Here is a 115,343-nt window from a genome sequence, read left to right on the forward strand (position 1 = left end):
TGGTATTTATGTAAGTCTTTTAAGATAATTAAATTTTTGTTTGAGTTTTTCACAAACGAACATAAATTTGATTTCCCAAAAATCCATCAGTACACCTATACATAGAAAATGATTTAGGATTGCTATATGCCTTCCAGTGATCGATCGAGCTTCACCTGTTGCATACATCTGTAGCAACCGTGCCCGAGAATTAGGACGTTCTTAATTGCACTTTTCATGAGCTATATATATTGCAACTTCCTTGTTGATTCTTGCTTATGCTATTATATTTTTCGCAACTTTCAATCAAAAGTCCGTTAGCGAAGCTTGCAGAAGAGAAGATCGCACTTACCACGAAACAGCAAAAATCCTCAAGATTGATGTGGTAGACTATGAAAAATAGTTTTAAGTCCGCACGATCGGATGGAAGCAAAACTATGTCAAATTTTAAGAAATTCCCTACATCTGTCCGCTATCTGATAGCACGGTTGCGCCACTGGACGCAACCCGCGGTTTGGGCTCCGCTAGCCGTGCTGTGTGCCGGCGGGTTATTTATCTGGGAGGTGTCCGTAAATCCAGAAAGGTTGAGCATAGATGGCGAAGCAGCAGCAGACTCAAACAACCCAGATTCGATCTCCGGGCTGTCTGCTGAAGATAGCGCCATTGCGGCTGAAATCGACAGCTTGCCGGTGCTAGTCAATCAGTTCAATGAGTCTAATTCTGAACTGAACTTATTCAATTCATCAGCAATCAAAAGCAAAGGTTTATTCGAGGAAATTCGCGATCGCAAATTAACAATTTCTCGGCAATTTTCAGCCCCCAAGCAGGCGGCAATCAGCAGATTTTTGTCCTTGCCAAATTTACAAAATTCTGCGGTTGGGACAGTCAACAATAACCCGCAAAATTCCAACTTGCCAAGTTCAAACGCGACATCAGATTTGAGTTTATCTGGCAGTGGGGCGACCATTTCCGGGATAAAAACGATCGCTCCTGAGTCTGCGGGTACGGAAGCAACTTTACCGGAGGCATCAGGTAGCGGTAATTCAGGTAAACAAAACGACAATCCTCTGGCTTTGAGTCCGCTGCAAGCAGCCATGAAAAAATACATCGCTGCCAACACTTCGGCAACGGCGGCTGTAAAAAGTGCAAATTCGGCTAAATTGCTCGATCGACCCCCGTCCCCCGATTCTCCAACAAATCCGACAAATTTCCTGCCAACCGCCGCTACGACTCAAGCTGGAGCAAATCCTGTGAATTTTCCCGCGACACTCTCGCCACTTGCGGCTCCGACAAATACAATTATTAGCGACTCTCAACAATTCTTAAACCCAGCAGCTACGGTTCCTGAATCATTGGCCGGGTTAAATTCTAGAGTATCAGTCATCTCCACAATTACTCCACAGACTCCAACTGTGGTTTTACCCAAAAATCCCTACCAAACTAATTTATCTGACTCCGGCTTCGCACCGTCCGTTCAACCTGTGGCGGTTCCCGTCGCCACACCTTCGCCAATACCGCTAATTCCCAATTTTGGGCAGTCCCCTGGCATCGGGGGAAGCAAGATAATTAGCCCTCAATTCTCTCCCAATTCAGCGAATGCTCAATTTCAACAGCCTCAACCGAGTCGCCTTAACTTACCTGGTCAGCCTAACTTTGGAGCTGTTCCCCAAAACACCAATCAGAACGCGCAGCCAATTCAACCGCAACCTTTTTCTACACCTCGCTCTTTGACTCCGGGACGGTATATTGGCGGCGGCGAAATTAATACTTTTGCTAATCCTTAAAGGAAGGAAGAAGGAAGAAGAAAGAAGGAAGAAGGAAGAAGGAAGAAGGAAGAAAGAAGAAGGAAGAAGGAAGAAAGAAGAAGGAAGAAGGAAGAAGGAAGAAGGAAGAATAAAAAAATGCTTTGAGATGTCAGTTTTAACTTAAGCAGTTATATGGTTTTCCGCTCGCATCGGAATCATATTTTTGCGATTTCAGCACTATGTTTTAACTCGCGAGCGGGGACGCTCGCACTGCGTGATTATTCCGATTTAACCGAAATTAATTACCAATTAGCAATTTGATTGGTAAAACTTACCTAGACGCGGCTCTTCCCAACAACAATCCTCCTATTCCTAAGCCAAATGCGATCGGCAGCCAAGCCGATATAATCGGAGTCAAAACAGCTTTCACGCCCATTGAACTGGTGATAAAACCAAATACATAGTAAGTAAAAATTACAACTACGCTAATACCAAAACTTGTCCCTTTCCCGGAGCGGCGCGGTTGAGTTCCCAAAGCGGCTCCCACTAAACCAAATACCAGACACACAAAAGGAAAAGCATATTTTTCTTGAATTCGCACCTTGAGTTTGCGAATTTGCGGTGCATCGCCGCTATTTTTAATGATTTCCAAACGCTCTAAAGCTTGAGCAATATTCATTTCCTTGAAATCTCGCACTCTCGCAGCTAAATCTAAGGGCGTGCGGGGGAGTTGTAATTGCTGGTGTTGAAATCTAACTATATTGCGGTAAGAGCCGTCTGGAGCTACTATATAAGCGGTTCCGTTGAAAAAATCCCAGGTGTTTTCTGAGGGATTCCAAGTAGCTGATTCTGAAGAAATGATTTGATTGAGGCCAGGGGTGGAGCGATCGATAATTGTTAAACCTTTCATTTGCTGGCCGTCAAACTGTTCTGCATAAAAAAAGCGGGACAGGATTTCTTCACCGCCTTTTTCTGGTTTGCGAAATTCTGTGTAGATAATATTTCTATCTTGAAATGTCGGTTTTTCTCGCTTCAGGGCTCTGTCTAAAGTTAAAGTAGCTCTGTAGCTAGCGGCGGGTACGACTAACTCTTGTAAAGCAAAGGTGAAGCCGGCAACGATTAAACTCATAATGACTGCCGGCATGATCAATCGGTAAATGCTAACTCCGCAACTGCGGAGGGCGATGAGTTCGCTGTCGCTGGAAAGTCGGCTGTAGCTCATTAAGGTTGCTAGCAGCATTGACATGGGGAAAGCTAATACTACAAAGTATGGAATTTGCAGTAGGAAAATTTCCATAGCGGCGCCGTAGGGAAGGCCTGATTCTGTTACTCTGCGGACTAATTCAAATAAGGCTCCAACGGTGACGGCGACTGATGTAAATAGTCCGACACCAAACAGAAATGGGCCGATGAGTTCTTTGGTAATGTACCAGTCCATTACTGAAATTCTCGGTAGCCAGTTGAGGGGATTGAAGGATTTGGACATTGCTATTTTCATAGTTGCGCGTTCTCGCTGATTGCTCCTTAATTTAAAATAGGAATTACGCACGGCTAGTCAGAAACCGGGTTTTTTACGAAAAGACGCTCCGCAGTCCGCAGATTGGGTGAAAAACCCGGTTTTTTTGGTTTGATGCGTCCTGGACTGTAAAAGTTAAATTCTCAATTCTAAAATTCTGCTTTCTGCTATCAAAGACTATCGCACGAAGTTGTCACCCAAGTAATATTGCCGCACTAAAGGGTTGCTGTAGAGTTCTTCTTCAGCGCCGGATGCTAAAATTTGACCGTCTCGCATGATGTAGGCTCGATCGGTAATTTCGAGGGTTTCTCGGACGTTGTGATCGGTGATCAGGATGCCGATTTGACGATCGCGCAGTTTGGAAATTATCGTCTGAATTTCATCAACTGCGATCGGATCGACGCCTGCGAACGGTTCGTCTAAAAATAGGAACATCGGCCCGTCTCGCCCAGCAGCCAAGGCTCTCGCCAGTTCAGTCCGCCGCCTTTCTCCTCCAGAGATTTGAATTCCCAAACTGGATGCTATTTTTTGTAAGCGAAATTCTTCCAACAAAAAATCGACTCGCTCTTTCCATTCCCAACGCGGAACTTGAGTTTGTTCCAGGACTAACAAAATATTGTCGCGCACGGTCATGTTGCGAAAAATGCTGGCTTCTTGAGCGAGATAGCCTATTCCCAAATGTGCTCGTTTGTGCATCGGCAATTTAGTGATGTCTAAATCGTTGAGCCAAACTGTCCCTTGATTGGGTTTTTCTAATCCGGTTGCGATGTAAAATGTTGTGGTTTTGCCGGCACCGTTGGGGCCGAGCAGTCCGACGATTTCTCCTTGGGCTACTGAAAGGTTGACGCGACTGACTACATGGCGTTTTCCGTAGGATTTGTGAATATTTTCGAGTACAATTTTCATGATCGCCGAGGCAACTTTTAAGTAGAAGGAAGAAGGAAGAAGGAAGAAGGAAGAGGGTAGAAGGAAGAAGGAAGAGGGTAGAAGGTAGAAGGTAGAAGGTAGAAGGTGCTTCGACTTCGCTCAGCATAAAAAGAAGAAATACACAGCAAGCCTTTGAGCGATCGGTATTTTACGTTTAATTAGGTGGATCACTTGCCAGTTAAATTCCAGAATTCAGGCTTGTGCGATCGCGTCTCAAGTCGATCTTCTAAATACTAAAACTTTTTAATCTTAAGACAACGAAATTTCGCATCTATCCCAAGTAGTATGTTTTTGCGGATGCGAAATTTTGCTGCGATTGGAGGCTGTTATTTGGGGGCTGTTCGGGGTGCGGGCGGTTTAGCACCGGGATTTGGATTAACCGGGGCTGGTTTCCCGATCGTATTTTGGACTGCTGAATCTTGTTCCGGGGCAACCAGATAGACAGATTCTACCTGTCCTGGGTTGTCTGGCAGGGCAATAAACCGCCCTTCGTCGATAAGGTATGTTATGGTTTCGCCGCGCAGGCTGTTGCCCTGCTGCAATACATAAACGTCTCCGCTGAGAATGATCCGGCGCTCGCGGCTGAAGTATTGAGCTTGAGCTGCGGTTGCTTGTATTTGGCGGGCTGGATAGTTGATTTGGACGTTGCCGCGGGCTGTCACGATGCCGGTTTTGGAGTCGGCTTCTTGAATGTCCGATCGCACGGAAAGAGTGCGGGGCGGGGCAGCCTGTGGGTAAGTGGGAGAGGCTAGAGTGCTTGCCAGAGTCAGCGGCAACAGCAGCGATAATCCTTTGAATATGCGGGAATTGAGTAGTTTAGCGGAGGGCATCATAGCTTACAAGCCTCAAAATTTGTGAAATTGCTGAAGGGCATTATCTCACTCCCAGATTTTTCCGTATGCAGATTAGATCCACCACACCCGATCAGTTAGGTATTTTATCTTAACGGCCGTGAAAAATTCCCGTAAGGTCGATCGACCTGCCAGAGAGCGTCAACCAATTATCCTAGCAAGACAATAGACATTTTCACGACCTGTTTGGCTGATTTACAGTTTTTAGTAAGGACTGAAGTTCTCTGTCTGCGGTTTGTGGTGAAGAGTTCAGCCCTCTCTGGCGTAGTTTTAAGTCAATAAACTTGTTGGATAATTTTGGGATTGATAGAGCAACCGCTCCTTCAAGGCAGATGTACACAGATTAACGCAGATAATTTGAAGAAGTATCAACCGTCGTCTGATCTTTCAAAATGTATGGCAATTGCAAGCCTGCAACTTCTGTACCTACGAATAACGGTAAAAAATTAGCGACTACTTCCGGGCCAGCTTGTTGCAAAGTGTTCAAAAGTTTAGCGCTTTGTCCGACCAAATCTTTAACGGCAATTCCGGCATAACTCGGCTGATAATAACTGAGCCGATTTATACCTTCTCCCAGCAATATTACCGCACCGCGCCAGTTTTGATTGCTTAAGTGATAAAGCGCGACGGCAATTTGCAAGATTCCCTGATAAAATCTTTGATTCGGCTCGCCGGATTCCATCCACAAAGCCTCTAATGTATCGTGACAAGCGTAAAAATCTTGGCTGTTAAATTGTTCGATACCTTGCCAAAACTCGATCGGCATTTCCTCTGTCATGCGATTGGGGATTGGGGATTGGGGATTCGGAATTCGTGTTTGAGTAGGCGGCGATCGGTTTTTATTAATAGCTAAGTCTTAAAAATAGGAATAATCACGACCAGTTTTCAAAACTACGGCAAATTCACGACCGCCTACTTAAACGATTACATAGTCTCTCTGACAGCTTGAAGCTGATCCATGCCAATTTCCTGATTAGTTCCAGCGAAATCGTTATCTGGCGTCAGAAATAACATACAGTGACATTCTTTCCGCTCGCGCATGGGAATGCAAGGACAGTTCCAGTAGGCGGCTTTGACTTCGGCTTCTTTATCTTCGTAATGGCGACAAGGGCATAGGGGAGCGCCTAGTTCGTCCTTATGTTTTGCTAGTCCTTCTATGACGACAGCAGTGACTGAAGGCTCGGAACAAAAGTAAGTGCCCGTGCGCTTGGCGTAGGTTTCGGAGAAATTCTTCATTGCCTCCAAGGTTTTTTCGTTGGAGAGTTTAGATTTTTCTGTTGTGTTCATAGTTCAGGATCGGAGTTGAGGATGCTACGAGCTTTTGACAATTGTAGCGCAGAATGTGATTTTAAACACTTGATATTTCTGTTTACTTACAAGGAGCAAAATCTTGACAAAAATTGAGTTTTAGGTTGTCGGTTTTTTAGCGATTTTTCACGCATCCGTCTCGGTTCGGGAAACTGGCGGCTGTCCTGGTTTTTGCAGCGGTCTCATAGATTGGGGCGATCGCGCGCCCTCATCAACCATCCCCCAAAGCGGATCCAATTGAGATCATATAGCACAGCCCTGTCCTTGTGACCAGCATCTGATGGCAATTTCCCCGGATCCCACCGGCCACCAAAATCTCCTCCCTCCCGGCTGATTTTGCTCGCTGACTGTACTTTGGTCAGATTAATGTTAAAATTGACCTCCCGCGCTGCTAGCTACCTCTAGGCGCAGTAAACTATTGGTTTGCAAGCTAAAAACTTAATTGAAGTTTGCAATAAGAGCTTTGAAAGCGGAGGATTGATTTGAAATTGATTTGTGAATGAGATTTATGTTACGAAGCGCTTAGGCGCAAAGGGCGCGAAAGAAGAGAAGATGATTTATTTGTTTGCCTTTTGGACAAATAGATAAATGTCATCCCGCTGATATTTGAGTTGAAATTGGGGATTATTGGCGAGTTGAGTTACTAGGTTTTGTACAAAAGCTCGATCGCTCATCCAGCCAGGATACCTCAGATTAAGCAAGACATACTCAAACTCTGCGAGATTTGGAGGAGGCGTCTGAGCCTGAGTTAAGCGTACTACAGGGCGGTGCGTTAACTGCGGAGCCATGTGAGAAGTTGTTAACACACTGCCTTTTGTGTTAACGAGAGCAATTGCTTCTCTGCTAGCCGGCAAGGTATCCAGAGAATCTACATAAATAGTCCAAAAATAGCCGTATTTTGCCAAAGCTAAGAAACCAATCAACGACCAAATTACAATCACTCTCGGCAATGGATACTTAGGAATTGGCAATCTATCAAATATTATCTTTCCCTGGTGCTGATTCCTCGCTGCTAAACTGGAAATTACGGCAACCAACAAAAACGGCAATATCGGAATAGAATATTGATGAATCAAATCTCGTTGAGCCGGGATATCAGAAAGAATATTCATCGTCAACATCGGAACCGCACTAATTAAAGCTGTCAGATGCCGTGGCGAAAGCCACCAAATTACAGGCAATATCAATAATGCTAAATATTCAAAAGTATCACCAGAAAAAATCCGCCCTAAAATCAGATTTGGTTTCAAGATTAAATTAACAGCTATTTCTAAAACCGAGTTTCCTAAATATTGATATCGCCCGATTCCCGCGTGTTCTCTTCCCTGATTGAAATACGGTATAACTCCCTGAGTAACTACCAGGAACCAACCCACGCCGAGAAATAGAGCTATGAGTCCGCAATTGCGTTTTTTATCAAAACACAAAAGCCACAATCCCATCGCAGCCACAGTTAAAGACAGCACGGCTTTGCAGCTCAAAACTAAGACGATGGCAGCACAAAACCACAGAGTTTTATTCAGCCGCGCGGCTAGGATTGCTGCTAGCAGTGCGGGTAAGGCAATTACTTCTGGGTGGAAGTCGAAGAGGTTGACATTGAAGACTAAGGGATAGAAAAGGTAGATACAGGCGATCGCCCAAGCTATACTATTCTTTAATCCAGCTTGACTGGCCAAACTCCAAACTGGCAAAGCACCGGATGATAGAGCTACGGCTTGCACTAACAACAGCCAATGAACATCGGGATAGATTTTGTAAAGCAAAGCCACGGGATACATCACCCCAGCCGCGTGATTTCCCAGGTGGTGAATTTCGAGAAATGAGGAAAACGGCGTTTGTCCTTGACTGATTAGATACGCTACTTGGTCGTAAATTCCCAGTTCAAAAGCGTTGGATTCAAACAGGGCGTGGCGTACACTGCTACATAGGAAAAATATTAGGGCGAAAAGGGTGATTTGCCAAATTACTGGATGATACTTTAGCTTAAAATTGTTCATAGGGGCGGGTTTATTGGATTGATGCACTTGATCAAAGACAATGGTGAACCGGCCCCTACAGGAATTACGGTTAATTCACCAGACTCAATATCAATTATTATTATCATACTAATTGCGCTTTCTTTGAAACAAAAACACATCATCTTGCTGATAGCTTATCTTAAATTCAGGAGAATTTTTAAGTTTAGCGACGACACTAACAGCAGTATCCGCAGTATCATGCCAAGGATGGCGCATATTTAATAGTACATACTCAAATTCATTCAAACTCTGTCCGTTGGCAACTTGGTGCAGCAATTTAATTGTTTGTCGGTGAGCGAGATGAGTTGCGAGGGAATTATCTGTTAGAACATTGCCTTGAGTTTGCACTAAATTAATTGCCTGCCGCGTCGCTTGCCAAGTATCGAGAGACTCTAAATAAATCGTTCCAAAATAGCCGTATTTAGCTAAAATCAAGAAACTAAAAAGCGACCATAAAATCAACAATTTCGACAAATTAGTAAACAGCAATTTTCCCCACATCCAATTGCGGCGAATCCAAAGTCGGCGCATCCAGATATGTTTGACAGATTTAATAGAAAGGCGTTGCGATACTGGCTTCCAAATTCGCGGCATCAAGTGGCGGTGATTCCAGAGATGATTCCGGGCATTTTTCCAAAAATTCTTGCCTCTTTTCTGTCTGTCTGCTACCGTGGAAATTACAGCAGTTAATAAAAACGGAAATATCGGCACAGAATATTGATGAATCACATCTCGCTGAGCGTCAATATCAGAAAGAATATTCATGAATAGCATTGGCAAAGCACTAATTAATGGCGACATTTGACGCGGGGAAATCCACCATATTACAGGCAAAAATAACAAAGTTAAATATCCTAAAGTAGCAGTCGAAAAAAATCGGCTTGCTACTAGATGAGGTTTGAAAATTAAATTTATTGCAATTTCCAAAACGGAGTTTCCTAAATAGTGATATCGCCCGACACCTGCGTGTTGTTTGCCTTGATTAAAATATGGTACGATTGCTTGAGTGGCTATCAAAAACCAAGCTGCACCGAGAAATATAGCGATGAGTCCACACTTGCGGTTTTTTTCAAAGAAAAATAGCCAAACACCCATCATCAAAACTGTCAAAGATAGCACGGCTTTGCAGCTTAAAATTAAGAGGATGGCTGCACAAAACCACAATGTTTGATTGAGTCTGGCGGCTAGGATTGCTGCTAAAATTGCGGGTAAGGCAATTACTTCGGGGTGGAAGTCGAACAGATTGACGTTAAATACTACGGGATAAAGCAGATATACGGCGGCAAATGCGATCGCCCTTGGTTCATTTAATCCCGCTTGACGTGCTAAACTCCAGCTAGGCCAAGCACCTAAAGCTAGGGCAAAAGCTTGCACGAATAACAGCCAGTGCACATCGGGATATATTTTGTAAAGTAAAGCTAGCGGATAGAAAATAAACGCCGTATGATCACCTAAAATATTAATTCCCATTAATGAGGAAAATGGGGTTTGATTTTGAGAGATTAAGTAAATTGCTTGGTCAAAAATGGCTAAGTCGTATGCAGTGGAATGAAACAAGGCGTGGCGCACGCTACTGGCGGTAAATAAGATTATCGTTGTTACGACAATCATTAAAAATACTGGATGGGATTTTGGAGATTGTAAAGTTAGCATTTTATTTGTTTAATCGGCGATGCGTTTAAATAGTAGAACTTCGTTTTTTTGATAAGTTAATTGAAAAGTGGGATTGTTTTTAAGTTGAGTTGCTAAGGTGTTACCAGTTTTTTCTGTATCGGGCCAGGGATGGCGAAGATTTAATAATATGTATTTAAATTCAGCTAAATTTGTTTGGGGTGAAATTTGTGAAAATAATTTGACTATGGGGCGGTGGGCAAAGTGAGGGGCAAGTCTATTATCTGTTAAAATACTGCTTTGGGGTTGAACTTCTGCGATTGCTTCCCGTGTGGCTTGCCAGGTATCTAGTCTATTTGCGTACAGAATAAAGTCTTTGGATTCTCCCAGTAATAGGAAAATTATTAATGACCAAATTATCATTGCTTTGGGTAATTGCATTCCCAGCCACAGTTGCGGGATTTGGATGTTTTTAAATTGTATATTTGCGGTTTTAGGTGAGTGAATCTTTTCTGTATTTAGCGATGTAGCTTGATCTGCGTTTTTTATTACTGCTGCTTTGGCGATGATTGCTAAGATTAAAAAAGGAATGATTGGCACTGAATATTGATAGGCTAAGCTGCGTTGAAATGGCAAGTCGGAGAGGATGTTGATAATTAAGGTAGGGATTGCAGGAATTAGGGCTGTTAAATATTTAAGGTTGATTTTTGGGGAGAATGGCAGTAACAGCCAAAATACGGGTAAGGTGAGGATGAATAAGTATTTGAATGCGTCGAATGAAAGGATTTTTCCTAATACTAGCTGGGGTTTTAATATGAGGTTGATGATGATTTCTAGTACGGATTTGCCTAAATAGCTGTAGCGCCCGACTCCTGCGACTTCGCTACCGCTAAAGTAGGGGATAATTTTCTGGGATGCTATCAAAAACCATGCTACACCGAGCAAAAGTGCGATCGCCCCAAACCGTTGCTTTTTTTTGCAGAAAAACAGCCAGAAACCAATGGCAGCAACGGTTATGGACAAAACAGCCTTGCAACTCAACACTAACAGAATGGCGGTACAAAACCACAGGATTTTATTGAGGCGCGCTGCCAAAATTGCTGCTAACAGTGCGGGTAAAGCGATCACTTCCGGGTGAAAATCAAATAAGTTGATGTTGAATACTACCGGATAGAGCAAATAAATTATGGCGATCGCACGGGATTGTACTTGATTTAAGCCGGCCAAACGCGCTAAACTCCAGCTAGGCAAAGCCCCTAGCGATAAAGCAACTGCTTGTACTAACAGCAGCCAATGCACATCAGGGTAAATTTTGTACAGCAAAGCCAGCGGATAATAAATTACCGCTGCGTGATCTCCCAAAATGTGCATCTCCATCAAAGAAGAAAAAGGTGTTTGGTTTTGGGAGATTAAGTAAATTGCTTGGTCAAAAATCCCCAAATCGAAGGCTGTTGATTGGAATAAGGCGTGCCGTAAACTGCTAGACAAAAATAAAATTATTGCAGCAATCGCGATCGCCCAAACCAAACTCGACGGTAAGTGCGATCGACCTTCTTCTATATTATCCGTGATTCCAACGCCGATCTCCTCACGGTCATCAGCAAAATTTTTCCCATTCTCCATGAAATCTGGCACTAGCTGACGACTCAAAATATGATTCCTTCAAATGTGCTTGCCACGCAATAGCTAACCGCTAATTTGAGTTCCACTAATCGTAATATTAGAATAATCCACAAAACCTTAAAAAATTGTGAAAGCAATAACTCTTCTCGGCTCCACAGGCTCCATCGGTACTCAAACTCTGGATATTGTAGCTCAATACCCGGAACAATTTCGGATTGTCGGGTTAACTGCCGGACGAAATATCACGTTACTCGCACAGCAAATTCGCCAGTTTAGACCCGAAATTGTCGCGATTTGCGACGAAGATAAACTACAAGAATTACAAGAGGCGATCGCAGATATCGACCCTCAACCTATTTTACTTGTTGGCGAGTCAGGCGTTGTCGAAGTTGCCAAATACGGCGACGCTGAAGCCGTCGTCACGGGCATAGTTGGCTGTGCCGGTTTGCTGCCAACAATTGCCGCTATCAAAGCAGGCAAAGATATTGCCTTAGCCAATAAAGAAACATTAATCGCCGGCGGCCCCGTTGTCAACCCCTTAGTCGCAAAATACGGGGTTAAAGTATTGCCGGCAGACTCGGAACATTCGGCAATTTTTCAATGCCTCCAAGGTATACCAGATGGAGGTTTACGCCGAATCATTCTCACAGCTTCGGGTGGTTCTTTTCGAGATTTGCCGATCGACAAATTAGCAGGAGTAACAGTCGCCGATGCCTTAAAACATCCGAATTGGTCGATGGGGCAGAAAATCACCATTGATTCTGCTACTTTGATGAATAAAGGATTAGAAGTAATTGAAGCTCATTACTTGTTCGGCCTGGATTATGACGACATTGATATTGTCATCCATCCCCAGAGCATAATTCACTCATTAATTGAGCTGCAAGATACGTCTGTTTTGGCGCAATTGGGCTGGCCGGATATGCGATTGCCGCTGCTTTATGCTTTGTCTTGGCCGGAGCGAATTCATACAGATTGGCCGCGACTAGATTTGGTAAAATCCGGGGATTTGACTTTCCGAGAACCAGACCACGAAAAGTATCCTTGTATGCAGTTGGCTTATGCGGCGGGACGTGCAGGCGGCTCGATGCCTGCGGTGCTGAATGCGGCAAATGAACAGGCTGTAGCGCTATTTTTGGATGAAAGAATTCAATTTTTGGATATTCCGAAGTTGATTGAGAATGTGTGCGACAAACATCAAGCTGATAACTGTGAAAGTCCTGGTTTAGAGGATATTTTGGCTGCGGATCAGTGGGCGCGGCTGGAAGTTTTGGCTGGAAGTGTCGAATTGGGCGATCGTATTCTTTCGATTCGCTAATTCTAAGATGCAGACGTACGGTTAAAACCGCGTTTATATAAACAAAACCCACTCCAAGCGGGTTGAAGATAAGATGGTGAAAATTACGTGATTTTTTTCATTTATTTCTTCATTCCGCGGAGGCGGAATTCGTTTTTGTCGGCGCGGTTTCAACCGCCGTATTCTATTTTTATTGAATCCCTTGATAAAATAGAGCTATGACTCCCATTCTTGGAAGCAACCGATGCAAACAGAAACCAAACCAACAGTATTTGAGCTAAATCAACTAATTATCCCACCAGGAAATAAAATAAAGTTACAAAACGTTAGCTGGGAAATGTACGAAGCTATCCTAGACGAGTTAGGGGAAGGTTACGCACTTCGACTTACTTATTATAAAGAATCACTGGAAATCAGGAGGCTACTACTAGAAGATGAAAAAGCTAAATCATTGATTGGATACCTTGTCAACGTGCTTTTGGAAGAACTTAATATTGATTGTGATGTTTTAGGTTCTACTACGTTCAAAAGCAAAGAGATGCAGAGTGGCGTAGAACCTGACGATTGTTTCTACATTCAGCATGAAGCTGCTATTAGAGGTAAGGATAGGATAGATTTAACAGTAGATCCGCCTCCCGATTTGGCGATCGAGATTGACAACTCCTCACCAACCAGTTTGAGCAGCTATCAAGCTTTGAAAGTGCCGGAACTTTGGAGATATGACGGGCGAATCCTGAAAATCTATCTGCTTCAAGACGGAAAATATCTTGAGTCTGATACCAGCCCAAATTTCCCCGACTTTCCCATTATTGATGTAATTCCTCAATATGTCGATCGCAGCAACACCCAAGGCAGAAGCCCAACAATCAGAGCATTTCGAGCTTGGGTAAAAGAGCAACTACAAATCAAAGACTCGTAGCAGCGGGTTTCACTAACTCCCCACTTTCGCTGCCAAATCAGCCACACTCATTTTTTCGTACATTTCAAAAGGTTGGTGAATCCAAGGATTATCCGCCAAATAATCTACATAATAATCCGGCTTCGCCACAGAACAAGCCTTGTACCAAAGCACAGCCGTCCGAATTTCCTGAATATCCTCGCCGTAACGACTCTTCAGCCAAGCGATACCTTGATCCAAACTAATTCCCGAATCCACCAAATCGTCAACTAGCAGGATGCGGCTGCCCAAATTATCGCCCACCATTGTCAAATTAGGCGCAAACTCGATCGCCCGCCGAACTTTTCCCTCCGCCCCACTGTATGACGAGGCCGCTAAAATCGCCAGAGGTTTGTCGAAAATCCGCGACAGAGTATCGCCGACGCGCAGCCCTCCCCTCGCCAAACAGACAATGCGATCGAATTTCCATTGAGATTCATCAATTTTTACAGCCAAATCCTCAATTTTGCGATGGTACTCTGACCAAGAAACGTAAAGGTCGCTCATCAAAAAAATGGGTAGAAACCCCGTCCTAAAAGGACGGCTTTACAAAAAGACTTGCCTCAAACCAACAATATCACAGAAAATGTGTTAACGTGTGAGAATGGAAAAAGCCTACCGCTACCGATTCTATCCCACTACGCAGCAAGAAAATCTCTTGCGACGGACAATGGGGTGTACACGGTTAGTGTACAACAAGGCTTTGGCTGCTCGCACAATCGCGTGGTACGAGCATCAAGAGAAAGTTGGCTACAGCCAAACCTCCTCTATGCTGACGAATTGGAAGAAAGAGGAAGAGCTTGATTTTTTGAATGAAGTTAGCTGCGTACCTTTGCAACAAGGACTCAGACACCTTCAAGCAGCGTTTAGCAACTTCTTTGCGGGTCGCGCTAGATATCCTAACTTCAAGAAGAAGCATAACGGTGGCAGTGCTGAATTCAGCAAGTCAGCTTTCCGATGGAAAGATGGACAGGTATTTTTAGCTAAATGCACTACTCCATTGCCAATTCGTTGGAGCAAACAAATTCCCGAAGGGTGCATTCCGTCTACCATTACGGTTAAGTTGACACCTGCTGGACGCTGGTTTGTCTCCATACTTGTAGACGACTATACAATCAAGCCACTTCCGAAGATAGATAAATCTATTGGATTGGATGTAGGAATAACCAGCCTAATTGCTACTAGCGATGGCGATAAAATCGCCAATCCTAAGCACTTTAAAAAACTTCGCAAGAAGTTGAAAAGGAAACAGAAAGCGTTAGCCCGTAAGCAAAAGGGTAGTAACAACAGGCAAAAAGCGCGGGTACAAGTAGCAAACATCTATGCACAGATCACCGATGCGCGTCAAGATTTTCTACATAAATTAACAACTCAACTAATTCGTGAAAACCAAACGATTGTAGTTGAGGATTTAGCTATCAAGAATATGGTGAAAAACCATAAATTAGCTATGGCGATCAGTGATGCTAGTTGGAGCGAACTAATTCGCCAGTTGGCGTACAAATGCGAGTGGTACGGTCGAGAGCTAATAAAGATAGACCGCTGGTTTCCCAGTTCTAAGCGTTGTGGAAACTGCGGGTATATTGTAGATAAATTACCGCTGAATATTCGGGAATGGGAATGTCCTAAATGTGGGACAAACCATGACCGAGATATCAACGCTGCAAAAAACATTTTGGCGGCTGGGCTAGCCGTGTCAGTCTGTGGAGCAACTGTAAGACCCCAAGAGAGTAAATCTCGGAAGGCTGGTGCTACGAAGCAGAAACCTAATCAGTGATGATTGGGAATCCCCGTACCTTGTTTGACGGGGTGGATGTCAAGCCTAATATTATTGAAATATCAATGATATTATTCAATATTTTGGGGAAAATGACATGAATGCAGATGAACTTCTCAGACGGTATGCAGCCGGAGAACGGGTTTTTCGTACCGTAGACTTGGCTGGGATCAATATTTCAAGGACAAATTTGCGCGATATAGACCTGACTGGAGCTAGTTTAACAGGTGCAAATTCGATCGGCATCACGCTCTACAGAGCCAATCTGTATCAAGCAGATATCAGCCAAGCCGACCTCTCCCAAGCCAACCTCATGTCCGCTAATTTCGGCGAATGCGAGGCGGTGGGAGCGAATTTAAGCGGAGCCATCTTGCGGAGTGCCGTGCTCAGCGGAGCCGATTTAACGGGGGCGAGTCTCAGAGGTGCAGACATCAGAGATGCCAATCTTCAGCGGGCAATTTTGATGCAAGTTTATGCAGTAAACGCTAACTTGCAAGGTGCCAACTTGAGCGAAGTCAAACTTTGCGGAATCAACCTCAGCAAAGCAAATTTAACCGACGCCAACTTAACACAAGCTGACTTGAGCAATGCTAATTTAGCTCAAGCAAATTTGAGTTGGGCAAATTTGACAGAAGCAAATCTCGAAAAAGCCGATTTGAAGGGAGCCAATTTAAGCGGAGCTAACTTGAGTTGTGCAAATCTGCATCTAGCAGATTTGAGTGGAGTTTCCCTTAAGGGAGCAAATCTCCGGGGAGCAAACTTGCATCAAGCCAATTTGCGTGGGACAAATTTGAACGAGGCGAATCTGAGAGAGGCGATGATGCCAGATGGCAAAATTTCTGAGTAAATAAGCTGGCAAAACAGAAGTTGAAACCGCAGGGTGCTGGTGATGCACCCTACATTTAGCTTAATTCCAGATTTTATTGAGGCGATTTAATTCTGCCTTCTGATGACTCCGCCCAAAAATGGATAAAAGCGCCCGATATTCGTTGTGGATAGTCAAAAATTTTAGATAAAAGTTCAATCTCCAGATTCATCTGTTGATTAAATCTAAAATCTAAAATCTAAAATTGATTGACAGTGCATTTCCAGAGAAGTGGCAAATATTTTTGGGTCACGATTTAATCTACAACTTTCAGCCAGCCCCGGCGAACGGCGTGAAGCAAGCGGTTGATGGCTGTTTGATCTTCTTCGGTAAGACTGTCATTTAACAGCGCTGTCTTGAGCTGTTGTCGGTGAGTGGGAGTCAGCAGACCGGAGTGATATACCTGAAACACTAGCTCTGCAATAGTAAATTGAGGTAAAAACGTTTGGGTCATCATTGCTTTTTTTGTTCATTTAACTGACATTTGACATTATTGACTAATTTTATGAATATTTATGTGATTTAAATAGGTGAGTAAATGTGATCTGTTGGATCTTAATTTGTGATTTGTGTCAACCGAATTGGGGGAGCGGATGTTTCCTCGATCGAGAGAGCAACTCGAAACAAAAACTCCGTCCCGATTCCTCGCTTTTGGCAACTGCGATATCTGTAGTCTTTGTTAATATATAGCGGTTCTCAAGCGTGGTGAGCTATGCCCTATGCTCTATGCCCTATGCCCTATGCCCTATGCCGTTCGCGTACCTAATATGAGAGCTCGAAAGGCTATAATCTGACACATCAATTAATACTTATCTCATAATAGATTACTTAATATCTGCTCACCAATGACTGCTAATTAAATCGATCGCCTTAATTAAACATAAAATTTTTACTGTCTTCAGACATCCGGTTTTGGTTCCATTTACTGCGTGTCTTGGTGTGGTTTTTTTCCGTGGATCTACTTGATGACTGCTGACTACTGACTACTGACTGCTGACGCTTTAAGATCAAAAATCCCGACTTCTTCAAGAAACCGGGTTCGATCGCCACGATCGCAGCATAATTTTTTTTATGAGAGGGTTAATGGAGCGACCTACTCACGGAAATCTGATTGCGGGCAAAACTCTATACCAGACAGGGTGGAACTACTGATCTAAACTTGCTGTCTGAGGGTACTAATCGGAAATCCTGACCCATCCGCGACGGATGGCGTGAAGTAGGCGGTTGACTGAATCTCGATCGTCTTCGGTGAGAGCGCTTTCGCAGAGTGCGCGCAGTCCGTGACTTTCGGTACGAGTCAAATTGCCTGAATGCGTGATTTGATAGAATAGTTCAGCGATCGTGCGATCGGATTTTAAATTCAGAACTTGCATGAAATTTCGTTGAACTCAACTACTCTAATATCGAGCATTTGAGAACAGAGTAGGGTGATTGCCGTCGGCTAAGCTGTGTGATCTTTCTGAGCTCGACTTGCGATCTAAGTCTGGGGTATACGTGAGTTAAATCACATAGAATGAGAGACCTCGATCGCATTTGCTGTGATTGTGGCGGTAGCCTTAAGGCTAGACGAAACCTCGAAAACTTCTGATTGCAAGACTTTGAGCGCCATTGTTGACGGCTGGAGGCGTGAAACTGTTCGTTTTCAACTGTAGCCGAGGCATCCAGTTGCGATCGGCGAGCCACAGCCTGAGATACAATAAATTATCAATATTTCGATCCCATCTATAGGCAGGCAGGTAAAAGAATGATCGTTATTGGCTACTTTTCGGTTTCTTTAATCGTTTTTGTTGTTTGGTTCATTGTTTTTTGGAACGATACTTCCACATCCAAAAAAGACTTACTCTCTTGGGTAGCCTTACTACTCGGCCCCCTGGTTTGGCCTATTGTTCTACCCCTATCACTGTTGCAAATTACCAGCAAAAAGTCGGTTGAAAAACCTGCAAAATCCGAACAATAATTCTCATAAATCGTAGTGGAAATAACTGACTCAAGTACCTTCAGTTGTTTTGTCATAATTATCCGCCGTTCATCGCTCCTCCCATCGAGTAAATAATCTTGTTTTATGACCAAAAATCGCACTTAAAAGGCAGAATAAAATAAAAATGCTGAATCTCAAAATAGTATTTTTTTGTCGATGTCAAATTCTGCTTTCTACTTTTTGAAGCCTACTTTTCTTTTGTCATTTCGTGATTTAAGGCGGCCACTCAGTCAAAAGTGTCAGTCAAAAGTGTCAAATCCAGATTTTCGGATAGCGATCTCAACAATTTTGCAATCCTAAATTATCTGCCACCTCCACCAAACTCAAACTTAATTGGCAATCTAACAGGTTCTGTTGCTGGGAAAAGTATCACTTTAGACATATTTCAGCGTTCCGCTGACAACTTAATATTTTTGATTATTTCCGGCCGCTGTGGACTATTAATCGAATTTGGGAAAATCATTACTTATTTTTGACAAAAAGCTATACTCTTTACCCTGCAAGCTTTTGACGCTAGATATTTGTAAATTGCAGCAGCTCTTAAACAGACAATTGTAGAGTTCGATTTCGCCAAAATAGCCGAACTCTTACCACAGTTAGATGCACAATTAAAGGCAGAGACTTCAAAATTAAATGGCCAACAAAAACTATTGCTAATCTCAAGCAGGACTTGTTTTATGGGAGGCATCATGAGTTCATAAGGCGATCGATCGAATTTTGATCTGGTGCGGGATTTGTGGGAACTTCTCAAAAAAAGTGCCGTCACAGCATCCAAATTTGCTAGTTGTACAAAATGTAGGAGTGAAAATGAACGAAATGTCTGAGAAGCGAATTTATGGAATTCTTAACGCAGTGTCGCTGCTAGCGCTGACATACTATGCAGCTACTTCGATCAATTATCTTTTCCAAAGTGACGCTCACATCTACAGCTACGACAGCCAGAGCTATGCCAACGGGTCAACAGATCACTTAGCAGCACACAGAGTGGGGAAATAGTACAACTTGTCTATGAATGCCAACCAATTTTCGGGAAAATTGCTAATTGTTAATGAGCCTCTAGGAGTTAATAATTAGCAAGAATAAATTTGCTGATAAATTATTTTTTTTATTTAAATTTTGCCATCAAACTCATATAAAAATTAATTATTTTTCTATCAAAAACATTCTCAAGAGTCTTTGGCTGCTGGTCAAAGATTTGTCTGTTTGACACTGTTTCTAGAAGCGACAGACAATTAAGACGCGCAGCAGCTTATTCTCAGTTATGTGCAGTACCACTCGATCGACTCAACCGAAATCCCACTCGATCGCACAAGCGCTGTATAGTCCGATCGCCCGCATGGATGCTGCTCCTTGCGGAAATGACCTGTTTTTGTTGAAAAACCGGAGGGTTTGGCGAAAATCCTCAGTTGAGCGCGAGGAATATCGGTGGAAAAATTTAAGGCGATGAGCCTCAAGAGTGCCTCCAGGACAGGGTTGGAGCGGGGTTTGACTGAATGTGAGCCGCAGCGTGCCGGCGCTTGCTGTGAAATCAGGCTAAAAAAAATGATTTCTGGGGAACTATGAGAGCAACTCAAAAGTCTGGTGATTCAGAGTCCACTAAAAAATCGCAACTTAGTTCAAGATCCATTACGGGCGATCGAACTTTCGGGCGACAGTTGCTAAGGAGTGCGGTGCAAGTTCTCAATCTTGAGAACATACTCCCATTAACAAATGGTCTATGTGTATTTCTGGCTACAGTTTAAAAAATGACTAGCCGCACTCAAGGTACGTATGGTAGACTCACAAACGGTTAACTGGAATATTTTCGTGTTATAGGAGGGAGTGATGGAGTCGAGAGTCCAAGGCAGAAAACAACTGATACTTGCTGCTCAAGGAATACAAGATTCAACTCGCGGTTCCAGGCTCCCTGCTGACAAATTAAATTACATGACAGCCTATAGCAGCCGGGTCAATTAGGGTCTCAACCGATGTCCGGTTCGATTTATTGAATCCCTTTGGAGGGAAAAGTGTATTGTAGAAAAGTGATTAATCTTTTAGGAGGAGTGTAAATGACACAGGTTACTAATCCAACACAACCAGCAGTTTCTCTGCCTGGAGCTAGCGGTTCAAGCGTTGTCGGTACCGGAGGCGCAAACAGATTAAGTGCAGGCAATCTAAACGATATCATCCTGACTTTTGGGGGCGATGATGTCATTGCTGGTAACGCTGGAGACGACATCATTTTTTCCGGTGGTGGCAATGACAGTATCGGCGGCGGCCCAGGCAACGATGCCCTCGTTTCAGGCGCAGGCAACGATGTCGTTTCTGGCGGTGACGGCGATGACAGAATCTTTGGCGGTAAAGGCAATGATCTGCTCGACGGCGGTGCTGGGAATGACTTGGTTTCTGGAGACCAAGGCAACGACACCGTACTCGGTGGCTCTGGCAACGATACAGTCTTTGGTGGCCAGGGCAACGATGTTGTCGGCGGCGGCGACGGCGACGACCTGCTGTACGGCGGTAAAGGCAACGATACTGTCGATGGCGGCGCTGGCAATGACTTGGTTTCTGGCGACAGAGGCAGCGATGTCCTGACTGGCGGTGCCGGCAACGATACGTTCTACTTCAGTGGTTTTGGCGGCGATTTCGGCGTAGACACGATCACTGACTTTACGCCTGCCGAAGATAAGATCAAATTGAAGTCCGGCGGTGTGTTGAGTGGTTTGGGTACCACCTTCGAGGCCACCGAGTTTGTCGTAGTTTCTAATTTCACCGGATCTACCAGCGGAATAAACACCAACAAGTTGGTCTACGACCCAACAAACGGTGTGTTGTACTTCAACGGTACCGGCGGAGTGCTAACTGTTGCTCAACTGACACCTGGGCTGACGATTACCTCGAACAACTTCGAGTTGTTCTAAAACAACTGGCCGTTGTGGGGCGGCACCGGATTTTATCCGGGGCTGTTCTCACAAAAGCCGATAGTTTTAAAGGATTTCAACCTCACTCTGCTACCAGCGGGGTGAGGTTGAAATATTCAATGGCTCAAGTAAAGCAGGGGCATTTAAAAAAAATCGATCGACATTTATTGCTCAAATTAATCGATCGCCCGATCGGACAAAATATAAATCAATACCCTTGGGTTCGAGCCAGATCCCCCCTAGCCCCCCTTAAGAAGGGGGGGACAAGAAGTTCATCAAAGTCCCCCTTTTTAAAGGGATTTGGGGGGATCTCCGGGTAATAAAAATCGATCGCCCGATCGCCTAAAATATAAATCAATACCCTTGGGTTCGAGCCAGATCCCCCCTAGCCTCTTTAACAAGGGGGAGACAAGAACTTCATCAAAGTTCGCCTTTTTAAGGGGGATGCGAGGGGATCTCCGGGTAATAAAAATTGTGATCCCGATCGCCTAAAATATAAATAGTCTGAAAATATCAAAGTTTTAAAATCAGAAGTTATAAGTTTCCCTGAAGCGGTAAAGCAACCGCAACTGCACCGCAAGCAATGACCACTCAAGAATACATCCGGCAAGCCCAAGTTTATTTGAAGCAGGGAAAGTTAACTGAGGCGATCGATTTTTGTAAAAGGGCGATCGAACTACAGCCATTTTCTGCGCTAGCTTACACTACTTTAGGCGAAATCCTCGAAGCGAGCGGCGATCCGACGGCGGCAAGAGACGCTTTTGTCCAAGCTTTGGAGATTTCGCCCAAGTTTGTGCTGGCTCATGCTTATTTGGGTCAACTTTACAGCGAGTATTGCTGGCTGGATGAGGCGGCTTTTCACTACGGGAAAGCTCTGGATTTGAAGCCAGACTGGCCGGAAGTTCATTATAATTTGGGAAATATTTTTCACCAGCAGGGTAATTTGTTGGGGGCGATCGACTGTTACCGAAAGGCGATCGCCCAAAAACCAGATTATCTGCTTGCTGTATTCAATCTGGCTGTGGTTTTAAATGAAAATAATCAGCTAGAAGCGGCAATTGATAGCTACCGTCAGGCGATCGCTCTCCAGCCCGATTATGTGGAAGCTTACAGCAATTTGGGTGTGATTTTGCTGAAGGAAGATCGCCCTGCTGAGGCGATCGAGATTTACCAGCGGGCGATCGAGATTAAGCCGGATTGGGCGACACCGCACAATAATTTGGGCCAGGTGTTCCACGAGAAAAGTCCCGATCGGGCGATCGCATCTTACCGTCGCGCGATCGAGTTGGAGCCGGAGATGGTTTTGGCTCACTACAATCTGGGGAAAGCTTGGCAAATGCAGGGGGAACATTTGGCGGCGGTTGCTTGTTTCGATCGGGTAGTCGAGCTGAATCCCCAACATATTTCGGGTTATACAGACGCTGGCTTTTCTTTGATGGTTTTGGGCAAAATTGCCGAAGCCATGCCTTATTTTAAGCAGGCGATAGCTCAGAAGCCCGATTTTGTTGAGGCTTACTGCGCTTTGCAAGAAAGGTGGCAAATTGGTAATTTAGAGGATGATGAATTGTCAAGGGCGATCGCTGCGTGCGATCGATTTTTGCAAGCATTAACTGGAAAGAAGAAGGAAGAAGGAAGTTCGGCAACGGATTGTGTAACGGATTGTGTAACGGATGTAACGGATGTAACGGATGTAAAGGATAGAGGGAAGAAGGAAGAAAAAGAAACTATTCCCAATGCCCAATGCCCAATGCCCAATGCCCAATGCCCAATGCCCGATGCCCCATTACCAATTGCTGAAATTTGCGATAATTTAGCAGAAATTTACCTGCATTTGGGGAATGCTTTAACAGAGTACGGCGGATATGAATCAGCCGCTGCTTATTATCAAAAAGCTTTGCAAATTCAGCCGAAAAATACAGAGATTTACTGGCGGCTGGGAAATTGCTTAGCCCAGCAGCAGCGCTTGGGTGCGGCAATTGCCGTTTATCGCATGGCTTTGAAAATTCAACCTGCTTTACCCCAGGTTTATTTTGAGTTAGCAAAACTGCTCGAAAAACAGGGACATTGGGAACGGGCGATCGAGTATTATCAACAAGTTTTAGAGTTGCAATTGCTAGGGTATGGGGAGCCGAAACAGTGGAAAAACTCGAATTTTATATCACCAGATAGCAATTCTCTAGAACGTCCTCACGGGATTTATTTATCGAGTTGGGATTGGCTAGTTAATGCTAAATTGGATGCGGGCAATTATGTGGAAATAGTTTGGCAACACGCACCAAAAGCCTGTGCCGAAAATATTCCAAATTCCCAATTTTCTATAACCAATTCGCAGGCAAATTCCGAGTGTGGTGGGCTAACTTGCGGGCTGTGTTTGCACAGAATTTCTAAGTGGTTCGATCCGGTGCATTTGGGTTGGGGAGTTTGCCGTTTATCTAACTCGCAACCGATACCTGTGGATGCCCCGAAAACTTTTGTGGCACAGATTCCCGACGGGCGAGTTTGGATTGTGCCGCAGCAAAATTATTGGCTAATTTGTAAGGCGATTGCTGTAATTACTCCTGATAATTATTTGTTGGCTGATGTGTCGAGAGATTATCCTGGTTTGTTGCCGGGATGCGAGAAACATGATGTTAGAAAACACAGCGTTTTTAATTTAGAATCTTTTCCACCTTTGAAGCAGATTGACGGTAGCGTGGCGGTGCTTTCTGGTTTGTCGGGAAATGTCTATTTTCACTGGATGGTGGACGTTTTGCCGAGGATAGAATTGCTGCGGCGCAGCGGTAGGGATTTGGCGGAAATTGATTGGTTTTTGGTGAATAGTTGTCAGCACGAATTTCAGCGGGAAAGTCTCAGGATTCTGGGGATTCCCGATGAAAAGGTTTTGGAGAGCGATCGCATTCCTCACATTCAAGCAACAGAGTTAATTGTACCTTCTTTTGCGGGATATTTGGGCTGGCCACCCGGATGGGCGATCGATTTTTTGAGGCGAGAGTTTCTCAAGGGAATTATACCTCAAGCTCGTTATCCAAAACGCATTTATATCAGCCGCAGCAAAGCGAGATATCGAAGAGTTTTGAACGAGGAAGATGTGGTTGAGGTTTTGGCAGAATCTGGGTTTGTTTCTATTTTGCCTGAGTCGATGTCATTGACTGAGCAAATTGCTCATTTTTATCACGCTCAGGTGATAGTTGCTGCTCACGGTAGCGGTTTGACAAATACGATTTTTTGTAAATCTGGAACTAAAGTAATTGAGTTGATGTCGCCTCACTATATCAGCCATTATTACTGGGGAAGTAGTCAATATTTGCAGTTGGAACATTACTTTTTGGCTGGCGAGGCTTTTGAATGCTATCCTATTAGACAGTTGATGTATCAGAATTCGCTAACTGAGGACATTTTGGTGAACTTGAGTTCGCTGAAAAAGATGGTTGAAGTGGTGGGTTTGGGTTAGCTGGCGTCTGGAGTAAGTTTATTTATGCCCTCGATTGAGAAGATGGAAAAAGCAGCGGTTGATTTGAATCGGCAAGCAGAAGTTTATTTAGCTGAAGGAAGGTTGAATGAGGCAGTTGCTGCTTGCGAGTCAGCGCTGAAAATTGAACCGAATTTGGTGGCAGCTTGCCAGACACTGGGAAAGGTAATGCAGGTTCGAGGTGAAATAGAGCAGGCTAAATATTGGTATGAAGCGGCGTTGGATCGCAATCCGAATTTGCCGGAAGTTTATGCTAATCTCGGCAGTTTGTATTCTCAAGGAAAACAGTGGGAAAAGGCGATCGCCAGTTGTGAAAAAGCGATCGCCCTTGCACCGAGTTTTGCTGGTGCTTATCGGCTGTTGGCGAAAATCTGGATGCAATTGGAAAAGCGAGAAGAAGCCGCAGAATCTTGGTATCAAGCTTTCAAGATCGAGCCGAATTGGGCAACGGCTGAGGAAAACGTCACTCTGGGAAATAGTTTAGTTGAATTGGGAAAGTTCGATCGCGCTACTGAGTGTTATTTGCGGGCAATTGGGTTAAACCCGAACCTGGCCATAGCTTATCACAATTTGGGGGAAATGCTGGTCAGGGAGAAACGGTGGGATGAGGCGATCGCCAATTACCGACAAGCCATTGCCATCAATCCAGAGTCTTTTGAATCTTACCACAGTTTGGGTCAAACTTGGGCGGAGCGAGGAGAAGGCGATCGGGCGATCGCCTGTTACCGCAAAAGCGTCGAAATCAATCCCAATTACGCCCGTGCTTACCTTAGTTTGGGCAATGTTTTTGTGCAGAAACGCGAGTTTGATGTGGCAATTCAATGTTACCGTCAGACTCTGGCAATTAATGATAATTCCTCTTGGGCACACAATTTTTTAGGGGAAGCTTTGGCTCAAAAACAACTGTGGCAAGAAGCTATTAGTTGTTACCGCAAAGCCATTGCAATTAATCCAGATATTTCTTGGTTTTATTGCAATTTGGGCATTGCCTTAACCTGCGAAAAATCCTGGGATGAAGCTGTTAGCGCTTACCTCCACGCGATTCAGCTTGAGCCGAATTTGATGGGAATTAATCAGAGGTTGGGATATGTTTTGCGGCAGCGCAGCGCCGCGGATTTAGATAGCACAATCGCAGTTTATTGTCAAGGTATTGAGCTACTTGCCAGCGGGAAGAATTACCACAAATTGCTGGGAATTGAGTTAAATGGAGCGGAGTTTTATATAAATTTAGGTAATAGTTTAGCGAAACAGAAGCAGCTTGAAGGTGCGATCGTATTTTATAGCATGGCTGTGCAGATTGAACCAACTGCTGCGGAAATTGTCGCCCAACTTAAGGAAGTGCGGGGGAAACAACAGGAGTTGTACGCACAAATTGCCACTTACCGCCGCCAAATTGAAATTTCTCCGAAAAATTCTCAGCCTTACAACGATTTAGGAAATATTTTACCGCAATTAGGCGAATTGGAAGAAGCAATTATTTGTCACCAAAAAGCGAGCGAATTGAGAGGTTGGCTTGAATGTGAGGCAAAAAATTATCAATTTACCCAAGATTGGTTTACCCACAATATTCCTATTTGGAAACGGCATTTGCAGCAGTTGGCGGGAATTGCAGATTTTAAAGTTGTGGAAATCGGCAGTTTTCAGGGAATGTCTGCTTGCTGGCTGTTGGATAATATTTTAACTCATCCGACGGCAAAAATTACTTGTATTGATTTGTGTTTTCAACAAACTTTTAAGGGTAATATTGCTAAAACGGGAGTAGCCGACAAGGTAATTGAATTGGAAGGTTATTCTCAGGAATTATTAGTGAATTTGGATTCAGAATATTACGATGTTGCTTACGTTGATGGCTGTCACAAACCCACCAGCGCTTTGCAAGATGCGATTTTATCTTGGAGGTTGGTGAAAGTTGGCGGATTGATGATTTTTGACGATTATGAGTTTACGTTTCCCGACAGCCCGGAGCAAGATACTAAAATCGGGATAAATATGTTTTTGGAGATGTTTGGAAGTCAGCTAGAAGTAGTGCATAAAGGCTATCAACTGATTGTCAAAAAAACTGATAATAAAAAATTGGGCGAAGAGCAAGCACTTTTGTCTCAAGGTTGGGAAAAGTTGGGGGATATTGCGGCAGATACGGGTTATTTGGATGAGGCGATCGCCCGCTATCAAACAGCTATTAAAATTAAGTCTGGCAAATATTTAATTTACCACAAGTTGGGTAAAGTTTTGCAAGCAAAAGAGATGTGGAAAGAAGCTGTGTCCGCTTACGAAAGGGCGATCGCACTCAACCCTAATTTTAGTTGGGCCTACCACTTTTTCGGGGAAATTTTACAAAAAACTGAAAAATACGAGGAAGCCGCTGCTGCTTACCGCAAAGCGATTGAGTTAAATCCCGATTTTTGTTGGAGTTACAATAATTTAGGCGATGCGTTGATGGAGCTTTCTGAGTGGGAGCACGCGGCGGCTGCTTACCGCAAGTTGATTGAATTAGAACCCGATTTTTGTTGGTCTTACGATAGATTAGGTAAGGCTTTGGTTGCACTGGAAAATTTGCAAGCCGCTGCGGATGCTTACCGCAAAGCTATTAAATTAAATCCCGATGATTGTTGGTTGTACAATAGTTTGGGAGAACTTCTGGAAAAACAAGAAAATTGGTCGGAAGCGGCGGTGGCTTTTGGCTGTGCTGTTGAGCTAGAACCCGATGAGAGTTGGCTGCACAAAAAGCTGGGCGATGCGCTGCGGAATCAAGGGGAATTGGAAAGGGCGATCGCAATTTATGAAAAAGGCATCAATCTCGATCCAAAATCCTATTGGTGTTACGAAGGATTGGGCTTGACTTTCATGGCAAAACAGCAGTGGGAATCTGCAATATCTAATTTGGTTCAAGCACTGCAAATTAAACCAGATTTATTTGGACTTTACTATCATATAGCTGATGCTTTGGAACAAAAAGGAGAAGTAGATGAAGCCGATATCATAAAATTTGGCTATAAAATGTTGCCGTTAAATTTTCTCAAAAAATACTGTGGATTTACCGACAATTTGGCAATTGTAGCAGAGTCAGATCCGAGCATTACTTGCATTGACATTTATCCTGCAAGTCAAATCAATTTATCTGATTCCAAAACAATCCACACCGATAACAGATGTTGGGAAGATGAAATTTTTTATACAAAAAAAGCTTTTGTTGCCGTACTACCAAAAGGACGAGCTTGGGCCGATATTGCTACTACCTGCGCCATTACTTCAGACAATAAACTTGTTGCCGATATTTCAATGGGTTGTCCTGAGTTGGTAATAACTTCCGACAAATTGCCTCCCGCCGAACATATCGAGGGAAATGTGGCTTTTTTGTCGGCTCGCTGGGGTGGCGCAGCTTATTTTCATTGGATGTTTGATGTGGTGACGCGGTTCCATCTTTTGCAGCGCAGTGGATTGATGGATAGTATTGATAAGTTTGCGATCAATGCTTGCGATTCGGCTTATGAAAAAGAAAGTTTAAATACTTTAGGAATTCCACTAGATAAAATTTTAGAAAGTCGCTATCAGCCACACTTTACAGCGGATAAATTAATAGTACCGTCAATTTGCGATGGTGGTTCTGGAACCTCTAAATGGAAATGTGAATATCTGAAACGAATATTTTTAAATGAACAGCAGTCGTCAAATACAAATTATTCAGAAAAAATTTATATCAGCCGAGAAAAAGCATCCTATCGGCGAATAGTCAACGAGGAAGAGGTTGTCGGCTGTTTAGAAAAGTTTGGGTTTCGTACAGTCAAGCTGGAAACTATGTCGGTAGGGGAACAAGCCGCGTGTTTGGCTGCTGCTAAAGTAGTTGTATCACCTCACGGAGGGGGATTGACTAATCTAGTTTTTTGCACTCCGGGAACTAAAGTAATTGAGATTTTCTCTCCGATTTATGTGCCAACTTGCTTTTGGACTATCAGTAATTTGTGTGAGTTGGAACATTACTATTTAATTGCTGAATTGTTTGATGACTTAACTCAGAAATACCAGGGACATAAAGATATGCGGGTGAATGTGAACTCGCTGGAGAAGTTAATGAATATTGCAGGGGTTTCGCATGAATAATGATGATTACCACCAGTTGGGGAATTCCCTGCAAGAAAGCGGTGAGTTTAATGATGCTGTTGCTGCTTACAAACAAGCTGTTGAGTTAAACCCAGATTTTTCTTGGTCTCATCACAGTTTGGGCGATGTTTTGTTGAAACTCGAACGCTGGGAGGATGCTGTCGCTGCTTACAGAAAAGCTGTTGAGTTAAATCCTGATTTTTCGTGGTCTTATCATAATTTGGGCGATGCTTTGCTAAAACTGCAATGCTGGGAGGATGCTGTCGCTGCTTACCGCTGCGAGATTGCACTGAACTCAGATTTTGCTTGGTCTTTTTACAATTTAGCCGAGGCTTTGACTAAACTCAAAAAGTCGGGTGAAGCTATCGCTGCGTATTTACAAGCTATTGAAATTGATGGAAATTTGCCGGGAATTTACGATAAGTTGGGATATAGTCTCGGACAAACAGAGTCTGATTTACAGTCAGTGTTAGAAAAATGTCAATTGCAAGTTACACCGGAAAATGTAGAGTTTTATTTGCAGTTAGGTAAGAATTTAGCAAAGTACGATCGCCCAAAAAGCGCAATTATTCTTTACAATTTTATTTTAACAAGAGTGCCAGATTGTGCTGTAGTCTCAGCGGAATTAGAGCAGTTGTTGAAACAGCAGGAAAAGTGCGTTAGCGTATTAGCATCAGCCCGCGCCACAGTCGCCCAAAAACCCGATGATTGCTGGTCTTATTACAATTTAGGTGCTGTTTTGAGCCACCAAAAATATGGGGAGGAAGCGGCGGCGGCTTTTTTGCAAGCAATAGCAATAAATCCCGATCTTCCTTGGTGGTTTTATTACAATTTGTGGGAAGTTTTGATTGAGCAAAACAAGTTGGATCAAGTTGAAAACTTCTGCCGCGAAGTTGTTGATGCTCAACCGGAGGCTTTTTGGCCTTATTTGAATTTGGGGGAAGTTTTGACTAGACAAGGCAAAATTTCAGAGGCGATTAGCTGTTATAAAACTGTTAGTTATAAACAAACTTTTGCATCTATTCTTAGTAAGAGAATAGGCAAGATGCCTGTTCCACAAAATACAGAGACAGGCAAGATGCCTGTTCCACAAAATTGGAACTTAAAACCAGTCAAAGTTCCTAAGTTTATAATTATTGGTTCTCAGCGGTGTGGCACGACTTCTCTCTACACTTATTTAGCTGAACAACCGCAAATTTTGACTCCGATTAAAAAGGAGATGGATTTTTTCTCGTGGCATTTTCACAGAGGGATTGATTGGTATTTGGCTCATTTTCCCCTAATGCCGGAGGGAGAGGAGTTTGTAACGGGTGAAGCAAGTCCGAGCTATTTTGACTGTCGGGAAGCGCCGGAACGAGTCTACAGCGCGTGTCCAGAGGCGAAACTGATTGTGCTGTTGCGAAATCCGGTCGATCGCGCGATTTCTCATTTTTACCGCTTGAGGGAGTTAAATTGGGAAGGGCGATCGCTCGATCGGGCAATTAGCGACGAAATCGAACGGTTGAATCAAAACCCAGAATACATCATCGGCGAGGAACCGGGCAATTATTTAGCTCGCGGCAGGTATATAGAATTTATTAAAAATTGGCTGGCTTTCTTTCCCCCAGAACAGTTGTTAATTTTAAAAAGTGAAGATTTTTATGGAAATGTAGGGGAAACTGTTCAGCAAGTTTTAGCATTTTTAGATTTACCGGAATATCAATTATCTGAGTATCAAAATGCTAATCCTGGTGTTTATCAGCGGGTAAATGAGTCAGTTCGCGAGCTATTGAGCGATTATTTTAAACCTTACAATCAGGAACTAGAGGAGTATTTGGGGAGGAGATTTGATTGGGAATAAGATAAGACGTACGGTTGAAACCGCGCATATACAAACAAAACCTGCCTCCGCAGGTTGAATAAAAGGCGATTAAAATTAGGTTATTTTCTTCAGTCCGCTTGGAGTGGACATCGTTTGTGTAGACGCGGTTGAAACCGTACGTCTGCTAAAATTAGAACAACTTGTAAGGAGGTAATACCAATGCTGACGATCGAGCTAGATACGCTACTTAAAGAACAAGCACTCCAACGCCAAGATCCTGAAGAACGCTACATCACGGATAGGGTGAACTGGGAAGAATACGAGACACTGCTAAATCGGATAGGAGATGCTGCGGGATATCGAGTTACTTATTTAGATGGACTTTTAGAAATTATGTCACCTTCTCGTCGCCATGAAAATGCTAAAACTCGCATTGGAAATCTGCTAGAAATTTATTTTGTAGAAGCTGACATCGAATATTTCCCTTTTGGGTCTACAACTCTGCGACAAGAGGAAAAAAGTGGCGGTACGGAACCGGATGAAGCTTACTGTATTGGCACGGATAAAGAATTTCCAGATTTGGTGATAGAAGTAATTGTTACTAGCGGTAGCATTAATAAACTAGAACTGTATAGAAGGTTGAAGGTGCGAGAGGTTTGGTTCTGGCGAAATGACAGATTTTCGATATACCATTTGCGAGAAGAAATTCCGGTTGATTTTGTGTCGAACTGCGGTTATGAATTAATTACAAAAAGTGAATTACTGCCGGGAATTGATATAGAAGTTTTGACAGAATGTGTGAAAAATCCTCAGCCGTTAGCAGCAGCGAAGGAATGGAGGCGAAATTGCCAACCTACTTAAACACCAAGTTTTAAATTTGCCCCCAACTTCCAATAAAAAACCCGCCCCCCCTTGACAAGTCATACTCGTTATGAGTACGGTATAGTAAGCAAAGGAATTTAACCCAAGTACCCCAGGATTCAAAATCATGCTGACGAACCACGAAGGTCAAAGAGTACCCAAAGTCACGTTTCGCACTCGCAAGGACAACGAGTGGGTGGATGTCACCACCGATGATTTGTTTGCAGGCAAAACTGTAGCAGTCTTTTCTCTGCCGGGAGCTTTTACTCCCACTTGTTCCTCAACGCACCTCCCTGGCTACAACGAATTGGCAAAAGTTTTCAAAGAAAATGGCGTAGATGAAATCGTTTGTATGTCCGTCAACGATACGTTTGTGATGAATGAGTGGGCAAAAGACCAAGAAGCAGACAATGTGACGTTAATTCCCGACGGTAACGGTGAGTTTACTGAAGGCATGGGAATGCTGGTAGATAAAACAGATTTAGGTTTTGGTAAGCGGTCTTGGCGCTATTCGATGGTGGTCAAAGATGGCTTGGTGGAAAAAATGTTTATTGAGCCGGAGGAACCGGGCGACCCTTTCAAAGTGTCCGATGCTGAGACGATGCTCAACTACATCAACTCCGCAGCAACCAAGCCGAAGGTAGTTTCGGTGTTTACAAAAATGGGCTGTCCCTTCTGCGCTAAAGCTAAGGCAATGCTGACTGCAAAGGGCTTGGATTATGAGGAAATCGTCTTGGGCCGGGATATCACAACCCGATCGCTCCGGGCCGTGACTGGCGCTACAACCGTGCCGCAAGTGTTTATCGACGGCAAGCTGATCGGCGGTTCGGAAGAGCTAGAGTCTTATTTGGCAGTTGCTTAGTTAGGGAAAAATACTTGCCGATGCGTAGCGCACACCTTACTCGTTGTAAGGTGTGCGCTGCGAAGCTGCAACCGTCTTTATGAAGATATATCGCCATTCCCAGAGTTCGATCGCTCCATTGATCCATTCTCGTGCTTCAATTATTCATGAAGTAATATTAAAAAAATCAGAAATGGGAGTGACCGATTGTGGATTTAAGTCTCGTAGCGTCAAATATCTTAAATCCACCAGTATTAGCTTTTTTCATGGGAATGCTGGCGATTTTCCTAAAATCTGACTTAGAAATTCCTGCACCCATCCCGAAACTGTTTTCGCTGTACCTGCTGTTTGCGATCGGATTTAAAGGCGGCGTCGAACTGTCCCGAAGCGGAATCAACCAGCAAGTCGCCCTGACAATTTTGGCAGCGATGCTGATGTCAGCGCTAGTACCAGTTTATACTTTTTTCATACTGAGAATCAAGCTCGACTCCTACAATGCTGCGGCGATCGCAGCCACCTACGGTTCCATCAGCGCGGTCACCTTTATCACCGCAACTTCCTTCCTGAAAGAACAAGGAATCGACTTTGACGGTTACATGGTAGCAGCGTTAGCATTAATGGAGTCCCCAGCAATTATCGTCGGTTTAATTCTCGTCAGCGTGTTCGGGGGAGAGGAAGGAAAACGCGAAATAGTTTGGTCAGAAGTGCTGCAAGAAGCCTTCCTCAACAGTTCAGTATTTCTGCTAATTGGTAGCCTAATTATGGGCATACTAACAGGAGAACACGGTTGGGAAGTTATGAGTCCGTTTACTCAAGATTTGTTTTACGGCGTTCTGACTTTTTTCTTGCTAGACATGGGGTTGGTTGCGGCCAGCAGAATTAAAGATTTGCAAGAAACAGGAATTTTTCTGATCGGCTTTGCAATCCTAATTCCCATACTCAATGCAGGAGTTGGTTTAGTGATCGCGAAATTAATCGGAATGCCGGAGGGAGATAGCCTATTGTTCGCCGTATTGTGTGCGAGTGCTTCTTACATCGCAGTACCAGCAGCAATGCGGATGACGGTTCCCGAAGCTAACCCAAGTCTTTACATTTCAACAGCCTTGGCAGTGACATTTCCATTTAATATCATTGTAGGGATTCCCATGTATCTATACGGAATCAATATGTTTTGGAGGTAAACTTATGGACGCAGTTAAAAGGATAGAAATCTTTGCGAATTCGGTGGAACTCCCAAAGATTTTAGACGGTTTAGACAAAGCTGGTGTCCCCGGTTATTCGGTGATTCGCGGTGTCGCGGGCAAAAGTACCAGGGGATATCGATCGCGTGATTTAGCAATGAGTATGCTGGATAATATTTATGTGCTGGCTTTCTGCGAACCCGATCGAGTATCGGCAGTTGCAGAAAATATTAGACCAGTGTTAAATAAGTTTGGCGGGTCGTGTTTTATTTCGGATGCGGTGGAATTGCTAACGACTAAGTGCGTCGGGTAGTCAGTAGTCAGTAGTTAGTAGTCATTAGTCAGTAGTTAGTAGTCAGTAGTTACTGATTATTGGGAGATATTCAAAAATAACAAATAACAATTGCCAACTATCAACTGCCAACTGTCAACTGTCAACTGCCAACTGTTAACTGTCAACTGTCATTATAAACCCGGTTTATTTGATAAATCGGGTTTTTGAATATCTAGCTATTTCACATGATCAAAATCAGCGACTTCTCGCACATCAAAACCGAGCGAGCTTTTGCATGAATTTTTTCTGATTATTGGAGCGTAATTTAATCGAATACGCTTGGATTAACGCTTTAAGATGAGTTTGATGTCACGAATTTACTGGAAACACAGGTATCCTGTAGCAGCTTCATTATTCTTAACTGAACCTGATTGTAATTTAATCAACGATAATGCGAGAAAAATCTGTGTTGATTATAGCAATTTTAAAATTGTAAAATTATTACCCATCATTAGCCAGGAGTCATTTCAAGATTAATTGCCCTTCGCCGCCACATAATTCAGAATTCTTAAGATATAGAAAAGAATCTGTTACCCAAATCAGTTAGCATGGTAAATTCTAACCCACAACAGGCGATCCTCTTCGTTGGCGTAGCCCCCGTAGGGGCGGGCTTCGCTAACGCGCGATCGACTAGCGATATTTTGAATAGGAGTTTAAACATGGCTGCATTAAAAGTCGGCATCAACGGATTTGGTCGCATCGGACGGCTAGTCATGCGTGCCGGCATCAAAAACCCCAACATCGAATTTGTCGGCATTAACGACTTAGTTTCGCCAGACAACCTGGCCTATCTTTTTAAATACGACTCCACCCACGGTATTTATGACGGCGAAGTTGAAGGGAAACCAGACGGGATTGTCGTTGACGGACATTTTATCCCGTGCACGTCGATTAGAAATCCGACAGAATTGCCTTGGGGTAAAGTCGGTGCAGATTATATTGTAGAATCTACCGGATTGTTTACCGATTTTGAAGGCGCATCAAAACACTTGACGGCGGGAGCAAAACGAGTCATCCTTTCCGCACCGACTAAAGATCCAGAAAAAGTTCCAACTTTTCTAGTAGGCGTCAACCACCACAAATTTGACCCGACGAAAGATACTGTTGTTTCTAATGCTAGCTGCACCACGAATTGTTTAGCACCAATTGCGAAAGTTATCAATGATAATTTCGGTTTGGAAGAAGGTTTGATGACGACTGTTCACGCGATGACTGCTACTCAGCCAACTGTAGACGGGCCCAGCCAAAAAGATTGGCGGGGTGGACGCGGTGCGGCTCAAAATATTATTCCATCTTCGACTGGTGCGGCGAAAGCTGTTACTTTGGTGTTGCCGGAATTGAAAGGAAAATTGACGGGAATGGCTTTGCGGGTGCCAACTCCTGACGTTTCTGTAGTCGATCTTACTTTCAAAACGAGTAAGGAAACTAGCTACAAAGAAATTTGCGAGGCTATGAAAAAAGCTTCCGAGGGTGAACTGAAAGGTATTCTTGGATATACTGAGGATGCGGTGGTTTCGACGGATTTTCAGGGCGACGCGCGATCGAGTATTTTTGATGCAGGTGCGGGACTTGAACTGAATTCTACGTTTTTTAAAGTCATTTCCTGGTATGACAACGAGTGGGGTTATTCTAACCGTGTGATCGATTTGATGATCTCGATGGCCGAGAAAGACGGAATTTTGGGTAAATAGTATTGTAGGGTGGTTCGGCGGGGCGATCGAATGCGAGCACCAATAAATCCAGATTTTCCCGCGCCGAACTTACTATCTCGGTAGACCGCCATAGGTTAAATTGTTGTTATTGTCGATCGCACTCCAATTATGTCTGAACTGCCACCGCTCAACAACGAAACTATTTGGGCTATCCTCAACGAAGAAATGGACGATGCTGCTGTCAACAGCTTAGTTTGGCTGTATCTGGGCTACCGCCCTGATGCGGAGACTGGTAAATGGAACAGTGCTGATGTTGCTAGCGAGTGGCGCGAAGAGTATCCAGAACCGCCGGATTTTATTGATTCTAGGCCTGCGACGGTGAAATTGACGCGATCGACTCCTCCAGAAAACAAGCAGTTACTGAAGGAAAAATTGGGATTTAAGGGCTATAAAATTGGAGAATTCGGGCCGAGACAGACTCGCAGGGCGACGATGGCTAATTGGTTGATGGGTTTTGTCGAAGCTGGGGCTTCATTTAATTGACAGTTGACAGTTGACAGTTGACAGTTGACAGCACTTGACAAAAGAAGGAAGAGGATTGTAGTAATGAATCGTCTGATTTTAATTTCTCGCCTTTAGGGGTTCCGGCTTTAAGCTAATTCTTTATGGTAAGAAAGTATCGAATATTAGGCATTGAAATATTGATCAAAGTCTTGGTCTGTTTCTATTTTTATCTGCCGTTAATTAACAAAAATTAAAGATTTTTAGCGTCATAACAAAGTAAAGTCCGATCGCCCACACCAACATGATCACCAGCAAACCTGACATCCGGCGGTTGGGTGAAGTATTCTAGAGTCGGAACAAAACCATTGTAAGGAAAAATTCATGAAAACAACCACTATATCTCGCTTAACCAGCATTTCCCTAGCTACCCTCATGCTAGTCGGCGTTTCAGTCAATGCGATCGCCACACCAGCCACCATCAAACCCGCAACCCAACTCGCCCAAGCTACCGCCAAAAAGCGCCTCGTCGTCATGGACTTCGACTACGGCACCACCAACAGCTATTACAGTTCCTACAGAGGAGTCGGCGCCGCCAAAGGCATCAGCGAACTGCTAATCAACGAACTCGTCAACAATGGCACTTATACAGTAGTCGATCGCAGCAAACTCGAACAAGTCCTCAAACAAGAAAATCGCACAGGTTCAATGGATGCCGGCACAGCCGCCGAAATTGGCAAAAAACTAGGAGTTGACGCCGTACTCATCGGCACCATTACCAAGTTTAATATCGACAAACAATCCGGCGGTGGCAGTTTCATGGGCATCGGCGGAGGTTCCCAAAAAACCAAAGCTACCGTCCAAATAGACGTGCGGTTAATTGGTACAGATTCAGGAGACATTCTTGCCACCGCCAAAGCAGTAGGAGAAGCCGATCAAAGCGATTCCAATTTTTCTGTTAGAGGCGTTGGTGGCAATTCTGGCAGTAGCAATGAAGATGGACTTTTGAGCGCAGCAGTTGACAAAGCCGTAGCCCAAATGGTAACTAAACTTGCAGAAGTATCTAAGAAATTAGGTTAGGAATTGTGAAATATTTTTAGATTTTAGATTTTGAATTATTCAATCTAAAATCTAAAATTATGTCAGCTATTTTGGCGACGATTGTACCAGCTTGCATTAGTCCTATTTAGGAATCTGCATTATTTTCCATTCTACTAAACTAGATCAAATCTGCTCAATTCAAGTATTAACAGTTTAATTAGCATTGGGATTTGAGTCGGAACCAACAGCGCATTTCCCCTGTTGATCAGGATTGGGAGTCGAATTAGAGACTACCTTAGAAACGGCATCTTGTTCTTGAATCCATCCGATTTGCCCCGCTGGTAGCTTGGCGATTTCTACTCCGACTGTTGATTTAACAGCCGGAGATGGCGAAGAACTTGCCACAGTTGGAGATGGACTGACTGCGGGTGTTGAAACAGTAGAAAAATCCTTATTTAACTTGGGCTTTGGAGAGTTCGATCGCACTATTGCAGGAATCGAACAAACTTTCAATTCCAGCCAATTGCCTTGAGGCGTAAGCTGTTTGTTTATTACCTGCAAAATGCTGCCGGCAGGGACTGTTCCCTTGACAGGCGACTCACCGATTGCGACTTGCAAATCCAGGCGATCGCCCTCTTTATCCAATTCCCCAGTTACAGAACTTTTAATCTCTATAAACGAGCCTTTTTCTAAAGATTTGATCGGAGAAGGTACAGATTCAAAAGTCTTCTCCGGTCTACTTTTAGAGTTAATTAAAGCGCGTTTACCGAAAATCGACTCCCCGGCAGTATCGATCGCCCGACCCACCGGAGGGATGAAAAAATAAGCAAATACACCCCCCAAACCTAACAAAAATACAATTTTCAACAGTAGCGAAAATAGACTTTTGCCCTTGTCCGGTGGCTGTACCAACTCCGTTTTCGGTAGAAAATTAGCATCATCAAAGCTTGGGCTTTCCGTCACAGCGGTTGGCGTATCCTCGCTGTCGGCAATTAATTCGATCGGCACATCTAAAGGTGCGACAGACAATTCCGTCAAAGTATTGCTTTCTTCCCTCAAATGTGCTTGACAGTGAATCAAAGCAACAGTGACGTTATCGTGACCGTTTCTGGTATTAGCAATCTCGATCAGTCGATCGCGCGCCTGAGCAACAGTAATGCTACCGTCAAGAATCGGCAAAATCTCCTCTTCCCAACATTGCTCAACCCGGTCTTTATCGCTCAAACCATCGGAGCACAGCAGCAAAACGCAATCCTCATCCACCGGAAAGCGTTGCACAGTCGGGTGCAGAGTATTGGAAGAAGTAATGCCCAAAGCTTGAATCAGAGCTCCGGCGGCCACTTGTTCCAAAGCATCCCGATAGAGAGAGTAGCCCAAACGCACCTCGCGGCAAGCCACATCGTCATCGAGAGTAACTTGATAGCAGCCAGTGCGGGTAATCCAGTAAGCCCGACTGTCTCCCACGTGGGCGACATAGAGCTCGTGAATGTGTGCTAAAGCCATCACCAGGGTAGTTCCCATGCGCTGGCGGCCTTGGCGGTGTTCGGTGTCGTTGCGACCGGCTATCTTGTCGTTAGCAGCACAAGCGGCGCGTTCCAGCTTGGAAGTCAAGCTCGGCGGGTCCCAATTAGCTTGATGCAGGGGCATTTGCAGCAACTTGTCCCGCAGCACAGTAATCGCCAATTCCGAAGCGACTTCGCCGCCGTCTTGTCCTCCGATACCGTCGCAGACGATCGCACAAGCCGACGATCCCGGAATTCCGGCAAACACCGTACCATCGGGCGGATAGCAAGCATCTTCGTTATGAGCCCTTGCTCTACCGACATCCGTGCCGGTGGCAATTTCAACATGACGATCGTAAAATCGGCCGCATTTTGCCAGAGCTTTATCCAACTGGCCCATCAGTTGTTCGCCGTGGCGGACTTGACCGGCAACCATTTGCTGGCAAAGTTGCCGCAAAAAATTGGCGATCGCCGGGTGAGCATCATCGATCCACTGCTGCCACAATTTGCCCAATTGCGACAAATTAGGCGGTTTGCGATCGGGCTGCAATTCCAGAAACCGAACCAATTGCCCTTCCACCCGCAGCAGTTCAGGAGTCAGTAGAGTCGCAGCCACGCCCTGAGCGATCAACGGCTGCCAAAGTTTGGCAATTTGCCACAGCCAATTGAGCTGTCGCATCGCGGCGGCCCCTTTCCAGGAGTCCGCCAATTCCGGCATTAAAGATTCCGTCACCTTTAAAATAGGTGCATTTTCCAGCAGCCAGATATCTCCCGATAGCTTGCTGCTCCGGGACGATATCAGTCCGTATACTTGAGGTACGTGCAACTGATAGGCAAACAATCTCAGATAAGGAGCGATCGAACTCGAAATCTCTTCGGGCATTTCCGGCAACTGTTCCGGTTGAGTATCGACCAGAAGTCGATCGCGCTTAACCAAATAGCGACCCGCGATCAGATCGCCTGGCTTACACGCTTTGATCCCTTCACCTACAGCCCACAAGTAGTGTTTTGGCACAAAATTTTGCATTAAGGGTTCCTGACGCCTTTTGTCCCAGTGCTGATCTGAACTATTTTAGCGCTTGAACCTCGATGGGTTGATACGTGGCGATTATTTTACACCCCCGCTTTCTCAGCACGCGGGGATTTTTAAGACTTTACAGTGATCATCTCGTGATTTTTCAAGTTCCTAGGATCACCACGCTTACACTTTTAGGTGCTACGTGATTTCTCCAGACAATTTTTTTTGACTTTCCCCCAGTCCAGCGGTTGGTTTTAATGTCTTGTACTGACAAAAACAGTCTACCATTTTGTTGGCGCCCGGATAAATCTGGCGATCGGCTTTCAAGGCTTGAGCCTAGTCCGACGGAACCGAAGTCAAGAAGCTAGAGAGCAAAATATTTTCAGCATATTCCTGAGAGTGCCAATTTCCGCAGCAATCTTAGCCCTGAGCGCGAATCGAGATTTTAGACGAACTGTGATGCTAGGATGCAGATACCTAGAAATCACCTGAGCTAGTAGGTATAAATAAACATAAATTTTGGGTTAGCTCGCGAAGGGCGATCCGTGCCTAGTGGGTTAGTTTCGCAAGTCAAGTTAAATTTAACCTTACCCGCATACCGATGCAAGTCCGCGACAGGAGTCGCGATCAGCACCAAAAATTAGATATTAGTTCAAGCCCCCAGATTCATCTGTGGAATCAATCTAAAATCTACAATCTCAAATCTAAAATCGATCGGCCTCTGTAAGCTGTTGAGTTTCTAAACCATGCCCCTACATGAGTCAAGCGCCTTTCCCGAAAATTTGCCCGATCCGAAGCTGCTGCCCACCGTCGAGGTAGACGAAATACTGACTAAGATTCAGCATTCTCACGGTTACTACTACAAAGTGATGAATATTGAAATTTGGGCGCTGGTGGAAACCTTGGATGCGCTGTTTCCGGGGGCTTGGAGTCAGTTTATGACCAACCGCCAAATTGCGGTAAAACAGTTTTTGGAGCGCGATTCCACTTGTGGGGCAACTCCCAATAATAGCGGGAAAGACGCAGAAACGATGGGGAGTGAGGAAGATTGATCGACGAAGAAGCAAGTTCGGCAGCGGATGCAAGCAACGGATGTAACGGATTGAAGGAAGAAGGAAGATTTTCTTAATCTCCCCGTCTCCCCTCTCCCCATATCCCTCTCTCCCTTTCCCCTTAGAGGTTAATTTTGGCATCAACACGGGGAAGTCCCATGCTGTAGTTGACAGCGCGGCTGTTGAGGTTGTAGCTGATTTGGCCTTTCTGTAAGAACGATCGCACCAAATGCTCCAATTCCGAACCGATGCGGCGGAGGTTGTATTCAGTCAAGTCTTCGCCCTCGTAAGCGTCTACGAGTTGGTCGAATTTGGCATATACCTGTTTGACTGACTCGTCGTTCCAGTTGAGTTCGTTGTCTGGGTCAATGTCGATCGTCAAAAGGTCGTTGCTGGGTACGAGTTCGTTGTCTTCGAGGATGGCGGTATAAATGCGAATATGGCGGGTTGTGGACTTGAGCTGCATGAGTTCTTATTTGTAAAGATTTTTTCCTGAACTTATTGTAATGGGTCAAAGACCCTTGCAGGAGAGTAGGTCGCCTATTGTGCGATCGATCGGGATATCTCACTCCCCCTCCGACTTCAAGGCAAAGACTGGGGATCGGTAGTTTTGAGACCTACTTAATTCAAGACTAAAAACGAAAGCTTTCGCAAGGTATAATAGTTCAGAATTGGCATAGGAGGACAAGGTGGAAGGCAAGAGATTTATTCACTCCCTGCAACTGCAAAACTTCCTTTCCTATGGAAGTGAGGGGGAAACAATTGAACTGCAACCCTTAAACGTGTTGATCGGTAGTAACGCATCGGGAAAGTCTAACTTAATTGAAGCGATCGCACTTTTGAAGGCAACACCTACCGACTTAGTTGCTCCGATTCGTCAAGGGGGAGGTATCAGCGATTTTTTGTGGAAAGGTGAAAAAGGTATTCCCACAGCCAAAATAGAGGCTATTTTAGATTACCCGGAACGATCGATGCCACTGCGCTATAAGATTAGTTTTACCGCAGTAGGTCAGAGACTTGAGGTAGTGGACGAAGCTATAGAAGATATCGCACCACGCTATAGTTCAGAAAACGCTCCATTTTTTTATTACCATTATATCGGCGATCGGGGTCGCCCTGTTATCAATGTTACAGAGGACAACAAGCAGCAACCAAGAAACCTGCGGACTCTGCGGCGAGAAGATATCGTTCCCGATCAATCTATCTTATCTCAAAGAAAAGATCCCGAACAATATCCAGAACTATCATATCTGGGCAATGAATTTGCAGATATTGGTTTATATCGTAACTGGCAGACAGGGAGAGATTCAGTATCGAGAAAAGCTCAGCAAACTGACTTGCCAGAACATCCACTACTAGAAGATGGTGGCAACTTAGGACTGATTTTAAACAACTTACAGTATCAATTAGGAAGCAGGCAGATTATTGAAAAATTAAAGCTGTTCTACGATACAGCGGAAGAACTGAGTATCAAAATTTATGGCGGCACGGTCCAGATATTTATCCGCGAAACCGGATTGATTCAGCCAATACCCGCAACTCGTTTATCAGACGGTACGCTGCGTTATTTATTCTTAATAGCTTTACTCCTAGATCCAACTCCACCGCCACTTATCTGTATTGAAGAACCGGAGATAGGCTTGCATCCCGACATTTTGCCTGCGATTGCTGAAATGCTGATCGAAGCCTCACAGCGTACACAACTGATTGTAACAACCCATTCCGATGCTTTGGTGTCGGCGCTGAGTCCTGAGTCTGTGTTAATATGCGATCGGGATGATAGAGGAAGTCACCTGAGCCGCCTCGATCCTGAACGACTGAAAAAATGGCTTGAGAATTACACTTTGGGAGACCTTTGGCGGAGGGGAGAAATCGGGGGAAACCGATGATAAAGGAGGTTCGCATTTACATCGAAGGTGGCGGCGATGGCAAGAATACAAAGGCATCGCTTCGACAAGGATTTAGCAGTTTTTTCAAAGAACTTGTGGAGGTTGCCAAAAGCAAGAAAATCAAGTGGCAGATTATTCTCTGCGGTTCTAGGAATCATGCTTTCAGGAATTTTAAGAATGCTTTGGCAGATCACCCAAATGCCTTTGTTATCCTTCTGGTTGACTCAGAAGCACCTGTGGTAAAACAGTCGCCTTGGGAGCATTTGAAGTCGAGGGATAATTGGGATTCGCCTGGGGTTGATGACACTCATTGTTATCTAATGGTTCAAGCGATGGAAGCTTGGTTGATTGCTGATATTGATACTTTAAAAAGATTTTACGGGCAGGGATTTAAAGACAATGCGATTCCTAAAAATAGGAATGTAGAGATGATTGAAAAGGATTTGTTAGAACCAAGTCTGAAAGCAGCTACCCGCGACACAAAATCGAAAGGCGAATATCAAAAGATACAGCACGCTTCCAAGCTGTTAGAAATGTTGGATATTGATAAGGTTCGCAAGGCTTCTTCAGAGTGCGATCGAATTTTTACCACTCTCACCGAACTCATGGAACAAGGCAACTAGAACGACTTACGGCGAGGGCCCAGAAACCGGGTTTTTTCGCGAAAATATTTCGTTTCAGTCCGCAGATTTGGCAAAAAACCCGGTTTCTTTAGTCGTAGTGCGTAAATCCAGAAATATAAGGACTGAAGTCCTTACTACAAACATCGCACTTCCATTTATTCGTGAGTTGTCCCGTCTGGCATAATTGCACCTGCGAGTTTAGCATTTGCTATATTTGCTCCAACCCAGTTGGCATCTTTCAGGTTAGCTTTTTCTAGCTTTGCATAACTCAAATTTGCTCCGCATAGGTTTGCTGAAGTTAAGTTTGCTCCACTCAAGTTGGCATTGTGAAAGTTAACTCCAGAGAGGTTTAAGCCACTTAAGTTTTGACCGTTAAGATTAGCTTGCTGTAGACTCGATCCGATCAAACTTACCCCTTTCAAATTTACGTCTGTCAGGTTGGCTCCATCAAGGTTTACTCCTACTAAACTTACTCCATTCAACTTAGCCCCACTTAGAGTTGCAGAAGATAGGTTAACTTTAGTTACTTTGGCTTGACTTAAATCTGCTCCTGTCAAATTTGCGCTATTTAGACTTGCCTGAGTTAGGTTGGCACTAATTAAATTGGCTGTAGTCAAGTTTGCACTATTCAATTGTGTCTCGCTCAATTTTGCTTGACTTAAATTCGCTTGAATCAGTCTTGCATAATTCAAATTTGCCTTAGTTAAGTTAGCGCCACTAAAGTTAGCTTGAATCAAATCGGCTTGTTGCAGGTTTGTGGATTTCAAGTTTGCCCCTTGCAGGTTAGCTCCAATCAAGTTAGCCTTCACTAGGTTGGCATTACTCAGGTTGGCATTGCTCAGGTTTGCTTGACTGAAACTAATGGGATATTCCAGAGTTTTTCCGCTCAAATCCACTCCGGCTAAGTTAATCCCTGTAAAATCTCGTTCTCCCTCCTTATACCGCCGCAAAAATTCCTCAGCAGTGATAGCAGGTTCCTGAGTTTCTGAAACAGAATCATCAACATCCTGATCAACTTCCAAGTTATCCGCCTTCACAGGATTAGCAACAGACTCTCCCGCTGATTTTTCCCGCAATTGGTTGTCAACCCGATCGCTAAATCGCCTCAAAACCTCAGCATCATCAACCTTCTGAGCCACATTTTCCGTGCTTTTTACCGCATTCTCAACATGATACTTGTCCACAAAACTTTGCAACCCAGCATTATATCCTTGTCCTACCGCCTGAAATCTCCATTCACCATTCTTTTTGTACAATCGCCCAAATTCCAAAGCCGTTTCTTTGGCAAAAACTTCTTTTAAATTATACCGAACTAGCTCGCTCCCAGTCTCCAAATTGTAAAGCCGGATAAACGCATTTCTAACTTGACTAAAATTTTGATTCTTAACCTGTCCTTCGTGAACAGTAACAACAAACACAATTTCTTCGACAGCGGCATCGATCCGATTCAAATCCACATAAACCGTCTCGTCATCGCCTTCGATTTGTCCGGTTGTGTTGTCTCCCGAATGTCGCACTGCACTGTCTGGCGAGGTCAAGTTATTGTAAAATACAAAATACCTTTCGTCTGGAATTCGACCGTCAGCGCCTAACATGAAAACTGATGCGTCAATGTCGTAGTTTTGTGCTGTCTGGCTGACTTGCCACCCCAGGGCGATCGCAACTTTATTAAAATCAGGAGCTTCTTTAGAAAGATTGAACCTTTCACCCTTAGTTAATTGAATACTCATGTGCGATAATTCCCTTACCTCATAAATGGTATAATTATCTCATCTATGTTAACCCGATCGCAAATTGGATTTTATCTCGAAGACATCGAAACCCCAATTGGCAGAACCGTCAATTTAACTCTTACCGGACTCATTCTTTTATCTTCCGCCAGCTTCATCGCCGAAACTTACCCGCTTTCGGAGTCTGTTAGAATTAATTTCCAAGCTCTCGATACTGTTCTTTTAATCGTTTTTACAGTTGAGTATTTATTGCGGCTGTGGTGTGCCGAAAATCGAGTTAAATTTATTTTTAGTTTTTTTTCAATTATTGATTTGCTGGCAATATTACCATTTTTGCTGGGATTTGTCAACGTCAGTTTTATCAGAATTTTTCGCTGGTTTAGAATTCTCCGACTCATCCGCTTTCTGGAATTAAAAAATTCAGTTTTTCGCATCAGCAGCGAAGATGGCGTGATTTTTTCCCGGATTTTATTTACTTTGCTGGCAATAATTTTTGTTTATTCTGGTTTGATTTATCAAGTCGAACATCCGGCAAATCCAGAAAATTTTGGAACTTTTTTGGATGCTGTTTATTTTTCAGTTGTCACGATGACGACGGTGGGATTTGGTGATGTTACTCCGATTTCGGAATCTGGTCGTTTTCTGACTATTTTGATGATTTTGACAGGAATTGCTCTGATTCCTTGGCAATTGGGGGATTTGATTAAACAATTAGTTAAAACGGCTAATCAGGTAGAAACTGTTTGTACAGGTTGCGGTTGGTGTGTACACGATGCTAATGCTAGATTTTGTAAAATGTGCGGCAGTCAATTAGATAATGGTTGACTGTTGACTGTTGACTATTGACTGTTACAGCAGTTTTCAGGTAGGGACACAGCATTGCCGTTTCCCTACAGAAGATTGCCTCTAATTTAGATGTAGCAGTATTTTTCATAATAATTAATAACCAATAACCAATAACCAATAACCAATAACCAATAACCAATAACCAATAACCAATAACTACTGACTACTGACTACTGACTACTGACTACTTTAAGCTAAGGGTAACAATATTTCAAATTCGGTGCCAATTCCTAATTCCGATCGCATTCTGAATGCACCGCCGTGTTTTCCCGTCACGATTTGATAGCTAACGGCTAAGCTGGTTTCTTTCAGGGCGCGTTTTTCGGTAGAGAAGGATTCTAAGATTTTTTTGTACTTGTTAGGTGACATTCCTGGGCCGTTATCTGCTATGCGAATCGAAACCCAGCGCTCGTGAAGTTTGTCCAAGTCGATCGCAGATTCTGGACAGCATACTTGAGTCACAATGTCAATCTGAGGCTGGCGATCGAAGTCTCTGATTCCTCCACCGTTGAACTCTTTCGCCAATTCTTGACCGACTGCTTGGTTAATTAATGTATTAATAGCATTGGTCAAAATATTCATAAATACTTGGTTAAGCTGTCCTGCATAGCACGGTACTGGCGGCAGATAGCCGTAGTTTTTCACTACTTTGATTTCCCTCGTCAAATGACTTTTTAGCAGCAATAGTATGCTATCTATATTGGCGTGCAAGTCTGCCGGTTTGGGATAAACATCGTCGATGTGGCAGAAGTTTTGCAAACTGCTTGCTAACTTGCTCAAACGTTCGGCTCCGGCTTTGATGCTGCCAACTGTTCTGAGGAAATCGCTTTGCAAAAAGTCATAGTCTATCTCTTCTTTGAGCCGTGCTATTTCTGGCGGGGGATTGGTACAGTGCGCGTCGTAAACTGAGAGCAACTCCATTAAGTTTTTGCTGTAGTCACTGACGTAGGTTAAATTACCCCAAATAAAGCCTACTGGATCTAAAATTTCGTGGGCGACTCCGTTGACTAAACGGCCTAAACTAGCCATTTTTTCGCTTTGAATCATTTGTGTTTGGGCTCTTTCGTAGCGGACTTGGGTTTCGATGCCGCGAATTTGCCAGTAGGCGATGTTTAATGCGTGAGGGTCTAAGAGCCGATATGATTGGTCGTCGATTTGGACTACGATGGGTTCTGACTGCAATTCGGGCGATCGACGCAGAGCTTGTGGAGCTGCTGTCAAAATGGTTGTATTCTCTGCAAGCAATAATATTTCGACGCGAGCGTAACTGTAGAGAACTTTCAGCGGCAGGTGCAAAAATAGCTCTGGGCCTTGGGGTTTGAGCAAATATTCCAGCAGTTGCCTGCGGGATATCATGCCAGCCAACTCTCCTGCTTCCAGCAATACGGCTCCCGGCACTAGGGGATGCTGTTCAAATATTTCGGCAACTGCGACGGCCAAGTAGCTCGATTTAACCTGAAAGTGATACAGGGGCAAATCCCCCAGGGTAGACTCTAGGGAAAGGTCTTGATTTCTGCCTTCGGAGAGAGAAGGGCTAAGTAGTTTGGAACTGAATGTATTTGCCACTGGAAATTTTAGTTGCCGAAACACGCTGGAAATTGAAATGAAAACATAATGCTAAGCTAGCCTATCATTTCACTTTTTTGAGCGAACCTGGAGACAGTTCTTGAGTTAATCATGTTTTGCGAATTATTGGCAGGAGAATTTCAAATTCGGTGTTCTTGCCAAGTTGCGATCGCAAATTCAGTTGACCGTCGTGCTTTTCTGTGACGATTTGATGGCAGATAGCCAGCCCCATACCGCTGCCTTTGCCTGCGGGTTTCGTGGTAAAAAATGTCTCAAATATGTGCTGCTGATTTTCTGGGGGAATGCCAGGCCCGTTATCGGCTATCCCAATGGCCGCCCACTGGCCCTCTGCGGTTTCTACCACTTTAGTCGTAATTTGGATTTGTGGCTGCCAGTTGTCCGCGCACTCTGTATCTAGTTCGCGATCGGCTACATACTCTGTCAGGGCGTCGAGAGCGTTAACCAACAAATTCAAAAACACCTGACTCAACTGACCGGAGTAACCGCTAACTAGCGGCAGATAGTCGTATTTTTTTACCACTTTTATGCCATTTTTTAATCGGTTTTTCAGAATTAACAGCGTCACATCCAAGCATTCGTGAATGTCTATCTCCACGGGCTTTGTCTCGTCCATGTGAGAGAAGTGGTGCAGCCCGTTAACTATGTTTAGCAATTGCGAGGCTCCCAACTTCATCCCTTCTAAGGTGACTGGCAAATCTTCTTCTAAAAAATCAAATTCTATTTCTTCTTTGAGGGCATCAATTCGAGGACACGGTTCCGGATATTCTTCTTGATAAGCCGACATGAGTTGAAGCAAATTTTCAAAATAGGACAGCAGAAAAGTCAAATTTCCCCAAATACAGTTCAGCGGATTTCTAATTTCGTGAGCTACTTCTGCTACAATTCTGCCTAAACTCGCCATTTTTTCTGTTTGGATGAGTTTGGCTTGGGTTTGTTTTTGGAGCAACTTATTTGTGATTTGGTGAATTCTGGATTGAGCGACCATTAATTGGTGTGCGTCTAACAGTTTGTAAGTCTGGGGTGCAACTTCCACTACTACGGGTTCGTAGACTAATTCTGCTAACCTATAAAGAGATTCCGAGGCGGCTTCTACTATTAATTTACTGCCGGGAAGCATCAGCAGCTCTTGCTTGGAAAATCTGTACAAGACCTCTATCGGTCGCTTAAAAAACATTTCTAACCCGTAGCGCCTGTTAATTTTTTCATAAAAATAACGCCTGGATATCATGCCGGCAAAATTACCCCGCTCGGTCAAAATGACGCCGGGAAGCATGGAATTTCCTTCAAAAGCCTGGGCTACTTCTTTTGCTTGTTGGGTTAAGTCAATTTGACAGTTGTAGAGCGGCAGGTCGAGGAGAGTTGATTCTAAGGAGATGTTCCAAGTACAAATCTCAGGTATATGCAACACTGATAACTCCGAGCTAATCTGATGCACAGCAAACATAGATGAAACCCCTGTTAAATTTTGTATTGATGGATAAGTTAAGTTGCTATTAATTGGTAAAGGGTAATTGGTAGCAAGTAATTGCTAATTGGTCAAACTACAACAGCACCCAATGGGAAAATCCCGATCGCCCAGGCATTGTCTGCTAAAGATTTTATTTCTAAATCAATGTTAAACAATCGAAGCTTTTGTGGAACTTACGGAGCTCTGCTGTCAGCTTTTTACCATGATATACCCTGCGATTGCGTGTTTTCCGAAACTATTAAAAATTTATCAAGGGATTTTTGTAATTTATTATATCATTTTTCGGTGCTGGTAGGGAATTGGAGAACAGCGATAGCGGGGATGGGTGAATATACGGGCATTGATCGAGGGATTGAGGGCGCGGATGCGATCGTCTAAGAGACTTGAGATCCAAACGGTCAAGACGGAGGCAAAAATCGGCAGATTTACGCATTTAAGCAAGAACGCAAATGCAGGCAAGTTTCCAACCTCCGATGGTCGTCAGTTTTTTGCAATTCTTTAATCTGCAATTCTTTTAATCTGCAATTTTAAAATCTAACATCTAAAATCTAACATCTAAAATCGTTTCAGGGTTCCACCTCCGGCCAGAGGCGTTCTAGTTGATAGCGCCAAGCGGCGAGAGTCTGTTCGCGAGACTCTCGCCCAAGTTCCATTTCGCCCATCAATCCCTCTGCGTAGAAACGGTCTAAAGTCTGAAGGGTAGTTTCTATGGACTGTCCCTGCATCTTGGCAGCTTTGATGATTTGACGGATGCGGCTTTCTATCAAACCGCCGAAAAAGTCGGACAAACCTCGTTCTTGCAAAGCTAGCAGTCTGGCGATGGCGGCCGAGAAATCTGGGGCGGCGAGTGTGGCGCAACTGTGCTGAAATACTCCCCACAAAACGTTTTGATGTATGGCGTAGCGAGTTTCGAGGGTGGTGTCAAAGTTAGCTTCTAGCAGTTGATCTAAAAACGGTTGAGCTTCTTCGGCATCGGCGATGGGTAGCAAAATCCGCAGCCAAGTTCCGTCTTCTGAAAGCAGGACTAAGAGGCGAAATTTGGGGGTTTGGACTTGCCAAGAAGTAGCGGCGGGCTTCTCAACATTTTCGCCGAATAAGTCTTTAAGGGTATTGCTAATTTCTTCGGGAGTCATGGCAATTTTATATTTTAGATTTGAGATTTTAATTGTCAAAATTTATGACATTTTACCAGTATCCCCTACTATTAAATCAATTGAAAATTGATTTACGGCAGCCAGCGAGGATGATAGCCGGCAAAGGGAAGTTCTTCGGGCTGTACTTTTGCGGGAGAACTGTCTGCGGGTATTTCTAATAAGGGTAGCAGCCAGAGGCGGCTGGTGGCGATCGACTGTCCGCTATCATTGCGGGGACTGTCTCCTGCTGTGGGTTTGGCTGTTGTGACTGATTGATCGAAAATTAATGCCAGTCCGTCGGGAGATAAACTGATTTGGGTATCTAATTGGTTGGGCAAAATTAGCAGCGGTTTGATGGTTCCTACTAAACGAGTGCCTTCTTTTTTGAGGTCGATGGCGGCGATGAAAGGCTGTTCTTTGTAGCTTTCTGTTTCGAGGCGTTGGGCTAACAAGCAGTAGAGACGCTGGAATTGATTGTCTTTGTTTTTGCGGGGGTCGAAATAAACGGCGATGATGCTGCCGGGAATCCGCAATATTTCTTGTTCTGCGCCTTGGTTGTCTAAGATAAAGAGCGATCGAGTAAAGTCGCTGTTGTATTTAACGTAGGCGGCGGCGGAGTTGTCGCGGGCCATGCCTAATACTTGTTCGTATTTTGGCAAAAATTCTACTGGGTCTGCTTCGGGTGTGAGGGGGACGATCGCTAATCCTTGTTTTTGAGATATTACCATCGATGTGCTGTCAGGGCGAATCATAAAATCTCCGCCTTGTTGATTTTCCAAGGGTTTGGGCGCCACTTTTTCTGACAAAATCCAAGGACTGAAATCGCCGGGATTGCGGCGGTTGAGGCGCTGGACAATGATGATTTTTCCGTCGGCTGAGAGGTCGAATTTGAGGTTTTGGTAATCTTTGGAGTCTAAGAGTTTGTCGATTCTACCTGCTGGTTGCGCTGGTTGGGCTTCCGATCCGGGGGATTGGGGATTGAGGCCGGTGGTGACTGTAAATAGTTCTTGATTTAGGGTGCCGCCAGTACGGGCGATCGATCGATCTGTGGCTGAGAATAAAATGCGATCGCTGTCTGGATACGGTTTAAAATCGGTGACAACTAAATCTTTGGGAGTCAGCGGTATCGGTTTCGAGTCGCTGCTGGTGAGATTGACTAGCATTAATCTGCTTTCTGTTTCGCCTTGGACACCGATGTAAGCAAAAGCTCGATCGCGACTGCGAAAGGAACTGCTAAACGGCTGCATTGGCGTGCCTTTATATTGGTTGTTTTCTCCGAAATACTTGTCGGTTGCGCCGGCGAGTTTTACTGTGTAGGTAACGCCGTAGGGTGCGGGATCTTTGAGGGTGTAAGCCATACGGCGGCCAGCCCAGCTAAATTTACCGGGGAGTGGCGGTTCTAGCTTTAAGTTTTCCTCGACGGTGGAGTGGTTCATCGGCCGAAAGAAGTTGAGAATAAAGCCGGTATCTGCGGCGCCGATTTGTTTGTTTTCCCAGCTAAATTCTCGCACTCTGGGCGCTGTGCGATCGCCACTCAGCAGCAGCAGTCCCATTAAGACGCTCAGCAGTAGGATCAGGAAAATCGCCGTGCGGTCGATCGGCTGTTTGAATGGCAGAATACCGAAGAATGAAGGATTAAATTTTTTGTTAAAAATATTCATAAATCTTTCTCTCCTCTTGCTGCTGAAAATTAATTGCCAAATTTTCCCTCTTAAATTTTACAGTCCCGGACGCACTCCCGACCCTCAGAAACCAGTTTTTTTTTACCATGATAAAGGCTGTCACCTCTGTATTTTGGCAAACAACCCGGTTTCTGAAAGTTGTGGTGTATCCATGACTGAATTCAACTGACAATTCTTAACTGCGCAGCCAGCCCGTTCCTTTTAGGGGTGGGATAGGCGCTGCGAATGCAAGTCGCCGTTCCATTAATATTGAGGATGCTCCTTTTTGTTTACTGAAACAGTTGATTGATAGGTATTAAATCCATCGGTGAAATTTTATCGATCGGTAGCCCGCCACCCAGAGACATTCTCACACCAAGTATGATTGCTAGTACCCCTAAAAACAGTGCTGTCAACTTCATATCCTCCCAAAAACAAGTTAGCCCTTCTTTCCAAAGACCGTAGGTAGTTACTAAATAAGTAGGAAGATCCCCGACAGCTACAGCAATCACAGCACCTAAATTACCCATGAAATGATATCCTACTGGGATGCCAATAGCAATACTCAAGAAAGTTGCCAGATTGCCCATAGCTCCGTACTGAGATTTTCCGACAGCTAACAAACAAGAACCCATCAAATTGTGGAGAGTAGTGTGCCAGATACCTAAAGCCAAGATTGGCATCATCCAAGATGCTGCGATATACTCTTTCCTGTACAGTGTTAAAATTAGTTGATCTCCAAAGCTCACAAAAATTGCTAAGCCTATAGCCAAAGGTATCAGAATCAAGTTGCGGTTTTTGATGATTTTGGCGCGCAATTCCTCACGAGGCAAGTCTGCTAGCATCGAAATAGAGGGAAAAATTACCCTACCTGCGAGGGCGATGATCACTTGGCGCGGCATATCGCCGAGGGTAAAAGCGATGCCGTAAATGCCCAACATTGTTAAAGTAAAGATTTTCCCTAGAACTAGGCGATCGGCTTGAGAGCACAGAAAAAATAAAATCGTAGATAAAAATATCCATTTTCCATAAGAAAATATTTCTCTAGCGGCTTCTTTATCCCAAGCGAAGCGGTTTGACTTGCCGGGAATCAAAAAATGGCTCCATACTAACTCTATTATAGAGTTAGCAAAACCGCCGATGAGGATGGCCCAGATTGTGGGATGGAAAAAAGCCCATACAACCATCACTGTAGTAGAAATTGCCTGTATGACCAACTCAAAAAGCACTACTTGCTTGACGCTCATTTTGCGTTCGAGGGTGGATACAGAAGTGGATTTGAATCCTCCTATTAGGGTATTTATACTTATGCAGGGAAGCAACCACAGGAGACGGGGCTCTTCATAGAAGTTAGCAACTGGCCAGGTGATTATCATTAAACACAACCACACAAACAAGCTGCGAAGAACTTGCATTGTCCAAGCGGTGTTGAGAAATTCTGGCTCGTTCCCGCGCTTGTTTTGAATGATACTTGGGCCCAAACCTATGTCTGTGAATAGGTGGACACCTGTGATGAAAACGTAGGCTAGACCCATCAAACCAAATAGTTCGGGCAAAAGCAGGCGGGTCAAAATTAGGTTGCTGGCAAATCGGATAATTTGACTGCTTCCATAGCTGGCGATCGTCCAGAATGCGCCTTTGATAGCTAATTTTTTTTCTGATGACATATACTCTAAGCTTATTTCCTAATTATGAGTCTAGTTGCTGAATTTGTTATTGGCAACTGTTACAGGATGCTGCTGCCAATGTTGTAGTTGAATTTACCGTATCTTAATTTACGTAGACAGGAATATGCCCGGAATGCTCATCCCGTAATCTCAAAGGTACAATTTGATCCCCTAGTTGCTCCTTGTCTAATAATCATAAGGGTTTTTCGGTTCGGGAATTGGTTTGAGGGAGGATGCTTGAATGATTAATTTGCGCTTACCTTGTAGTTCTTCTACGATTGTTTCTCCTTCTATTTCTAGCCAACTGTCTGGGGGAAAAGAGGCGCGGCTTTGACCGATCGCTAATTTGACAGGCAACCCGATCGGATAGGCATCCGCCGCGCAGCAGGTAATGATGAAACGCCCGATCCACATATATTGTTCTGCGATATTGGGCGGGTGAATTACAAATCCTTGAACCTTGACTTTTTGACCTCTGTATGTATCTGGTTCTGGATTAAAATTTAACAGCCGCACCCATTCCACGAGCGATCGCCTTTCAGGCTTTGTAGTATTGCGAAATTCTTGTGGTTGCAGTCTGGTGATGGGCAGAGATTCGGTGAGGCCTCGTTCCAGTGCTGTCTGGCTGGTAAATGTGCGGGGCGTTACTACTAAACCGATTAATGCGACGCTCAGCATTAAGGTGCTGCCGATGCTGGGGGGAAATAAAGTAACGTGTTCAACTTCTGTGATTCTGGGAGATTTATTGGCTGGGGATGTCCGCGATTGCTTTAATTGCTGCTTGGCGCGATCGAGCTTTAAGAGTTCCCAAATTTTAAATCCACCAATCACCATTAAGCCGATTCCTCCGGCTACAGTCAAGCCAAAGTAATTGGGGTGAATCAGAATGCTTAATTTGCCGGTGATCCAATATTTGAGGAGTAATATTCCCCATCCTAAGATAGCTAGGGCATCCAGCCAGGGGCTAAATTTTTTAAGGTTCATTTTTTAAGAGTCATTGGTCATTGGTCATTGGTCATTGGGAATCTATTCTTAGTTGTGCATCCGGGCTAATTTTAACCTAGATACAAGTTGACAGCGAGAGTCATTAAAAAGGTTAACTGAGCTGCCAAAATCATTAAGTAAATTACGGCTCTACCTTTAAAAATAGATAGCATTAAACCGATACCTTTGAGGTCAATCATCGGCCCGAAAACGAGAAATGCTAACAGCGAACCGCTGGTAAATGTGGCTGCAAAAGACAGGGCAAAAAAAGCATCTACTGTAGAACAAATCGATACGACCGCGGCTAATAGCAGCATAGCGAGAATCGAGGAAACGGGGCCTTGACCGAGGTTGAGAATTAGTTCACGGGGTGCGCCAACTTGAATGATAGCGGCGATCGCACTTCCGATGACCAAAACTCCTCCCAATTCGCGCAACTCCTGTACCATACTATCTAAAAGCAGGCGCAGACGCTCTTTAGAAACCGGGTGAAACATAGATGAACGTTTCGAGGTTTTGTCTGTTTTGCCTGTTTGTAAAGGCTTCCAGTCATCTTTTAGCAAAGATTCGATCGGCACTGCACCCCCCTGACCGAGCATAAATGTTCCCGACTGCAACAGTAGCGGAGTATTGGCTAGGGCGAGGTTTTGTTCGGAAAACTCTGGTTTTGGGAGGGGAATCGCGCGGGCTACAGAGGGGTGTAACAGAGGGCGCAAGTCGGCTTGAACACTGAACACCCAGCCGATAATTGTGGCTATTACCAGAGAAAAGACTACCCGCAAAACTACAATTTCTGGCTGATCGCGAAATGCCGTCCAAGTCGCCCAAATTACCACGGGATTGATGGTGGGGGCCGCAAGTAAAAAGCCGATCGCCGCTGGTGCGGGTACTCCCTGCATCAGCAACCTGCGGGCTACGGGCACGTTACCGCACTCGCACACGGGAAACAAAAAGCCGATCGAACTACCCATCAAAGCCGCCAGCAGCGGGTTTCGCGGGATGCGAGATACGAGTTTGCGTTCGTCTACAAACCCCAGCAGTAAACCTGAGAATAAAACTCCCAACAGCAGAAAAGGTATTGCTTCTACTAACAAGCTGAGAAAAAGGGTAAAAGCATTGTTTAACTGATTCGTTATAGCTGGTTGCATCGATCGCCTACTGGTAAATTGGTATTTAGTTTCACGTATTTGGCTGAGTCCCTGTCGATCATACCTGCTGCACAGCACTAAGTTTAAAATTCCGTTGAAACTTTTTGGCGATCGTCCTCAATGTTATAGCAACCATTAAAAGTTGCAAATTCCAGCGCCGGACACGGCAATGTCGGATCCCTAGCACTGATCGCCTATAATCTCTATATTTCAACACGAGAATAATAGTCGTTAAAATTAATTTTATATTTTTCCTATCAATCGGATAACTTTTTATTTAATTGGCGCGAATTATGACAAAAATTCACAAAAATTTCATTAGTTCAAATGTCGCCAAATAGTTCGCTAAGTTGACCTTTTGTAACAAAAAAATCATGAAAGTGGCAAGCTTGTTTAGACAGCTAGACTCTATTGAGAAACCTAGCGGGGGTATTTGAAAATCGCGCAATTATGATTTTCCTGTATCATCAATTAATGATAATTTTCAGTAAATTTAGGTTATTATTAACAACAGGTTAAGGTTTTAGCCCAAGGTTAACTAATAGTTAAATACTCCAAATAACAGTTAATACGCCTCAAGCCGATATAAAATAAAGTCAGGCATAATCGCCAGAGCGCATCTATCTCGGTCATGCTCGAACTTGCCTAATACTTGGAGTGGTAAAATCCCATTTTCCACCATAAGTTTTTTGTGTAATTTAAAATGCTGTTTGCCAGAGGGATGTCGGCCAAAGCACTCAGCTACTCACCGACTGAGCTTTGGTAGCTGAATGTCTGCTGGCAAATAAAAACCAAAAAAAGCGTGCTGATGAATTTATGTTAAATAATTCCTGCGTAGAAAGACCAGTACAACCCGCGTCCGAAGCTGACTCTGGAGAACTTCGTTTAGACTCTACTCTCCAAGAATTATCGCTTTACGATTTTCAAGTAGAAGCTACGGATTTCGGGATGAAAATTTCCCAGATGTTAGAAGCTAATCCGCTGTTACCGGGAGTCATTGTGACCCATCAAGGTAAATTTGTCGGCATGATTTCTCGGCGGAGATTTTTAGAATTTCTCAGCCGTCCTTTTGGAAGAGAATTATTTTTAAAACGACCTGTGAAGGCTTTATACCGCTTTGCTGAAATTGAGACTTTGATTTTTCCTAGCAATACTTTAATTGTCGATGCAGCCCGGAAATCGCTCCAGCGCTCGAAAGAACTGCTTTACGAGCCGATTGTGGTTCAAGTATCGCCCCAAACTTATACTTTGGTAGATGTACGCGAACTGTTAGTGGCGCAGTCAAACATTCACGAATTAGCGACAAAATTGCTGAGGCAACAAACTCAATCTCAACTAATTCAAACCGAAAAATTAGCCAGTTTGGGGCAAATGGTAGCTGGAGTCGCTCACGAAATTAGAAACCCTGTCACCTGCATCAGCGGAAATCTAGGCTTTTTGTCTAACTACTCGAAAGACATTATGGAGTTGCTGTCGGCTTACGAGCAAATTGTCGGCCCTAACGAACAAATTGACGCACTCAAAGCAAACATAGAATTTGATTTTTTGCAACAAGATTGGCTGGAAATTATCAAAAGTATGAAGGCTTCATCAGAGAGATTGAGGGAACTTGTCACCAGCCTGCACACCTTTTCTCACATGGACGAAACTCACTTGAAAGAAGCTAACCTCCACGAATGTATTGACAGTACGCTGCTAATTATGAAAAGCCGTCTGAAGTACGGGTTTAAAGTAGTTAAAAAATATGGGGATTTGCCTTTGGTCAAGTGTTATTCTGGTCAGTTGAGTCAGGTATTTATGAATATCGTCAGCAATGCGATCGATGCTTTGGAAGAGGTAAAAGGAGAAACAGGTTTTGTACCTGCGATTACGATTGAAACTGAGGTAATAGATAGTTCTGACGGAGACTTCGTGAATTCGGAATTACTTCAAAATTATGTTTTGGGAGGACAAAATGCAAAATTGCTATCATCCGCCAGCCAAAATGGCGAATCGGGCCCGGAAGCGGCGGAGACAAATTCAAATAACGCTTGGATAGCAATCAGAATTGCCGATAACGGGCCGGGAATTAAGCCAGAAATTCAGCGCAGGATTTTTGATACATTTTTCACCACTAAACCTGCTGGGAAAGGTACGGGTTTGGGGTTGGCAATTACTCATCAAATTGTGACGGAGAAGCATAAAGGTAAGTTGAATTTGCATTCAACGCCAGGTACGGGAACGGAATTTGAAATTTTGTTGCCCTTGATTTAAATGCTGTCTGGGATGAAGTTCTAGACTCAGAAACCGGGTTTTTTTATGGCGGTAAGGTGCGCCCGCGCGCACCTTACAAATATCAGTTCTGCGTTCGGGACTGATTAAGCTCGAAGCTGAACTGGCATCACTAAGAATGTAGCATTGACTCCGCCCAAAGGTTGAAAAATTACAGGAGCCAAAGCACCGTTTAATTGCAGTTGAATTTCGGGAGACTGAGCTGTTTTCAAAATGTCAATTAAGTATTTCACGTTGAAAGCAATATCTATGCTTTCTCCCGAAATCTGCGCTGGAAGTGACTCTTTGCCGCAGCCGACATCTTTAGCATCTACCGACAAAGTGATTTCCTGATTTTCTTCGTCGATGCTGCATTTGAGGATATTATTTTTTTGGTCGGCAAACACTGCAATTCTTTCGACTGCTGCTAAGAGCGATCGCCTTTCTAGGGTAATTTGCCGCTCAAAAGACGGCGGAATCAACTGCCGATAGGCGGGATATTGCCCTTCTAAGGTGCGAGTTGTCAGGCGTTGGTCGGCCCATTCAAACACTACTTGACCATGTTCAAAATGCAGGGTAACAGGTTCAGTCCACTGCCGCATCACGAGCATTCTTTCTACTTCCCGCAATGCTTTAGCGGGAACTGTCACTTCAAATTCTTCTGCGCTTTCTTCACCTTCGGTTTTTTCATTTGCAGTTTGAACTACTGCCAATCTGTGGCCGTCTGTCGCTGCAAATTCTAGGCAATCTTTGAGTACCTTTAAATGCACGCCTGCCAGTACCTGTTTTGCTTCGTCGGGGCTAGTAGCAAATAAAGTTCCTTTGAGTCCTTCTATCAAGGCTTCGGGCGGCAATTTGAGGATTGTTCCGGCTTCGATTGCGGGCAATTCTGGGAATTCTTCTGGGCCCATGCCTCTGACTTGGTAGCTGCCAGAACTGCAAGTGAGATAAGCTACGGTATCCCCGGCTTCGTCTTCTAAAGTAATCTCTCCGCCTGGGAGTCTGGAAACAATATCGTTGAGCAATTTCGCGGGTATGGTAAAACTGCCGCCGCCAGTCACTTCTGCTGCAAAGCTGGTGCGAATTCCCAAACTGAGATCGAAAGCTGTCAAGCTAACCCGCTGATTTTCCTCATCCGCTACTAAGAGCACGTTGGCTAGTACCGGATGTGTCGGGCGGGAGGGAACGGCTCGACTTACCAACGAGAGGTTGGCGTTGAGGTCACTTTGGGTGCAAACCAATTTCATGGGAGGAAGGTTAATTAACCGGATTTGAAACAGAAACAAATGGTATCACAGAAAGCTGATGGCAGTTGGCAGTTGACAGTTGACAGTTGACAGTTGACAGTTGACAGTTGTCTGTTGGCAGTTGTCAGTTGTCAGTTGAGAGTTTACCGAAGCAACCAGGAAGAGTTGGCAGTTGGCGGAACAGTTTTTTTTTATTGAATTATTTTTGTGCGATCGCCCTGTGGAAACTGTGGAAAAATAAAATAATTGCTTATTGTGCTTGAGTTGTAGCTCGTAAATGCCTGTGGAAAACTTGTGGAAAAGCTGGCTAAAGTCGATCGCTCTTCCATTTTCCCACAAAAACTGTTTTGGGCGATCGAGTAAAGTTTTCCACACTATGAGGGCTAATTTTCCACAGGTTTTTCCACAGGCGGGGTCGATCGGGCTTTAAGTTTTGCGGCTAATAACGTTAATTCGATCGCTCAATTGACGCAAAGTTTGGGCTAAAGTTGGATCTGTGTTCCGCAACTGAGCAATTTTATCGCAACTGTAAAGCACAGTCGTGTGATCCTTGCCGCCGAACACTTCGCCAACTTTCGGCAAACTCAAAGTAGTGTGCTGCCGAATTAAATACATCCCGATTTGACGAGCAAAGCTAATTTCTCGCCTGCGGGAAACACCCTTCAAGTCTTCCACAGAAACATCAAACACCTCAGCCACAACTGCAATTACTGCATCGGGAGTCGCCTCTACGGTTTCAGTTTGCGGGTTCAAAACCGGGGCGATATTCTCCACGGTCATCGGCAAACCGGTAATTGAAAGATATGCTACTGCCCGAATCAAAGCTCCTTCTAATTCCCGCACATTGGAAGTGTAACTAGAAGCAATGTATTCTATGACATCTCGCGGCAGCCTCATATTTTCATATTCAGATTTTTTCTGCAAAATTGCCATCCGCGTTTCCAAGTCTGGCAATTGAATATCGGCAATTAATCCCATGGAAAATCGGGAACACAAACGCTCTTGCAGGCGGGGAATTTGCTGCGGCGGGCGATCGGAAGCTAACACTACTTGGTTTCCGGCTTCGTGTAAGGTGTTAAAAGTGTGAAAAAATTCTTCTTGGGTGTATTCTTTGCCTTCTATAAATTGGATATCATCTATTAATAAAACATCCGCTGCTCGATAGTGATCGCGGAAAGTTTGCATACTATCTTTGCGAATTGCGGCGATTAAATCGTTGGTAAATTTCTCAGTAGAAACGTAAAAAATCTTGGCATTGGGGTCGATTTCTAAGCGATAATGACCGATCGCCTGCATCAAATGAGTTTTCCCCAAACCAACGCCGCCACACAAAAATAGGGGATTGAATTCTCGGCCCGGAGACTCGGCTACGGCGAGGGATGCTGCGTGAGCCATGCGGTTGTTGGAACCGACGACAAAGCGGGAAAATACGTATTTGGGGTTTAAATGGGCTGGTTTAGGTGGGTGTAGCGAGTGGCTTTCGGGGCGATCGGCGATCGGGGATGGCCAAATCATGGCGGAGTCGTTGCTGCCGCCTGTTTCGTTTCCCCCGGCAACTGTCAAGTAGATTTCTACGGGATAGCCGAGAATTTCTGCGACTGCATCGGCAAGGATTTCTCTGTAATATTTCTGCAACCAATTGCGAGCAAAGGGGTTGGGGGCGCTGACAATCAAACAGTTATTTTCGAGTTGTTCGGCCCTGGCAGTTTTGATCCACGTCTCAAAGCTAGGTCTGCTCAGTTGTACCTGGAGACGTTCAAGTATCTGATTCCACAGACTTTCGAGGGTAATGTCCACTGCTTACCTTTGCCGATCGGCATTTAAGAGATTTTCATGTCCAGACTGTTCAGTTTAGTCGAGTTAGTGGTTGGGAAGCTAGAGCGGCCAAGATTGGGCGGTTTCAACCGTATCTCTTAGCAAAATCAGCGAAAATCGGCAATCCAAAATCCAAAATGAGAAGCTGAATGTTAAAGTTTAAGGGAGTCTGCCGATCGCCCAAAAATTTTGTGGCTCTGCGGCGATATAGCAGGTATCGAAGAGCTGCTAGGCAAGTATTTAAATTTGGCAGGAAAGCCTTAAAACGTAGCGATGAAGAGTTCTACTGGCAAATTTTGGAAGCAACCAGCAATTTACATATTGCTGCTGGTAACGGGAGCAGCAGCGGCCATGTTGGGCGATCGGCTGTCGGTTTCTCAATTACGTGCAAATTCTGGCGATTCGGGACAAAGGGCGCTGGAACCGAGATTGCAAGTGCCTGCTAATACTAAGCCTCAAGCTAGCAAAGTCTTGCCGCCGATTCCCTTGTCGGGCGACGGGGCTAATGTGAATTTTATTGTGGCTGCGGTGGCAAAAGTTGGCCCGGCGGTGGTGCGGATTGATGCTTCGCGCAAGGTGAGACCGGGAAATAAAGGTGTTTCGCCGGAGGATTTTTTTGGTGGACAACCGAATTCGGGCGGGAGGGGCGGGATTGAACGGGGTACTGGTTCGGGTTTTGTGATCGGGGCCGACGGCGTGATTCTTACTAATGCTCACGTTGTAGAGGGTGCAGATACGGTAAGTGTAACTCTCAGGGACGGCCGCAGCTATCAGGGGCGGGTGTTGGGGGCGGATCAGGTGACGGATGTGGCTGTGGTGAAGATTGAGGCGACTGCTCTGCCTGTGGTGGCGATCGGCAATTCTGATAAGCTGTTGCCTGGGGAATGGGCGATCGCGATCGGCAATCCTTTGGGTTTGGACAATTCCGTAACTGCGGGGATTATTAGCGCTACGGAGCGATCGAGCTCTGATGTGGGCGTACCCGACAAGCGCATCGGTTTTATTCAAACAGACGCTGCGATCAATCCGGGGAATTCCGGTGGCCCGCTGCTGAATGCTTCGGGGGAAGTTATTGGGATGAATACGGCGATTATTCAAGGCGCTCAAGGATTGGGCTTTGCAATTCCGATTAAGGCGGCGCAACAGGTAGCGCAGCAACTGATTTCGACGGGGAAAGTCGAACACGCTTATTTGGGCATTGAAATGGCGACGCTGACTCCTGAAGTTAAGCAGCAAATTAATGGCAATGCTAACAGTAATCTGCGAGTTGCAGTCGATCGGGGTGTGGCTATTGTGAGTGTTGTTCCTAATTCTCCCGCAGCGGCGGCAGGTTTGCGGGCTGGAGATGTGATTCAAAAGCTTAACAATCAGCCGATTATTCAGTCGGAAGCTGTTCAGGAGTTCGTGCAAAATGCTAAGGTTGGCGGCCTGTTGCAAATGGAGATTAATCGCAACGGGCAAATAGTTAAATTAACTGTACAACCGGGGAGTTTGCCAGTTCAAAAAAATCGATAAAAAGTTCGGCGACGGATTTTGTATAGAATCCATTTGAGATATTTTATGTTAAATCAACCTGCATCAGAAATCGAATTGTTACGCGCGGCCTACGCTGCTTTCAACGCGCGAGACATCAACGCCGCCCTCGCCCTCATGACTGCGGACGTGGCTTGGCCGCGAGCGTTCAAAGGCGGTTTTGTCCGTGGACATGAAGAAGTCCGCGCTTACTGGACGGAGCAATGGAGCGAGATCGATCCCCATGTGGAGCCTAGTGCCTTTCACCCAGAGGAGGGCGGGCGGATTTTGGTCGATGTGCACCAAGTCGTGCGCGATCTGGCTGGAAGCGTGGTTGCTGATGAGCGGGTTGGTCATCGCTTCACCATCGATCGTGGCTTGATTCAAGTCATGGAGGTCTGTTCACTTCCATCGTCCAGCTAGGTCGCCTAACACTGCGCTCCGGTTGCACAGCTTGAGTCCGTTATGCAGCTACATTTATAAGCTGTTAGTCATTTAAATTTATTGCCTGAACCCCTTACAGTATGGGGTATAGACCACAAATAATGCAGTTTAAATGTCGAACAGCTTAGCAAGTTTTAGCGATCGCCCTAAAAGATATCAAATGGGTTCTACGATCGCCATAAGAGGGCTGAAGCCCAACAACATACCTCACCTATCTGAGAATGGCTATAACTGATTTAACTGATGTTGGAAAACGGATTTTGTAGCGGATTTAACGGATGTTAGGTAACGGATTTTGTAGCGGATTTAACGGATATAATTTCCAATAACAACTAACAAATAACAGCTAACAAATAACAAATAACAACTAACAAATAACAACTAACTATGCCAGAAATATTACAAATTTCACAATTAGGAAATCCCGTACTGCGCCAACCGTCGCAAGTTGTTGAGAATGTTAAGGACGATCGCATTCAACAGCTAATCGACGACCTGATTTTTACCGTACAACAGGCGAACGGAGTAGGGATTGCGGCCCCCCAAGCGGCGAAGTGCGATCGCCTGTTCATCGTCGCATCCCGCCCCAACCTGCGCTATCCCCAAGCGCCGAAGATGGAACCGACGGCGATGATTAATCCCCGGATTCTCGCTGCATCCACAGAGACAGTCAAAGACTGGGAAGGCTGTTTGAGCATTCCGGGGATTCGCGGGTTGGTGCCGAGAAGTAGGGCGATCGAAATTGAATACACCAGTAGAGACGGCAAAGTTCACCGACAAGAACTTACAGACTTTGTAGCCCGGATTTTTCAGCACGAATACGACCATTTAGAGGGCATCGTGTTTTTAGACAGGGTGGAAAATACCAGAGAACTGATGACAGAGGATGAGTACCAGCAGCAATTTGTCAAGCTCCTGTGATAATTGATATAATGGCGATCGGTAACTAAAATTGATGTTGTGAATAGGAGGGCGAATGTCTATCAACTTGGAAAAAGGCGGGAGAATCAATCTATCTAAAGAAGCACCAGGGCTGAAAAATGCCGGGATCGGTTTGGGATGGGATACCAATGCTACAGACACCGGCGGGGCCTTTGACTTAGATGCTTCCGTGTTTATGTTGGGGGCTACTGGGAAAATTTCCAGCGAAAAATACTTGGTTTTCTACAACAATAAACAGTCACCGGATACTGCTGTAATACATCTGGGAGATAGCACAACCGGAGAAGGATTTGGCGATGATGAAACCGTTACAGTCGATTTAACCAAAGTCGATCCTGCGGTAGAAGAAATTGTGTTTGTTGTCACCATCCACGAAGCGGAATCGAGAAGGCAAAACTTCGGTCAAGTGAAAAATGCTTTTATCAGGATTTACGACACCACTACTAGCACAGAAGTCCTGAAGTACGATTTGGATGAGGATTTTTCTCGGGAAACTGCGATCGAATTTGGCAAACTCTACAAGAAAGACGGTGAGTGGAGGTTCCAAGCAGTCGGACAAGGCTACAATTCAGGCTTGCAAAGCTTTGTAGACAAGTATTCCTGATCGAAGGTCGATATAAAAGATTAGACGGCGGTTGAAACCGCGTCTACACAAACGAAGTCCGCCTCCGCGGACTGAAGAAAATAAGGTAATTTTAACCGCCCGTTCTTCAACCCGCGCACCATCCGGGTTTTGTTTATATAGGCGCGGTTTCAACCGCCGTCTTATCTGAAGAACCATATTGCACGATAAACCTTACCAAATCAAAAAACTATGGCTATTAACTTGACAAAAGGACAATCAATCGTACTCAGCAAAAGTGAATACGACTTATCCAGAGTGACAATGGCTTTGGGCTGGGATGTTGCACAAGTTAAAAAAGGTCTTTTCGGCAGAAGTAGCGGTGCAAATTTTGACCTAGATTCCTACGCTTTGCTGCTGGGGGACAATGGCAAATTAAAACAATACAAAGAAGATGTAATTTATTACTCTCATTTAGAATCCAAGGACAAAACAGTTGTGCACTCCGGCGACAATCTCACCGGGGAGGGAGAGGGCGATGACGAACAAATATTTGTGAAACTGAACTCTTTGCCAGCAGAATATCACAAAATTATCTTGGGAGTAAATATTTACAATGGTAAAGAAAGAAAACAGCATTTTGGCATGGTAGAAAATGCTTACGTGAGGGCTGTAGATGCCGCAGGGAAAGAAATCGCTCGCTATCGCTTGTCAAATGACCCTTCCTATGAAGGCAAATTAAATATGTTGATGGGAGAAGTTTATCGAGAAGGTAGCGAATGGAAATTTAAGGCTTTGGGACATCCTTTGACTGAAGATTTTAACGGTGTTGTCGGTTCGTTTATGCGGTGATAGGAAAGAAGATTTTTTTAACCGCAGATGAACGCAGATGAACGCAGATGAAATTCTATCTGCGTTCATCTGTGTTCATCCGCAAATATCTGCGGTTAAAAAAGCAAATTGAATCAATCTTTGACTGGCCGCATTGTCGGGAACATCACGGCATCTCGGATGCTTTGAGTGTTAGTTAAAAGCATCACCAATCTGTCTACACCGATGCCCATTCCTGCACAATTCGGCATTCCCAAAGATAGCGCTTGGATGAAATCTTCATCCATTGGATGCGCTTCGTCATCTCCTGCATTCTTCTGTGCTAATTGCTCTTCAAACCGCTTTCTTTGCTCTTTCGGATCGTTCAATTCTGAGAATCCGTTGGAGTATTCTGTACCGTTAATAAATAGCTCGAAACGCTCGACAAATCCGGGTTTGCTGCGGTGTCCTTTGGCTAGGGGACTGACTTCGACTGGATAGTCGATGATGAATGTCGGTTGAATTAGTTTGGGGACAACTAATTTGTCGAAAACTGCGTAGAGCACATAGCCTAAACTCTGTTGTTCTAACTTGGAAAGGTGTAGTTCTAGCTTGGTTACGGAGGCGATCGCACTTTCGAGATCCAAACTGTCAAAATCCAGCCCAAACTCGTCTCTGACAGCTTCCACCATCGTTTTCACTTGCCAGTGTTTGCCGCTAAAACCGGGATATTTTTCGCTGTAGTCGTATTTGCGTTCTAAACTAATCGTTTCTCCCTGATTTTCAATTTCCTTGACATCGCCAAATACCGCTGCTGCTGCGAAACACATCACGTCTTCGACAACTCCTAAAATGTCGAATACATCTGCGTAAGCTTGGTAAACTTCTAAGGATGTGAATTCGGGATTGTGGGTGCTATCAATACCCTCATTTCTAAAGGCTTTTCCTAGTTCAAATACTCGCTCAAAACCGCCACAAATTGCCCTTTTTAAGAACAATTCTGGAGCAACGCGCAAATATAAATCTACTTCTAAAGCATTGTGATGCGTGATAAATGGCTTAGCAGCAGCACCGCCGTAAATTGCTTGCAGTGTCGGCGTTTCTATTTCGTAAAAACTCGCATTCCAGAGATAGGAACGGATGCTTTGCACGATGCGACTACGTAGCATGAAACGGTTGAGCGCATCTTGGTTGCTAGCTAAATCCATTTCGCGGTGGCGGCGGCAAACTTCGGGGTCATTAACTCCGTAATAAGCATCGGGAAATTGGATCGTAGCTTTTGATAAAAGCGTGAATTCCCGCACTAAAATAGAAAGTTCTCCCCTAGGGGTGCGGCAGCCGATGCCTTCTACGCCGACAAAATCGCCGACATCAAGCAATTTTTTAATTTGGTCAAAGCTCAAACCGACTTCGCCGGTGACGATTGCTTTTTCGATTTTGAGTTGAATTTTGTCTGTGGCGTCTTTTAAATCGATGAAGCCAATTTTGCCGCTGTCTCGCTTGGAAATAATGCGGCCGGCTAATCGCAGGGGGATTTCTTCGGGGTCACTTTGTCCGTTTTCGAGTTCTTTTCCCGGCTGACTAAATATTTCGCGCACTTGTTGGGCTGTGTGCGATCGCGCGTAGGATTGACTGGGATACGGTTCTATGCCTTGCGATCGCAGTTCGTCTACTTTTTGACTGCGGACTTCGGCTTCACTCAGAGTCATTACTTATTGCCTAATTAAAATTACCAATATCTTAGATCTTGCACTGCATTGTCACATTCACAGGCTTTCTGGTCTGTTCCACAACTCAATTCTTTTGTGGGTAGGCCGACAGCGGACGCCCGAAAGCTCGATCGCAACAGGTGCAAGATGTCAGAAACACCAAACTCTATCATAACTGAGCTGCCTGACGTGACCAATTTACTAAATAATTCAGATACACGCTGTCTTTCTGTACCCTGGCTGCTGAAATATTTGCGATCGCAAATTGTTATCGACAGCACAAAGCGGGCGAAACATTAAAAAATTAAGTTGTCTGTCGATCGCAACAGGTGAGATGATATGTAGTGCAGCCTCACGGCAGTTCCACAGAAACTGAACAGCAGAGACGCGGGCGATCGAACTCGACTCATCGCACCTCTGCCAGAATCGACCACACACACTCTTAGATATAAAAACCAGAATTATGGCTGTTGCAACTCAATCACAGACTGAAGAACTCTGCATCAACTCTATCCGCTTTCTCGCCATCGATGCGGTAGAAAAAGCAAAATCAGGACACCCAGGACTGCCGATGGGCGCTGCGCCTATGGCCTTCGTGCTGTGGGATCGCTTCCTGCGGTTCAACCCTAAAAACCCTAAGTGGTTCAATCGCGATCGCTTCGTACTCTCCGCCGGCCACGGCTGTATGCTACAGTACGCCCTCATGTACCTCGCCGGCTACGATAGCGTCAGCCTCGACGACATCAAGCAATTCCGTCAGTGGGAATCCAAAACCCCCGGACACCCGGAAAACTTCGTCACCGAAGGCGTAGAAGTCACCACCGGCCCCCTGGGACAAGGCATTGCTAACGCCGTCGGTTTGGCAATGGCAGAAGCTCACCTCGCTGCCAAGTTTAACAAGCCCGATAGCACCATTGTTGACCACTACACCTATGTGATCATGGGTGACGGCTGCCACATGGAAGGTATTTCTAGCGAAGCTTGTTCTTTGGCCGGACACCTCGGACTTGGCAAATTAATCGCCCTCTACGATGACAATCACATTTCCATTGAAGGCGACACTAACTTGGCCTTTACTGAAGATGTCGGCAAGCGTTTTGAAGCCTACAACTGGCACGTTATTACAGTAGACAATACCAAGCTCGACGAAGATACTAACGCAGAATCAGTTCACAAAGCTATTGAAGAAGCCAAAAAAGTTACAGACAAACCGACTCTGATTAAAGTCCGCACAGTAATCGGTTACGGTTCTCCCAACAAGCGCAATTCTTACAGTTCTCACGGTGCTGCTTTGGGTACCGATGAAGTGAAAGCAACTCGCGATTTCTTGAAGTGGGAATACGCACCGTTTGAAATTCCTAATGATGCTTTGACTCACTTCCGCAAAGCAGTCGATCGCGGTGCTGCATCCGAGCAAGAATGGAATAAAACTTTTGCAGATTATAAAGCAAAATATCCCGCCGAAGCAGCAGAATACGAACGCACGGTTGCTGGCAAACTTCCCGAAGGTTGGGATAAAGTTCTCCCGACTTACAAGGTAGAAGACAAGGCTGATTCGACTCGGAATCATTCTGGAAAATGTTTGAATGCTTTGGCTGCTGTGCTACCTGAATTAATCGGTGGTTCGGCTGACTTGGCATCTTCTAACATGACTCTGCTCAAGGGTGAAAAAGATTTCCAAAAAGGTCAATATGAAGGACGCAACCTGCGCTTTGGCGTGCGGGAACACGCTATGGGCGCGATCGCCAATGGTTTGCTACTCCACGGCGGTTTGATTCCTTACTGCGCCACATTCTTGGTATTTGCCGACTATATGCGCGGTGCAATTCGCCTCTCCGCACTCTCGGAAGCCGGAGTCATCTATGTCATGACTCACGACTCCGTAGCCCTGGGCGAAGATGGCCCCACTCACCAACCAGTCGAAACCATCGCTTCCCTGCGCGCCATCCCCAATTTGTTGGTGATGCGCCCTGCGGATGGAAACGAAACATCCGGCGCTTACAAAGTGGCGATTGAAAGCCCCAAACGCCCCACTTTAATGGCTTTGTCTCGTCAAAACTTGCCGAATTTGGCCGGAAGCTCGATCGAGGGAACAGCCAAAGGCGCTTACACTTTGTCCGACGACGGCGGCACTCCCGACATCATTTTGATCGGCACCGGTGGCGAAACATACCTCTGCGTTGATGCCGCTGTAAAATTGCGCGCAGCCGGCAAAAAAGTCCGCGTTGTTTCGATGCCTTGCTGGGAATTGTTCGACTTGCAAGATGCCGCTTACCGCGAATCTGTACTCCCGAAAGCTGTTACCAAGCGGTTAGCAGTTGAAGCAGCTTCTAGCTTCGGCTGGGGACGTTATTTGGGTTCCGAAGGCGACAGCATCAGCATCGACACCTTCGGCGCTTCTGCACCAGGCCCCGTTGCTTTAGAAAAGTTTGGCTACACCGTTGATAATGTGGTGGCTAAGGCTAAGGCGCTGTTGGGTTAATAAATAGCAACAGCATAATTTGTGGTGGGGCGGGCTTTGGGCTCGCCCCATTTTTTATAGCAGAAGGAAGTTCGGCAACGGATTTTGTAACGGATGTAGCGGATGGATGGAAGTTCGGCAACGGATTTTGTAACGGATGTAGCGGATGGATGGAAGAAGGCTTTAGTTATCTAAGAGAGAAGAAAGAAAGAAAGAAAGAAAGAAAGACACACGGAAAGAAGAAGGAGAAGATAAAACTTCAACCCGCTCCCGTCGCGTGAGAGTTTGTGTAGACGCGAATTCCATTCGCCCGGTCTTCTGTATATTTCCGAGATTTGAGATAAGTTATAAGTTATTGGGGTGAACTACCAGACACTGATGCTACGCATACAGCACTGGCTTCCTGATTCATCTTCGATGTGCTGTTGCTCCGTGAAACAAGTAGTCTTATCTTCCCTCCACAGGCAGGAGTCCTAGTTCCTAAGACCCATACTTTGTCTTGCTACACGCTCCGTTTAGCTTGGTTTTTGCCTAAGAGATAGTCGCCTATGATAGTGCAATTGTATCACTGATTCGCGATCGATCAACTTGTTTCTGGTTCGTTTTCATCCCGTCATCCACCTGAGTACAGATAGGGTGCGGGACTTCCCACTCACATTCAGTTAAATTCCCATACCCCATTCCCCATTCCCCATTCCCCATTCCATTTATGATTTGGAACTTGTTAAATAACCTGTTATTCACCGGGAATTATATTCCTCACGGCCACTGTTACCTTTGGCAGCGAGAGCTAGTCGCGCTCCACATAGTATCAGACTCTATAATTGCCCTGGCTTACTATTCAATACCGCTATCGCTAATTTATTTTATCACTCAGGGAAAAGACTTGCCCTTTCGCAACATCTTTTGGCTGTTCGCAGCTTTTATTATCTCCTGCGGCACTACTCATATAATGGAAGTTTGGACGCTTTGGCATCCTGTTTATTGGGTTTCTGGCAGTCTGAAAATCATTACCGCCGCAATTTCTGCTTACACCGCTTTTGCATTAATTCCTTTAGTTCCCCAAGCATTAACTCTCATCAGTCCAACTCAATTAGGGATGATCGATCGCATCCTGCAACAAGAAATCATCGAACGCCGAAAAACAGAAGCTCGCTATCACACTTTAACTGAAGCTTCGCCGATGGGAATATTTTATACAGACGCTTTAGGAGACTGCTTGTATGTCAACGAACGCTGGTGTCAAATTTCGGGAATGACCTGTGATGAAGCTTTGGGCAAAGGGTGGTTGCAAGGCATTCATCCAGACGACCGCCAGCGGGTTTGTGCCGAATGGTATAGCGCCGCGCAGCAGAAATTGCCATTTACATCTGAGTACCGCTTTCAAGGCATCGATCGCACTAAAATTAGTTGGGTACTCGGTCAAGCTGTCGGTAAAATTGGAGAAAATGGGGAGGTTAATTATGTTGGTACTATTACTGATATTACAGAACGCAAGCAGGTAGAAGAGGAAAATAGACTGCTCAATGAAACTCTGGAGAATCGAGTTGCTGAGCGCATTGCTAAAATGGAAATTTCTCACCACAATTTGCCCGAAGAAATAGCCTACCGAGAAAGAATTGCGATAACTCTGTTGGAATTGACGCAACTGCAAAATGCAATTCTTAACAGCACTCACTACACAATTATTTCTACAGATCCCGACGGTACAATTAAAACATTTAATCGGGCAGCACAGCAACTTTTAGGTTATTCCCCCGAAGAAGTGGTGGGGAAAGTCACGCCAGCAATAATTCACGATCCTCTAGAGGTAGATAAAAGAGCTGAAGTTCTTTCTCAACAATTGGGAGTAAAAATAGAGCCGGGAATGGAAGTTTTTGTTGCCTTGCCGCGCCGGGGAATAGCTGACCAAAATGAATGGACTTACATTCGCAAAGATGGTTCGCGATTTCCGGTGCAATTGTCGGTGACAGCCTTATTTGATCCTGAAGGAAATATCACTGGTTTTTTGGCGATCGGTCAGGATATTAGCGATCGCAAACAAGCCGAAAAAGAGCTGCGCGATCTCACCGCTGCCATGCAAAATGCGGTGGAAGGCATTTCGCGGGTGGACATTGAGGGACGCTACGTGAATGTTAACCGAGCTTACGCTCATAGATGCGGTTACAAACCAGAAGAAATGATCGGCATGGAATGGCAGCTCACGGTACATCCGGGTGATGTTGAGATGCTGCTCTGTGCTTATCAGGAAATGCTAACTTCTGGCAAAGTAGAAGTTGAAGCTAGAGGCGTCCGGAAAAATGGCTCGTTTTTTTACAAGCAAGTAACAATGGTAAAAGCTTGGGACGCCCAAGGGATATTTAACGGCAACCACTGTTTTATGAAAGATATCACCGAGCGCAAACTAACTGAAACAGCTTTGCAGGAAAGTGAATTCAAATACAGGCAAATAGTTGAATTAGCAGAAGAAGGTATTTGGGTAATTGACGGTAATGCCCTCACGACTTACGTGAACCACGCAATGGCGCGAATGCTCGGCTATAGTGAATTAGAAATGTTTGGTCGGCCGCTTTTGGATTTCATGGACGAACAGGAAAAACAACAAGCTCTTGATCATGTCGAGCGCCACAAGCAAGGTATTGGTGAACAACACGAATTTAAATTCAAGAGCAAGGATGGCAAAGATATTTGGACGGATATGTCTACCAGTCCAGTCATGGACTCCCAGGGGAATCTGCTGTCTTGTTGCGCCTTGGTTTACAACATTACACACCGCAAAGCAGCAGAGCAGCAAATGCTGCAACTTACAGAAGATTTGAAGCGTTCCAACGAGGAATTAGAACAATTTGCTTATGTAGCTTCCCACGATTTGCAAGAACCGCTCCGAGCCGTTACCAGTTACGCTCAATTGCTGGCCCAGCGCTATCAAGGAAATTTGGATGCTAAAGCAGATAAATATATTCATTATATTGTTGACGGCGCTACCAGAATGCAACAATTGATTAATGATTTGTTGGCCTATTCGCGCCTGGGAACCCGATGTAAAGAATTTGAGCTAGCCGATTGCAACGCTGCTGTCAACCAAAGTTTGTCTAATTTGCAAATTGCGATCGCCGAAACAAAAGCTGTCATCACCTGCGACGCGATGCCAACCGTGATGGCGGATGAATTTCAACTGGTGCAATTATTCCAAAATTTGATCTCCAACGGCATCAAATTTTGCCGCGAAGATATCCCGTTAATTCAGATCGCTGCCCAGAGGCAAGAGGGAGAATGGCTGTTGAGCGTCCGCGATAACGGCATTGGCATCGATCCGGAATATGCCGATCGCATTTTTATTATTTTTCAACGCCTGCACTCTCGCCGCGAATATTCCGGTACTGGCATAGGTTTGGCGATGTGCAAGCGCATTGTGGAACGCCACGGCGGGCGCATCTGGGTGGAATCTCAAGAAGAAAAAGGAGCGATTTTTTACTTTACTATTCCTATAATTAGTATCTGAAGGCTTAAATTTCATTTATTTTTTTTATAATCACAAGGATAAACCGGTTATGAGCGATCTAAGCACTGTTAGACGAGTTGAGATTCTGCTAATTGAGGATTCGCCAAGCGATGCCGATTTGGCCATAGAAGTCCTCGGTCAGGGTAAAATATTGAATAACTTGCATTTTGTGGAGGATGGAGTCGAAGCAATCAAGTTTTTACGCAAAAAAGCACCCTATCTGGGCGTACCCCGTCCCGATTTGATTTTGCTCGATTTGCATCTGCCGAAAAAAAGCGGTATTGAAGTGCTAGAAGAAATTAAAACTGACCCGAAGTTAAAATTAATTCCTGTAGTGATTCTCAGCACTTCAGCCGCTCCCGATGATATTTTTAAGTCCTACTCGCTCCACGCCAACTGTTACATAACCAAGCCTGTAGACTTCGTACAATTTACTAAAGTAGTCAGGTTACTTGAGGAATTCTGGCTCGCAGTCGTCAAACTTCCAGTAAATTATTAATTGATTGATGATTTGTGGCTGGCGTTCATTCAGTTGACAGTTGACAGTTGACTGCTTGAGTGCGACCTCTACCTAAAAGGAAGAGGATTGGAGTAATGAATAGTTTTCTTTTAATTTCTCCCCGATCAGGGTTCCGGCTTTAAACCAATTGTTTTTGGTAATGAAAGTTATCAAAAACGGATGCAATCCCCCAATTTATATCATTTTCGATTTTATCTGTGGAGTAAATCTAAAATCTAAAATCTAAAATCTAAAATCGACTGACTGTTACCAAATAATAACTTTCAAGTTAAAAATGGCAAGATCAAGCAAAAAAGTTTAAGCTGAAATGGGTAAAGTAAAAATTTTATAGTCAAAAAGGTCAAAGCTATGTGGATTAAAATTCTGTTAGTAGAAGACAATCCGGCTGATGCTGATTTGCTTGCAGAACTGTTAGAAGTATCTGTCGCAGTCCAGTGGGAACTCGTGCCTGTTGAGTTCCTCCATGAGGCGATCGCCCAATTGTGCAAACAATCCTTTGATATAGTCTTGCTAGACCTTTCTTTGCCCGACAGCCACGGTTTGGAAACCCTAACTCGCCTGCAAGAAGTTGCCCCGGATACGCCAATGGTGGTAATGACCGGCTTGGATGATGAGGCGATCGCACTTGAATCAGTTCGCTTGGGTGCCCAAGATTACATTGTTAAAGGTCAAATTACTACTCAATTATTAGTGCGGACGATCCGCTACGCGATCGAACGATCCCAAACATTTCAAATGCTGCGGGAAAGCGAGCGCCGTTTTCGGGCGATTTTTGACTCTTCGTTTCAGCTAACCAAGCTGCTCACTCCCGAAGGAGTCGTGCTGGAAGTGAACGAGACAGCCCTGGAGTTTACAGGAATGCGATCGCAAAATATTATCGGCCGCCTGATTTGGGAACAGCCGAATTGGCAACTGTCACCAAATGGTAAAGAACAATTAAAAGAAGGGATCGCCAAAGCTGGTATGGGCGAGTTTTTTCGTCGCGAAATAGACTTGTTAGGAAAAAGTGGCCAAATTGTGACAGTTGATTTCTCACTGAAACCTGTTAAAAATGAGACAGGACAAGTTTTGCTGCTGATTGCTGAAGCCCGCGACATTAGCGATCGCAAACGCGCAGAATCCGAAACTCTCAAAGCCCTCGCACGAGAAAAGGAACTTTCCGAACTGCGAGCTAAATTTGTGACAATGGTTTCCCACGAGTTCCGAACACCCTTGACAACCATCCAATTTTCAACTGGATTACTGCAAAATTACAGTTTTCAGTGGCCAGAAGAAAAAAGATCTACTCATTTTGTGCGGATTCAATTAGCCATCAAACGCATGACAGAGTTATTAGAAGATATCCTCGTAATTGGCAAAATAGAAGCAAATAGCTTACAGTTTCAACCCGTCTCATTAAACCTGGAAAAATTTTGCCGTCAACTGGTAGAAGAACAGCAGCTCAACGACAGCAACCAACATCCGATCGCCTTTATTCTTAAAAGTGACAACTGCGACGCTCAAATGGATGAAAAACTGATGCGGCAAATGTTGGGAAACGTCCTCTCAAATGCCATCAAATATTCCCCCACTGGCAGTCCAGTCTCCTTGCAGCTCAACTGTCAAAACGGAGAAGCTATTTTGCAAGTTCAAGACCAGGGTATTGGGATTCCCCAAGCCGATTTAGAGAGGATCTTAGAAACTTTTTACCGAGCTACAAATGTCGGCACTATTTCCGGTACCGGTCTCGGTTTAGCAATTGTCAAAAGGGCTGTGGAACTTCACGGCGGTCAACTGGCGATCGACAGTCAAGAAGGAAACGGCACAACTTTCACGATTACCTTGCCTTTAATTTGCGCTCCCAGCCAATAACAACTAAATTATCAACTATAAATATCCGCAGTTTAACGCTAATTTAAGTGCATAAAAAAACAAGTTTATCAAGTGTATAAACGCAAATCTTTTCAAAAAACTACTAACTAAAAGGAGCAATCACCGTGGTTAAAATTTTGGTAATTGAAGACGAAGAATCAATTAGAGAAAATATTTTAGAGTTGCTGGAAGCCGAGAATTTTCAAGGAATTGGAGCGACCAATGGTAAAATTGGCATCAAATTGGCGATCGCACAAATCCCGGATTTAATTTTGTGCGACATGATGATGCCGGAAATTGACGGTCACGGCGTCCTCGAAGCTTTGCGATCCGAACCACTAACTGCCACAATTCCGTTTATTTTTCTCACAGCCAAAGTCGATAAAAGTGACATTCGCACGGGCATGGAACTGGGCGCAGACGACTATATCACTAAGCCCTGTACGCCGCAAGAACTGCTAAAAGCAATTGCTATTCGACTTGAGAAACACAAAACAATTAGCAGACAGTCTCAAAAAACCCTAGACGAATTGCGCACCAATATTAGTATGTCGCTCCCCCACGAATTGCGGACTCCTTTGAATGCTATTCTGGGTTTTTCCGAGCTAATTATGTCAGAATATCAGGTTTTCGAGGAATCAGATATCTTAGAAATGATCGGTCAAATTAATACTTCAGGTCATCGTTTATATCGGCTGATTCAGAACTTTTTGCTATATGCAGAATTGGAGATGGCAGCTACAAATCCCGAACTGCTTCTTGAGATGCGAAACAGCGAATTTAGCTGCGTAAAATCTTTGCTGAGTCAAAAAGCGCGGCAGCAAGCAAAACTGGTGAATAGAACAGACGATTTACAATTAAATTTGCAGGATTCGTCCGTTGCCATTGATTCTATCAGACTCACAAAAATTGTTGAGGAACTGTTGGACAATGCCTTCAAATTCTCTTTAGAAGGAACGCCAGTCTTTTTAAGCACTTTTATAGAGGATCAGACTTTTATTCTATCTGTCAAAGACCAAGGGCGTGGGATGACTGCCGATCAGATTGCACAGCTACAAGCTTACAGGCAGTTCGATCGCAAACTTTATCAACAAGCGGGTTTGGGATTGGGCTTAGCCATCGTTCAACGCCTAGCAGAATTGCACGGAGGAAAATTTAAAATAGAAAGTTTGCCGCAGCAAGAAACAATAGTTTGCGTTTCCCTGCCAGTCTAAATAATATAGCGACTGCGCCCGATGTTTAGGACTTTCTGGCATTGCACTTTCCCTATGCGATCGATTGCTTCTTCCTTCTCTCGCGACGATAACTAAAGCCTTCTTCTTCCTTCTTCCTTCTTCCTTCTTCCTTCTTCCTTCTTCCTTCTTCCTTCTTCCTTCTTCCTTCTTCCTTCTTCCTTCATTGTGCCGGAGCGATCGCCCGTTTCACACATCGCTGCATATAAATTTGAGCTACCTTATCCCTAGGATTGACTTGCAGGCACGCCGAAAACAATCTTGTAGCTTCGACAAACCTGTCACTATTGTAGAAGACCAAACCTTGCTCAAAGATTGTCTTTGTCTCTAACTTTTTCTGTCGCAACTCCGGCGGATCTGCTGCAAATACTTCATAAATTGTGACCATGCGCGATTTGCCTTTCACTGTAACGCGATCGATCAATCTAAAATCATAAACATCGGTCAACTGTATAAAAGTATTATGAGTAATTAACATCGAAACTCCATACTCTTTTGTCAAATTTTCCACGCGGGAGGCTAAATTTACCGCATCGCTAATTACCGTGCTATCCATCCGATTTTGGCCGCCAACCGTGCCTAACATCAAAGAACCTGTATTGATCCCAATGCCAATTTGCAGCGGTGGGCGATCGGGCTGACTGCGACTACTATTATAATCATTAAGCTGTTCTAGCATCGCAATTCCAGCTTTCACAGCATCATCCGCACTGCCATTAAACAGCGCCATAATTGCATCGCCGATGTATTTATCAATAAACCCAAAATTTTCAGTAATTGCGGGTTCCATCCGCGACAAATAAGCATTAATAAATTGAAAATTTTCTTCGGGATTCATCAGTTCAGAAAGAGCCGTAAAATCGCGAATATCTGAAAACAGCACCGACATTTCTTTCTGTACCTGATCGCCTAGTTTTACATCCAGAATACTTTCATATCCCAGAAAGTGGAGAAATTGGTGCGGCACGAACCGCCCGTAAGCATCTGTTAATTTTTCTTCCGCTGCTAAAGCTTTTTCCAACTCGTCTGTGAATTGGCGGCGCTCGGTTTCTACCTCTTGACGCTCTGTGATATCTTGAAAAGCTGCGATCGCATAAACTATATTTTTCCGTTCATCGTAAATTGGAGTCGCCCAAACCTCGATCGGCACAATCCTCTCCGGGCGGTGAATTTCTGCATCATCAGCGTGTACCACTTCTCCCCGCAGCGCCCGCCTAATCGGTTGCATTTCGCCCGGATAAAGCTCATTACTTCCGGCGTAGTAAGTTTGATAAACTTCCGGCAAATTGGTAGAATTAACATCAGAAACTAAGCCTTTGCCAAGTATTTTCTCAGCCCAAGAATTCATGTAGCAAGGCTTCCCCATACCATCTACCACAAATATACCCACAGGCACAGCTTCCAGCAATTGAGTCAGCCGACTTTCGCTTTCTAACAGCGCTTCATTTAACTTTTCTTCAGCTACCAAAGCTTTTTCCAAATCATTCGTAAACCTCAGCCGTTCCACATCAACCAGTCTTCGCAAAGTAATATCCTCAGCAAAACCCTGATAGTAAAGCAGTTCACCACTAGCATCAAAAACAGTGCGCGCGTCCTCAGAAATCCAGATAATACTACCATCTCGGCGGTAAACTTCCGACTCAAACTCAGACACAGTACCGTACTGTTCCATCAGCGCAAAAAACTCTTGACGGCGGTGCGGTTGCACGTACAATTGCCGCTGAATATCATTAACACTTGCGATCAATTCTTCATGGGAATCATAGCCGTAAATTTGAGCCAGAGCAGGATTAGCGCTGAGCAACTTTCCATCAGGTGCAGTCTGAAAAATACCTTCAAGAGCATTTTCAAATATCTGGCGATACTTCTCTTCAGCTTGCACCAGCGCGGTTTCAGCTTGCTTGCGTTCCGTAATATCAGTAAAAGCAATAATCCCGTAGCAAATATCGCCGATAGAATCATAAATAGGAGTCGCCCAACTCTCCACCGGAATAACCTTATTCCCAGTCCGAATTTCTACACCCTCAGTCCGCACTGTTTCGCCCCGGAGCGCCTGCATAATTGGCAACTCTTCCACAGGACATCTCTGATTAGTTCCGGCTTTATAAAATTGATAAATTGCTGCTTTCTGCTCCGAATTAATATGTGGCACAGTGCCTTTACCAAATATCTCCCGCGCCTTCTGATTTGCGTAAAAAGATTGACCATTCGCATCCAGCACGCACACACCCAATGGCATAGCTTCCAGATATTGCGTCAACCGACTTTCGTTCTCGTGGAGTTTAGCAATCAGCATCGCCTGCTTGCGGCTTAATTTTGCCAACTCCTGATTCATCTCCTGAAGTTCTACTTGTTTTTCAGCTAATTGTTTATCTTGAAAATATTTATATATTGCCTCAGTAACAGTTAATTTTAAGTCATCAGATTGCCAAGGTTTAGGTATATATCGGTACAATTTAGCATAGTTTATAGCATTAGCTACCGCCTCCAAATCAGCCTGCCCTGTCAGCATGATCTTGAGAGTGTTCGGCGAGATAGCATGAACGCTCCTCAATAGCTCGTCTCCTTTCATATTCGGCATGATATGATCGGAAATAACCAAAGGAACTTCATACTGTTCTGCTAAAAGTTCAGACAGCAACTCCAAAGCTTCTTCGCCGCTTTGGGCAGTTTCAATTAAATATTTATCTTCAAAGGCTTTTAGCAGGTCTATTTCCAGACTATCGAGTATAGTCTGCTCATCATCGACACAAATAATAACTGGTTTTTTCATAACTTTGCTAGACCAGACTTAATCGCTTCAATTAATTCTTGATTTTGCCAGGGTTTTTGTATAAAAGCATGAAGATTTGCGTGAGCTTTTGTGCGTTCGATTGCTTCCTTATCTGCTTGGCCCGTCAGCATCACTGTCACAATTTGCGGATATTTTTGATGAATTTTAATCAGCAACTCATCTCCTTTCATTCCGGGCATCAACCAATCAGAGACAATTACTAGAATGTTAATCTCATCTTCACATAGCTCTTGAATAATCTCCAGTGCTTCGGCAGCACTTTCAGCAAATTCGCAAAGATATTTACCGTTAAATGCCTGTTGCAGTTCAATTTCCAGACTTTCCAACACCGCTACTTCATCATCAACACACAAAATTGCTGGTTTAGACATCGCTAGTTTTCCTCCTTTAGTCTGGCAGGGTGAACCCCGATGGGTAAGCACACCGTTTTCCAAATTCTACATTCTGCGTAGGTAGATTGCAATTTTTTAGCCCCAGACTGAAGTATGGGACGCTTTACCTACTCAATTAAATTCATCGGCAAAGACACTGTAAATGCAGTATTACCGAGCACCGACTCCACATCAATTTTACCCTGATGTTTTCCAATTATTTTTTTGACAATATCCAATCCTAATCCGCTGCCTTCTCCCGCTGGTTTCGTAGTAAAAAATGGTTCAAAAATTTTCGGCAAAATCTCCGGTGAAATTCCATTTCCGGTGTCGGTAATTTTTACAACAACGTTGGTATCTTGCTGAAAGGCGTCAATTGTTAAAGTTCCTTGATTGTCCATCGCTTGTAAGGCATTATGAATTAAATTTGTCCAAACTTGATTGAGTTCGTCGGGATAACACAGTACCGCAGGCAATGGATCTTGATAGTTTCTGACGATTTCCACACCCTGCTTTAGCTGGTTCTGATAAAGAGTTAATACAGTTTCAATTCCCTCAGTAATATTCACCTCTATTTTTTCGCCATTTACATCGTAACGCGCATAACTCTTCAGGGCAAAGACGACTTTTGCAGCGCGTTCTGTAGCGGTAGCGATGGTTCGGGCACTTCTCTGAATGCTAGCAAAATCGTAGGCGGTTTTGATAATATTTTCGCTATCAGGGTCTTTGAGCAACGGCAAAAATTCTTGCAGGTTTCCCTGCAATCCGATATTTACTAAAATGCTAGCAAGGCTGTCAGCATTATCAATCCCTGCCGAATCTAGTTCCTGCTTCACGCCTCTTTTAAATTCCCGTTTTTCTCGCGTAGATAAAGAGTGATTTTGTTGGCGGGAACTGTACATTAAACTCAAGAAATCCTTCTGGCGTTCGGCTGACAATTCTTTAAAAAAAACTGGCAAACTTTCGATATTGTTATCCAAAAAGCTGGTAATATTGCCAATAGACGATCGAATCGCCCCCAGTGGCGTATTGATTTCGTGAGCAATGCCTGCAATCAGTTGCCCTAATGCAGCCATTTTTTCTGATTGAACTAATTGCTCCTGAGTTGCTTGCAATTGCTCTAAAGTGACTGTCAGTTCATCGTTTTTATGTCTAAGTTTTTTTTGCAATTGGCACATGGCTAAATGCGTTTCTACCCTCACTAGAACCTCTTCCACCTGAAAGGGTTTGGTAATATAATCTACTCCGCCGACAGCAAAGGCTTTGACTTTATCTAGTACGTCATTTATCGCGCTAATAAAAATCACCGGAATGTCGCGAGTGCGTTCATCAGCTTTGATTTTTTCGCAAACTTCATACCCATTCATTTCGGGCATCATAATATCCAGCAAAATTAAATCGGGCGGCATACCTTTTGCTGCCGAAAGCGCTAACTCGCCGCTAGGTACGGGGCGGACTTTGTAGCCCTTGCCATTCAAAATTCCGGCTAGCAGTCGCAAATTAGCTGGGGTGTCGTCAACTACTAAAATATTACCGCGATCTGTGCTAGGAATGTCGTTATTCATGTGATGTTGCTTGAGAGATTAACTTTAAAACTTTGTCGTACTCGAAATTTTCTATACAATTGGCGATCGCAGCAGCCGTTACTGTATCCTTTAATCTAATTTGGTCGATCGCACTTTCAATCAAATCCATATCTGCATTTAGGATTGCCAGCTTTAACTCCCCTAGCAGCGACTCAGGCAATTTCACGAAGTCAGTCGCAGTCATTTCGCGATCGCGCTCTTTGATTACCGATAAGTTAGCTTGACCCGGATCTTCATAAATATAGCGCACTCCGATATGTTTGTGCATAGCATCGAAAATATCCGCTTCCCGGAAAGGTTTCCGCATAAAAGCATCGCAACCAGCCGACAAAATAACTGCTCTTTCTTCCTCCAAAACGCTCGCAGTCAGCGCAATAATCGCGGTAGCTTGACCTTTAATCGTGCCTTTAATGTGTTTTGTTGCTTCGTAGCCGTCCATCACGGGCATTCTCATGTCCATCCAAATTAAATGCGGTGCCCAACTGTCCCAAATGTCAATAGCTTCTTGACCGTTAGTAGCTTCTTTCAGTTCAAAGCCCAGAGGATTGAGAAGTTTTATTAACAGTTGGCGGTTGAGCGGTTTATCGTCTACTATCAAAATTCGATAGGGGTGTTGATTTGGTTCTAAGCCAATCACATTGCGAATCAGTTTTGGGACTTCAATATCAGCCACATCGACTGCAACAACTTGAATGTCAAATTTAAAATTAGTCCCCTTACCGACAGCAGAACTGACGCTCACTTCGCCCCCCATTAATTCCACAAACTTGCGGCTAATTGGCAATCCCAAACCTGTACCTTCTTGCGAATCTTTGCCTGTCTGGGTTTGCACGAAAGCTTCAAAAAGATTGTCTAATTCATTGGCAGAAATACCAGGCCCAGTATCTTCGACTTCAAAATGGAGGAAGAAGGAATAGGCAGAAGCTGAATGGTCATTGTGGGCTGCATAACTCGCATTTTCTGAATGACTTAAATGGGATGTTTTAACACCATTAATTGCTATTTTTTCTGTATTTTTATAGTCTTTTGATGTATTTTTTTTTGCTGATTCTTCTTGCTGAATTAGACCGTCTAACTGCTTGCTGACTCTGACAATGACACCGCCATTTTTTGTAAATTTAAGAGCATTATTGAGGAGATTAATCAATATTTGTCGTAACTTCAACTCGTCAGTTTCTATGTATTGTGGCACGTCTGGACTGTGGTCAAAAACTAACTGCAAGTGCTTGTCATCTGCCTTAAGTTGAAACATATCGTCTAAGTCATTGAGCAGGCGATAGAGGTCGATTTTTTTGGGATTGAGAGTGGTACGCCCCGATTCAATTTTAGATAAATCGAGCACGTTATTAATCAGGGTGAGCAGGTGTTCTCCGCTGCTGTTAATTATGCTAATATTTTCTTGATGTTCTGGGGATAGAGTTTGGCTGCGAGTCATCAGTTGGGAAAAGCCGAGAATTGCATTCAGGGGCGATCGCAATTCGTGACTCATATTGGCTAGAAACGTACTTTTAGCTTGATTTGCTACTTCGGCTTTGTCCTTAGCTACAGCCAATTCGGCAGTCCGCTCTCGCACTCGCTGTTCTAAAGTTTCAAAAGATTGTTGCAGTTGTTGAGCCATGCTGTTAAATGACTTGGCTAATTCCCCCAATTCGTCGGAGCGTTGACTTTCTACTGTGGTGTCCCATTCACCTTTAGCGATATTTTTTGCTGCTGTATTTAAGCGCAAAATAGGATTTGTTACCCAGCGAGAAGTTTGAATGCCAATAGAGACAGCTACTACTAAAGCTGCGAAACACAGCCAAATCGTCGTGCGGGTATTGCCATCGATTTCTTGGGTAAAATCTGCTTCGGGAACAACTACTACAATTAGCCAGTCTAAACCTTTGCCATCTTGGAACGGCAGGACTTTTAAAAATTGTCGTTTGCCATCTATTTCAAAGTTTAATAACTCCGCTTTTTCAAGTTTGTTGAATTCCCTAAAATGTGCAGTCAAGTATTTACCTGTTGCTTGAGTAAAAGGGTTGCTGCTTTCTTCGACTTTAAATAATTGTTTTTCATTGCCACGAGTGCGAAACGGTTTTTCGGGGGTGGAAGTTGCTAATAAAGTGCCTTGGCGATCGATAATAAATGTTTGACCGGATTTGCCAACTTTGAGACTGTTGAGAAATCTTCCAATATAGTCGAGACGTAAGGCAGCAATTAATACTCCTTCTAGCTGATTTTTGTCGCTGTATACAGGTTGGATAGCGCTGATAATTAATGTCGGTTCTAGGAAGGAAACATAAGCCGAACTCCAAGTGGGTTTGCCTGCTTTTACGGCAGCTTTGTAGGAAGGATGTTGCCGATTGTCAACAGCCTTGACAACTGTTGCTACGGTAGTGCGATCGCCTCGCTCGTTCGTATGGTAAGAATAAAAATTGAATCCGGTAGATTTCTCTATCACATTCATGGTTCGGGAACCGTTAGACAGTTGTTCTCCTGATCTATAATCTCCTTTCTTGTTGCCAACAGCCGTAAAATTTATATAAGGATATAATTGTACTTGTCGCCAAAGATATTTCTCCCAATCTGATAAATTTTCCATTTTTAACAAGCCCAGTTTGACAGTATCGAGCTTGCTTTGATTGATTTGATGGGGAGTGTTCAGGTAAAGTTGCAGGTTTTGCTCGACACGCAAACTTACTTCGCTCATTAACTGACTGGCAAGGTTATTAACTGCTTTTTGTCCGTTTCTAAAAGACAAATATCCTACCAGTCCCACTGCTCCCACGATTTGCAGTACAAATGGAACTATGAGAACTGTTCGCAGCGGTAATTTATCTAAAATTTTAGAGACCATAAGATTTACAGGTTTAGTGAACTTAGTTTAAAGCCGTCTTTGCAGAGCTTGTCTTAACAGCAGCAGCATTTATAGCCGGCTAGCTAGAGGGCATTGATGCGGGTCAACTTAGCGACTGTAGATGCTTAACGCCGATCGACTGTGAGCCTAATTTTGCTATGTTAAAGTCTATTATTTTACCCATTGTCGTATTATTTGGAAAATTTACGTAAAATTGACCGTCTGTGGCTGTGAGAACTGCCTGATGCAGGCTGGAAGCGCGATTTGCACCCCATCAGCCCAGTGGTTTGGAGACAGGCGATCGAATTTGCTCGATCCACTAGCCATTTTCCGCAAGACGTGTTATAGTCGGACTATACTCGCAAAAGTCGAGGGCACGTAGCTCAGTGGATAGAGCATCAGGTTCCGGTCCTGAGGGTCGGGGGTTCGAGTCCCTCCGTGCTCATTTAAGTGAATAAAAAGATCGATCGCGAACGATCGATCTTTTTTTATGACCAATGGTTAAGAAGTGATGGCTGTTTGGGCGAACTCACACCACAGCGGTGCGCGCCGCGCCACCTACAAGCATACTGTTCACTATTAAATATCGTCATCGTTTTGACCTTGCACACCCTGAAGAATCCGCGATAACTCACTCTTCTCATTAACCGTAATCCGAGTCGGAGAACCGCTGATAATCCGTTCGTAACCGCGGAACGAATCTTTAATTTGCGGGCCATTTTCAGTAATTGTGTATTCCCGAATCCCTTTGTCGTGCCACGAACCGCGCATCTTAAACACATTAAGTGCCCGCGACATTTCCCCGCGAATTTCTACATACTGCAACATGATAATCGTGTCAGTAATCGTAGAAATATGGGAGTCCGTAATCGAATTAGAACCCATAAACTGGTCGCTGGTATTCGTGAAAAAGCCAGTAATTTCTTCCTGCTTTGCAAAACCAGTCACCCCAATCACAAATTGCCGGAAAGCATTATTGCTGACACCTCTAGCTAAAGCCGAAAGTGAGTCTATGGCAATTCGAGAAGGTTTGAATTCAGCAATTTCTGATTTAATCATCTGCAAATGGTCTTCCAAACCCGCAGATTCTGGGTAAGTGCATAGCAGTTTCAGCAGTCCTTTTTGTTCCATTTCCTCAAAATCAATGCCCCAAGAATAAGCATTGCGGAACAACTGAGCTCGCGACTCTTCATAGGCAAACAGCAGCGCCCGATTTCCGTTCATACAAGCATTCTGCAAAAACTTACTTACCAACAGCGTTTTGCCGGTTCCCGTCGCACCCGTAGCCAAAATAATCGAGTCTTTAAAAAACCCGCCGCCGCACATCTCGTCGAGAATTTTATCGCCGGAAGAAACCCGCACGTTAGAAGACTTTTGAGTTAATCGCATCGCCCCCAGTGGAAAAATATTAATACCGTCATTAGTCATCGTAAAAGGATATTCGCCCTTCATGTGAGTTGTACCGCGCAACTTCAAAATTTCGATGGTGCGGCGGCGGCGTTCTCCTTCCAATACGTTGCGAACAATTACCACATTATCCGATACAAATTCTTCCACTCCAAACCGCGCCACCGGGCCGTATTCTTCCACCCTTTCGGTAGTCATAACTGTAGTTGCGCCTACTTGTTTGAGGCGCGCCACTAAGCGAAAAATTTCTCGGCGCACTACAGAGGCAGCTTCGTACTGCTGAAATACGGCTGTCACTGAATCTATAGAAACGCGCTTGGCTTTGTACTTGCGAATGGCGTACTGAATTCGCTCGATTAAGGCAGATAAATCAAAATTTCCGACGATATCTTGACCTTCGGGATCGGGTGAAGCGTCCAAAATAAATAGCTTACCTTCGTCTATTAACCGTGCCAAATCCCAACCGAAACTGCAAGCATTTTTAATAATATCTGTGGGAGATTCTTCAAAAGTTACGAACACTCCAGGTTCGTCAAAATGGGTGATTCCGTTATAGATGAATTGTACGGCAAATAAAGTTTTTCCCGTTCCTGATGTGCCGCTGACTAGAGTGGTTCTGCCAATGGGCATTCCGCCGTGACTGATGTCATCGAAACCCTCAATCATCGTGCGAATTTTTTCAACTCCTGCCGTTACAAATCCTTCTGGTTGCAGCGTTTGACTACTTTCATTCATTTCGATTTTTGTCAATTTTCAGTATTATTTCGTTGTTACTCATTAACCGCAGCTCATGAGTCTTTGTACTCAATTTTTAGTTTGGGCTGTTGCTCGATAACTAATGACTGCGGACTGCGGACTAATGACTGTCACCTGATTGTCTTATGAATTCAGGTCTTCTTCGCGGAGTTCTTCATAGAGCAAATCTAATCCTATCAGAACTTTCTCGCGATCGGACAAATCGCCAATAATTTTTCGCACCGGCGGTGGCAGGATTTTCGCTAGAGTCGGGGTTGCCAAAATTTTGTCCTCTTCTGCTAGCTGAGGATTTTTGAGAACGTCGATGACTTTCAGCGCGTAGACTCCTTGAAATTCTTGTTCTAGGATGTCTTTTAGGGTTTTCAAAGCTCGTACTGAGTTGGGAGTATTCCCGGCAACGTACAGCTTGAGAATGTAGGTTTTCTTCAGAGGACTCATGAACTTTTTATAATGTTGAGTATTAGTTGTCAGATATTAGTTGTAGTTGTTATTTGTCTTAAATCCGCTGTTCTTTGTTATTTTATAATAATTTCAGCATCACGATCGCGCTGCCGGCTCTCTTCTCCTTTCTTATTTGTTAAATTCTTCCTTCTTCCTTCTTCCTTCTTCCTTCTTCCTTCTTCCTTCTTCCAGAAAGAATTGGTTTAAAGCCGGAACCCTTGTAGGGAGAAATTAAAATCAGACTATTCATTACTCCAATCCTGGGACTTCCAGGTAGAGGTCGCCCTCATCCCTTCGACTGCGCTCTTCGAGCAAGCTGTCAACTTTCAACTTTCAACTTTCAACTGAACTTGAGATGGCTCTTTCGGAATGGATCGCCTATACATCTCGCACAGGTGAGCGATCGCGTCAATGAGAGTCAATCGGTAATCCAGCAATATTTCCTCGCTGCGCCCTTCTAATTTTAGCTGTTTAGCAAATTCGTCCATCAATCCCATGTGAATTTCTACAACTTGAGTCACGGGAACGTCAGCAAAAAAAGCTAAATTCACAAATTCATCGATTTGATTGTTGACCGCAGTATCTTCAGAAAAATAATTCAAAACGATTTCGCGATAAATTGATTTGAGTTGCTCCAAAAACTTTTGCTTTTCTGGCCCAGACAGATTTCGCAAAAAAACCTGGGAATTTCTTTTATAATACACGCCTAAGTATCCTAATCGCTCCCGTAATTTTTCCGCAAGCCGCCGCTGCTGTCGGCTGAGCAAACTTTGAGCAGTCAATTGGGCCGTGGCATCGATGCTTGCGGATTGGTCATTGACAGGAACCGGAGTTGAAAGTTTGAGAAATTGGGCGATCGCCCGATCGATACTTGCAGCTATTTCAGTCGATCGATCGATCGCCAGTTGCACCTCAGCCGGGTGATAAAAAAAAGCACAACTTTCGTCTTGACTCTTCTGGGATCTACTGGCTGCGGCCTCAAAACCATCCGAAGGTGGTGCTTCTAGCCTTCCATCTTCCCCGGGGTGGGGCGAAAAAATCACAGCAGGCAAAAAGAGCGATCGTGCTTGCAGCTTGCTCAGGAACTCGCGCAGATCTCCATCTACCTCAACAACCAAACAATCGACATGGTAATTGTGCTTCAGGAATCCCAAAAACTCCACCGGCGATTTAATGTGCGTTAAAGTATAACGTTCGCGCGTCAAAAGCTCGATCGCACAGCCTGCGATTTTCTCAGAATGGACAAAAATACCGATCGACAGTTGGGGAAGCAAAGCTGTAGGTGAAACACCGGCATTTGCTGAAAGTGCTGGATCGCTCAGAGTTGATATCTCCTTTACAAAACACTTAATATTTTAACAATTATTGCAACATTGATTTAACCAATCTTAACAGCAAAATTGGTAGCAACCTTTGATCGGAGGGATCATCAAAGTTTAATCTCTCCGTGCCTCAATGATCCCTCAGCCTGATTTCTGCAATTAAGCTTAAGGCTTAAAATAAGTGATAGTCGCCTCAAATCAGTTGCAGGCATAGAATTCGCAGGCTTAAGTGCCGATCCCGTGCGAGATAGCGAACTGGTATAAAACAAATAAGATACAAAAATCGGCAGCTACATTGGGTATCAAAAATATTACTGCTATTGATAGTAGACTCTCAGGTTTGTTATGCCAACCATCAGTCCCAGCCTCAAGAACTTTATCGAGCCAGTGCCACTGTGCCGACTCACGGCGGCACTAGGATCGCTGCGGTCAATTTTCAGCGAGGGCAATTGCGATCGAGTCGCAGTAGTCAACGAACAGCTACAGCCGCTAGGATTAGTTTACCTGCACAGCCTTTGGGCTGATGGACTCGATCGCACAAACGACTGGGAGCAACCTTTGTCAGAAAGCTCGATCGCGATCGAGCCGATCAGAATAGTATCTGCCACTCTGAGCATCAGTGAATTCTGGCAGTACCTGCAAACAGAGGAACTTAACACCCCAGCAAGTAGCCAAACCGTCGGCGGTTTCTCGAAAATCCCGATCGGCCTCACAGATGCTAGCGGTCAATTTTTAGGACTGTTAGACAGCCTAAGCCTGCTGCAATTCGCCGCAAACAGCAGCCTGACAGCGCAGCCAACAGCAGTCAAAGAAATCGAATTAATACCCGTTTCCGCAGCCATCGCCACCGCCCGTGCTCAAGTGCGCTTTCTAGAAGCAGGATTGAAACCCTCGGAAAACCTCAACTCCCTAGTCCAACTGCTCGAAAAACTGCCCCTACCCCTGAGATTGCAAACCCCCACCGGACAGATAGTCAGTCAAAACGCAGCGTGGCGGATTTTGCTGGGAGCAGGCCCAGAACCAGTTCCAGAACCAGCAGCAAATTTGGGCAAACACTCGCCCCACAAACCAAGCCATTTAACAACCGAATACACGAGCGCCCAGGTAGAAGCGATCGCCCAAGAGTGCAAGAGCTTAGTAGGAGTAGGTCGATCGGGCGATGGACTGCGGGATAGCTTCGCCGCGCGTGATTCAACAGCCGCCACCAGTTGCTCGCTACCCCTGTACGCCGCCGCCTGCCCATCAACCTTAACCGCTCCAGCTTGGTGCCCCACCGCCGGCAAACCAGACACATATATTTGTGATTGTCCTGTACAAAAAGGTCAAGAACGGATCTGGCAATTTGTCAAGCAACCGCTGTCGGACAACCTAATTTTAGTCATGGGACAAGATGTCACCGAAGAACAGTTAGTTGCCAAAGAACTAGCCGCCAAAAACGCAGATTTAATCCACCTCAACCGACTCAAAGACGAATTTTTATCCTGCATCAGCCACGAACTAAAAACCCCGCTCACCGCCGTTCTCGGTTTGTCAAGCCTACTCAAAGATAAATTGATCGGAGAACTAAACGATCGCCAAACACGCTACGCCAAACTAATCCATAAAAGCGGGCGGCATTTGATGACAATAGTTAACGACATTTTAGATTTGACCCGAATGGAAACCGGGCAGCTAGAACTAATTCTCGAACCAGTCGAAATAGCAGCCACCTGCAAAAGAGCCTTTGAACAAGCAAAACAACTGCAACAAGAAGAAAAATCCACTCCCCAGCCGAGCAAAACCGACGGCGCAGCTTCCGAAGAACCATCGACCGAAATCGAATTTACACTCGAAATAGAACCCGGACTGAACTATTTGATTGCCGACGAACTGCGGCTGCGACAAATGCTCGTCAATCTGCTTGCCAACGCCCTAAAATTCACCGAAGTTGGTGGCAAAATCGGATTAAAAGTAAATGTTTGGGAAGGCTGGCTCGCATTCACCGTTTGGGACACAGGCATCGGCATTCCTGCCGACAAACAACACCTGATCTTTCAGAAATTCCAACAACTTGAAAGCCCGCTTACCAGGCGCTTTCAAGGAACCGGACTGGGATTGGTACTGACTCAACGGCTCGCCCGTCTCCACGGCGGAGACGTTTCGTTTATTTCCTCAGAAAACCAAGGCTCTGAATTTACCTTGTTGCTGCCGCCAAATCCTCCGGGAAATAGCGGGGAAGAATCCCCAGCAGGTACAGCCACCGAGGGAGAATTTTTACAACCAAAATATCAAACTCCGATCGCCAATTCTCGCTCTCGTTTAGTATTAATAGTCGAAGCAGTTCCCAAATATATCGAAGATTTAACCAACGTCCTCTCCGGTTTGGGCTACCAAGTAATAGTCGCCCGTTCCGGCACCGAAGCGCTGGAAAAAGCGCGCAGGTTCAGTCCCGAAGCGATTTTTCTCAACCCGTTGCTGCCGCTGCTGTCCGGCTGGGACGTGCTGACGCTGCTCAAGAGCGATCCAGATACTCGATCGATTCCGGCGATCGTCACAGCCACCAGAGGGGAAAAAGAACGGGCTTCTGTTAACCGCGCCGAAGGCTTTTTGAGCTTGCCAGTGGAAGAATTCGCTTTGCGGCGCTTACTAGACTCGATCGGCCACCCCGATGCCAGTACCCAGAAGGTGAGGAGTTCTTTAACTGTGTTGTGGATCAGCCCGCAAAACAGTTCCTCTCAAGGTTCTGCTTTACTGCTAAACCCCACTTACTGCCGCGTTTTGGAAGCAGACGACCTCGGCCAAGCAGAACTCGTAGCGCGAATTTGGCGGCCTGATGCGATCGTCTTGGACAGTACAAGTCAACTGCAAAACCCCTTAGCTTTTATCGAACAGTTAAGTCGGTCTCGAACTTTGGGTTCTCTCCCCTTGGTGACTTTAGACCCCGCAACTACGCAACTGGCAAATCAAGTCAAAGGATTGTCGGTATTTCCCTGTTTGGCAGCCAGTAGTCCCGATGGCACGGGGTTGGTAGCTTCTGCGTTGTGGCAAGTGATTCAAGTAGCTGCGGGCATGAGTTGGAAGCCCAGCATTTTATTTGCTGACATTTCGACTTTACCGGACTTGCACCGCGTGGCTGGGGGGAACCCGACGGCAGAATTGGAAAATGGCGATCGATCGACAAAAGCCGAGATTCCCATACCCCATTCCAAGTTTTCTACTCCCAACTTTCAAGCTTTGATTCAGTACATCCAAACCGCAGGATTTCGAGGGGCGATCGCTCCCTGCTGGACAGAAGTTTTGCAGCAGTTGCAATATCAAAGCGTTGACTTAGTGTTGCTGTGCTTGCGAGACGCCCCCTCAGAATCCCCCGCTATGTTGCAGGCGCTATCGAACCTGCGGCAAATGGCAGTAAAACTGCCAATTTTAGTCTGGGACGATCGGTCTACTGTAAATTTGGAATCTGAGGCGATCGACTTTTTGTTGCAAGAAGTATCTGCCAAAATTTTACCTTCTTCCTTGTCAGCAGCACAATTGTTGGACAAAATTCAACAGACTTTATTAACTCACTCAAGTTCCTAAAATAGAAGAATTTATCCGGTTCGTAGTGAAGACTTTAGTCCGCTAAAAAGCAGTGAATCAAAACTATTATTCTTGAGTGTGCAACAGAATTTTGGGACTATTAAAATCAAAAGTAGGAAGCGTTGCGAGTCAAGAAGCAATATCAAAAATCAAAAAAATGAGTTATTATAGGCGATCGAGAAACCATTATACTTTTTTCTGGGGCTGTACAGTGCCTAATCGCATTCCTTTAATATCTCTGGTGTTCGCACTCGGTTTGTGGACAATGCCCAAGCCTGTTGTGGCACAGGCACTTCTGCCTTACACCCTGCAAATCGACTCGACCGGGCTCGAACAGACAGCCTTGAGCCTTGCAGAACGAGCCGTCCAGCTAGCCAGACTCCAGCAGTACCAACTCGCCGTCCCCAGTGCCGAACTTGCGACGCAGTTAGCCCCCAAGAATGCTCAAACTTGGACTTTGTTAGGCAGCTTGTACCTTCAAATCGAGCAGTTTGACAAAGGCATTGAAGCTTTGGGGCAAGCTCAATCTCTGGCGCCAGAAAATGCCTCAATTAAATTTGTCTTGGGAGAAGCTTACTTTCGGCAAGCAAATTATGAGAAAGCAGCCGAATATTTGCAAGCAGGGTTGAAAATAAAGCCAGAGACTCCGGGCGCATTATTTGATTTGGGCAATGCTTTTTACAAGCTGAAGCGGTTCGATCAGGCGATCGCCCAATATGAAAAAGCCTTTGCTTTAGAAAAAAAACTCTGGCCCGCTATCAACAATATCGGATTAGTCAAATACGAAATGGGAGATGTCGATGGCGCCATTCGTCGCTGGCAAGAAGCGATCGCGATCGACGACAAAGCAGCAGAACCAATGCTAGCTCTAGCAGTAGCACTCTACACCAAAGGCGACAAAGAAAAAGGTTTAGCCCTGGGAGAGGCCGCCCTGAAATTGGACAGACGCTATACCACAGTAACTTTTCTCAAAGAAAACCTCTGGGGCGATCGCCTAATCGCAGCCACCCAAAGCTTCCTGGCCACTCCCCAAATTAAAGCAGCACTTACTGCAATTCAAGACGCCCCACCATTGCCCGATACATCGCCCTAATTCTAGTTAGGTTCGTCGTGAGGACTGAAGTCCTCAGAGCATTTTTTAGCTGAGCAAGATGTAATATGTTTCAACAGCATCAATCACACACTTCCGAATATCGCACCAATATTTCTACTCGTTACTAGGCTGTGCTTGGTAACGCAGATCGGTCGGCTCTGCCTCCTTTTTTCCAGCCGAGGCAGAGCCTCGCTGATATGGATTCCAAGGCAGAGCCTTGGAACCAGTTAAACCAGTTAATCCCCAATCTAAAATCTAAAATCTAAAATCTAAAATCTAAAATAGTATCACCTATGACATCCACCGCCACGATCGCCCCCCTAAGCTGGACAGAACTAGAAACACTCACAGACTTTCAAGTAGATACCGTCAACGGGCCAACCAACTCTCAAGCCCGCTTGCGCCTCTTCGGACAGCCCGAATCCGACGTGAGAGTCACACTGTACCGCGACAATCATGCCTGGTGTCCCTATTGCCAAAAAATCTGGCTGTGGTTGGAAGAAAAACAAATCCCCTATCGCATTGACAAAGTTACCATGTTCTGCTATGGGGAAAAAGAGAACTGGTACAAGCGCAAAGTGCGATCGGGAATGTTACCCGCGATCGAGCTAGACGGCCACATTATTACCGAAAGCGATGATATCCTAATCGCCCTAGAACAAGCCTTCGGCCCCTTGGGTTTGGGCATGGAAAACCCCCAAGTCCTTCCCCTGCGACAGCTAGAGCGAATGCTGTTTAGTGCTTGGTGCACTTGGCTGTGCCGCGTCAGTTCAGGCGGAGCAGACCAGCGCAACCGCAACCAATTCACCAGCGTTGTCGCTCAAGTGGAAGCAGCACTCTCGCGCACGCCCGGCCCTTATTTCCTGAATGAATTTGGCACAGTCGATGTAATTTTTACGCCCTACGTCGAACGGATGAATGCCAGTCTTTACTACTACAAAGGATACTCCCTGCGAGAAGAAAACCCGCGATTTGCTGACTGGTTTGCGGGGATGGAAAGTCGCCCCACCTATCGCGGCACTCAGAGCGATTTCCACACCCACGTCCATGATTTACCGCCTCAGATGGGCGGCTGCTGGGAAAACGGCGAACCCCAGATGCTACTCAACAAAGCCCGCGTGGATAATGGGCCTTGGGCCGGACTACCAGATGTGATGTATCCAGAACCGGAAACTTCCCGCGCTGAAGCACTCCACCGCGTCATCAAGCATCGCCAAAACATCATTCGAGTCAACCCTGCTGACGACAATTTGTTCGATGAAGCGCTGCGCTGTGCTTTAACTTTGATGATGACTAGCGAAGTTTGTACGCCGCCGGCTGGTTCTGATACGGCCCTGCGGTATTTGCGCGATCGGGTAAATGTGCCCAGAGATATGTCAATTTACGCGGCCAAGCGGCTGAGGGAAAGCTTAGAGGAAACTGCGGCCATCGTGGGTGAGGGCCAAGGCGAGCCTATTCCCGTGAAGCACCGGCGGGATCAAGATCCGGCTAACTTTGTTTGACACTCCCCAACTATCGAGGTATGGGGATTCTTAATGCAGCGACTGACCTTTAAATGTTCCGTCCTTACCACAATAAGCTGTTGAGCATTTAAATTGCATATTCGGGACGGGCTTCCACAGGTACGCCTGGGTGATGCTTCGCCTGGAGAATCGGTGTCGGTACTTTGAGCTGCGGTAATTGCGATCGATAATCGGACTCAAAAATCAACTTAATCATAGCTTGGGCAATATCAATTTAATGTGAAGTTGTACATATTTCGATCTCCCTAAATCCCCCTTAAAAAGGAGGACTTTGATCGGAATCTTGTCCCCCCTTATTAAGGATCGCGAATTAAATAATTTACACAAGTTTGTGGGGTGGGCGGGAGAGCCCGCCCTTTCTGGACGGGCGAGACGCCCATCCCACAAAAACAAAAGTATAAGTTATTAAATTTTCATTCCTAAGGGGGATTTAGGATGATCTAATTCTATGCAGCCTCATAAAAAATTGGTATAATATCATCGACCGACTGGCGCAAAATCGTAACCTGCACCGGATTGAGTATCGGGTAAAATTTGCAAAAGAACTACATTGCTGTTACGATCGCCACTCGACAAAAATCTAATGTCCCCAGTCGCACCGCTAACCTTGAAATCCGCACCAGCCAAGGTTTTAGCCAACATCACCCGCCCTGCTTGACCGCTAGAAGGAGCAATTTTCCCGATCGACCTTCCCATCCGCAACACCTGCACCGCATCGTAACTCATCGCCGTTCGCCAGTTAACATCAATTCCCCACAAATCTCTAGCTAAGACTGCAAAATTTTGATTTTTACTATCAGCAAAATGCCAAGGTACAGAAATTATCGCCCCGTTCAAAGCGGCTCCACCCTGTTTTAATAAATCCGTATTGTAGAGAGCATCACCACCAATTATTGGCAAAAGTTTTTGATTGTTTCGAGCAATTTTTAGAGCAGAATTTACAGTATCTGAATCTGGCAGCAATACTAACACATCTGCTGCCATCCCATCCAGATGCGCCGTAGAATTTGGCTCGGACAAATCTACTTCCTTAACAACTTGACCGCCTTCCAAAATTAAAGTAGTAGAAAAAGCTGTTTGTAACGACTTGCTATAAGAACTTTTGGAATTGTAAAAAACCGCAGCCGTGCTTTTTTTCATATTATTTAACATATAGCGAGCTAAAGCCGTACCTGTAAATTGGTCGCTGGGAATCGTCCGAAAGAAATAGTTCACACCGTCAGGACGCTTCGGAACCGTTGCTAATTCAATGCTCGTGCTCGTAGGTGCGATCGCCACCATTTGATTTTGACTGTAAATTGGAGCAACTGCGATCGAGGTTTTGCTGGTTCCGTGACCGACAACCGCTAAAATACTGCTATCTGCAATCAGACTGTTCGCAATAGCTTGCGCCCGATTTTGATCGTTACCATCATCAGCAATTACCACCTTTAAAGGCACTCCCGCCTTAATTGCTTCGTCTTGAGCTTGAGCTATCCCACGCAAGATTTCCGCCGCCGCGCTGAGATTGTCGCTAATCGGAACTACTGCGGCAATTTTCAGAGCTTCCGCAGTGCCGAGTCGAGCGTTATTGAGATAAATCAAAGTTTCCGGGTCAGTGCGATCGACTTTTAAAGCCGCTTCTAGCTTGTTTACCGCCGTTTTGAAGTCTTTGGTGGCGATCGCGCGAACTGCTGCTAGCTTGTCAGGAGTATTGGTGCTAGCGAACAAAATGCGATCGCCCGCACTGATGTAACTGCTGACATCTACAGGCGAGGAAGTCTGGGCATTTTTCGATGCAACTACCGGCAAATTAGGCACTTGAGGAACGCTAGGATTCAGTCTGCTATGAGCCAAATATACAGCATCTTTGAGGATACTTGTTAACTCATTTTTGAAGACAAAAATACCTCCGCCTAAAGCAATTAAAACTATCAAAAGTATATCAAAAATCCAGCTTTTTTTGCTATATTTTTGATAATTAGCCTGCTCGTGACTGCTCGCCAAAGTAGCCGCTGTCGGCTCATCCAAAGCCGCTAACATTTGCTGAGCATTAGCGAACCGAGTTCGCGGGTGAAACCTAATCGCCTTATCCAGAACCGCTGCAAATCTCACACTTACCTTTAATGCGTGATTCTGCCACAGCATCTCCCTAGTTTGCGGGTCAACTTCTAAATCCTGCGGCCACTTTCCAGTCAGCAAATAAATTGCAGTCAATCCCAAACTGTACAAATCGCTAGAATATTCTGGCCTGCCTGCGGCTTGTTCCGGAGACATAAACTGCGGCGTTCCAATGGAGATAGTTACATCATTTTTCCCAGTTGTTACCGATTGATTAATTGTTTCCTTAACTACGCCAAAATCTATCAGCACAGGTCGATTATCAGAATTGCGTAAAAGAATATTTTGCGGTTTCACATCTCGGTGAATAATCTGTTTTCCATGTATGTAATCCAAAACAGCCAGCAGACTTGTGAGAATTTCCTTGACTTGTTCCTCGCTCATTTTACCAGTAACTTTTACTCGGTTGTTGAGCGTTTCCCCGTCTATCCATTCTAGGGCTAAGAAAAATAAACCGTTTTCCTCAAAGTGACCGTAAAGTTTGGGAATTTGAGAATGTCCTTCACCCAACTTTTCCAAAACAGCAGCCTCTTGAGAAAAACGCTCTCGAATGCTTTGGTCAATGTCAGGATTATCAATCTGGGGTTTAAGCTGCTTAATCACGCAACATCGGTGCGAAGGCATTTGCGTGTCTTCGGCCAGCAATGTTAAGCCAAAACCTCCTTCTCCCAGCTTATCAATTACCCGGTAGCGATTGTTTAAAAGTGTCTCAAATTCTGGGTTTGGTTCCGGCGGCTGCAAAATCTCGCCGTTGATTTGCACCGGGCTTTCTACTGCTAAAATTCCATATTTGCCGCTCCCATTTGGTTCAGTATGAATTAGTGTCGATGTATCGCCGTTGTCTTTTAACTTTCTCCTGAGTTCACAAATGCGATCGACTATTATTTGCTCTTCGTCACCTATTGGGGGACGTTTATACAGCACATTGAAAATCGCGGCCGGTTCGACATATTTGCCATAGTGCTTGCTCAATAGCAGCAGCACGATATATTCTTCTTTGTTTAGGTCTATGCACTCTGAACCCAGCTTGACGGCGCGGGTTTTAGTATCGATGCTCAAGTTGTCCATATCTAAAAGATTTGTTTATAAAATAAAATCAATAAACTTGTGGAAAAGCGCAGAGCAACGCAGATGCAACGCAGATAATTTCCTGATGGGAAAGCGACTTTTTCAATCTTGTTTATAGTTCATTCTCTCTTGAGATTTGTTAAAGCGTGCAAGTCAACTGGCCCAAATCGCAAGTTTAAGCTTTGTTGGGACTTAAAAATTTTCAAGTTTTGTTAATAACTCACAGAGGTAAGCTCAGTATAAACCCTGTTTGACCAAGTATGGCAGCTTCTAGTTGAATATCGCCGCCGTGGGCTCGTGCAATTTCCCGTGCTAGGCTTAATCCCAATCCCGATCCTTCTATTTTTTGGATCTGAGTGGAGTCGCCGCGATGGAAACGCTCAAAAATGCGATCGCGCTCGCCAAAAGAAATATCTTGAGAACTATTGACAATTGTCACAATTACTCTTTTTTCCTGACACTCAGCCTGTAACCTGAGCCAACCCTTCGGTAAATTATATTTAATCGCATTCCCAACCAGATTTTGCAACACCTGCACCAGTAAATCGCGATCGCCTTTGATAAACAAATTGGGAGCAATTTCCATTTGCACATCTAAATGTGGTGCTAACAGTTCCATATCTTCGGCAATTTCCGATAGCAAAGCCGACACATTCACCTCAACTCGATGTAAACCCATGCGTCCGGCATCGGCTAGAGAAAGTAAGAGAAGTTTGCGGGTAATTTCACTTAATCGGCGAACTTCATCCAATAAATTACTCAGTGTTTGCTGCACCTCAGAACCAGATTCAACTTGATGCAAAGCCAGTTCTAATTGCCCTTGCAAAATTGCCAGCGGTGTCTTTAATTCGTGAGCAGCATCTCCACTAAAACGAGAAGCTTGTTTAAAACTTCGCTCCAGACGTTCTAACATCTGATTGAACACCAAAATTAATTCAATAAACTCTATATCTGTTGAACCAAGGGGCACGCGATCGTCTAGCCCCTGTACAGTGACATTACGAATTGCTGTAGTAAGTCGCCCAATTGGATACAGAATACTCCGCGATATCACCCATGCTCCACCGGCTACGAGTAAAAGCACTATGGGAATTGATATGAGAAAGACATTAGAAATCGATGCCATTTCTAGAGCGATTCCTTTTAAACTAACGGCGATTGCTATTTGAGTCTGAGGAGAATGAACCGCGCCGACGCGCCAAATCTTCCTGTTAGTACGCATTGTTGCTAGTTGAGTCTGAAAAACTCGAGGAAAATCAGGCCGATCGAATTCAGGGGGTCGATCGCCTGGGGGTCTTCTTTCTCTCGGTGGAAATGATTCTGGTCGATCGCGTGGGGGTCTTCTTTCTCTCGGTGGAAATGATTCTGGTCGATCGCGTGGTGGTGGATCTAGTAAATTCGGTGGAGGGGGAGGTTCTAACTCAAAAGGCATTCTCACAGGATCGGGAGGCGGTTGGGGTAGCGCTCGCCATAGTGAATTGGCATCAATTTCATCTTGCCATTGGGTCGATTTGTAGAGTAAATTACCATCTCGATCATTCACCAACAAAGCCACATTTGCTTTCCCATTCATCCCCAAAACTAATGGCAAAGAAGCAGCATAATTATCCCATTGAGTCGATTGCGGGCGGGTAGCTTGGATTAACTGATTTTTGATTTCAGCATCAAGACGTTTGACCTTAGCCTCGTAAATCAACCACCACGAAACAATACTAAAGCCAATCAGAGCAACACTTCCCAGAACAGCACAGAATAGAGTAATCCGAAAGCGAAAAGATTGTAGTTTCATGATGTTGAATCTGGTTTGCGAAACCGATAGCCAACGCCGCGCACACTCTCAACCCATCCCATACCGCCGATGGGTTCAATTTTCTTGCGAATGCGTTGAATACAGACATCTACTACATTCGTATTCGGGTTGAAATCATAGCCCCAGATATGTTCGAGGATTTGCGTGCGGGTGAGTACCCTACCGGGCGATCGCATTAGATATTCCAACAGATTAAACTCGCGGGTTGTCAGTTCGACTGTATGCCGATCGCAGGTAACTTCTCTGAGAATGCGATCGAGCTTAACGGGGCCAACACTCAGAATATTTTGCCCACCGCCGGAAGCACGTCGCACTACAGCATGAATGCGAGCAACTAACTCCTCAACAAAAAACGGTTTAGCCAAATAGTCATCAGCACCGAGATGTAAGCCTTCAATGCGATCGTCTAATTCATTGCGAGCCGTCAATAAAATCACAGGTACATTGCGCCCCGCTTTTCGCAGAAGTTTGAGGATAGATAATCCGTCTTTTCCCGGCAAAACAATATCAAGTACGATCGCATCATATTGATTATCCATCGCCCGCTCATAGCCGTCGTTGCCATTATCGCAATAATCCACCACAAAGCCTTGTTCTTTCAAGCCGATACAAACAAAATTAGCGATTTTTTCTTCATCTTCAACGTAGAGAATATTCATAAATTCACCGATGCGTTGTGATTATACAGTAATTGTTTATTTAATTAAATTACAAAATTGTAATCAAGCAGCAGAGTTCCCGGTCATGTTGGGGTAGTTTGATGCTGCTATCCAGTTTTTAGCGGCAATTATAACTACCATGAAAAATCCTGCATTACTCGTATTACCTGCTACAGCCTTGCTGCTGGGATTGAGCAGCTTGACTTTGGGCGATCGAACTACAGTCAGTTTTAACATCCCGCTAGCCCAAAGCCAACCCGCGCCCGATCGACAACGCAGACATCCGCCCCGTATAGATTTTGCCGCTGCGGCTAAACAATTAGGAATCACCGAAGCCGAGTTAATCGAAGCTTTGGGGCTACCAGCCAAACCGCCAGAACCGCCGAGTGACAAGAATCGCCCGCTGTACCCACCGCCTCCACCTCCTTTAGATATTCCCGGTGCCGCGAAAAAGTTGGGTGTTACCGAAGCACAGTTAATCAAAATTTTGGGCATTCCACCGCGTCCATCGGGCGATCGCAATATACCTGACAATTCAGAAAAACGCTAATTTTTCAACATTACAAAACTGTAATCTTAGCACGTGGATAAATGTCATGTTGAACCAGCTTAATGATTGTAGTGACCAACTTAAAGGCAAGCGAGAATTCATTTCCTTAGCCTGACAACGGTTTCAAACATATAAAAAATATCGAGGTAATTACACCATGCCACAACTATTTCCTAATCCAAATTCAATCACTGCACCTGGCAATGTTTCTCCTCAAAACCAAGGTGCAATGGGCAATCCTCCACCTCAAAACCAAGGTGCAATGGGCAATCCTCCACCTCCAAACCAAGGCGCAATGGGCAATCCTCCTCCTCCAAACCAAGGCGCAATGGGCAATCCTCCTCCTCCAAACCAAGGCGCAGAACTTGTCAGTTCTGCTCTACCTCCCCAAAACCCAACTCCACCCGCTCCACCAGCTAACAGTATTAACACCACAGCCGGAAACGACAACATTACGGGAGATAGTTTAGACAACTTCGTCCTAGCTAGTAGTGGCAACGATGCGATTAATGGAGGAACAGGCACGGATACTGTTAGCTATCTCGGCCTAGGTAACGCCATCACCCTCAAGGCTCAAGGAATTATCAGCAAAGGCACAGACGGTACAGATACCCTGCAAAATATCGAACAAATTATTGCTCCTTTGGGACAGCTTAATACGATTGATGCTTCCACTGGTACCGGCGCGGCTTCTATTAACGTGAATTTATCAACTAATAGTGTGGCGGTTAATAATATACCTGGTATTGGCACTCTGAATTTTACCGCAGAGAATTTCGCGAATGTCACGGGCACGCCCAATGTAGATGTGATTACCGGCAATAACCTAGACAATTCTTTAGTAGGAGGAGCGGGTAATGATACACTTTCGGGTGGGCGTGGTAATGATACCCTGATTGGAGTCAATCCATTGAGTGCGACACCAGGGAGTAATGAAACGGATTTACTGATTGGTGGTAGGGGTAGAGATGTTTTTGTGCTAGGTGATTCCGCAACTAGCTACTACAAAGGCACAGGATTTGCACAGATTCAGGATTTCCAACAGGGAATCGATCGCATTCAGTTACACGGACAGCTTTCGGACTACAGTATTGTTGGTAATTCGATAAATTTGGCTGGTACTTCTGACCAAATTGCTGTAATTCAAGGCGGCTTTACCCCAGATAGTTTCTTGTTTGTTTAAGAAATAGAAGACCGGGCGGTTGAAACCGCTTCTACACAAACAAAACCCGCCTCCGCGGGTTGAAGATCAAGAAGACCGGGCGGTTTCAACCGCCGTCTTCGTCTTGTCTGCAATCCAATCGAGTAAAATAGGATTGACCAATTCCGGCGCTTCATCCTGGGGACAATGGCCTACTCCCTCCAGCGTAATAAACTTTTCTACAGCCGGAAACTTTGCCAATTCTTGCCCCAGGGCGATCGGCTCCCAAGGGTCATTTGCGCCCCACACAATCAAAGCAGGACACTTCAAACGCGGCAACAAATCCTCCGGTAACGGGCCTTGAGAATAGCTGATAAATGCCACAAATACATCCACAGCGCCACTATCTCGCGCTGGTTTTAACAAGATTTCTACAAGTTCGTCGCTGACAGCTTCGGGTTGGTGATAGGCTTGCAAAAGCACTTTTTTGACTGTATTCGGCGTGGCTAATTGTTTGAAAAATAATTGACTTATCCACTTGACATTTAAAACTTTTTGTGCTATTGGCGCTCCAAAACTGCGATACCAAGGCATTTCAGCGCGCTTGCGATCGTGCAACAAGCGCAGGGAACAATTGAGTAAAATTACACCAGAAGCAATGTCGGGAAAATCCACAGCCGCTTGCATAATTGCTACACAGCCGATCGAATTTCCCACCAAAAAAGCCGGCCCGCCCGCAACTTCCCGACAAAAATCAGCAATTAACTCTCCCCAAGTTTCAAAAGTATAGTCAATCTCAAGCTTAGGCGCAGGCTTAGCAGAACCGCCAAAACCGATAAGATCGATCGCAAAACAGCGACAACTAGCAGCCAAAACAGGCAAATTCTTGCGCCAGTGGCCCCAAGACGCGCCGAAACCGTGGACAAACACCACCGCAGGGCCCTCGGTTCCCGCAGCCTGGTAACAAATCGGAAAACCTTTCCACATCCAGGTTTGAGGTGCAGCAAGTGTTGACATAGCGGGAGTAGAAGATGTCATAAAATTGAAAATTTAAGAGTAAGAAGGACTTCAGTCCTTACTACAAACCGTATCGCAATTTGAGGCAACCGCTAGGACATAAATCCCAAACCTTCCTTCTTCCCTTCTCCCTCTCTGCGCCCTCTGCGCCCTCTGTGGTTAAATCCTCTTTCTTCTTCCTTCTTCCCTCTTCCTTCTTCCTTCTTCCTTCTTTTTGCACTACGAGCCGATACTATGCCACCATTAAAGATGCTGAATTTTTTGCCTTATTAAAATTTCCCCTATGCCACCGATCATTTCCACTGCTGTGGTACCGTTTCTGGGATCAGAAATTGTACCCGACTACGACACAGCCAAAGTAGTAATCTTGCCAATTCCCTACGAAGCAACCACCACCTACCGCCGAGGCTGCGAAAACGGGCCCGCCAAACTGCTAGAAGCTTCACACCAACTGGAGTGCTACGACGAAGAACTAGATTCCGAAGTTTGCTACGATGTTGGCATTTATACCGCAATGCCGATCGCCGATACCCGCAACCAGCAACCAGTATCATCCCTAGAAATGCTGGAAGTCACGCAACAAACCGTACACCAGCTAATTACCGAAAATAAATTTGTAATTTCCCTCGGAGGCGAGCACAGCATCACCGCCGGCATTGTCGAAGGCTACCGCCAAGGCTACCCGGATGAACCGTTTACAGTCGTGCAAATCGACGCCCACGGCGACTTGCGCCACGAATACGAAGGCTCGATCCACAACCACGCCTGTGTGATGCGGCGGGTTGTTGATATGGGCTTACCGACACTGCAAATCGGGATTCGCGCTATTTGCAAGGAAGAAGCCGACTTGATTAAAGCAAAACAGCTAAACGTGATTCGAGCTCGGGAAATTGCTAATGAACCGGATTGGGCCGATCGCGCCATTGCCAGCATAACAACCAAACGAGTATTTTTGACGATCGACCTAGACGGCATCGATCCGACATTAATTCCAGGGGTAGGCACACCAGAACCAGGCGGGTTAAATTGGTATTCTCTCACGGGATTTTTGCGCCGCGTCTTCGAGTCCCACGAAGTAATCGGCTGTGACATTATGGAATTAGCACCTCTTGTAGATTCTGTCGTCTCAGAATTTACCGCAGCCAAATTAACATACAAAATGATTGGATATCAAGCTCTAGCGAAAGGTTGGCTAAAGCAAGACGAGGAATAAATCGCTTACTTGCAAAAATAGGCTGTTGGCAAGGCTAGAATTAAAGCAAAGCCCAAAAACAGCCTATTTTATTCGCCCTGAGACTTTCATCTTTCATGCTGGCAAATACTGCTCCTCACCTCCTGAAAAAATGAATTTACTAATCGAAACAACTGGTACTCCCATTAACAGCTACGCTCCCGATTTTGAACTACCGGGAGTTGACGACGAAGTTCACCATTTATCTCGATATTTAGAAAAATATCGGGCGATAGCGGTGATATTTATGTGTAATCAGTCTCATTCTGTGCAGTTGTATCTCGATCGCCTGAAACAACTTCAAGCAGATTTTCAAGATCGAAATGTTACGTTAATCGGGATTAATGCTAATGATGCCAATCAGCATCCCGATGAGAGTTTTGAGAATATGAAAACTTTTGCAGCCAACAATCAACTCAACTTCCCGTACATTCGAGATGTTGCTCAAGATGTGGCTGAAAGTTTTGGGGCTTCAAAAACGCCGGAGGTTTTTTTGTTAGACCAAGATGGCAGATTGCGCTATAAAGGTTTAATTGACGATAACGCGGACGATGCAGCAGGGGTGCAGATTTCTTATCTGCGAAGTGCGATCGACCAATTGCTCAAAGACGAACCGGTAGAACCTTCTACTACAGAGGCGATCGGTTGTTCTGTTAAATGGCGAGAATAGGGAGATAAGACGGCGGTTGAAACCGCGTCTACACAAACAATTTCCGCCTCCGCGGACTGAAGAAGATAACGTATTTTAACCGCTTGCTCTTCAACCCGCGCACCATCCGGGTTTCGTCTGTATAGACGCGGTTTCAACCGCCCGGTTTTCTATTTCCCATAAACTTCTATTTCCCATGAACCTAAAAAGAAAACGCATTCTCAACTTGATTATCGCAGCCGTCGCGACGCTGGTACTGCTGATTAGTTGGAACTTATTTCAGAATGTTTCCCCAGCCACAGCACAGCAGCGCACGTCTTTAACTGTATCCGCAGCCATCAGTCTCTCACCAGCCTTAACAGAAATCAAAACAGTATATCAAAGCAGCAATCCCAATACTACTATTAGTTATAATTTTGGTGCTTCCGGCGCACTAGAGCAGCAAATTCAGCAAGGAGCTCCGGTAGATGTATTTTTCAGCGCCGCTACTAAACAAATGGATGGTTTGCAGAAAGCTAATTTGCTGCTGAATGAGACGCGCCGCAATTTGCTGACAAATCGCCTAGTTTTGATTGTTCCTAAAAATGGCGCTGCTTTGAGCGATTTTAAACAGTTGACAGAGGCAAAAATCAAGAAAATTGCGATCGGCGAACCGAAAAGCGTACCAGCAGGACAATACGCTCAGGAAATGCTAACTAAGCTAGGATTGTGGCAGCAAATTAAGCCAAAATTAGTGCTAGGAAATAACGTCCGCCAAGTGCTGACATTCGTCGAAAGCGGTAACGTTGATGCTGGCATAGTTTACACCACAGATGCCAAATCATCGGACAAGGTAACTCTGCGACTAACGGCTGCCGAAAACTTGCACTCGCCCATTGTTTATCCGCTAGCAGTTATCAAAAACAGCCGCAATCCCGCCGCAGCCAAAGCCTTTGTTGAGTTTTTGGCGGGCGATCGGGCTAAAATAGTATTTCAGAAATACGGATTCGGTACAGCTCGTTAATTATTCGTAAAACTTGTAGCAATTCAAAAAACTTTCTTCTCTTCCTTCTCTTCCTCTGTGTTCTCTGCGCCCTCTGCGGTTCAAAAAAATTATCCAAAACTGCGATAGTTCATCCGAAATATGGAATTTGACTTATCTCCGTTATGGATATCCCTAAAATCATCAGCCATCGCCTCATTCTTTACCTTCTTTCTGGGAATAGCTGCCGCCCGGTGGATGCTTTCAACTCGCATCAAATGTAAACCATTGATTGAAGGCATTTTCATTTCTCCTTTAGTTTTGCCGCCCACAGTAGTCGGATTTTTGCTGCTGCTGCTGTTTGGTAGAAATGGCGCGATCGGTCAATTTCTTCTAAAATTTGATTTAACTATAATTTTTACTTGGCAAGCCGCCGTAATTACTGCCACAGTCGTATCATTTCCCCTGATGTACAAAACTGCTTTGGGAGCTTTTGAGCAAATTGATGCCAATCTTCTCAATGCAGCCCGCACTCTGGGAGCCTCGGAATGGGAGGTTTTTTGGCGGATTATGTTGCCGCTAGCGTGGCCGGGAATTCTAGCAGGAACTATTCTCGCATTTGCCCGCGCTTTGGGTGAATTCGGCGCGACGCTGATGTTAGCTGGGAATATTCCCGGACAAACTCAAACTATCCCGATGGCAATTTATTTTGCTGTGGAATCTGGGGATATGAAACAAGCTGCTATTTGGGTTTTGATTATTCTCAGTCTTGCTTTGAGTGTGCTGACTTTGGTTAATTACTGGACTTATTTACCAAGGATTTCTTCCAAGCCAAATCATAACTATCAACGGCAATCTAATCTCGCTAAATTTTATTCAAAAATTACCATAAAATCCCCAAATAAACAACTAGAAGGCGGACTATTTTTAAATATTTTTAAACCTCTTTCTGGCTTTGCCTTGGAGGTCGGTTTTGATATCGGCCCGGAAGTGCTGGGAATTTTGGGCGCGTCTGGTTCGGGCAAAAGCATGACTCTGCGCTGCATCGCGGGTTTGGACACTCCCAGCAGCGGTAAAATTGCAGTTAACGGTAAGGTTTTATTTGACTCGGCAGAGGGCATTAATTTACCTTCTAAAGACCGCCGCATTGGTTTTTTGTTTCAAAACTATGCTTTGTTTCCTCACCTGAATGTGGCTCAAAATATTGCTTTTGGTTTGCAGCATTTATCTAAAAGCGAGCAAAAATTTCGGGTTAAAGAACAGCTTGTTTCGGTGCAAATGTTGGGAATGGAAAACCGCTATCCCCACGAACTTTCTGGCGGCCAGCAGCAGCGGGTGGCTTTGGCGAGGGCGATCGCCCCTTCTCCCGATTTACTGCTGTTAGACGAACCGTTTTCGGCTTTGGACACGCACTTGCGGAGTCAACTGGAACGGGAGTTAATGCAGGTTTTGGCTAATTATCGGGGAATTACTTTGTTTGTCAGCCACAATTTAGAGGAAGTTTACCGGGTGTGCAAAAATCTGTTGGTGTTGGCTGAGGGAAGGGCGATCGCCTTTGATACCAAACAGAACATTTTCGATCGCCCTCGCAACTTCACCGTCGCCCAGTTGACTGGCTGTAAGAACTTCTGTGCGGCTAAACCGGTTGCTGAAACTGTCGTAGAGGCGATCGACTGGGGCTGCAATCTAATTGTCGTCGAACCAATCCCCAAATCTTTGGTTTCTGTCGGAATTCGAGCTCATCAAATCAGTTTTGTTAACGGGTGCGATCGCGAAAATACATTTGCTTGTTGGATCGCCTCAACGGTGGAAACTCCTCACCGGGTGACATTATATCTCAAATTGCACTCGCCTCCCAATAATTCCCAAGATTATCACTTGCAAGCTGAAGTTTTCAAGGAAAAGTGGCGGGCTATCAAGGACAATTCTTTTCCCTGGTATGTTCATTTGGAGCCAATTAGGTTAATATTAATGGAAGCATGAGTCAACCAGATCCGACGTAGGGTTTGAAACCCCATCTATACAAACAAAGATTGTCGGACGGCGGTTGAAACCGCTCCTATACAAACGATGTCCGCCTCCGCGGACTGAAGAAATAATTTCAACCACCCGCTCTTCAACCCGCGGAGGCGGGTTTTGTCTGTATAGACGCGGTTTCAACCGCCGTGTTTTCTTCAACTAATTTCATCTACACCAAAGATTAAACCATGACAGACAAAGTTAAAAAAACCGATGCCGAATGGCAACAGCAACTAACCCCCGAACAGTTCAAAGTCACCCGAAAAAAGGGAACCGAAAGAGCTTTTAGCGGCGAATATCACGACAACAAAAAGCCCGGACTTTATAAGTGCATTTGCTGCGGTACAGAGCTATTTGAATCGGAAACAAAATACGATTCCGGTACCGGTTGGCCGAGTTTCTACGCTCCCATAAAAGAAGAAAATGTCAGGAATGAGTCGGATAACGCCTTGTTCATGCGCCGCACGGAGGTACTGTGTGCCGTTTGTGACTCTCATCTCGGTCACGTATTCAACGATGGGCCCAAACCCACCGGTCAGCGTTACTGCATGAATTCTGCTGCTCTTGATTTCGTTCCCAAGGATTGAACTAAGACAGTCATAGACGCAAGCGGGGCAAAAAACACGGTTTCTGCGTAAATATCTCTCGGAGAGTGCCAGGATTTTTAGGAGAAACCCTTTTTTGCCTTAGTCAACAGTCAACAGTCAACAGTCAACAGTCAACATTCCAAGGTGTTCTGGAACAAGCGCAAAAGCCTGTTCGTGGCAATTGATGTTCAAAATGCACCCGTGCTGCTATCTTGTTGTGGAGACAAAAAGAAAAAATAGTGGCGGCATGGGGATGGTTTATCAGCGGGTTTTGCTGAAGCTCAGCGGTGAAGCGCTGATGGGTAGCTTGGGCTACGGTATCGATCCGGTAGTCGTTGGGTCGATCGCCCAGGAAGTGGCTAAAGTCGTGTCCGAAGGCATTCAAATCGCGATCGTTGTCGGCGGCGGCAACATTTTTCGTGGCGTGAAAGCTGCTTCGGCAGGCATGGATCGCGCAACAGCCGACTATGTGGGCATGATTGCTACAGTGATGAATGCTATCACTTTGCAGGATGCTCTGGAACAAGCAGGAGTGCCCACAAGGGTGCAATCGGCGATCGCCATGCAAGAAATAGCTGAACCCTACATTCGACGGCGGGCAATTCGCCACCTCGAAAAAAAACGGGTAGTGATTTTTGGTGCCGGTTCTGGCAATCCTTTTTTTACTACTGATACTACAGCCGCATTGCGGGCGGCTGAAATTGATGCAGAGGTGATTTTTAAAGCTACTAAGGTAGATGGGGTCTACGATTCCGACCCCCATATCAACCCCAACGCGCGCAGGTATCAAACCCTCACCTACGCCCATGTCTTGAACCAAGACTTGCGGGTGATGGATAGTACCGCGATCGCCCTGTGCAAAGAAAATAATATTCCTATTATGGTATTTGACCTCTCGGTATCGGGAAACATCTACCGAGCAGTAATGGGAGAATCTATTGGAACCCTTGTCGGAGGATTTTGTGAAGTTAGCTGAATCAGAAGATCATATGCAAAAGGCTGTTGAGGCTACTCAACGGTCTTTTAATACTATTCGGACGGGACGCGCCAACGCTTCCCTGCTCGATCGAGTCATGGTAGATTACTACGGATCTCCAACTCCGATCAAATCCCTTGCCAACATCGGCACCCCGGATGCAACCACGATCAACATTCAACCGTTCGATCGCACAGCCCTTACCTCGATCGAAAAAGCAATTTCCCTGTCAGATGTAGGACTCGTACCTAACAACGACGGTTCAGTTATTAGGTTGAACATTCCGCCGCTGACAAGCGAGAGACGCCAAGAATTTGTCAAAATGGCCGCCAAGTTTGCCGAAGAAGGTAAAGTCGCAATTCGCAATATCCGCCGCGATGCCGTTGACTCGATTCGCAAGCAAGAAAAAAGCAGCGATATCTCTAAAGATGAATCGCGAGACTTGCAAGATAAAATTCAAAAACTGACGGATAAGTACATCGCCAAAATAGAAGAAGTTCTGGCAGGCAAAGAGAGAGATATCACGAAAGTTTAGTGAATGGGAAATTGGGCATGGGGAAAATGCAGGAATTTTAGCAGGAACAAGGAAAAGGAAATATTCTTAAATCCCAATTCCTGATTCTCCATTCCTCATTCCCAATTCTCGATCGTTATATTGAAGATCAGACCTACGGTTGAAACCGCGCCTATACAAACGAAAGAGTTTATAGTGCAATGCGCACCAGTTGACTTGATACTTCTTGTAAATCTTTGATAGAGTCGGCAAACCGCAAATAAAAAGCAGATACAATCCAGATAAAAAGCATCAAATTGCTATTTCAAGTTGGGATTTGTCAAACTTCAAGCAAGAAAAATGACTTTGGCAAATTTGGGTTTCAAATCAAGACGCTAAAACGCCAGTCAACCGATGTTCTTCGGTAGGCGACAAGGCCAACCGATGTGCAGTGCACTGAAATCCGTTATATCTTGTACGGCGGAAGCCGAACTTCCCTCTTCCTGAAATCCGTTACATCCGTTAAAAAATCCGTTGCCGAACTTTCTTCTTCCTTCTGCTATGATAATTTATTTTTATAAAGTAGAGGAGCCTTACGGCTGCTTTTCCAATTTTTCACCCCACGACATTTGCCTGCATGGTGAAGATTGGTTGACTGTGGAACATTACTATCAAGCCCAAAAATTTGTCGGTAGCGCTGATGAAAGATTAGTGGTGGCAATTCGATCCGTACCAACTCCTCAAGAAGCCGCCCAATTAGGTCGCGATCCGAACCACCGGATGCGCCATGATTGGGAAGCGGTGAAAATCCCAATTATGCGCGAAGCAATTTTAACTAAGTTTCTCGCTCATGCAGACATTCAAGCTATTCTCCTCGGCACAGGGGATCGAGTGATTGTAGAGGATTCGCCAACGGATTACTACTGGGGGTGCGGCGGCGATGGCACCGGCCAAAATCATTTGGGTAAAATTCTGATGAGCGTACGTAGCGAAATTTTTCAGCACCGGGCAGGCTGATCAAAACTCAAAATTTTTCGCTAAATTTCATTGTATGAAGTTATCCAAATAAATGTCAAGTTATCCTAATAATCAATAATTATGATCGTGAGATTTTAAGATTTCCAGAAATTTATGAGAATATTATAATAATAATTATCATTTGGTTAAGTTAGTCTGTTGAAAGCAAAGATTAAACTGGCGCGATCGCAAATTTTGATTGAGCGCTGGTTAGAGGCGATGCACCGTCGTCTCTAACCAGCGCGGGGCCGGTTAATAGTAAAGCTCGGCTTAGTCAAAAAATCAGGCTGATGCAGTACGCGCTCGATCGCACCGAATTAATCGATGCAAAAACTGTAAGAATTTGCGTTGCCGAAAACGGTCACGGCATCCCCAAAGAGTTGATTTCTCAAATATTTGATCCGTTTTTTACTACTAAACCCGTCTGTCGAGGAACGGGTTTAGGACTGTCGATCAGTTATCAAATTGTAGTTGACAAACACCAAGGGGTACTCAAGTGTGTTTCTGTACCAGGTCTGGGTACTGAATTCTCGATCGAGATTCCGCTGAATTAGCTAACTGTTCTTAGGGCAAAAGTATCTTCACCAGCACCGAACCGAGCGATCCCAGAAGACTCATCAAGTTGCCGTTGCCCCCAGTACGTGGTTCCGTTGGCTTTTGGCGCGCCACAATGGCTTCGGCTAACTGCTTTGACAATTCTTGACCTTGAGGATTTCCTTGAGTGGCAAAGAGTTGGTTTGCTCTAGCAGCATCTTGACTCGCGCCGGCGAAGTCTCCCAAGTCAGCGCGAGACATACTGCGCGCAAAATAAACGGCAGCTACATCCGATTTCAGATTTAGGGCTTGATTGTAATAATCAATCGCGTTTCTGTAGTTTCCCGCTTGAGCTTCCAGCACTCCCAATCGGTAAAAGTCTTCAGCGGTGCCAATATTAGTTGGCATTCCTCTAGCTCCCAGCAGTTGGGCGTTAGTTAAATTGGCGTTGAGCAAATTGGCGTCGCTAAGATAGGCACTTCTCAAGTCAGCACCGCTGAGGTTTGCCCCCGTCAGGTTTGCTCCCGTCAAGTTGACGCCAAACAAACTGGTGCCACTGAGGTTGGCTCCGCTAAGATCAGCTCCGGTAAGGTTAGCTCGGCTGAGGTTAGCCAATCTCAAATCAGCACCTTTGAGATTGGCTCCTGTTAAGTTGGCTAAAACCAGACCAGCGCTGCTGAGGTCGCAATTGGGGCACTGTCGGGTGGCTAGTAATTGTTGCGTGTGTTGAATGTTCTCGGCCTGTGCAGGGGCTAAAGGGGCGATCGCGCTCAGCAGCGTTGCAGCAGCCAGGATTCTTAGTTTCATCTTAAGCATCCAAAATCCGAAATAATAAATCTAAAATAGCTTCGATCGCAGCAATTGAAAATCCAGATCGTAGATATTGCTAAATATTGCCAGATTCTCAGCTATCTATCACAGACATCATACATTAAAGTTCAGAGCTTCACCTGAGTCTCAAACAAACATTTCGCTACCAATAAATTAGGGTAACAAAAAAATGTTACCCTTAGCCGTGCTTCTCGCCAACCATAAGATTTAACAGATAAATTAATCGTGAATCGTGCCGTCTGGCATCGTCGCACCCTTAAGATATACTCCGCTCAAGTTGACTTTTGTAAGATTTGCTCCCAACAGATTTGCCCCGCTTAAGTCTGACGCACTTAAAATCGCTTCAGTCAAGTCTGCCCTAATTAGGCTCGCTCCCATTAAGTCGGCTCCGCTGAGGTCTACTTTGGTTAAATTTGCCCCAATTAAATCTGCTTCTGTGAGCACCGCCCTGCGCAAGTTTACTCCGTAAAGATTTACTCCGTGCAAGTCTGCGTGGCTGAGTGTTGCCCGAGATATATTTGCTCCAATTAAAGTTGCTTGGATCAGGGAAGCTCCGCTCAAGTCTGCTTTGCTAAGATTTGCTCCCATCAACTCAGCTCGATACAGGTTAGCTTCAGCTAACAGTGCTTCAGTGAGGTCGGCTCCCGCTAAATCTGCTCTGCTCAAATTGATTTTGCACAAATTGGCTTTGCCAAAGTTGACTCTGCTGAGTTTGGCTTTGCTGAGATTGGAGCCAATCAAGTCGGCTTCATACAGATTGGCTCCAATCAATTCTGCTTCGTAGAGGTACACGGAGTGCAGGTAGACCCCACTAAAATTTCTTTCTCCTATGGCGTATAGCTTGAGCAGTTCGTCAACGTTCATTATGGATTCTCTACACCTTTTAAATGCAGAATACTCTCAGCAAGCTGGTTGCACCGGATGTTCTGCGATTTTAGACTTGAGATGCTGAAATATTTACAGCGCCAGACTTCCCTAGACCGTTTGGGCAAGGTGAAAGATCAAACAGAATTTTTTATTGCATTAAAAAATAAAATTAAAATTTTTTCACAACAATGTCATCGTACTTCGTGACTCAATCAAAGAATTCTCGCTGGAAAGTGCGATCGAGGTCATAACTTTTTGTTGCTAGTTGAGTTTACTGAGTATTGGTGTGACAAGAATCACTAATTTTTGTTAGTAGCATCACATAGGAACAACCGTTTCGATCACGCCAGACAGGGAAAAATAGCCGATAGTGGTACTGTAATGTTGAAAATTTGACAATTCCACAGTCGGCGTGTTTAACTCAACAGGCGATCAAGTCGGTAGTTTCACAGAGACCTGCCCGCAGCAGGAAAGTTGGTTGCACCGTCACTCGGCGCGACCCAATCCAGCCCATCAGAGTGCTGATATCTCAGGATTTCTCACAAAGGGAAAGCCAGAAATACACTTCTGGGAGTAGGAAAATCTGTGCATAAAAGTGATACCGGCTCCTTTACAGACCAAGGCTGCATCCTAGCTGCCAAGGAAAAAAAATCGCCAATACTTTCGCATAAATCACAAATAAACACTAGAAAAATCATGATATATATTTAGAAAAAAGAGAATAAATAATATTCCTTAACAGTCAACTATTGCAGCTAATGTTGCATTCGAGCGGTTAACTGATATCAGTATTAGCAATGACGCTTGTGTCATCAAATACCAAACTGACTCAGAAACTGTTTTTTATCAAAAGACGCATTGCAGCCCTTGCTCCCGGTTTAAAAAAAAGGCTTCTGAGCCTCTTAGTAAATCCAGGACTGAAAAAGTTTAATTTAGATAGCTTTTGTCTTGCTTTATTAGCAAACAAAAGGCGAGCATTTAGGAGGAAAGCGGATTTTTCTCCCTAGTCAAAAAAACAATTGTAGATTACGAATCCCCGTGAGGTAATTGATATGGCTGGAGTATGTAAACTTAGCATCACAGAGACCACAGAAGAACTAAAAAACCTGTTAACCGAACAAAAAACGGCAAGTGGCTTTCAAAAGATTCAAGCACTTTACCTGTTCAAAATTTGTCACGTTAAGACAGTTAAAGAATTGGCAATGACGATCGGCGTAAACCGCATTACTGTGCAGCGGTGGCTGAGAAAGTACCGCTCTGACGGACTCGAAGGACTCCTGGAAACAAAGCACAGCGGTGGCCGCAAGCCCGCAATTCCTCCTCTGGCCCGTGCTAGTTTGGCAATGCGCCTCAGCGACCCCCAGAAAGGCTTTAAAAGCTATGGAGAAATTCAAGAGTGGTTGCAGCAGGAATATAGCATAGAGGCTTCCTATAAAGCCGTTTACGCAACAGTCAGATACCAGTTAAAAGGCAAGCTGACGAAAGTCTAGACAGTTAAACAGTTCATCCGAAGTCTGGTTAATCACCGTCTAATTATTGATACTCAGACTTTGAAACTGTTAATGATTTCCGTTGTCACTAAAAACTCGGTAATTCTTTTTGAACTAAGCTCGCTCTCATAAACTGCGGATAGTATAAATTATCTGTTGGGCCAATTGGGGCGAGGGGGGGAAAAATTGATACTTTTCCCACGTTTGTGAAAGATTCTTAAACCATGAGCCATAACTAATAACTTGCAAGTTTTGTCTAATTTGCAGGTTTTGTTATAGAAGAAGTCAGCAGTCATCAGTCAGAAGGAATAAGTGAAGAAGAAGGCTCGTTTCGCCTTCGGCTACGACAAGTCGCTCAAGTTAAAAAGCAGGAATAAGACAGCCTTTAGTTATCGTCGCGTGAGACATTTCGTTGCAATTAATTGCATGAGGAAAGCGATCTATCGCCAGAACTTCCTAACCATCTGGCGGGGCTGGTATATGTAAAAAAATGGCATCGACTAAGGCAAAAACCGATCCAAAGCAGCTTTCAACTCTTCTATTTCCGTATCGATATTGCCTTCTTTTGCTGCTCTGGCAATGCACTGAGTTAAATGTTCGTCAAGAATGATTCTCGCTACACGATCGAGCGCGCCTCGAACCGCAGCAACTTGCACGAGAACTTCGGGACAGGGACGGTTTTCTTGCACCATTGTTTTAATCCCACGGACGTGTCCCTCAATCCGAGATAACCGATTAACTAGCCGCCGCATGGATTCTTCATCGTGATGGTGAGGGTGGACTGATTGATCGCCGTGATGGTGGTGGGAATTTGAGGGCAAGGATTTGTCAGTAGAAGTATCAGATACAATCATCGGGGTTATGCCATTTTAGATTAAAGAATTGGGAATGAGTGCTTTTTAATGGTTGGGAGTGCGGGACTAGAGTTGCATTTTTTTTTAAACTGGTATTACTAGGGAAATTGTTCAAGTTAGAATTGAGAATATGTTGAGTTTGTGCTGGCTCCAGACTCGTGTATTGTAGCTGTCTAAATATATTTAGGATTTTCATAGCGGCAGATTATTGAGTCCGCTCGATCGCACACCTTTACCAGAATAACCCAGACTAACAAAGATTGACGCTATGCGACTATTTAAGTTTTTTGACCCCGCACCCCGAATCGGTGCTCGCTGGTTCGCCCTAATTTTAGGAATGACGATCGCCCTGAGTGCTCTCTTCATCGATGCTGCACCCGCTTGGGCCGTTGACGGCAAAAATCCGCCCAACTTGCGGGAACAGCCTCAAACAGCCGTACTCCCAGCGCAGGTGGCGGCAGATACCGGCAGTTTTGTGACGGCGGCAGTCGATCGAGTCGGGCCGGCAGTTGTCCGCATTGAT

General features: G+C 44.8%; 94 protein-coding genes, 1 tRNA gene and 1 pseudogene (1 of these 96 running past the window's edge). 53 read left to right on the plus strand and 43 right to left on the minus strand.

The features are described 5' to 3' along the window. The first annotated feature begins 416 nt into the window (after window positions 1-416). Together K4039_RS02720 and K4039_RS02725 are read left to right on the plus strand one after the other, a co-directional pair. A complete protein-coding gene (locus tag K4039_RS02720) occupies window positions 417-1,763 on the plus strand; it encodes a hypothetical protein (protein WP_265233589.1) in 1,347 nt (448 codons plus the stop codon). Further along, the gene (locus tag K4039_RS02725; protein ID WP_265233590.1) at window positions 1,750-1,908 is read left to right on the plus strand and encodes a hypothetical protein; all 159 of its coding nucleotides are present in this window, start codon (window positions 1,750-1,752) and stop codon (window positions 1,906-1,908) included. Before K4039_RS02720 ends, K4039_RS02725 begins: the two co-directional genes overlap by 14 nt. Before the next feature lie 147 nt (window positions 1,909-2,055). On the opposite strand, the gene K4039_RS02730 is transcribed toward K4039_RS02725, so the two are convergent. From K4039_RS02730 to K4039_RS02765, 8 genes are all read right to left on the minus strand, one after another. Beyond that, window positions 2,056-3,222 (minus strand): LptF/LptG family permease, encoded by a 1,167-nt coding sequence (locus K4039_RS02730; protein WP_265233591.1) that lies wholly within the window; start codon window positions 3,220-3,222, stop codon window positions 2,056-2,058. 195 nt (window positions 3,223-3,417) lie between these two features. Continuing rightward, window positions 3,418-4,146 (minus strand): LPS export ABC transporter ATP-binding protein, encoded by a 729-nt coding sequence (lptB, locus tag K4039_RS02735; protein ID WP_265233592.1) that lies wholly within the window; start codon window positions 4,144-4,146, stop codon window positions 3,418-3,420. A gap of 347 nt (window positions 4,147-4,493) precedes the next feature. After that, on the minus strand, window positions 4,494-5,000 hold the full coding sequence (locus tag K4039_RS02740) for an LptA/OstA family protein (RefSeq protein WP_265233593.1): 507 nt from the start codon (window positions 4,998-5,000) through the stop codon (window positions 4,494-4,496). Between the two features lie 361 nt (window positions 5,001-5,361). Continuing rightward, the gene (locus tag K4039_RS02745) at window positions 5,362-5,796 is read right to left on the minus strand and encodes a DUF309 domain-containing protein (RefSeq protein WP_265233594.1); all 435 of its coding nucleotides are present in this window, start codon (window positions 5,794-5,796) and stop codon (window positions 5,362-5,364) included. 146 nt (window positions 5,797-5,942) lie between these two features. Continuing rightward, on the minus strand, window positions 5,943-6,305 hold the full coding sequence (locus K4039_RS02750; protein ID WP_265233595.1) for a ferredoxin thioredoxin reductase catalytic beta subunit: 363 nt from the start codon (window positions 6,303-6,305) through the stop codon (window positions 5,943-5,945). 578 nt (window positions 6,306-6,883) lie between these two features. Further along, window positions 6,884-8,323: a DUF2079 domain-containing protein gene (locus K4039_RS02755; RefSeq protein ID WP_265233596.1), complete on the minus strand. Its 1,440-nt coding sequence runs from the start codon at window positions 8,321-8,323 to the stop codon at window positions 6,884-6,886. A 108-nt stretch (window positions 8,324-8,431) separates the two neighbouring features. Then, window positions 8,432-9,997 (minus strand): DUF2079 domain-containing protein, encoded by a 1,566-nt coding sequence (locus K4039_RS02760; protein WP_265233597.1) that lies wholly within the window; start codon window positions 9,995-9,997, stop codon window positions 8,432-8,434. 9 nt (window positions 9,998-10,006) lie between these two features. Beyond that, window positions 10,007-11,578 (minus strand): DUF2079 domain-containing protein, encoded by a 1,572-nt coding sequence (locus K4039_RS02765; RefSeq protein ID WP_265233744.1) that lies wholly within the window; start codon window positions 11,576-11,578, stop codon window positions 10,007-10,009. A 127-nt stretch (window positions 11,579-11,705) separates the two neighbouring features. Between K4039_RS02765 and dxr the strand changes: the two genes are divergently transcribed. Together dxr and K4039_RS02775 are read left to right on the plus strand one after the other, a co-directional pair. Then, window positions 11,706-12,896, plus strand: a complete 1,191-nt coding sequence (gene dxr / locus K4039_RS02770; protein ID WP_265233598.1) for a 1-deoxy-D-xylulose-5-phosphate reductoisomerase — start codon at window positions 11,706-11,708, stop codon at window positions 12,894-12,896. 223 nt (window positions 12,897-13,119) lie between these two features. Beyond that, window positions 13,120-13,794: a Uma2 family endonuclease gene (locus tag K4039_RS02775; protein ID WP_265233599.1), complete on the plus strand. Its 675-nt coding sequence runs from the start codon at window positions 13,120-13,122 to the stop codon at window positions 13,792-13,794. A gap of 12 nt (window positions 13,795-13,806) precedes the next feature. On the opposite strand, the gene K4039_RS02780 is transcribed toward K4039_RS02775, so the two are convergent. After that, window positions 13,807-14,319 carry a phosphoribosyltransferase gene (locus tag K4039_RS02780; protein ID WP_265233600.1) on the minus strand — a complete coding sequence of 171 codons (513 nt, stop codon included), beginning with the start codon at window positions 14,317-14,319 and terminating at the stop codon, window positions 13,807-13,809. Window positions 14,320-14,416: 97 nt separating this feature from the next. Here K4039_RS02780 and K4039_RS02785 point away from each other — a divergent pair, with 97 nt between their 5' ends. Both K4039_RS02785 and K4039_RS02790 read left to right on the plus strand, forming a co-directional pair. Further along, window positions 14,417-15,589 (plus strand): transposase, encoded by a 1,173-nt coding sequence (locus tag K4039_RS02785; protein WP_265233601.1) that lies wholly within the window; start codon window positions 14,417-14,419, stop codon window positions 15,587-15,589. 97 nt (window positions 15,590-15,686) lie between these two features. Next, window positions 15,687-16,436: a pentapeptide repeat-containing protein gene (locus K4039_RS02790; protein ID WP_265233602.1), complete on the plus strand. Its 750-nt coding sequence runs from the start codon at window positions 15,687-15,689 to the stop codon at window positions 16,434-16,436. 274 nt (window positions 16,437-16,710) lie between these two features. On the opposite strand, the gene K4039_RS02795 is transcribed toward K4039_RS02790, so the two are convergent. Together K4039_RS02795 and K4039_RS02800 are read right to left on the minus strand one after the other, a co-directional pair. Then, window positions 16,711-16,911: a hypothetical protein gene (locus K4039_RS02795; RefSeq protein ID WP_265233603.1), complete on the minus strand. Its 201-nt coding sequence runs from the start codon at window positions 16,909-16,911 to the stop codon at window positions 16,711-16,713. A 718-nt stretch (window positions 16,912-17,629) separates the two neighbouring features. Beyond that, entirely contained in the window at window positions 17,630-17,827 is a 198-nt protein-coding gene (locus tag K4039_RS02800; protein ID WP_265233604.1) for a hypothetical protein, read from the minus strand. 1,412 nt (window positions 17,828-19,239) lie between these two features. Between K4039_RS02800 and K4039_RS02805 the strand changes: the two genes are divergently transcribed. The 13 genes from K4039_RS02805 to K4039_RS02865 all read left to right on the plus strand — a co-directional run bounded on the left by K4039_RS02805 (window position 19,240) and on the right by K4039_RS02865 (window position 37,150). Then, a complete protein-coding gene (locus K4039_RS02805) occupies window positions 19,240-19,428 on the plus strand; it encodes a hypothetical protein (RefSeq protein ID WP_265233605.1) in 189 nt (62 codons plus the stop codon). 265 nt (window positions 19,429-19,693) lie between these two features. Beyond that, window positions 19,694-19,879 (plus strand): hypothetical protein, encoded by a 186-nt coding sequence (locus K4039_RS02810; RefSeq protein ID WP_265233606.1) that lies wholly within the window; start codon window positions 19,694-19,696, stop codon window positions 19,877-19,879. A 601-nt stretch (window positions 19,880-20,480) separates the two neighbouring features. Next, entirely contained in the window at window positions 20,481-21,332 is an 852-nt protein-coding gene (locus K4039_RS02815; protein ID WP_265233607.1) for a calcium-binding protein, read from the plus strand. Window positions 21,333-21,915: 583 nt separating this feature from the next. Beyond that, the gene (locus tag K4039_RS02820) at window positions 21,916-24,783 is read left to right on the plus strand and encodes a tetratricopeptide repeat protein (protein WP_265233608.1); all 2,868 of its coding nucleotides are present in this window, start codon (window positions 21,916-21,918) and stop codon (window positions 24,781-24,783) included. A 24-nt stretch (window positions 24,784-24,807) separates the two neighbouring features. Further along, entirely contained in the window at window positions 24,808-28,899 is a 4,092-nt protein-coding gene (locus K4039_RS02825; protein WP_265233609.1) for a tetratricopeptide repeat protein, read from the plus strand. Beyond that, on the plus strand, window positions 28,892-30,739 hold the full coding sequence (locus K4039_RS02830) for a tetratricopeptide repeat protein (RefSeq protein WP_265233610.1): 1,848 nt from the start codon (window positions 28,892-28,894) through the stop codon (window positions 30,737-30,739). Before K4039_RS02825 ends, K4039_RS02830 begins: the two co-directional genes overlap by 8 nt. Window positions 30,740-30,919: 180 nt before the next feature. Continuing rightward, window positions 30,920-31,561 (plus strand): Uma2 family endonuclease, encoded by a 642-nt coding sequence (locus K4039_RS02835; RefSeq protein ID WP_265233611.1) that lies wholly within the window; start codon window positions 30,920-30,922, stop codon window positions 31,559-31,561. A gap of 127 nt (window positions 31,562-31,688) precedes the next feature. Further along, window positions 31,689-32,423 (plus strand): glutathione peroxidase, encoded by a 735-nt coding sequence (locus K4039_RS02840; protein ID WP_265233612.1) that lies wholly within the window; start codon window positions 31,689-31,691, stop codon window positions 32,421-32,423. A gap of 188 nt (window positions 32,424-32,611) precedes the next feature. Beyond that, the gene (locus K4039_RS02845; protein ID WP_265233613.1) at window positions 32,612-33,583 is read left to right on the plus strand and encodes a sodium-dependent bicarbonate transport family permease; all 972 of its coding nucleotides are present in this window, start codon (window positions 32,612-32,614) and stop codon (window positions 33,581-33,583) included. A 4-nt stretch (window positions 33,584-33,587) separates the two neighbouring features. Then, window positions 33,588-33,896 carry a P-II family nitrogen regulator gene (locus tag K4039_RS02850; RefSeq protein WP_265233614.1) on the plus strand — a complete coding sequence of 103 codons (309 nt, stop codon included), beginning with the start codon at window positions 33,588-33,590 and terminating at the stop codon, window positions 33,894-33,896. A gap of 680 nt (window positions 33,897-34,576) precedes the next feature. Continuing rightward, window positions 34,577-35,608, plus strand: coding sequence for a type I glyceraldehyde-3-phosphate dehydrogenase (gene gap / locus K4039_RS02855; RefSeq protein WP_265233745.1), 1,032 nt, complete (start codon window positions 34,577-34,579; stop codon window positions 35,606-35,608). 129 nt (window positions 35,609-35,737) lie between these two features. Then, entirely contained in the window at window positions 35,738-36,112 is a 375-nt protein-coding gene (locus K4039_RS02860; protein WP_265233615.1) for a DUF1823 family protein, read from the plus strand. A 342-nt stretch (window positions 36,113-36,454) separates the two neighbouring features. Next, window positions 36,455-37,150, plus strand: coding sequence for a CsgG/HfaB family protein (locus K4039_RS02865; RefSeq protein ID WP_265233616.1), 696 nt, complete (start codon window positions 36,455-36,457; stop codon window positions 37,148-37,150). A gap of 174 nt (window positions 37,151-37,324) precedes the next feature. On the opposite strand, the gene K4039_RS02870 is transcribed toward K4039_RS02865, so the two are convergent. Next, a complete protein-coding gene (locus K4039_RS02870; protein ID WP_265233617.1) occupies window positions 37,325-39,628 on the minus strand; it encodes a PP2C family serine/threonine-protein phosphatase in 2,304 nt (767 codons plus the stop codon). A 749-nt stretch (window positions 39,629-40,377) separates the two neighbouring features. On the opposite strand from K4039_RS02870, the gene K4039_RS02875 reads away from it, so the two are divergent. After that, window positions 40,378-40,683 (plus strand): hypothetical protein, encoded by a 306-nt coding sequence (locus K4039_RS02875; RefSeq protein ID WP_265233618.1) that lies wholly within the window; start codon window positions 40,378-40,380, stop codon window positions 40,681-40,683. 121 nt (window positions 40,684-40,804) lie between these two features. Here the strand turns inward: K4039_RS02875 and K4039_RS02880 are convergent, their stop codons facing one another. After that, window positions 40,805-41,149 (minus strand): NAD(P)H-quinone oxidoreductase subunit M, encoded by a 345-nt coding sequence (locus tag K4039_RS02880; RefSeq protein WP_265233619.1) that lies wholly within the window; start codon window positions 41,147-41,149, stop codon window positions 40,805-40,807. 223 nt (window positions 41,150-41,372) lie between these two features. Here K4039_RS02880 and K4039_RS02885 point away from each other — a divergent pair, with 223 nt between their 5' ends. Further along, the gene (locus K4039_RS02885; protein WP_265233620.1) at window positions 41,373-42,572 is read left to right on the plus strand and encodes an AAA family ATPase; all 1,200 of its coding nucleotides are present in this window, start codon (window positions 41,373-41,375) and stop codon (window positions 42,570-42,572) included. Continuing rightward, entirely contained in the window at window positions 42,569-43,195 is a 627-nt protein-coding gene (locus K4039_RS02890) for a DUF4276 family protein (RefSeq protein WP_265233621.1), read from the plus strand. Before K4039_RS02885 ends, K4039_RS02890 begins: the two co-directional genes overlap by 4 nt. A gap of 155 nt (window positions 43,196-43,350) precedes the next feature. Here the strand turns inward: K4039_RS02890 and K4039_RS02895 are convergent, their stop codons facing one another. After that, window positions 43,351-44,925, minus strand: a complete 1,575-nt coding sequence (locus K4039_RS02895) for a TerD family protein (protein ID WP_265233622.1) — start codon at window positions 44,923-44,925, stop codon at window positions 43,351-43,353. A gap of 45 nt (window positions 44,926-44,970) precedes the next feature. Here K4039_RS02895 and K4039_RS02900 point away from each other — a divergent pair, with 45 nt between their 5' ends. Then, entirely contained in the window at window positions 44,971-45,750 is a 780-nt protein-coding gene (locus K4039_RS02900) for an ion transporter (protein ID WP_265233623.1), read from the plus strand. Here the strand turns inward: K4039_RS02900 and K4039_RS02905 are convergent. The 3 genes from K4039_RS02905 to K4039_RS02915 form a co-directional block, all read right to left on the minus strand. After that, window positions 45,707-45,925: a hypothetical protein gene (locus K4039_RS02905; RefSeq protein ID WP_265233746.1), complete on the minus strand. Its 219-nt coding sequence runs from the start codon at window positions 45,923-45,925 to the stop codon at window positions 45,707-45,709. The two genes, K4039_RS02900 and K4039_RS02905, sit on opposite strands and share 44 nt — an antisense overlap. Before the next feature lie 35 nt (window positions 45,926-45,960). Continuing rightward, window positions 45,961-47,337, minus strand: a complete 1,377-nt coding sequence (locus K4039_RS02910) for a sensor histidine kinase (RefSeq protein WP_265233624.1) — start codon at window positions 47,335-47,337, stop codon at window positions 45,961-45,963. 109 nt (window positions 47,338-47,446) lie between these two features. Continuing rightward, the gene (locus tag K4039_RS02915) at window positions 47,447-48,802 is read right to left on the minus strand and encodes a sensor histidine kinase (protein ID WP_265233625.1); all 1,356 of its coding nucleotides are present in this window, start codon (window positions 48,800-48,802) and stop codon (window positions 47,447-47,449) included. A gap of 81 nt (window positions 48,803-48,883) precedes the next feature. Between K4039_RS02915 and K4039_RS02920 the strand changes: the two genes are divergently transcribed. After that, on the plus strand, window positions 48,884-49,204 hold the full coding sequence (locus K4039_RS02920; protein ID WP_265233626.1) for a hypothetical protein: 321 nt from the start codon (window positions 48,884-48,886) through the stop codon (window positions 49,202-49,204). A gap of 188 nt (window positions 49,205-49,392) precedes the next feature. Here the strand turns inward: K4039_RS02920 and K4039_RS02925 are convergent, their stop codons facing one another. The 5 genes from K4039_RS02925 to K4039_RS02945 all read right to left on the minus strand — a co-directional run bounded on the left by K4039_RS02925 (window position 49,393) and on the right by K4039_RS02945 (window position 55,419). After that, window positions 49,393-49,959, minus strand: coding sequence for a hypothetical protein (locus K4039_RS02925; RefSeq protein ID WP_265233627.1), 567 nt, complete (start codon window positions 49,957-49,959; stop codon window positions 49,393-49,395). 92 nt (window positions 49,960-50,051) lie between these two features. Continuing rightward, entirely contained in the window at window positions 50,052-51,620 is a 1,569-nt protein-coding gene (locus K4039_RS02930) for a hypothetical protein (protein ID WP_265233628.1), read from the minus strand. A gap of 290 nt (window positions 51,621-51,910) precedes the next feature. Further along, the gene (locus K4039_RS02935; protein WP_265233629.1) at window positions 51,911-53,287 is read right to left on the minus strand and encodes an oligosaccharide flippase family protein; all 1,377 of its coding nucleotides are present in this window, start codon (window positions 53,285-53,287) and stop codon (window positions 51,911-51,913) included. 186 nt (window positions 53,288-53,473) lie between these two features. Further along, window positions 53,474-54,271, minus strand: a complete 798-nt coding sequence (locus K4039_RS02940; RefSeq protein WP_265233630.1) for a TIGR03943 family putative permease subunit — start codon at window positions 54,269-54,271, stop codon at window positions 53,474-53,476. A 71-nt stretch (window positions 54,272-54,342) separates the two neighbouring features. Further along, window positions 54,343-55,419: a permease gene (locus tag K4039_RS02945; protein ID WP_265233631.1), complete on the minus strand. Its 1,077-nt coding sequence runs from the start codon at window positions 55,417-55,419 to the stop codon at window positions 54,343-54,345. Window positions 55,420-56,235: 816 nt separating this feature from the next. On the opposite strand from K4039_RS02945, the gene K4039_RS02950 reads away from it, so the two are divergent. Continuing rightward, entirely contained in the window at window positions 56,236-57,672 is a 1,437-nt protein-coding gene (locus tag K4039_RS02950) for a sensor histidine kinase (RefSeq protein ID WP_265233632.1), read from the plus strand. A 104-nt stretch (window positions 57,673-57,776) separates the two neighbouring features. Here the strand turns inward: K4039_RS02950 and dnaN are convergent, their stop codons facing one another. Genes dnaN through dnaA form a run of 3 tightly spaced genes read right to left on the minus strand, consistent with a single transcriptional unit; the run spans window position 57,777 to window position 60,713 of the window. Then, on the minus strand, window positions 57,777-58,916 hold the full coding sequence (gene dnaN, locus K4039_RS02955; RefSeq protein ID WP_265233633.1) for a DNA polymerase III subunit beta: 1,140 nt from the start codon (window positions 58,914-58,916) through the stop codon (window positions 57,777-57,779). A 45-nt stretch (window positions 58,917-58,961) separates the two neighbouring features. Further along, window positions 58,962-59,291, minus strand: a complete 330-nt coding sequence (locus tag K4039_RS02960; protein ID WP_265233634.1) for a hypothetical protein — start codon at window positions 59,289-59,291, stop codon at window positions 58,962-58,964. A 51-nt stretch (window positions 59,292-59,342) separates the two neighbouring features. Further along, a complete protein-coding gene (gene dnaA, locus K4039_RS02965) occupies window positions 59,343-60,713 on the minus strand; it encodes a chromosomal replication initiator protein DnaA (RefSeq protein ID WP_265233635.1) in 1,371 nt (456 codons plus the stop codon). 291 nt (window positions 60,714-61,004) lie between these two features. Here dnaA and K4039_RS02970 point away from each other — a divergent pair, with 291 nt between their 5' ends. From K4039_RS02970 to K4039_RS02995, 6 genes are all read left to right on the plus strand, one after another. Further along, a complete protein-coding gene (locus tag K4039_RS02970) occupies window positions 61,005-62,246 on the plus strand; it encodes an HhoA/HhoB/HtrA family serine endopeptidase (RefSeq protein WP_265233636.1) in 1,242 nt (413 codons plus the stop codon). Between the two features lie 45 nt (window positions 62,247-62,291). Then, window positions 62,292-62,666, plus strand: a complete 375-nt coding sequence (locus K4039_RS02975) for a nuclear transport factor 2 family protein (protein ID WP_265233637.1) — start codon at window positions 62,292-62,294, stop codon at window positions 62,664-62,666. A 133-nt stretch (window positions 62,667-62,799) separates the two neighbouring features. Then, complete coding sequence (locus K4039_RS02980) at window positions 62,800-62,922, plus strand: hypothetical protein (protein WP_265233638.1); 123 nt, start codon at window positions 62,800-62,802, stop codon at window positions 62,920-62,922. A 152-nt stretch (window positions 62,923-63,074) separates the two neighbouring features. After that, window positions 63,075-63,608 carry a peptide deformylase gene (gene def, locus K4039_RS02985; protein ID WP_265233639.1) on the plus strand — a complete coding sequence of 178 codons (534 nt, stop codon included), beginning with the start codon at window positions 63,075-63,077 and terminating at the stop codon, window positions 63,606-63,608. 55 nt (window positions 63,609-63,663) lie between these two features. Continuing rightward, window positions 63,664-64,233, plus strand: a complete 570-nt coding sequence (locus K4039_RS02990; protein ID WP_265233640.1) for a TerD family protein — start codon at window positions 63,664-63,666, stop codon at window positions 64,231-64,233. A gap of 210 nt (window positions 64,234-64,443) precedes the next feature. Beyond that, on the plus strand, window positions 64,444-65,043 hold the full coding sequence (locus K4039_RS02995) for a TerD family protein (protein WP_265233641.1): 600 nt from the start codon (window positions 64,444-64,446) through the stop codon (window positions 65,041-65,043). A gap of 113 nt (window positions 65,044-65,156) precedes the next feature. Here the strand turns inward: K4039_RS02995 and lysS are convergent, their stop codons facing one another. Further along, complete coding sequence (lysS, locus tag K4039_RS03000; RefSeq protein ID WP_265233642.1) at window positions 65,157-66,710, minus strand: lysine--tRNA ligase; 1,554 nt, start codon at window positions 66,708-66,710, stop codon at window positions 65,157-65,159. A gap of 463 nt (window positions 66,711-67,173) precedes the next feature. Here lysS and tkt point away from each other — a divergent pair, with 463 nt between their 5' ends. From tkt to K4039_RS03025, 5 genes are all read left to right on the plus strand, one after another. Further along, complete coding sequence (gene tkt / locus K4039_RS03005) at window positions 67,174-69,192, plus strand: transketolase (RefSeq protein WP_265233643.1); 2,019 nt, start codon at window positions 67,174-67,176, stop codon at window positions 69,190-69,192. Window positions 69,193-69,880: 688 nt separating this feature from the next. Further along, window positions 69,881-72,673: a PAS domain S-box protein gene (locus K4039_RS03010; RefSeq protein ID WP_265233644.1), complete on the plus strand. Its 2,793-nt coding sequence runs from the start codon at window positions 69,881-69,883 to the stop codon at window positions 72,671-72,673. 49 nt (window positions 72,674-72,722) lie between these two features. Then, the gene (locus K4039_RS03015) at window positions 72,723-73,172 is read left to right on the plus strand and encodes a response regulator (protein WP_265233645.1); all 450 of its coding nucleotides are present in this window, start codon (window positions 72,723-72,725) and stop codon (window positions 73,170-73,172) included. Window positions 73,173-73,541: 369 nt separating this feature from the next. Continuing rightward, window positions 73,542-75,044, plus strand: coding sequence for a hybrid sensor histidine kinase/response regulator (locus K4039_RS03020; RefSeq protein ID WP_265233646.1), 1,503 nt, complete (start codon window positions 73,542-73,544; stop codon window positions 75,042-75,044). Between the two features lie 125 nt (window positions 75,045-75,169). Then, window positions 75,170-76,258 carry a response regulator gene (locus tag K4039_RS03025; RefSeq protein ID WP_265233647.1) on the plus strand — a complete coding sequence of 363 codons (1,089 nt, stop codon included), beginning with the start codon at window positions 75,170-75,172 and terminating at the stop codon, window positions 76,256-76,258. A gap of 92 nt (window positions 76,259-76,350) precedes the next feature. On the opposite strand, the gene K4039_RS03030 is transcribed toward K4039_RS03025, so the two are convergent. From K4039_RS03030 to K4039_RS03050, 5 genes are all read right to left on the minus strand, one after another. Beyond that, complete coding sequence (locus tag K4039_RS03030; RefSeq protein WP_265233648.1) at window positions 76,351-76,473, minus strand: hypothetical protein; 123 nt, start codon at window positions 76,471-76,473, stop codon at window positions 76,351-76,353. After that, a complete protein-coding gene (locus K4039_RS03035; RefSeq protein ID WP_265233649.1) occupies window positions 76,440-79,049 on the minus strand; it encodes a PAS domain S-box protein in 2,610 nt (869 codons plus the stop codon). The genes K4039_RS03030 and K4039_RS03035 overlap by 34 nt, the downstream gene beginning before the upstream one ends. Then, on the minus strand, window positions 79,046-79,441 hold the full coding sequence (locus tag K4039_RS03040; RefSeq protein WP_265233650.1) for a response regulator: 396 nt from the start codon (window positions 79,439-79,441) through the stop codon (window positions 79,046-79,048). The genes K4039_RS03035 and K4039_RS03040 overlap by 4 nt, the downstream gene beginning before the upstream one ends. A 128-nt stretch (window positions 79,442-79,569) precedes the next feature. Continuing rightward, window positions 79,570-81,006: a response regulator gene (locus K4039_RS03045; protein WP_265233651.1), complete on the minus strand. Its 1,437-nt coding sequence runs from the start codon at window positions 81,004-81,006 to the stop codon at window positions 79,570-79,572. Continuing rightward, window positions 80,999-83,866 (minus strand): ATP-binding protein, encoded by a 2,868-nt coding sequence (locus K4039_RS03050; RefSeq protein WP_265233652.1) that lies wholly within the window; start codon window positions 83,864-83,866, stop codon window positions 80,999-81,001. The genes K4039_RS03045 and K4039_RS03050 overlap by 8 nt, the downstream gene beginning before the upstream one ends. 372 nt (window positions 83,867-84,238) lie before the next feature. On the opposite strand from K4039_RS03050, the gene K4039_RS03055 reads away from it, so the two are divergent. Further along, a tRNA-Arg gene (locus K4039_RS03055) sits at window positions 84,239-84,311 on the plus strand. Between the two features lie 134 nt (window positions 84,312-84,445). Here the strand turns inward: K4039_RS03055 and kaiC are convergent. From kaiC to K4039_RS03070, 3 genes are all read right to left on the minus strand, one after another. Further along, the gene (gene kaiC, locus K4039_RS03060) at window positions 84,446-86,008 is read right to left on the minus strand and encodes a circadian clock protein KaiC (RefSeq protein WP_265233653.1); all 1,563 of its coding nucleotides are present in this window, start codon (window positions 86,006-86,008) and stop codon (window positions 84,446-84,448) included. A 144-nt stretch (window positions 86,009-86,152) separates the two neighbouring features. Further along, window positions 86,153-86,467 carry a circadian clock protein KaiB gene (kaiB, locus tag K4039_RS03065; RefSeq protein ID WP_265233654.1) on the minus strand — a complete coding sequence of 105 codons (315 nt, stop codon included), beginning with the start codon at window positions 86,465-86,467 and terminating at the stop codon, window positions 86,153-86,155. 329 nt (window positions 86,468-86,796) lie between these two features. After that, window positions 86,797-87,744: a circadian clock protein KaiA gene (locus tag K4039_RS03070; RefSeq protein ID WP_265233655.1), complete on the minus strand. Its 948-nt coding sequence runs from the start codon at window positions 87,742-87,744 to the stop codon at window positions 86,797-86,799. Between the two features lie 393 nt (window positions 87,745-88,137). Between K4039_RS03070 and K4039_RS03075 the strand changes: the two genes are divergently transcribed. The 3 genes from K4039_RS03075 (at window position 88,138) to K4039_RS03085 (ending at window position 93,945) form a co-directional block, all read left to right on the plus strand. Continuing rightward, window positions 88,138-91,350, plus strand: coding sequence for a hybrid sensor histidine kinase/response regulator (locus K4039_RS03075; protein WP_265233656.1), 3,213 nt, complete (start codon window positions 88,138-88,140; stop codon window positions 91,348-91,350). 157 nt (window positions 91,351-91,507) lie between these two features. After that, window positions 91,508-92,443, plus strand: coding sequence for a tetratricopeptide repeat protein (locus K4039_RS03080; RefSeq protein WP_265233657.1), 936 nt, complete (start codon window positions 91,508-91,510; stop codon window positions 92,441-92,443). Window positions 92,444-92,736: 293 nt separating this feature from the next. Then, complete coding sequence (locus K4039_RS03085) at window positions 92,737-93,945, plus strand: glutathione S-transferase family protein (protein ID WP_265233658.1); 1,209 nt, start codon at window positions 92,737-92,739, stop codon at window positions 93,943-93,945. 88 nt (window positions 93,946-94,033) lie between these two features. On the opposite strand, the gene K4039_RS03090 is transcribed toward K4039_RS03085, so the two are convergent. From K4039_RS03090 to K4039_RS03105, 4 genes are all read right to left on the minus strand, one after another. Then, entirely contained in the window at window positions 94,034-94,162 is a 129-nt protein-coding gene (locus K4039_RS03090; RefSeq protein ID WP_265233659.1) for a hypothetical protein, read from the minus strand. A gap of 281 nt (window positions 94,163-94,443) precedes the next feature. Beyond that, window positions 94,444-97,134, minus strand: a complete 2,691-nt coding sequence (locus K4039_RS03095) for an ABC transporter substrate-binding protein (protein WP_265233660.1) — start codon at window positions 97,132-97,134, stop codon at window positions 94,444-94,446. 220 nt (window positions 97,135-97,354) lie between these two features. Continuing rightward, complete coding sequence (locus tag K4039_RS03100) at window positions 97,355-98,923, minus strand: HAMP domain-containing sensor histidine kinase (RefSeq protein WP_265233661.1); 1,569 nt, start codon at window positions 98,921-98,923, stop codon at window positions 97,355-97,357. Beyond that, window positions 98,920-99,603 carry a response regulator transcription factor gene (locus tag K4039_RS03105; protein ID WP_265233662.1) on the minus strand — a complete coding sequence of 228 codons (684 nt, stop codon included), beginning with the start codon at window positions 99,601-99,603 and terminating at the stop codon, window positions 98,920-98,922. Before K4039_RS03105 ends, K4039_RS03100 begins: the two co-directional genes overlap by 4 nt. 139 nt (window positions 99,604-99,742) lie before the next feature. Between K4039_RS03105 and K4039_RS03110 the strand changes: the two genes are divergently transcribed. Together K4039_RS03110 and K4039_RS03115 are read left to right on the plus strand one after the other, a co-directional pair. Beyond that, entirely contained in the window at window positions 99,743-100,153 is a 411-nt protein-coding gene (locus tag K4039_RS03110; RefSeq protein WP_265233663.1) for a hypothetical protein, read from the plus strand. Window positions 100,154-100,310: 157 nt separating this feature from the next. Next, window positions 100,311-101,336, plus strand: coding sequence for a hypothetical protein (locus K4039_RS03115; RefSeq protein ID WP_265233664.1), 1,026 nt, complete (start codon window positions 100,311-100,313; stop codon window positions 101,334-101,336). A gap of 66 nt (window positions 101,337-101,402) precedes the next feature. Here the strand turns inward: K4039_RS03115 and K4039_RS03120 are convergent, their stop codons facing one another. Together K4039_RS03120 and K4039_RS03125 are read right to left on the minus strand one after the other, a co-directional pair. Further along, a complete protein-coding gene (locus K4039_RS03120; protein WP_265233665.1) occupies window positions 101,403-102,332 on the minus strand; it encodes an alpha/beta fold hydrolase in 930 nt (309 codons plus the stop codon). 40 nt (window positions 102,333-102,372) lie between these two features. Further along, the gene (locus K4039_RS03125; RefSeq protein ID WP_265233666.1) at window positions 102,373-102,531 is read right to left on the minus strand and encodes a hypothetical protein; all 159 of its coding nucleotides are present in this window, start codon (window positions 102,529-102,531) and stop codon (window positions 102,373-102,375) included. A gap of 63 nt (window positions 102,532-102,594) precedes the next feature. Here K4039_RS03125 and speB point away from each other — a divergent pair, with 63 nt between their 5' ends. The 9 genes and pseudogenes from speB to K4039_RS03170 form a co-directional block, all read left to right on the plus strand. Then, entirely contained in the window at window positions 102,595-103,524 is a 930-nt protein-coding gene (gene speB / locus K4039_RS03130) for an agmatinase (RefSeq protein WP_265233667.1), read from the plus strand. Between the two features lie 130 nt (window positions 103,525-103,654). Then, window positions 103,655-104,212: a thioredoxin family protein gene (locus K4039_RS03135; protein ID WP_265233668.1), complete on the plus strand. Its 558-nt coding sequence runs from the start codon at window positions 103,655-103,657 to the stop codon at window positions 104,210-104,212. 175 nt (window positions 104,213-104,387) lie between these two features. After that, window positions 104,388-105,194 (plus strand): molybdate ABC transporter substrate-binding protein, encoded by an 807-nt coding sequence (gene modA / locus K4039_RS03140; RefSeq protein WP_265233669.1) that lies wholly within the window; start codon window positions 104,388-104,390, stop codon window positions 105,192-105,194. Between the two features lie 120 nt (window positions 105,195-105,314). Beyond that, on the plus strand, window positions 105,315-107,135 hold the full coding sequence (gene modB / locus K4039_RS03145) for a molybdate ABC transporter permease subunit (protein WP_265233670.1): 1,821 nt from the start codon (window positions 105,315-105,317) through the stop codon (window positions 107,133-107,135). 224 nt (window positions 107,136-107,359) lie between these two features. Then, the gene (msrB, locus tag K4039_RS03150) at window positions 107,360-107,758 is read left to right on the plus strand and encodes a peptide-methionine (R)-S-oxide reductase MsrB (protein WP_265233671.1); all 399 of its coding nucleotides are present in this window, start codon (window positions 107,360-107,362) and stop codon (window positions 107,756-107,758) included. A 247-nt stretch (window positions 107,759-108,005) separates the two neighbouring features. Continuing rightward, window positions 108,006-108,734: a UMP kinase gene (gene pyrH, locus K4039_RS03155; RefSeq protein ID WP_265233747.1), complete on the plus strand. Its 729-nt coding sequence runs from the start codon at window positions 108,006-108,008 to the stop codon at window positions 108,732-108,734. After that, complete coding sequence (gene frr / locus K4039_RS03160; protein WP_265233672.1) at window positions 108,721-109,269, plus strand: ribosome recycling factor; 549 nt, start codon at window positions 108,721-108,723, stop codon at window positions 109,267-109,269. The genes pyrH and frr overlap by 14 nt, the downstream gene beginning before the upstream one ends. A gap of 519 nt (window positions 109,270-109,788) precedes the next feature. Further along, window positions 109,789-110,244: an NADAR family protein gene (locus K4039_RS03165; protein ID WP_265233748.1), complete on the plus strand. Its 456-nt coding sequence runs from the start codon at window positions 109,789-109,791 to the stop codon at window positions 110,242-110,244. Between the two features lie 308 nt (window positions 110,245-110,552). Beyond that, a pseudogene (locus K4039_RS03170) lies at window positions 110,553-110,798 on the plus strand (sensor histidine kinase); the annotation flags it as partial. A gap of 10 nt (window positions 110,799-110,808) precedes the next feature. Here K4039_RS03170 and K4039_RS03175 read toward each other — a convergent pair. Both K4039_RS03175 and K4039_RS03180 read right to left on the minus strand, forming a co-directional pair. After that, entirely contained in the window at window positions 110,809-111,585 is a 777-nt protein-coding gene (locus K4039_RS03175; RefSeq protein ID WP_265233673.1) for a pentapeptide repeat-containing protein, read from the minus strand. A gap of 243 nt (window positions 111,586-111,828) precedes the next feature. Next, the gene (locus K4039_RS03180; protein ID WP_265233674.1) at window positions 111,829-112,473 is read right to left on the minus strand and encodes a pentapeptide repeat-containing protein; all 645 of its coding nucleotides are present in this window, start codon (window positions 112,471-112,473) and stop codon (window positions 111,829-111,831) included. 1,055 nt (window positions 112,474-113,528) lie between these two features. Here K4039_RS03180 and K4039_RS03185 point away from each other — a divergent pair. Beyond that, entirely contained in the window at window positions 113,529-113,966 is a 438-nt protein-coding gene (locus K4039_RS03185; protein ID WP_265233675.1) for a helix-turn-helix domain-containing protein, read from the plus strand. A 500-nt stretch (window positions 113,967-114,466) separates the two neighbouring features. On the opposite strand, the gene K4039_RS03190 is transcribed toward K4039_RS03185, so the two are convergent. After that, a complete protein-coding gene (locus K4039_RS03190; RefSeq protein ID WP_265233676.1) occupies window positions 114,467-114,820 on the minus strand; it encodes a metal-sensitive transcriptional regulator in 354 nt (117 codons plus the stop codon). Window positions 114,821-115,088: 268 nt separating this feature from the next. On the opposite strand from K4039_RS03190, the gene K4039_RS03195 reads away from it, so the two are divergent. Beyond that, window positions 115,089-115,343: the start of an HhoA/HhoB/HtrA family serine endopeptidase gene (locus K4039_RS03195; RefSeq protein ID WP_265233677.1), read on the plus strand. Its footprint extends 963 nt past the window's final position; only the first 255 of its 1,218 coding nucleotides appear in the window; it begins with the start codon at window positions 115,089-115,091; the stop codon falls past the right edge of the window.

The sequence above is a fragment of the Lyngbya sp. CCAP 1446/10 genome (assembly GCF_026130175.1).
Taxonomy (GTDB): domain Bacteria; phylum Cyanobacteriota; class Cyanobacteriia; order Cyanobacteriales; family Microcoleaceae; genus Microcoleus.

Excerpts from the sequence above, each read along its gene's own strand:
- K4039_RS02785 (WP_265233601.1), top strand. The coding sequence starts at position 14,417 with ATGGAAAAAGCCTACCGCTACCGATTCTATCCCACTACGCAGCAAGAA.
- K4039_RS02880 (WP_265233619.1), bottom strand. The coding sequence starts at position 41,149 with ATGCAGCTCAAGTCCACAACCCGCCATATTCGCATTTATACCGCCATC.
- K4039_RS02895 (WP_265233622.1), bottom strand. The coding sequence starts at position 44,925 with ATGAGTATTCAATTAACTAAGGGTGAAAGGTTCAATCTTTCTAAAGAA.
- K4039_RS02835 (WP_265233611.1), top strand. The coding sequence starts at position 30,920 with ATGCTGACGATCGAGCTAGATACGCTACTTAAAGAACAAGCACTCCAA.
- def (WP_265233639.1), top strand. The coding sequence starts at position 63,075 with ATGCCAGAAATATTACAAATTTCACAATTAGGAAATCCCGTACTGCGC.
- kaiB (WP_265233654.1), bottom strand. The coding sequence starts at position 86,467 with ATGAGTCCTCTGAAGAAAACCTACATTCTCAAGCTGTACGTTGCCGGG.
- K4039_RS02795 (WP_265233603.1), bottom strand. The coding sequence starts at position 16,911 with ATGATGACCCAAACGTTTTTACCTCAATTTACTATTGCAGAGCTAGTG.
- K4039_RS02765 (WP_265233744.1), bottom strand. The coding sequence starts at position 11,578 with ATGGAGAATGGGAAAAATTTTGCTGATGACCGTGAGGAGATCGGCGTT.
- K4039_RS03100 (WP_265233661.1), bottom strand. The coding sequence starts at position 98,923 with ATGAAACTACAATCTTTTCGCTTTCGGATTACTCTATTCTGTGCTGTT.
- K4039_RS03120 (WP_265233665.1), bottom strand. The coding sequence starts at position 102,332 with ATGACATCTTCTACTCCCGCTATGTCAACACTTGCTGCACCTCAAACC.
- gap (WP_265233745.1), top strand. The coding sequence starts at position 34,577 with ATGGCTGCATTAAAAGTCGGCATCAACGGATTTGGTCGCATCGGACGG.
- tkt (WP_265233643.1), top strand. The coding sequence starts at position 67,174 with ATGGCTGTTGCAACTCAATCACAGACTGAAGAACTCTGCATCAACTCT.
- lysS (WP_265233642.1), bottom strand. The coding sequence starts at position 66,710 with ATGACTCTGAGTGAAGCCGAAGTCCGCAGTCAAAAAGTAGACGAACTG.
- msrB (WP_265233671.1), top strand. The coding sequence starts at position 107,360 with ATGACAGACAAAGTTAAAAAAACCGATGCCGAATGGCAACAGCAACTA.
- K4039_RS02940 (WP_265233630.1), bottom strand. The coding sequence starts at position 54,271 with ATGAACCTTAAAAAATTTAGCCCCTGGCTGGATGCCCTAGCTATCTTA.
- K4039_RS03020 (WP_265233646.1), top strand. The coding sequence starts at position 73,542 with ATGTGGATTAAAATTCTGTTAGTAGAAGACAATCCGGCTGATGCTGAT.
- K4039_RS02890 (WP_265233621.1), top strand. The coding sequence starts at position 42,569 with ATGATAAAGGAGGTTCGCATTTACATCGAAGGTGGCGGCGATGGCAAG.
- K4039_RS02775 (WP_265233599.1), top strand. The coding sequence starts at position 13,120 with ATGCAAACAGAAACCAAACCAACAGTATTTGAGCTAAATCAACTAATT.
- K4039_RS02760 (WP_265233597.1), bottom strand. The coding sequence starts at position 9,997 with ATGCTAACTTTACAATCTCCAAAATCCCATCCAGTATTTTTAATGATT.
- dnaN (WP_265233633.1), bottom strand. The coding sequence starts at position 58,916 with ATGAAATTGGTTTGCACCCAAAGTGACCTCAACGCCAACCTCTCGTTG.
- K4039_RS02840 (WP_265233612.1), top strand. The coding sequence starts at position 31,689 with ATGCTGACGAACCACGAAGGTCAAAGAGTACCCAAAGTCACGTTTCGC.
- K4039_RS02860 (WP_265233615.1), top strand. The coding sequence starts at position 35,738 with ATGTCTGAACTGCCACCGCTCAACAACGAAACTATTTGGGCTATCCTC.
- K4039_RS02820 (WP_265233608.1), top strand. The coding sequence starts at position 21,916 with ATGACCACTCAAGAATACATCCGGCAAGCCCAAGTTTATTTGAAGCAG.
- K4039_RS03030 (WP_265233648.1), bottom strand. The coding sequence starts at position 76,473 with ATGTGTGAAACGGGCGATCGCTCCGGCACAATGAAGGAAGAAGGAAGA.
- K4039_RS02995 (WP_265233641.1), top strand. The coding sequence starts at position 64,444 with ATGGCTATTAACTTGACAAAAGGACAATCAATCGTACTCAGCAAAAGT.
- K4039_RS02865 (WP_265233616.1), top strand. The coding sequence starts at position 36,455 with ATGAAAACAACCACTATATCTCGCTTAACCAGCATTTCCCTAGCTACC.
- K4039_RS03050 (WP_265233652.1), bottom strand. The coding sequence starts at position 83,866 with ATGGTCTCTAAAATTTTAGATAAATTACCGCTGCGAACAGTTCTCATA.
- K4039_RS02935 (WP_265233629.1), bottom strand. The coding sequence starts at position 53,287 with ATGTCATCAGAAAAAAAATTAGCTATCAAAGGCGCATTCTGGACGATC.
- K4039_RS02790 (WP_265233602.1), top strand. The coding sequence starts at position 15,687 with ATGAATGCAGATGAACTTCTCAGACGGTATGCAGCCGGAGAACGGGTT.
- K4039_RS02730 (WP_265233591.1), bottom strand. The coding sequence starts at position 3,222 with ATGAAAATAGCAATGTCCAAATCCTTCAATCCCCTCAACTGGCTACCG.
- speB (WP_265233667.1), top strand. The coding sequence starts at position 102,595 with ATGCCACCGATCATTTCCACTGCTGTGGTACCGTTTCTGGGATCAGAA.
- K4039_RS02975 (WP_265233637.1), top strand. The coding sequence starts at position 62,292 with ATGTTAAATCAACCTGCATCAGAAATCGAATTGTTACGCGCGGCCTAC.
- K4039_RS02805 (WP_265233605.1), top strand. The coding sequence starts at position 19,240 with ATGAACGAAATGTCTGAGAAGCGAATTTATGGAATTCTTAACGCAGTG.
- K4039_RS03085 (WP_265233658.1), top strand. The coding sequence starts at position 92,737 with ATGACATCCACCGCCACGATCGCCCCCCTAAGCTGGACAGAACTAGAA.
- K4039_RS03105 (WP_265233662.1), bottom strand. The coding sequence starts at position 99,603 with ATGAATATTCTCTACGTTGAAGATGAAGAAAAAATCGCTAATTTTGTT.
- K4039_RS03015 (WP_265233645.1), top strand. The coding sequence starts at position 72,723 with ATGAGCGATCTAAGCACTGTTAGACGAGTTGAGATTCTGCTAATTGAG.
- K4039_RS03095 (WP_265233660.1), bottom strand. The coding sequence starts at position 97,134 with ATGGACAACTTGAGCATCGATACTAAAACCCGCGCCGTCAAGCTGGGT.
- K4039_RS03115 (WP_265233664.1), top strand. The coding sequence starts at position 100,311 with ATGCCACAACTATTTCCTAATCCAAATTCAATCACTGCACCTGGCAAT.
- kaiC (WP_265233653.1), bottom strand. The coding sequence starts at position 86,008 with ATGAATGAAAGTAGTCAAACGCTGCAACCAGAAGGATTTGTAACGGCA.
- K4039_RS03180 (WP_265233674.1), bottom strand. The coding sequence starts at position 112,473 with ATGAACGTTGACGAACTGCTCAAGCTATACGCCATAGGAGAAAGAAAT.
- K4039_RS02950 (WP_265233632.1), top strand. The coding sequence starts at position 56,236 with ATGTTAAATAATTCCTGCGTAGAAAGACCAGTACAACCCGCGTCCGAA.
- K4039_RS02780 (WP_265233600.1), bottom strand. The coding sequence starts at position 14,319 with ATGAGCGACCTTTACGTTTCTTGGTCAGAGTACCATCGCAAAATTGAG.
- K4039_RS03090 (WP_265233659.1), bottom strand. The coding sequence starts at position 94,162 with ATGATTAAGTTGATTTTTGAGTCCGATTATCGATCGCAATTACCGCAG.
- K4039_RS02755 (WP_265233596.1), bottom strand. The coding sequence starts at position 8,323 with ATGAACAATTTTAAGCTAAAGTATCATCCAGTAATTTGGCAAATCACC.
- modA (WP_265233669.1), top strand. The coding sequence starts at position 104,388 with ATGAACCTAAAAAGAAAACGCATTCTCAACTTGATTATCGCAGCCGTC.
- K4039_RS02970 (WP_265233636.1), top strand. The coding sequence starts at position 61,005 with ATGAAGAGTTCTACTGGCAAATTTTGGAAGCAACCAGCAATTTACATA.
- K4039_RS03190 (WP_265233676.1), bottom strand. The coding sequence starts at position 114,820 with ATGATTGTATCTGATACTTCTACTGACAAATCCTTGCCCTCAAATTCC.
- K4039_RS02720 (WP_265233589.1), top strand. The coding sequence starts at position 417 with ATGTCAAATTTTAAGAAATTCCCTACATCTGTCCGCTATCTGATAGCA.
- K4039_RS03075 (WP_265233656.1), top strand. The coding sequence starts at position 88,138 with ATGCCAACCATCAGTCCCAGCCTCAAGAACTTTATCGAGCCAGTGCCA.
- K4039_RS03165 (WP_265233748.1), top strand. The coding sequence starts at position 109,789 with ATGATAATTTATTTTTATAAAGTAGAGGAGCCTTACGGCTGCTTTTCC.
- K4039_RS02750 (WP_265233595.1), bottom strand. The coding sequence starts at position 6,305 with ATGAACACAACAGAAAAATCTAAACTCTCCAACGAAAAAACCTTGGAG.
- K4039_RS02740 (WP_265233593.1), bottom strand. The coding sequence starts at position 5,000 with ATGATGCCCTCCGCTAAACTACTCAATTCCCGCATATTCAAAGGATTA.
- lptB (WP_265233592.1), bottom strand. The coding sequence starts at position 4,146 with ATGAAAATTGTACTCGAAAATATTCACAAATCCTACGGAAAACGCCAT.
- K4039_RS02800 (WP_265233604.1), bottom strand. The coding sequence starts at position 17,827 with ATGCAAGTTCTGAATTTAAAATCCGATCGCACGATCGCTGAACTATTC.
- K4039_RS03110 (WP_265233663.1), top strand. The coding sequence starts at position 99,743 with ATGAAAAATCCTGCATTACTCGTATTACCTGCTACAGCCTTGCTGCTG.
- K4039_RS02745 (WP_265233594.1), bottom strand. The coding sequence starts at position 5,796 with ATGACAGAGGAAATGCCGATCGAGTTTTGGCAAGGTATCGAACAATTT.
- K4039_RS02915 (WP_265233625.1), bottom strand. The coding sequence starts at position 48,802 with ATGTTTGCTGTGCATCAGATTAGCTCGGAGTTATCAGTGTTGCATATA.
- K4039_RS02825 (WP_265233609.1), top strand. The coding sequence starts at position 24,808 with ATGCCCTCGATTGAGAAGATGGAAAAAGCAGCGGTTGATTTGAATCGG.
- K4039_RS03135 (WP_265233668.1), top strand. The coding sequence starts at position 103,655 with ATGAATTTACTAATCGAAACAACTGGTACTCCCATTAACAGCTACGCT.
- K4039_RS02925 (WP_265233627.1), bottom strand. The coding sequence starts at position 49,959 with ATGACTCCCGAAGAAATTAGCAATACCCTTAAAGACTTATTCGGCGAA.
- K4039_RS03040 (WP_265233650.1), bottom strand. The coding sequence starts at position 79,441 with ATGTCTAAACCAGCAATTTTGTGTGTTGATGATGAAGTAGCGGTGTTG.
- K4039_RS02980 (WP_265233638.1), top strand. The coding sequence starts at position 62,800 with ATGTCGAACAGCTTAGCAAGTTTTAGCGATCGCCCTAAAAGATATCAA.
- K4039_RS03175 (WP_265233673.1), bottom strand. The coding sequence starts at position 111,585 with ATGAAACTAAGAATCCTGGCTGCTGCAACGCTGCTGAGCGCGATCGCC.
- K4039_RS03045 (WP_265233651.1), bottom strand. The coding sequence starts at position 81,006 with ATGAATAACGACATTCCTAGCACAGATCGCGGTAATATTTTAGTAGTT.
- K4039_RS02830 (WP_265233610.1), top strand. The coding sequence starts at position 28,892 with ATGAATAATGATGATTACCACCAGTTGGGGAATTCCCTGCAAGAAAGC.
- K4039_RS03185 (WP_265233675.1), top strand. The coding sequence starts at position 113,529 with ATGGCTGGAGTATGTAAACTTAGCATCACAGAGACCACAGAAGAACTA.
- K4039_RS02815 (WP_265233607.1), top strand. The coding sequence starts at position 20,481 with ATGACACAGGTTACTAATCCAACACAACCAGCAGTTTCTCTGCCTGGA.
- K4039_RS03010 (WP_265233644.1), top strand. The coding sequence starts at position 69,881 with ATGATTTGGAACTTGTTAAATAACCTGTTATTCACCGGGAATTATATT.
- K4039_RS02875 (WP_265233618.1), top strand. The coding sequence starts at position 40,378 with ATGCCCCTACATGAGTCAAGCGCCTTTCCCGAAAATTTGCCCGATCCG.
- K4039_RS02850 (WP_265233614.1), top strand. The coding sequence starts at position 33,588 with ATGGACGCAGTTAAAAGGATAGAAATCTTTGCGAATTCGGTGGAACTC.
- K4039_RS02930 (WP_265233628.1), bottom strand. The coding sequence starts at position 51,620 with ATGAATATTTTTAACAAAAAATTTAATCCTTCATTCTTCGGTATTCTG.
- modB (WP_265233670.1), top strand. The coding sequence starts at position 105,315 with ATGGAATTTGACTTATCTCCGTTATGGATATCCCTAAAATCATCAGCC.
- K4039_RS02810 (WP_265233606.1), top strand. The coding sequence starts at position 19,694 with ATGTGCAGTACCACTCGATCGACTCAACCGAAATCCCACTCGATCGCA.
- K4039_RS03035 (WP_265233649.1), bottom strand. The coding sequence starts at position 79,049 with ATGAAAAAACCAGTTATTATTTGTGTCGATGATGAGCAGACTATACTC.
- K4039_RS02900 (WP_265233623.1), top strand. The coding sequence starts at position 44,971 with ATGTTAACCCGATCGCAAATTGGATTTTATCTCGAAGACATCGAAACC.
- K4039_RS02990 (WP_265233640.1), top strand. The coding sequence starts at position 63,664 with ATGTCTATCAACTTGGAAAAAGGCGGGAGAATCAATCTATCTAAAGAA.
- K4039_RS03080 (WP_265233657.1), top strand. The coding sequence starts at position 91,508 with ATGAGTTATTATAGGCGATCGAGAAACCATTATACTTTTTTCTGGGGC.
- pyrH (WP_265233747.1), top strand. The coding sequence starts at position 108,006 with ATGGGGATGGTTTATCAGCGGGTTTTGCTGAAGCTCAGCGGTGAAGCG.
- K4039_RS02945 (WP_265233631.1), bottom strand. The coding sequence starts at position 55,419 with ATGCAACCAGCTATAACGAATCAGTTAAACAATGCTTTTACCCTTTTT.